This is a genomic window from Streptomyces cellostaticus, assembly GCF_023630175.1.
Classification (GTDB): domain Bacteria; phylum Actinomycetota; class Actinomycetes; order Streptomycetales; family Streptomycetaceae; genus Streptomyces; species Streptomyces cellostaticus_A.
The window spans coordinates 1-111985 of record NZ_JALLIN010000007.1; the positions used below are offsets into that span (position 1 = coordinate 1).

General features: G+C 72.0%; 109 protein-coding genes, 1 tRNA gene and 3 pseudogenes (1 of these 113 cut by a window edge). 43 read left to right on the forward strand and 70 right to left on the reverse strand.

What is annotated here, in order from left to right; genetic code table 11:
- The 4 genes from MXD57_RS06075 to MXD57_RS06090 all read left to right on the forward strand — a co-directional run.
- Positions 1-978: alpha/beta fold hydrolase (locus tag MXD57_RS06075; RefSeq protein WP_250400255.1), on the forward strand; the 978-nt coding region annotated here is incomplete at its 5' end.
- A gap of 207 nt (positions 979-1185) precedes the next feature.
- The gene (gene hppD / locus MXD57_RS06080; protein ID WP_250400256.1) at positions 1186-2301 is read left to right on the forward strand and encodes a 4-hydroxyphenylpyruvate dioxygenase; all 1116 of its coding nucleotides are present in this window, start codon (positions 1186-1188) and stop codon (positions 2299-2301) included.
- 62 nt (positions 2302-2363) lie between these two features.
- Positions 2364-3422, forward strand: coding sequence for an alpha-hydroxy acid oxidase (locus MXD57_RS06085; protein ID WP_250400417.1), 1059 nt, complete (start codon positions 2364-2366; stop codon positions 3420-3422).
- 161 nt (positions 3423-3583) lie between these two features.
- Positions 3584-4885, forward strand: a complete 1302-nt coding sequence (locus MXD57_RS06090; protein ID WP_250400257.1) for a cysteate synthase — start codon at positions 3584-3586, stop codon at positions 4883-4885.
- A 47-nt stretch (positions 4886-4932) separates the two neighbouring features.
- Here the strand turns inward: MXD57_RS06090 and MXD57_RS06095 are convergent, their stop codons facing one another.
- From MXD57_RS06095 to MXD57_RS06120, 6 genes are all read right to left on the reverse strand, one after another.
- On the reverse strand, positions 4933-5580 hold the full coding sequence (locus MXD57_RS06095) for a histidine phosphatase family protein (protein WP_250400258.1): 648 nt from the start codon (positions 5578-5580) through the stop codon (positions 4933-4935).
- Between the two features lie 145 nt (positions 5581-5725).
- On the reverse strand, positions 5726-7096 hold the full coding sequence (gene dpgC / locus MXD57_RS06100) for a (3,5-dihydroxyphenyl)acetyl-CoA 1,2-dioxygenase DpgC (RefSeq protein ID WP_250400259.1): 1371 nt from the start codon (positions 7094-7096) through the stop codon (positions 5726-5728).
- Complete coding sequence (dpgB, locus tag MXD57_RS06105) at positions 7093-7797, reverse strand: enoyl-CoA-hydratase DpgB (RefSeq protein ID WP_250400260.1); 705 nt, start codon at positions 7795-7797, stop codon at positions 7093-7095. The genes dpgC and dpgB overlap by 4 nt, the downstream gene beginning before the upstream one ends.
- A 23-nt stretch (positions 7798-7820) precedes the next feature.
- Positions 7821-8969 (reverse strand): 3,5-dihydroxyphenylacetyl-CoA synthase DpgA, encoded by a 1149-nt coding sequence (gene dpgA / locus MXD57_RS06110; protein WP_250400261.1) that lies wholly within the window; start codon positions 8967-8969, stop codon positions 7821-7823.
- 52 nt (positions 8970-9021) lie between these two features.
- Positions 9022-10362, reverse strand: a complete 1341-nt coding sequence (locus tag MXD57_RS06115; protein WP_250400262.1) for an aminotransferase-like domain-containing protein — start codon at positions 10360-10362, stop codon at positions 9022-9024.
- Between the two features lie 217 nt (positions 10363-10579).
- On the reverse strand, positions 10580-10870 hold the full coding sequence (locus MXD57_RS06120; RefSeq protein WP_250400263.1) for a hypothetical protein: 291 nt from the start codon (positions 10868-10870) through the stop codon (positions 10580-10582).
- Between the two features lie 499 nt (positions 10871-11369).
- On the opposite strand from MXD57_RS06120, the gene MXD57_RS06125 reads away from it, so the two are divergent.
- The 6 genes from MXD57_RS06125 (at position 11370) to MXD57_RS06150 (ending at position 15434) form a co-directional block, all read left to right on the forward strand.
- Positions 11370-12245 (forward strand): hypothetical protein, encoded by an 876-nt coding sequence (locus tag MXD57_RS06125; RefSeq protein WP_250400264.1) that lies wholly within the window; start codon positions 11370-11372, stop codon positions 12243-12245.
- A gap of 71 nt (positions 12246-12316) precedes the next feature.
- Positions 12317-12685 (forward strand): hypothetical protein, encoded by a 369-nt coding sequence (locus tag MXD57_RS06130; protein WP_250400265.1) that lies wholly within the window; start codon positions 12317-12319, stop codon positions 12683-12685.
- Entirely contained in the window at positions 12660-13121 is a 462-nt protein-coding gene (locus tag MXD57_RS06135; protein ID WP_250400266.1) for a hypothetical protein, read from the forward strand. Before MXD57_RS06130 ends, MXD57_RS06135 begins: the two co-directional genes overlap by 26 nt.
- Positions 13081-14274 (forward strand): S1 RNA-binding domain-containing protein, encoded by a 1194-nt coding sequence (locus tag MXD57_RS06140; protein ID WP_250400267.1) that lies wholly within the window; start codon positions 13081-13083, stop codon positions 14272-14274. The genes MXD57_RS06135 and MXD57_RS06140 overlap by 41 nt, the downstream gene beginning before the upstream one ends.
- Before the next feature lie 354 nt (positions 14275-14628).
- Positions 14629-15039, forward strand: a complete 411-nt coding sequence (locus MXD57_RS06145) for a Fic family protein (RefSeq protein WP_250400268.1) — start codon at positions 14629-14631, stop codon at positions 15037-15039.
- Positions 15036-15434, forward strand: coding sequence for a DUF5958 family protein (locus MXD57_RS06150; RefSeq protein ID WP_250400269.1), 399 nt, complete (start codon positions 15036-15038; stop codon positions 15432-15434). The genes MXD57_RS06145 and MXD57_RS06150 overlap by 4 nt, the downstream gene beginning before the upstream one ends.
- 59 nt (positions 15435-15493) lie before the next feature.
- Here MXD57_RS06150 and MXD57_RS06155 read toward each other — a convergent pair whose 3' ends face one another.
- From MXD57_RS06155 to MXD57_RS06165, 3 genes are all read right to left on the reverse strand, one after another.
- Positions 15494-16171 (reverse strand): DUF4253 domain-containing protein, encoded by a 678-nt coding sequence (locus MXD57_RS06155; RefSeq protein ID WP_250400270.1) that lies wholly within the window; start codon positions 16169-16171, stop codon positions 15494-15496.
- A gap of 148 nt (positions 16172-16319) precedes the next feature.
- Complete coding sequence (locus MXD57_RS06160) at positions 16320-16724, reverse strand: hypothetical protein (protein ID WP_250400271.1); 405 nt, start codon at positions 16722-16724, stop codon at positions 16320-16322.
- Between the two features lie 36 nt (positions 16725-16760).
- Entirely contained in the window at positions 16761-17186 is a 426-nt protein-coding gene (locus MXD57_RS06165) for a DUF4259 domain-containing protein (RefSeq protein ID WP_250400272.1), read from the reverse strand.
- Positions 17187-17401: 215 nt separating this feature from the next.
- Between MXD57_RS06165 and MXD57_RS06170 the strand changes: the two genes are divergently transcribed.
- Both MXD57_RS06170 and MXD57_RS06175 read left to right on the forward strand, forming a co-directional pair.
- The gene (locus MXD57_RS06170) at positions 17402-17890 is read left to right on the forward strand and encodes a DUF4265 domain-containing protein (protein ID WP_250400273.1); all 489 of its coding nucleotides are present in this window, start codon (positions 17402-17404) and stop codon (positions 17888-17890) included.
- A 66-nt stretch (positions 17891-17956) separates the two neighbouring features.
- Positions 17957-18823, forward strand: coding sequence for a YwqG family protein (locus tag MXD57_RS06175; protein ID WP_284505167.1), 867 nt, complete (start codon positions 17957-17959; stop codon positions 18821-18823).
- Positions 18824-18909: 86 nt separating this feature from the next.
- On the opposite strand, the gene MXD57_RS06180 is transcribed toward MXD57_RS06175, so the two are convergent.
- Positions 18910-19401, reverse strand: coding sequence for a transposase (locus MXD57_RS06180; protein ID WP_308290658.1), 492 nt, complete (start codon positions 19399-19401; stop codon positions 18910-18912).
- Between the two features lie 88 nt (positions 19402-19489).
- Here MXD57_RS06180 and MXD57_RS06185 point away from each other — a divergent pair, with 88 nt between their 5' ends.
- Positions 19490-20035: a hypothetical protein gene (locus MXD57_RS06185; protein WP_250400276.1), complete on the forward strand. Its 546-nt coding sequence runs from the start codon at positions 19490-19492 to the stop codon at positions 20033-20035.
- A gap of 408 nt (positions 20036-20443) precedes the next feature.
- A pseudogene (locus tag MXD57_RS06190) lies at positions 20444-20680 on the forward strand (IS5/IS1182 family transposase); the annotation flags it as partial.
- A 147-nt stretch (positions 20681-20827) separates the two neighbouring features.
- Here the strand turns inward: MXD57_RS06190 and MXD57_RS06195 are convergent.
- The 3 genes from MXD57_RS06195 to MXD57_RS06205 all read right to left on the reverse strand — a co-directional run bounded on the left by MXD57_RS06195 (position 20828) and on the right by MXD57_RS06205 (position 24651).
- Complete coding sequence (locus tag MXD57_RS06195) at positions 20828-21844, reverse strand: hypothetical protein (protein ID WP_250400277.1); 1017 nt, start codon at positions 21842-21844, stop codon at positions 20828-20830.
- 119 nt (positions 21845-21963) lie between these two features.
- A complete protein-coding gene (locus tag MXD57_RS06200) occupies positions 21964-24198 on the reverse strand; it encodes a hypothetical protein (RefSeq protein WP_250400278.1) in 2235 nt (744 codons plus the stop codon).
- 45 nt (positions 24199-24243) lie between these two features.
- A complete protein-coding gene (locus tag MXD57_RS06205; protein WP_250400279.1) occupies positions 24244-24651 on the reverse strand; it encodes a hypothetical protein in 408 nt (135 codons plus the stop codon).
- 587 nt (positions 24652-25238) lie between these two features.
- Between MXD57_RS06205 and MXD57_RS06210 the strand changes: the two genes are divergently transcribed.
- The gene (locus tag MXD57_RS06210) at positions 25239-25937 is read left to right on the forward strand and encodes a hypothetical protein (protein ID WP_250400280.1); all 699 of its coding nucleotides are present in this window, start codon (positions 25239-25241) and stop codon (positions 25935-25937) included.
- 123 nt (positions 25938-26060) lie between these two features.
- Here MXD57_RS06210 and MXD57_RS06215 read toward each other — a convergent pair whose 3' ends face one another.
- The gene (locus MXD57_RS06215) at positions 26061-26900 is read right to left on the reverse strand and encodes a hypothetical protein (RefSeq protein ID WP_250400281.1); all 840 of its coding nucleotides are present in this window, start codon (positions 26898-26900) and stop codon (positions 26061-26063) included.
- A 45-nt stretch (positions 26901-26945) separates the two neighbouring features.
- Complete coding sequence (locus tag MXD57_RS06220; protein WP_250400282.1) at positions 26946-27293, reverse strand: hypothetical protein; 348 nt, start codon at positions 27291-27293, stop codon at positions 26946-26948.
- 356 nt (positions 27294-27649) lie between these two features.
- Between MXD57_RS06220 and MXD57_RS06225 the strand changes: the two genes are divergently transcribed.
- Positions 27650-28006 carry a hypothetical protein gene (locus MXD57_RS06225; protein WP_250400283.1) on the forward strand — a complete coding sequence of 119 codons (357 nt, stop codon included), beginning with the start codon at positions 27650-27652 and terminating at the stop codon, positions 28004-28006.
- Between the two features lie 245 nt (positions 28007-28251).
- Here MXD57_RS06225 and MXD57_RS06230 read toward each other — a convergent pair.
- Together MXD57_RS06230 and MXD57_RS06235 are read right to left on the reverse strand one after the other, a co-directional pair.
- A tRNA-Leu gene (locus MXD57_RS06230) sits at positions 28252-28336 on the reverse strand.
- A gap of 337 nt (positions 28337-28673) precedes the next feature.
- Positions 28674-29621 carry a beta-ketoacyl-ACP synthase III gene (locus tag MXD57_RS06235; protein WP_250400284.1) on the reverse strand — a complete coding sequence of 316 codons (948 nt, stop codon included), beginning with the start codon at positions 29619-29621 and terminating at the stop codon, positions 28674-28676.
- 364 nt (positions 29622-29985) lie between these two features.
- Here MXD57_RS06235 and fdhD point away from each other — a divergent pair, with 364 nt between their 5' ends.
- Positions 29986-30834 carry a formate dehydrogenase accessory sulfurtransferase FdhD gene (gene fdhD, locus MXD57_RS06240; protein ID WP_250400285.1) on the forward strand — a complete coding sequence of 283 codons (849 nt, stop codon included), beginning with the start codon at positions 29986-29988 and terminating at the stop codon, positions 30832-30834.
- A 368-nt stretch (positions 30835-31202) separates the two neighbouring features.
- On the opposite strand, the gene MXD57_RS06245 is transcribed toward fdhD, so the two are convergent.
- Positions 31203-31730 carry an isochorismatase family protein gene (locus MXD57_RS06245; protein ID WP_250400286.1) on the reverse strand — a complete coding sequence of 176 codons (528 nt, stop codon included), beginning with the start codon at positions 31728-31730 and terminating at the stop codon, positions 31203-31205.
- Positions 31731-32136: 406 nt separating this feature from the next.
- On the reverse strand, positions 32137-33198 hold the full coding sequence (locus MXD57_RS06250) for a bile acid:sodium symporter family protein (RefSeq protein WP_250400418.1): 1062 nt from the start codon (positions 33196-33198) through the stop codon (positions 32137-32139).
- A 168-nt stretch (positions 33199-33366) separates the two neighbouring features.
- Between MXD57_RS06250 and MXD57_RS06255 the strand changes: the two genes are divergently transcribed.
- The 3 genes from MXD57_RS06255 to MXD57_RS06265 all read left to right on the forward strand — a co-directional run bounded on the left by MXD57_RS06255 (position 33367) and on the right by MXD57_RS06265 (position 37401).
- Positions 33367-34245: a LysR substrate-binding domain-containing protein gene (locus MXD57_RS06255; protein ID WP_250400287.1), complete on the forward strand. Its 879-nt coding sequence runs from the start codon at positions 33367-33369 to the stop codon at positions 34243-34245.
- A gap of 366 nt (positions 34246-34611) precedes the next feature.
- Positions 34612-36438 (forward strand): AMP-dependent synthetase/ligase, encoded by a 1827-nt coding sequence (locus MXD57_RS06260; RefSeq protein ID WP_250400288.1) that lies wholly within the window; start codon positions 34612-34614, stop codon positions 36436-36438.
- Positions 36439-36564: 126 nt separating this feature from the next.
- Positions 36565-37401, forward strand: coding sequence for an aldo/keto reductase (locus MXD57_RS06265; protein WP_308290657.1), 837 nt, complete (start codon positions 36565-36567; stop codon positions 37399-37401).
- Positions 37402-37445: 44 nt separating this feature from the next.
- On the opposite strand, the gene MXD57_RS06270 is transcribed toward MXD57_RS06265, so the two are convergent.
- On the reverse strand, positions 37446-38057 hold the full coding sequence (locus tag MXD57_RS06270) for a hypothetical protein (RefSeq protein WP_250400289.1): 612 nt from the start codon (positions 38055-38057) through the stop codon (positions 37446-37448).
- A 183-nt stretch (positions 38058-38240) separates the two neighbouring features.
- Here MXD57_RS06270 and MXD57_RS06275 point away from each other — a divergent pair, with 183 nt between their 5' ends.
- Positions 38241-38969 (forward strand): glycoside hydrolase family 75 protein, encoded by a 729-nt coding sequence (locus MXD57_RS06275; RefSeq protein WP_250400290.1) that lies wholly within the window; start codon positions 38241-38243, stop codon positions 38967-38969.
- Positions 38970-38982: 13 nt separating this feature from the next.
- On the opposite strand, the gene MXD57_RS06280 is transcribed toward MXD57_RS06275, so the two are convergent.
- The 4 genes from MXD57_RS06280 to MXD57_RS06295 form a co-directional block, all read right to left on the reverse strand.
- Positions 38983-39684 (reverse strand): SDR family oxidoreductase, encoded by a 702-nt coding sequence (locus tag MXD57_RS06280; protein WP_250400291.1) that lies wholly within the window; start codon positions 39682-39684, stop codon positions 38983-38985.
- 157 nt (positions 39685-39841) lie between these two features.
- Positions 39842-40735 carry a class I SAM-dependent methyltransferase gene (locus tag MXD57_RS06285; protein WP_250400292.1) on the reverse strand — a complete coding sequence of 298 codons (894 nt, stop codon included), beginning with the start codon at positions 40733-40735 and terminating at the stop codon, positions 39842-39844.
- A gap of 378 nt (positions 40736-41113) precedes the next feature.
- Positions 41114-41863 carry a class I SAM-dependent methyltransferase gene (locus MXD57_RS06290; RefSeq protein WP_250400293.1) on the reverse strand — a complete coding sequence of 250 codons (750 nt, stop codon included), beginning with the start codon at positions 41861-41863 and terminating at the stop codon, positions 41114-41116.
- Positions 41864-41867: 4 nt separating this feature from the next.
- On the reverse strand, positions 41868-42173 hold the full coding sequence (locus MXD57_RS06295; RefSeq protein WP_250400294.1) for a 4a-hydroxytetrahydrobiopterin dehydratase: 306 nt from the start codon (positions 42171-42173) through the stop codon (positions 41868-41870).
- A gap of 200 nt (positions 42174-42373) precedes the next feature.
- Between MXD57_RS06295 and MXD57_RS06300 the strand changes: the two genes are divergently transcribed.
- Complete coding sequence (locus MXD57_RS06300) at positions 42374-43219, forward strand: helix-turn-helix domain-containing protein (RefSeq protein WP_250400295.1); 846 nt, start codon at positions 42374-42376, stop codon at positions 43217-43219.
- A gap of 143 nt (positions 43220-43362) precedes the next feature.
- Entirely contained in the window at positions 43363-44226 is an 864-nt protein-coding gene (locus tag MXD57_RS06305; protein ID WP_250400296.1) for a helix-turn-helix domain-containing protein, read from the forward strand.
- Positions 44227-44241: 15 nt separating this feature from the next.
- On the opposite strand, the gene dnaK is transcribed toward MXD57_RS06305, so the two are convergent.
- The 4 genes from dnaK to MXD57_RS06325 all read right to left on the reverse strand — a co-directional run bounded on the left by dnaK (position 44242) and on the right by MXD57_RS06325 (position 49475).
- The gene (gene dnaK, locus MXD57_RS06310; protein ID WP_250400297.1) at positions 44242-46128 is read right to left on the reverse strand and encodes a molecular chaperone DnaK; all 1887 of its coding nucleotides are present in this window, start codon (positions 46126-46128) and stop codon (positions 44242-44244) included.
- 165 nt (positions 46129-46293) lie between these two features.
- Positions 46294-46719, reverse strand: a complete 426-nt coding sequence (locus MXD57_RS06315; protein WP_250400298.1) for an OsmC family protein — start codon at positions 46717-46719, stop codon at positions 46294-46296.
- 98 nt (positions 46720-46817) lie between these two features.
- A complete protein-coding gene (locus tag MXD57_RS06320; RefSeq protein ID WP_250400299.1) occupies positions 46818-48896 on the reverse strand; it encodes a phage holin family protein in 2079 nt (692 codons plus the stop codon).
- 147 nt (positions 48897-49043) lie between these two features.
- A complete protein-coding gene (locus MXD57_RS06325; protein WP_250400300.1) occupies positions 49044-49475 on the reverse strand; it encodes a hypothetical protein in 432 nt (143 codons plus the stop codon).
- Positions 49476-49541: 66 nt separating this feature from the next.
- Between MXD57_RS06325 and MXD57_RS06330 the strand changes: the two genes are divergently transcribed.
- Positions 49542-50333 carry an MBL fold metallo-hydrolase gene (locus MXD57_RS06330; protein WP_250400301.1) on the forward strand — a complete coding sequence of 264 codons (792 nt, stop codon included), beginning with the start codon at positions 49542-49544 and terminating at the stop codon, positions 50331-50333.
- Positions 50330-50974, forward strand: coding sequence for a DedA family protein (locus MXD57_RS06335; RefSeq protein ID WP_250400302.1), 645 nt, complete (start codon positions 50330-50332; stop codon positions 50972-50974). Before MXD57_RS06330 ends, MXD57_RS06335 begins: the two co-directional genes overlap by 4 nt.
- 21 nt (positions 50975-50995) lie before the next feature.
- On the opposite strand, the gene MXD57_RS06340 is transcribed toward MXD57_RS06335, so the two are convergent.
- The 3 genes from MXD57_RS06340 to MXD57_RS06350 all read right to left on the reverse strand — a co-directional run bounded on the left by MXD57_RS06340 (position 50996) and on the right by MXD57_RS06350 (position 54391).
- On the reverse strand, positions 50996-52141 hold the full coding sequence (locus MXD57_RS06340; protein ID WP_250400303.1) for an MBL fold metallo-hydrolase: 1146 nt from the start codon (positions 52139-52141) through the stop codon (positions 50996-50998).
- A complete protein-coding gene (locus tag MXD57_RS06345) occupies positions 52138-53394 on the reverse strand; it encodes an aminotransferase class I/II-fold pyridoxal phosphate-dependent enzyme (RefSeq protein WP_250400420.1) in 1257 nt (418 codons plus the stop codon). The genes MXD57_RS06340 and MXD57_RS06345 overlap by 4 nt, the downstream gene beginning before the upstream one ends.
- Positions 53395-53623: 229 nt before the next feature.
- Positions 53624-54391 carry a hypothetical protein gene (locus MXD57_RS06350; RefSeq protein ID WP_250400304.1) on the reverse strand — a complete coding sequence of 256 codons (768 nt, stop codon included), beginning with the start codon at positions 54389-54391 and terminating at the stop codon, positions 53624-53626.
- Positions 54392-54697: 306 nt separating this feature from the next.
- Between MXD57_RS06350 and MXD57_RS06355 the strand changes: the two genes are divergently transcribed.
- Positions 54698-55069 carry a DUF2795 domain-containing protein gene (locus MXD57_RS06355; protein WP_250400305.1) on the forward strand — a complete coding sequence of 124 codons (372 nt, stop codon included), beginning with the start codon at positions 54698-54700 and terminating at the stop codon, positions 55067-55069.
- Between the two features lie 93 nt (positions 55070-55162).
- Positions 55163-55705 carry a type 1 glutamine amidotransferase domain-containing protein gene (locus MXD57_RS06360; RefSeq protein WP_250400306.1) on the forward strand — a complete coding sequence of 181 codons (543 nt, stop codon included), beginning with the start codon at positions 55163-55165 and terminating at the stop codon, positions 55703-55705.
- A gap of 66 nt (positions 55706-55771) precedes the next feature.
- On the opposite strand, the gene MXD57_RS06365 is transcribed toward MXD57_RS06360, so the two are convergent.
- The 3 genes from MXD57_RS06365 to MXD57_RS06375 all read right to left on the reverse strand — a co-directional run bounded on the left by MXD57_RS06365 (position 55772) and on the right by MXD57_RS06375 (position 58342).
- Positions 55772-56092, reverse strand: a complete 321-nt coding sequence (locus tag MXD57_RS06365; protein WP_250400307.1) for a DUF6158 family protein — start codon at positions 56090-56092, stop codon at positions 55772-55774.
- Between the two features lie 279 nt (positions 56093-56371).
- Entirely contained in the window at positions 56372-57991 is a 1620-nt protein-coding gene (locus MXD57_RS06370) for an ABC-F family ATP-binding cassette domain-containing protein (RefSeq protein ID WP_250400308.1), read from the reverse strand.
- 42 nt (positions 57992-58033) lie between these two features.
- Entirely contained in the window at positions 58034-58342 is a 309-nt protein-coding gene (locus tag MXD57_RS06375) for a hypothetical protein (RefSeq protein WP_250400309.1), read from the reverse strand.
- Between the two features lie 215 nt (positions 58343-58557).
- Here MXD57_RS06375 and MXD57_RS06380 point away from each other — a divergent pair, with 215 nt between their 5' ends.
- Both MXD57_RS06380 and MXD57_RS06385 read left to right on the forward strand, forming a co-directional pair.
- On the forward strand, positions 58558-60042 hold the full coding sequence (locus MXD57_RS06380; protein ID WP_250400310.1) for a bifunctional phosphatase PAP2/diacylglycerol kinase family protein: 1485 nt from the start codon (positions 58558-58560) through the stop codon (positions 60040-60042).
- A 150-nt stretch (positions 60043-60192) separates the two neighbouring features.
- A complete protein-coding gene (locus MXD57_RS06385) occupies positions 60193-61014 on the forward strand; it encodes a class I SAM-dependent methyltransferase (RefSeq protein ID WP_250400311.1) in 822 nt (273 codons plus the stop codon).
- Between the two features lie 43 nt (positions 61015-61057).
- Here the strand turns inward: MXD57_RS06385 and MXD57_RS06390 are convergent, their stop codons facing one another.
- The 13 genes from MXD57_RS06390 to MXD57_RS06450 all read right to left on the reverse strand — a co-directional run bounded on the left by MXD57_RS06390 (position 61058) and on the right by MXD57_RS06450 (position 70938).
- On the reverse strand, positions 61058-61339 hold the full coding sequence (locus tag MXD57_RS06390; RefSeq protein ID WP_250400312.1) for a gas vesicle protein K: 282 nt from the start codon (positions 61337-61339) through the stop codon (positions 61058-61060).
- Entirely contained in the window at positions 61336-61524 is a 189-nt protein-coding gene (locus tag MXD57_RS06395; protein ID WP_250400313.1) for a gas vesicle protein, read from the reverse strand. The genes MXD57_RS06390 and MXD57_RS06395 overlap by 4 nt, the downstream gene beginning before the upstream one ends.
- Complete coding sequence (locus MXD57_RS06400) at positions 61521-62279, reverse strand: GvpL/GvpF family gas vesicle protein (RefSeq protein WP_250400314.1); 759 nt, start codon at positions 62277-62279, stop codon at positions 61521-61523. The genes MXD57_RS06395 and MXD57_RS06400 overlap by 4 nt, the downstream gene beginning before the upstream one ends.
- Positions 62276-62620, reverse strand: a complete 345-nt coding sequence (locus MXD57_RS06405; protein ID WP_250400315.1) for a gas vesicle protein — start codon at positions 62618-62620, stop codon at positions 62276-62278. Before MXD57_RS06405 ends, MXD57_RS06400 begins: the two co-directional genes overlap by 4 nt.
- Positions 62617-63774 carry an SRPBCC family protein gene (locus MXD57_RS06410; RefSeq protein ID WP_250400316.1) on the reverse strand — a complete coding sequence of 386 codons (1158 nt, stop codon included), beginning with the start codon at positions 63772-63774 and terminating at the stop codon, positions 62617-62619. The genes MXD57_RS06405 and MXD57_RS06410 overlap by 4 nt, the downstream gene beginning before the upstream one ends.
- Positions 63771-64364, reverse strand: coding sequence for a DNA primase (locus tag MXD57_RS06415; protein ID WP_250400317.1), 594 nt, complete (start codon positions 64362-64364; stop codon positions 63771-63773). The genes MXD57_RS06410 and MXD57_RS06415 overlap by 4 nt, the downstream gene beginning before the upstream one ends.
- Positions 64364-64624 (reverse strand): gas vesicle protein GvpG, encoded by a 261-nt coding sequence (locus MXD57_RS06420; RefSeq protein ID WP_250400318.1) that lies wholly within the window; start codon positions 64622-64624, stop codon positions 64364-64366. Before MXD57_RS06420 ends, MXD57_RS06415 begins: the two co-directional genes overlap by 1 nt.
- A gap of 34 nt (positions 64625-64658) precedes the next feature.
- Positions 64659-65429: a GvpL/GvpF family gas vesicle protein gene (locus MXD57_RS06425; protein ID WP_250400319.1), complete on the reverse strand. Its 771-nt coding sequence runs from the start codon at positions 65427-65429 to the stop codon at positions 64659-64661.
- On the reverse strand, positions 65426-65857 hold the full coding sequence (locus MXD57_RS06430) for a gas vesicle structural protein GvpA (RefSeq protein WP_250400320.1): 432 nt from the start codon (positions 65855-65857) through the stop codon (positions 65426-65428). The genes MXD57_RS06425 and MXD57_RS06430 overlap by 4 nt, the downstream gene beginning before the upstream one ends.
- Before the next feature lie 71 nt (positions 65858-65928).
- On the reverse strand, positions 65929-66294 hold the full coding sequence (locus MXD57_RS06435) for a gas vesicle protein GvpO (protein ID WP_250400321.1): 366 nt from the start codon (positions 66292-66294) through the stop codon (positions 65929-65931).
- Between the two features lie 582 nt (positions 66295-66876).
- Positions 66877-68724: a transketolase gene (locus MXD57_RS06440; RefSeq protein ID WP_250400322.1), complete on the reverse strand. Its 1848-nt coding sequence runs from the start codon at positions 68722-68724 to the stop codon at positions 66877-66879.
- Positions 68721-70226 carry an NAD(P)/FAD-dependent oxidoreductase gene (locus MXD57_RS06445; RefSeq protein WP_250400323.1) on the reverse strand — a complete coding sequence of 502 codons (1506 nt, stop codon included), beginning with the start codon at positions 70224-70226 and terminating at the stop codon, positions 68721-68723. The genes MXD57_RS06440 and MXD57_RS06445 overlap by 4 nt, the downstream gene beginning before the upstream one ends.
- A gap of 301 nt (positions 70227-70527) precedes the next feature.
- Positions 70528-70938, reverse strand: a complete 411-nt coding sequence (locus MXD57_RS06450; protein ID WP_250400324.1) for a phage holin family protein — start codon at positions 70936-70938, stop codon at positions 70528-70530.
- Between the two features lie 144 nt (positions 70939-71082).
- Here MXD57_RS06450 and MXD57_RS06455 point away from each other — a divergent pair, with 144 nt between their 5' ends.
- Positions 71083-71430 (forward strand): VOC family protein, encoded by a 348-nt coding sequence (locus tag MXD57_RS06455; protein ID WP_250400325.1) that lies wholly within the window; start codon positions 71083-71085, stop codon positions 71428-71430.
- Between the two features lie 85 nt (positions 71431-71515).
- Here the strand turns inward: MXD57_RS06455 and MXD57_RS06460 are convergent, their stop codons facing one another.
- From MXD57_RS06460 to MXD57_RS06515, 12 genes and pseudogenes are all read right to left on the reverse strand, one after another.
- Entirely contained in the window at positions 71516-72067 is a 552-nt protein-coding gene (locus MXD57_RS06460) for a GNAT family N-acetyltransferase (protein WP_250400326.1), read from the reverse strand.
- A gap of 68 nt (positions 72068-72135) precedes the next feature.
- Entirely contained in the window at positions 72136-73059 is a 924-nt protein-coding gene (locus tag MXD57_RS06465) for a S66 peptidase family protein (RefSeq protein ID WP_250400327.1), read from the reverse strand.
- Positions 73056-75008: a S9 family peptidase gene (locus MXD57_RS06470; protein ID WP_374114660.1), complete on the reverse strand. Its 1953-nt coding sequence runs from the start codon at positions 75006-75008 to the stop codon at positions 73056-73058. The genes MXD57_RS06465 and MXD57_RS06470 overlap by 4 nt, the downstream gene beginning before the upstream one ends.
- Before the next feature lie 15 nt (positions 75009-75023).
- Entirely contained in the window at positions 75024-76328 is a 1305-nt protein-coding gene (locus MXD57_RS06475) for a M20/M25/M40 family metallo-hydrolase (RefSeq protein ID WP_250400329.1), read from the reverse strand.
- A complete protein-coding gene (locus tag MXD57_RS06480; RefSeq protein ID WP_250400330.1) occupies positions 76321-77154 on the reverse strand; it encodes a M55 family metallopeptidase in 834 nt (277 codons plus the stop codon). Before MXD57_RS06480 ends, MXD57_RS06475 begins: the two co-directional genes overlap by 8 nt.
- A 75-nt stretch (positions 77155-77229) precedes the next feature.
- On the reverse strand, positions 77230-77949 hold the full coding sequence (locus MXD57_RS06485; RefSeq protein WP_250400331.1) for a class I SAM-dependent methyltransferase: 720 nt from the start codon (positions 77947-77949) through the stop codon (positions 77230-77232).
- A 139-nt stretch (positions 77950-78088) separates the two neighbouring features.
- Positions 78089-80564, reverse strand: a pseudogene (locus MXD57_RS06490) (SpoIIE family protein phosphatase).
- Positions 80565-80720: 156 nt separating this feature from the next.
- Positions 80721-83132 (reverse strand): MFS transporter, encoded by a 2412-nt coding sequence (locus tag MXD57_RS06495; RefSeq protein ID WP_250400332.1) that lies wholly within the window; start codon positions 83130-83132, stop codon positions 80721-80723.
- Between the two features lie 172 nt (positions 83133-83304).
- Positions 83305-83748 (reverse strand): SRPBCC family protein, encoded by a 444-nt coding sequence (locus MXD57_RS06500; protein ID WP_250400333.1) that lies wholly within the window; start codon positions 83746-83748, stop codon positions 83305-83307.
- A gap of 550 nt (positions 83749-84298) precedes the next feature.
- Positions 84299-84673 carry a DUF6415 family natural product biosynthesis protein gene (locus MXD57_RS06505; RefSeq protein WP_250400334.1) on the reverse strand — a complete coding sequence of 125 codons (375 nt, stop codon included), beginning with the start codon at positions 84671-84673 and terminating at the stop codon, positions 84299-84301.
- Positions 84670-84855, reverse strand: coding sequence for a hypothetical protein (locus MXD57_RS06510; protein WP_250400335.1), 186 nt, complete (start codon positions 84853-84855; stop codon positions 84670-84672). Before MXD57_RS06510 ends, MXD57_RS06505 begins: the two co-directional genes overlap by 4 nt.
- A 123-nt stretch (positions 84856-84978) precedes the next feature.
- Positions 84979-86229 carry a helix-turn-helix domain-containing protein gene (locus MXD57_RS06515; protein WP_250400336.1) on the reverse strand — a complete coding sequence of 417 codons (1251 nt, stop codon included), beginning with the start codon at positions 86227-86229 and terminating at the stop codon, positions 84979-84981.
- Between the two features lie 479 nt (positions 86230-86708).
- Between MXD57_RS06515 and MXD57_RS06520 the strand changes: the two genes are divergently transcribed.
- Positions 86709-88277, forward strand: coding sequence for an alpha/beta hydrolase (locus MXD57_RS06520; protein WP_250400337.1), 1569 nt, complete (start codon positions 86709-86711; stop codon positions 88275-88277).
- 158 nt (positions 88278-88435) lie between these two features.
- Positions 88436-88960: a GNAT family N-acetyltransferase gene (locus MXD57_RS06525; RefSeq protein ID WP_250400338.1), complete on the forward strand. Its 525-nt coding sequence runs from the start codon at positions 88436-88438 to the stop codon at positions 88958-88960.
- Positions 88961-88967: 7 nt separating this feature from the next.
- On the opposite strand, the gene MXD57_RS06530 is transcribed toward MXD57_RS06525, so the two are convergent.
- Positions 88968-89549, reverse strand: coding sequence for an adenylosuccinate lyase (locus MXD57_RS06530; protein WP_250400339.1), 582 nt, complete (start codon positions 89547-89549; stop codon positions 88968-88970).
- Positions 89550-89926: 377 nt separating this feature from the next.
- Between MXD57_RS06530 and MXD57_RS06535 the strand changes: the two genes are divergently transcribed.
- From MXD57_RS06535 to pssA, 9 genes are all read left to right on the forward strand, one after another.
- Positions 89927-91732 carry a 3-hydroxyacyl-CoA dehydrogenase family protein gene (locus tag MXD57_RS06535; protein ID WP_250400340.1) on the forward strand — a complete coding sequence of 602 codons (1806 nt, stop codon included), beginning with the start codon at positions 89927-89929 and terminating at the stop codon, positions 91730-91732.
- A gap of 136 nt (positions 91733-91868) precedes the next feature.
- Positions 91869-92690, forward strand: a complete 822-nt coding sequence (locus MXD57_RS06540) for a TetR family transcriptional regulator (protein ID WP_250400341.1) — start codon at positions 91869-91871, stop codon at positions 92688-92690.
- 433 nt (positions 92691-93123) lie between these two features.
- Positions 93124-94461: a crotonyl-CoA carboxylase/reductase gene (ccrA, locus tag MXD57_RS06545; RefSeq protein WP_250400421.1), complete on the forward strand. Its 1338-nt coding sequence runs from the start codon at positions 93124-93126 to the stop codon at positions 94459-94461.
- Positions 94462-94478: 17 nt separating this feature from the next.
- Positions 94479-96506, forward strand: a complete 2028-nt coding sequence (locus tag MXD57_RS06550; RefSeq protein WP_250400342.1) for a protein meaA — start codon at positions 94479-94481, stop codon at positions 96504-96506.
- Positions 96503-97516 (forward strand): HpcH/HpaI aldolase/citrate lyase family protein, encoded by a 1014-nt coding sequence (locus MXD57_RS06555; RefSeq protein WP_250400343.1) that lies wholly within the window; start codon positions 96503-96505, stop codon positions 97514-97516. Before MXD57_RS06550 ends, MXD57_RS06555 begins: the two co-directional genes overlap by 4 nt.
- Positions 97517-97521: 5 nt before the next feature.
- Complete coding sequence (locus tag MXD57_RS06560) at positions 97522-98046, forward strand: MaoC family dehydratase (RefSeq protein ID WP_250400344.1); 525 nt, start codon at positions 97522-97524, stop codon at positions 98044-98046.
- Between the two features lie 2 nt (positions 98047-98048).
- Positions 98049-99254 (forward strand): acyl-CoA dehydrogenase family protein, encoded by a 1206-nt coding sequence (locus tag MXD57_RS06565; protein WP_250400345.1) that lies wholly within the window; start codon positions 98049-98051, stop codon positions 99252-99254.
- Between the two features lie 170 nt (positions 99255-99424).
- Entirely contained in the window at positions 99425-100081 is a 657-nt protein-coding gene (locus MXD57_RS06570) for a phosphatidylserine decarboxylase (protein ID WP_250400346.1), read from the forward strand.
- A gap of 22 nt (positions 100082-100103) precedes the next feature.
- Entirely contained in the window at positions 100104-100922 is an 819-nt protein-coding gene (pssA, locus tag MXD57_RS06575) for a CDP-diacylglycerol--serine O-phosphatidyltransferase (protein ID WP_250400422.1), read from the forward strand.
- A gap of 193 nt (positions 100923-101115) precedes the next feature.
- On the opposite strand, the gene MXD57_RS06580 is transcribed toward pssA, so the two are convergent.
- A complete protein-coding gene (locus tag MXD57_RS06580; protein WP_250400347.1) occupies positions 101116-102252 on the reverse strand; it encodes a glycerate kinase in 1137 nt (378 codons plus the stop codon).
- A 166-nt stretch (positions 102253-102418) separates the two neighbouring features.
- Between MXD57_RS06580 and MXD57_RS06585 the strand changes: the two genes are divergently transcribed.
- Positions 102419-103492: an ADP-ribosylglycohydrolase family protein gene (locus tag MXD57_RS06585; RefSeq protein ID WP_250400348.1), complete on the forward strand. Its 1074-nt coding sequence runs from the start codon at positions 102419-102421 to the stop codon at positions 103490-103492.
- A gap of 191 nt (positions 103493-103683) precedes the next feature.
- The gene (locus MXD57_RS06590) at positions 103684-104178 is read left to right on the forward strand and encodes an NUDIX domain-containing protein (RefSeq protein WP_250400349.1); all 495 of its coding nucleotides are present in this window, start codon (positions 103684-103686) and stop codon (positions 104176-104178) included.
- A gap of 4 nt (positions 104179-104182) precedes the next feature.
- Here the strand turns inward: MXD57_RS06590 and MXD57_RS06595 are convergent, their stop codons facing one another.
- From MXD57_RS06595 to MXD57_RS06635, 9 genes and pseudogenes are all read right to left on the reverse strand, one after another.
- Positions 104183-104383: a type II toxin-antitoxin system VapB family antitoxin gene (locus tag MXD57_RS06595; protein ID WP_250400350.1), complete on the reverse strand. Its 201-nt coding sequence runs from the start codon at positions 104381-104383 to the stop codon at positions 104183-104185.
- 137 nt (positions 104384-104520) lie between these two features.
- A complete protein-coding gene (locus MXD57_RS06600) occupies positions 104521-106176 on the reverse strand; it encodes a sigma-70 family RNA polymerase sigma factor (RefSeq protein WP_250400351.1) in 1656 nt (551 codons plus the stop codon).
- A gap of 419 nt (positions 106177-106595) precedes the next feature.
- The gene (locus MXD57_RS06605) at positions 106596-107078 is read right to left on the reverse strand and encodes a methylated-DNA--[protein]-cysteine S-methyltransferase (protein WP_250400352.1); all 483 of its coding nucleotides are present in this window, start codon (positions 107076-107078) and stop codon (positions 106596-106598) included.
- An 11-nt stretch (positions 107079-107089) separates the two neighbouring features.
- Entirely contained in the window at positions 107090-108571 is a 1482-nt protein-coding gene (locus MXD57_RS06610) for an AlkA N-terminal domain-containing protein (RefSeq protein ID WP_284505169.1), read from the reverse strand.
- 97 nt (positions 108572-108668) lie between these two features.
- The gene (locus MXD57_RS06615) at positions 108669-109544 is read right to left on the reverse strand and encodes a methylenetetrahydrofolate reductase (RefSeq protein ID WP_250400353.1); all 876 of its coding nucleotides are present in this window, start codon (positions 109542-109544) and stop codon (positions 108669-108671) included.
- A 225-nt stretch (positions 109545-109769) separates the two neighbouring features.
- A pseudogene (locus MXD57_RS06620) lies at positions 109770-110186 on the reverse strand (glycoside hydrolase family 15 protein); the annotation flags it as partial.
- A 223-nt stretch (positions 110187-110409) separates the two neighbouring features.
- Positions 110410-110838: a DUF7144 family membrane protein gene (locus MXD57_RS06625; protein ID WP_250400354.1), complete on the reverse strand. Its 429-nt coding sequence runs from the start codon at positions 110836-110838 to the stop codon at positions 110410-110412.
- A 36-nt stretch (positions 110839-110874) separates the two neighbouring features.
- Positions 110875-111381, reverse strand: coding sequence for an SHOCT domain-containing protein (locus MXD57_RS06630; protein ID WP_250400355.1), 507 nt, complete (start codon positions 111379-111381; stop codon positions 110875-110877).
- A gap of 220 nt (positions 111382-111601) precedes the next feature.
- Positions 111602-111985, reverse strand: the 3' portion of a protein-coding gene (locus MXD57_RS06635) for an HdeD family acid-resistance protein (protein WP_250400356.1). Its footprint extends 270 nt past the window's final position; only the last 384 of its 654 coding nucleotides appear in the window; the start codon falls outside the window, past its right edge — the gene reads right to left on this strand; the stop codon is at positions 111602-111604.

Below are 111985 nucleotides of genomic sequence, written 5' to 3' on the forward strand. Positions count from 1 at the left end.
AGCTTCTTCGACCTCGGCGGACACTCACTACTGGCCACCCGACTGATGAGCCGGATCCGAACCGTCCTCGACACCGAGATCAGCATCCGATCCCTGTTCGAAGCCCCCACCGTCGCCCGGCTGGTGCAGCACCTCGACGACGGCGATGCCTCGGACCCGCTCGACGTCGTCCTCCCGCTGCGTCGGCAGGGCTCGGACAACCCCCTCTTCTGCGTGCACCCCGTGGCGGGTCTGAGCTGGTGCTATGCAGGCCTGATCAAGGAGTTGCCGGCAGATCTGCCGATCTACGGCCTGCAGTCCCGGGGGGCGGGCGGCGGGGAACCCGCGGCCACGGTAAAGGAGATGGCCGCCGAGTACGTGCAGGCCATCCGCTCCGTCCAGCCTGCAGGGCCGTACCGCTTGCTGGGATGGTCCTTCGGAGGACTCCTCGCGCACGCAGTGGCCGAAGAGCTCCAGAGGCAGCAGCAGGAGGTCGGCCTCCTCGCGGTCGTCGACGCCTATCCGCCGTCGTCTCAGGCGTCCGACGTGGAGGACGACCGGCAGGGCCTCATCAGGGCTCTCGCCGAGGCCGCCGGTCTCCCCCTTTCCGACGACGCTGCCGTGGGCGACGACGCCGAGGAGGTCTCCCATCTGCTCAACGCCTACGCGGCCGACCAGTTGGGCGAGGTGGCACGGAGCCTCGACGTCGACGTCGACCGGGCAGCGGGTCTGGTCGACGTGATCGAGAACAACCGCAGGCTCGCCCGGTCCCTGACCCCGGGTGTGGTGGAAGGAGGCCTCCTCTTCTTCCGTGCGGGCATCGACAACCCGATGCCGATCACCGGGCGCGACGCGTGGACTCCCCATGTCACAAACGGAGTTGTCGAACACGTGATTGAATGTGATCACGTCGGCATGATGCAGCCCGAACCGCTCGAGCACATCGGCCGTGTGCTCCGGGACCGGTTGAAGCCCGGCGGGTCGGCCGACAACCTCTGACCTGCCGCAGGGGACAGGGCGCGGACGCGCGCCGCGCCCTGTCCCCCCGTGCGGCGTTCCCCAGCCGGGCGTGTTCCGCGCCCAGCACCATCCCGTTGCCGTTGCCGCTGCCGTACGCATGCGGGCGCACACCTGACTTCAGGAGTGCTTTTGTCCTTTCTTCTTCTCTCCAATGCTTTCCCGTCACGCAAGAGAACTGGAGTTTCCATGACGTCTTCCCAGGCCAACACAGTCATCGATGACTTCGAGCTGGACTACGTGGAGATGTACGTCCGCGACATGGACGAGCAGCTCTCGCTGTGGCGTGACTCCTACGGGTTCGTGGAGGTCGCAGCCGGCGGTTCCCCGGAGCAGGGTTTCCGGGCCGCGGTGATGAGCCAGGGCGCGATGAGGCTCGTCCTGACGGAGGCGACGGCGGAACGGCATCCCGCCTCCGACTACGTACTCGCCCACGGTGACGGCATCGCCAACATCGCGCTGCGCACGGGGGATGTACGCCGGGCGTTCCACCAGGCTGTCGACAACGGTGCGCAAGCGCTGGCCGGACCCGTTGAGCACGCGGGAGACGATGTCGCGGTCAGTGCGACGGTCTCCGGGTTCGGCGATGTCATGCACACCCTGGTGCAGCGGCGTTCGGACGAGGGAGCCGGACTGCCCGCCGGGTTCCGTCGGCTTCCCGGCGCGCAGGAGCCGGCGGAAGCCGCGGCCGCGGACGGGCTGCGTCTCCTGAAGATCGACCACTTCGCGGTGTGTGCGAACGTCGGCGAGCTGGACGCGATGGTGGAGCTGTACCGGAAGGTGTTCGGGTTCGACGAGATCTTCGCGGAACGGATCGTCGTCGGCACGCAGGCGATGCTGTCCAAGGTGGTGCAGAGCAGGTCGGGCGAGGTGACCTTCACGATCCTCCAGCCCGACCCTGCGGCGGACCCCGGTCAGATCGACGAGTTCCTCAAGAACCACGTCGGGTCCGGTGTGCAGCACGTGGCATTCGCCGCCGACGACGTGGTGCGGTCCGTCGGGGCGCTGGCCGCCCGCGGAGTGGAGTTCCTCACCACCCCGGACGCCTACTACAGCCTCCTCAAGCAGCGCATCTCCCTGAGCAAGCACTCCCTGGAGAGTCTGCACGAGCTGAACGTCCTCGTCGACGAGGACCACGCCGGACAGTTGTTCCAGATATTCGCGCGCTCGACCCACCCCAGGCGCACCCTCTTCTTCGAGGTGATCGAGCGGTGTGGAGCGGAGACCTTCGGCAGCTCCAACATCAAGGCCCTGTACGAGGCGGTGGAGATGGAGCGCCTCGCCAATCAGGGCGACTCGCGGTGACCCACACCGTGCCGGCCACCGGGCCGTGGGACGTCGACCGGGACGTGCACTGCCTGGAGGACATGGAGCAGGCAGCGCGGGAGGCGATGCCCGCGGACGTGTGGGACTTCGTCTCCGGCGGCAGCGGCGGCGAGGTCACGCTGGCCGCCAACCGTGCGGCACTGCGGCGGATCGCCCTCGTGCCGCGCGTCCTCAAGGACCTGGCGCACTGCGACCCGCGGACGACGCTGTTCGGCGTACCGCATGCCATGCCGGTGGCCGTCGCACCCCTCGCGTACCACAAGCTCGTCCACCCGGAAGGAGAGCTGGCAGGCGCGCGGGCGGCCAAGGCCGCGGGGGTGCCCTTCACCGCCAGCACCCTGAGCAGCTGCACGATCGAGGCGATCACCGGCATCGGCGGTACCGTCTGGTTCCAGTTGTACTGGCTGCGCGACCGGAAGAAGACCTTCGAGCTGGTCGAACGCGCGGAGGCCGCGGGGTGCGCGGCGCTGATGCCGACCGTCGACGTGCCCTGGATGGGGCGTCGGCTACGGGACGTCCGCAACCGGTTCACCCTGCCCTCCGGGGTGGAGGCGGCCAACCTGGCATGGGGATCGGGCTCCGGGGCCCATCGGGCGCCGGCGTCCGGATCGGCGGTGGCCTCCCACACCGGATCAGCCTTCACCCCCTCACTGACGTGGGCGGACATCGAGGAACTACGGCGCCGCACGACGCTGCCGATCATCCTCAAAGGGGTGCTCGACCCGCAGGATGCGAGACGCGCCGTCGATGTCGGCGCGGACGGCATCGTCGTGTCCAACCACGGCGGCCGGCAACTGGACGGCGCGATCGCCGCCGCCGACGCGCTCGCGGAGGTCGTCACGGAGGTCGGCGGCGCCTGCCGGGTGTTGCTGGACAGCGGAATCCGCAGCGGAACGGACGTCCTGCGCGCCCTCGCGCTGGGAGCCGATGGCGTGCTCGTGGGGCGCCCGGTGCTGTGGGGGCTCGCCGCGTCGGGAGAGCGGGGCGTCGGCCGCGTCCTGGACCTGCTGGTGGAGGAACTGCGTGACGCCCTCGGTCTCGCGGGGTGCGACGGGGTGAGGGCCGCCCGGGAGGTCCGGACCGTGACAAGTACCGGCTAGCCCGGCCGCCCCGGCGGACAGGTGCCGGCGGCCGGCACGTGCCGCCCGCCTGCCGGCCGCCGGGCGAGCCCGGCGAACGCCGCGGCGCGGACGAAGGATCACGTGACCGATGCGCCTGCGGATGACATGCCGGTGCTGACCCTCAGAAAGGAAACACGGGAATGGAGAAAAGGGTGAGCCGCCACTACACGGTGTTCTGTCCGCTGTGCGGACAGCGCGGTGAGGACGACGGCATGACACTGTCGTGCAGCCGCGATCACGGGCCGGTACTGCTCCGGTCCGACTACGCGGTGAAGGAGTTCGCGCCGCGGCCCGACGCCGAGGGGCTGTTCCGCTACCGGGACTGGCTCCCGGTCACCAGGACGTTCCCGACGGCGGCCCGCACGGCCGTGTTCCGGAGCGAGGAACTCTCCGCCCAGTTCGGACTGCCGAACCTCTGGATCGCCTTCAACGGGTACTGGCCGGAGCGCGGGGCGTTCCTCGAAACGGCGACGTTCAAGGAGCTGGAGGCGTACGCGGTCCTGGGGCGTCTGCCGGCGGACCCGCCGGTGCTCGTCGTGGCCTCCGCCGGCAACACCGCTGCGGCCTTCGCCTCGATCGGCTCACGCCACCGGCGGCCGTGCCTCCTGGTCGTGCCCCGACGGGGCCTCACCAGGATGAGGTTCCGGGCACCGCTGGACCCGGCGGTGAAGCTCGTGGTGCTGGACGGCGCCGACTACTCCGACGCGATCGCCCTCGCCGACTCGGTGGCCGCGCTCCCCGGCTTCCAGGCCGAGGGCGGAGTACGCAACATCGGCCGGCGTGACGGACTCGCGACAGTCCTGTACGCGGGCGTGGAAGCGATGGGCAGGATGCCCGGCGTCTACGTCCAGGCCGTCGGGAGCGGAGCCGGCGCCATCGCCGTCCACGAGGCGGCGACCAGACTCCTCGGCACGGGACGCTACGGTACGGACCTGCCGCAGCTCCTGCTCTGCCAGAACGCGTCGTTCGCTCCGCTCGCCGACTCCTGGAGGTCGGGGACGCGACAGCTCGCCCCGTGCGGCGCCGCCGATGCGCGGGCCGCGACGAGAACCGTCTTCGCGGACGAGCTGACCAACCGCTTCCCGCCGTACGCGGTGCACTGCGGCGTCTACGACGTGCTCACCGAGAGCTCCGGCGATGTGCTGACCGTCGAGCAGGACGCGGCGGAGTACGAGAGGGACGTCTTCGGGAAGGCCGAGTCCGTCGACATCGAGCCGGCCTCGGCGGTGGCGCTCGCCGGGCTCCGCAAGGCGGTCCTCGACGGCCGGATCCCCGAGGAGGAGCACGTCCTGCTGAACATCACGGGCGGGGGCCGGGCACGGCTCGCCCAGGACCATTCCCTCTACGAGGCGGAGCCGGCCCTGGTGGCCGACTTGCAGGACGGCACGGTGGAAGGCCTCGTGGCGCGGATCGCCGGGCTGTTCCCCGACCGGGCCCGGTAGGCCGCGCGCACGGACGCGAGGCGTCGTCCGGGCACGGGGCCCCGCCGTCAGCCCTCTCCGAGCTCCGTCTCCTGCGGCGCACCGGCGTTGCGCACCGACAGCCGCCACCCGGACGGCTCCTCGCTCAGCACGTGCCAGCGGCAGTTCGACAGGCCGGCCAGCGACATCCAGTCCGTCGGGTCCATGCCGAGGACACGGCCGGCGGTCGCCCGGATGGTGCCGCCGTGGCTCACGACGACCAGCGTCCCGCCGTCCGGGAGCCGCTCGGCGTGGCGCTCCACGACGGCAGTCGCCCGCTCGGCCACCTCGGTGTCCAGCTCCCCTCCCCCGCGCCGCACGGGCTCGCCCCTTCTCCAGGCCGCGTACTCCTCTCCGTACCCGGCCACGATCTCGTCGTGGGTGAGCCCCTGCCACCGGCCGGTGTACGCCTCGCGGAGCCCCTCCTCGGGGGTGGCCGCGCGGTGTGTCAGGGCGGTCAGGCGGCGCGCGGTGGCGGCGGCCCGCTTCAGGTCCGAGGTGATGACGGCATCCGGGGCGAGAACCGCCAGCACCCGGGCGGCGCGCCGTGCCTGCGCCACGCCCTCGGCGTTCAATTCGATGTCGGTGCTCCCCTGGAAACGCCGTTCCCGGTTCCAGGCGGTCTCGCCGTGACGCCACAGCACGATCCTGCGGCCCCGCGAGCTTGCGGCGACCATGGTTTCCTCATCTCTGGTACATGGGGCCCGCCGCGAGGGCCGGTGACGGCGGGAACCCGGCCACGGCTCGGCCTGCGGTGGCGGCACGGCGACCGCCGGCGCGGACGACTCCCGGACAGGGGGCCGTCCGCGCCGGGCGGATGCGTCAGCCCCGGGCCGGGGCGGTCTTTCCGAGCGAAGCCGCCGAGAAGCGGCCGACCTTGTCGAGCACGTCCGCGTCGTACAGCCGCAGGGCCTGCTGGAGCGAGAACTCCGCCATGTAGGAACGAAACTGGTCGACCGGTTCCTCAGCCAGGTTGAGCATGCGCCGGTTCGCGAGGACGGCAGTGCCGCGAAGCCGCTCCGTGCTGCGGGCCACGGCCGCGTCCAGCGTGTCCGGCTCGTGCACCTCGTCGACGAGCAGCCGGGCCGCGGGCTCGCTCGCGTGGACGCGCCGCCCCTCCAGGATGACCTGCCGGGCCAGCCGGGGCCCGACCGAACGGGTCAGCCGGAAGTTGGCGACGCCCGGGATGATGCCCTCCTGCGCGGCGGGCAGGCTCACGTAGGCGTCCGAGGCGGCGATGACGTGGTCGAAGAGCAGGAGCAGCTGGGCGCCGCCGCCGATGGCGAAACCGTCCACGACGGCGACCCACGGCTTGTCGACGGTGGACCGCCGCCAGTCCGCGGGCCCTTCGGGCCTTACGCCCCTGATCAGCTTGTGCAGGTAGCCCAGCTCGCGTCGCAGCAGGAAGTCCACGAGCGAGATGCCGCCGCCGTGCAGGGCCTTGAGATTGATGCCGGCGCTGAAGACCCGTCGACCGCGGTAGCGGGGGTGCGACATGATGCCGCCGCGCACCACGCCGACCTCGGTGGCCGGGTCCAGGAGGACGAGGTCGACCGCCGTCTCCATGTCGTCGACCTGCTGGTTGTCCTCCGCGTTCAGGGAGTCCTCGCGGCACATGGTCAGATGGGTGATCGCATCGTGGCGTTCTACCGTCACGGACCGCAACCGGACGGTGCCGGTGCGGGTGAACTCCGGCAGCAGCGCGAGGGCGGCCGGGGTGGGCTTCAGCATCGCGTCGAGAAGGTGCGCCCCGGCTGTCGCCGAGCGCAGCACACGGCTGAAGAAGATTCCCTGGTCGATCTCGTGGCCCTCTTTGTGTGACTGGGCGCGGGTGCGCTCGGCGGCCAGCTGCTCCGCGGTCGGCACGAGTCCGGGGAAGCGCACCGCGGCCTCCCGGACCAGCTCGGCGAGACGCAGGTGACGGGACCGGTGATCCGTGAGCTCGGCATAGACCGTCTCCACGTGAGCGTCCATGAACGCCGCGCGCAGGCCCCTGGTGGCGTCGACCGCCGCGGTGGCCTCGGCGCGCTGCTGCGGCGACCGGTCTGCCGGCTCGCCGAGGCGGGTGAGCAGGGCTGAGGTGGCTTCGGCCGCGCGTGCCAGCGCGAGCCGGGCCGCTTCCGGATCGGCAGGCACGGCAGGCAAGGACGAGGCTCCGGCGGGCGGGCGGGCCAGGTCGTGGTCGACGGTCATGCGGCCGCCTCGGGGGCGGCCGTCTGCAGCAACGCCCGGTCGCAGGCGGCGAGATGGGCTCCGAGTGCCTCTTCGAAGGTGGTCGTCGCGGCATCGAAGAGCAACTGGCGTCGGATGGCCAGCTCGGATCCCCGCACGGAGGAGGCCGACGCGACGGCGGCTGCCAGTGTCGCCTCGACGTCGTCCGCGAGGACGTCAACCAGTTGCAGGGCCACGGCCTCCTGCGCACCGATCACAGTGCCGAAGAGGACGGCCCGGCGGACCGCTGCGGCACCGGCGTGAAACCTGCCGAGCCGGTACAGCGTCATGCCCGGCCAGGTCGCCCCGTTCTCGATCGGCAGCACCAGGCTCGCGGCACCGTCGGCGATGCGGCGGTCCGCACACAGCAGGAGGTCGAGGGCGAGACCGCCGCACGGGCCCTCGGCCGTCGCGAAGGTCGGCACCGGCAGGCGTTCGAGCCGGCGCAGCACCCGCTCCCACTTGCTCACCAGGGAGACCGTCACCCAGTCGGCCTGCGGCACTGCGGGGGCGCCCGAGAGGCGGAGAGTCAGGTGGGGGGCGGTGCGTCCGTCCTCGGCGCCGTCGCAGGCCGCGTTGACGGCGGCGACGGCGCCGGCGGACAGGGGCAGACGGCCGTCGACGGTCAGGGTCGCGGTGGCGGCGTCGTAGGCGGCCGCGGAGTTCGTGCCTGTTTCGGTCATGGTTTCCTTCACCTGCTCCTCATTCACCACTGAACGAGTGCCGTTTCGATGGTGGAGCCCGGGCCCATCGTCATCAGGACCCCGTACTCGCCGGGTGCGACCACGCCTTCCCTGAGCAGCCGCTCGTAGGAGAACAGGAACGAGCCGCTGGAGAGATTGCCGTAGTCGCGCAGGACCCCGGTCGTGTGCCGCACGTCGTGGCGTGTGAGACCGAGGTTGATCCGGACCGCGTCGATGACCTTCTTGCCGCCCGAGTGCACCAGCCAGTGGCTGATTTCGGAGCGGCGCAGGCCGGCGGGGGCCAGCAGACGGTCGACGACCTGCTCCGCGTGCGCACCCACGACGTAGGGCACCTGCGGGTCGAGGTAGAAGCTGAACTTGCCCTGTGCGTCGCTCCAGTCGTATCGCATGGCGTCGATCGCATCGGTGATGAGGTGGCTGGAGAAGCCCAGGATCCGCGGCCCGTGCTGCCCGCGGGGTGGGCCGACGGCTGGCGGGGGCTGCGACGGATCGGCGACCAGGGCGACGGCGGCGGCGCCGTCCCCGAAGAGGCTGTTGACGACGGCGGTCCGCATCGTGTCGTCGATCACGTAGGCGGCGGAACAGGCCTCCACGCACAGCATGACGGCCACCCGGCCGGGGTGCGCAGTGGCCCAACCAGCGGCCGTCTGAAGGGCATTGAGGCCCGCGTTGCAGCCCATGCCCACGATGTCCACCCGGCTCGTCTGCGGCCGTAACCCCAGGGAGCGGATCAGCAGGGCGCTCAGGCCGGGAGTCAGGAAGCCCGTGGTCGTCGTCACGCACAGGTAGTCGATGTCGTGCGGGTCGATGCCCGTGTCGGCGAGGCACGTGCGGATCGCCCTGGCGCCCATGTCGAGAGCGAGCCGCTTGTGCTTGTCGAGGAGCTCGCCCTGGGCCTCGCTACGGAGGGCGCCGCGCGGGTCGCGCGGCGGCAGGGTGAGGAAGCGTCTTTCGATGGCGCTGTTGAGGAAGACGGACCGCACCTTGGGGTCCGTTATCTCGAACAGGTCGAGGACTTCCTGCTGGGTGTACGACGTCCCTGTCACGGCCGTCGCGACGCCCTTGATGCGCGGGGCGGTCAGTGCCGGGCCGGATGAGGGTATCGGCGGTTCGCGGAGTTCGGCGTACTGGGGGTTCATGGTGGTGGTCATCGGAAGGTCCACCCCCACATACGCGGTTTGCTGCGTTTCGGTGCGTGTGCGTTCAGCAACGTATCGGTTTCCTTGTGGGCTGTGACGGATCGTGGGCAGCGGTCTCGTCCCTGATGAAACGTGCCAGGCGCCCGACCCCGTCGGTGATCTGAGACTGGGTCAGGTAGCTGATGGACAGGCGGATGCTGTTGGCTCCGCCGCCCTGGGGGTAGAAGTAGGACATGGGTGTCCAGATGACGCCGTACTCCTCCGCCGAACGTTCCAGCGCGGCGTTGTCCACGCGGAACGGGACCTCCAGGGTCAGGAAGAACCCGCCGGTGGGCCGGTTCCAGCGCACGCCGAGTGCCGTGCGCTCCTCATCGGGGAGGGCCTCGTCCAGGTCCCGGAGGATGGCTTGCATCGCGTCACCGTAGTAGCGGGAGGTCTCGACGTTGATGTCGGCTGTACGGCCGTCGGCCGCCAACAGCATGCCGCCCACGGCGGCCTGGCCGAGGGCGGACGTGTTCACCGACACCATGCTCTTGATCTTGGTGATCTCGTCCACCAGCAGACCGGTGGTGCCGTCCGGATCGACGACGACCTGGTCCGCGACGGCGAAGCCCACCCGTGCGCCCGGGAAGAGCGTCTTGGAGTAAGAGCCGAGGTGGACGACGCGGCGGTCACGGTCGAGGGACTTGAGGGTGGGGACCTGGCGGCCGGGGCTGACCATCCGGTACGGGCTGTCCTCCAGCAGGAGGAAGTCCTCTCGGGCGGCGAGTTCGAGAAGCCCTTCGCGTGCTTTCATGGAGAGGGTGACACCGGACGGATTCGAATGGTCGGGGACCACGTAGAGCGCCCGTGGGCGGCGGCCTCTGGCCCGCTCGGCCCGGACGGCGGCCTCCACGTCGTCGCAGTGCAGGCCGTCGGCCCGCTCCTCCACGGAAGTGAGGGCGATGTCGAGCAGGCGTGCGGCGCCGGTAATGCCCACGTAGCAGGGGCTCGCCACCAGGAGCACGTCGTCCCGGCTCGCCATGAGTGCGCGCAGTGTCAGGAGCATGGCTTCCTGGCAGCCGGCGGTGACGACGATGGCCTCGGGCGGCACGTGGATGTCCTCGTCCTTGCGGAGCGAGTCGGCGATCAGTTCCCGGATCTGGCCGTGGGTCGGACCGTACTGGAAGACGGCATCGCGTATTTCGCCGGGCGAGTACCCGGTCTCCGCGAGGTGGTCCAGGTAGCGACGGATGTGCCCGAAGATCTCTTCCGTGTCGAAGAAGCCGTCGTACGGGCGGCCGGGGGCGAACGAGACCGCTTCCGGGTAACGGTGCGTGATCCCGTTGAGGAAGTTCATCGTGTCGAGCACCGGATCGGAGACGCTGACGTGCAGCTCCTCCTTTAACAGATGGTTGGCTGCCACGCAGGCACCTCCCGCAGGCAGGCCATCGCTCTGCCGCCCGCCCACGATCTCGTAGGAACAAGATTTTTTGGCAGGCTACCAGCAGGTCATCCGGGGGCATAGGTCCGTCTGATCATGATGCGGCATCGGCCGCGCCGATCCCGTCCGACCGGTCCGGCTCCCCCGGACGGCTCCCGCGGTCCGTCGCCAACTCCGCTATTGCGTCTGGCGCTTGGGGTCACTGCGCTCCCCGGATTCCGCTTCGCACCACGAGCCGCGTCATGGGCATCAAGGAAGACTCGACGCGGTCTTCCAGCGGTGAACAACGGCGGTGAACAACGGCCGGACGGATACGTGCGTGGTCAGCCTCGGTGAGGCTCTGGCGGCCCAGCAGCCGCCGGTGCCCGTCGATCAGGTCCCCAGTGGTCTTCGACGGCGGCATCCTCGCCGTGATCACCCGCGAGTAGCCCGAGACGAGCACCAGCATCTGCGGCCGGCCGGTCTGCCCATAACCGAGGGGCACGCCCACGTCCGGGAAGCACAGGTCACACTGGGCCGGCTCACCCGGCTGAAGAACCCCACATGCCTGCGCCACGGCTACCAGTCGCCGCGCAGGCATGCCCTGTTTCCGCAGATGAGAGGCGCAGCACTCGGACCGCCAACGCCCCACCCCCTCACCGAGCCGATCACGAGGCCTGAAGGCCCCGGGAACGACGAAATACCGGTGAGTCACAGGACTCGACCGGTATTCGTGAGCGCTTCGGGACGATCTCGTGAACGTCCCCACGTGTGGGGTGTTCACCAGTGCCTCTGACCAGGCGGGACAGAAGCGGTTGTAGATCGCTTCCCAGCTACCCGAAGATCGTTCCCCGCTGCCGGGGGCAGCCACTCTTGCCCCGCCGCAGGGACCGCCACCTGCACCTCGGCCCGCTCCTGCCGCAGCAGCGCACCCCGCAGGACCACTCCACGCGGACCGGGGACGCGACCGCACCTTGATCCCTTCAGTCCCGTGCCTGTTCAATCTGCAGATGACTGAGACCGATGTCGACCTTGGCACCGTCACCGCGCCCTCCGGGATGCTCGTGCTGGGGATGGCGGGCTGGATCGACCACTGGCCGCACGTGGGCCGACCGCTGTCCGAGCGAGCCCGGATCGTAATAGCCACCGGCGGCGGGCACTTGCACGGCCCCGAGGACAGTGAGCCGTCTGGTTGGATGTGCGAGGCGATCGCTGTAGCAGCCGCCGCGGACCGGCCCCTGCAGGTTCGGGCCCAGACATCGACCTCGCCCTTCGACGGGGAACCGACGATCGCCGTCCTGGAGGTCGACCTCGGCCGGCCCTGGGCCGGCTCCGATGACGGCGAACCCCTGCAGCTCGGCGACCTGCCGGTCGACCGGTGTGGCATGGTCCTCGGCGACGCTCAGGCGCTGGACGGCTTCACCGGCCTGGACGGACAGTCCACCGACGGCCTGGCGGACGTTACCTACTGGGGCAAGTACGAAGAAGCCGTCCATGCGCAGTTCGGCGGTGACCGCATCCCGCAGCACCCCAGCGGACACGGGCCGCGCGGGTGGCTCGACCTCCCCCTGGTCGAGGCCGAAGCGGTCGCCGAACAGCTCCGAACCTGGACCCGAGATGGCCCCGGCAACGGGCTGATGGTCTCCGTCGACGCCCACACCGACTTCCACCGATTCAACCGAACCAGCTGGAGCCACCCGCTGCTGGCGGGTGCCATCGACCTCGACGGATGCCCGATTCTCGGTCTCGGCTGGGATCCCGGGGACCACTCCATACGCCACCACGGAGAACGGGCCCACGGACAGGCCTACCCCGCCACCCTCGAAGCGCGCGCAGGCGAAACAGTACTGCGCTGGACCATCCCGCCGTACGACCCTGACCTGTGAACCACCCCCGCCGTGAAGGGTGCCCGGAGAACCCAGTTGAGCCGGACAGTTCAGCCCGGCACACTCGCCCGATGAGCCACAGCACACAGCCGGGCTGCTGGGACGGGCCCTGGTACCGGGTTCGCACTGAGCACTTCGAAGCCGCTTTCCTGCCGAACTCCGGCGAGGATCTGGAATCCGTGGACAATATCGACGTCTTCGTGGACCTGGTGGACCTGAAGGACGGATCCCGCTGGAGCGCGACCATCATCACCCTCGGACAAGTCGAGGCCATCATGGCGAGATGGGCCGAAAGCGGGGAAGCCCTGGGAGGCCGCTACTTCTGGTGCTCGGACGGTCTGATCGTCCGCGATCCCGGCATCAGCAACATGACCCAGGTACTCACCGGTCTGATCGAGTCCGACGAGTTCACGCATGTCCTTCACCGCCTCGACGTCTGACCCGGCACGATGTACCGCGTCCTTGAACGCCACCAGGCCCCAGCCGCAGCGCCTTCGACCTCCGGCGGGCAGTGACGTGCTGCCATACGTCTATCAGGTCACCAAGTACGACCCTGCCGACCGCGATCAGCACGGCCACTACGTCGGCGTCGAGCCTGCGACCAGTGACCACGAATCGGTCGAAACCGCATACCTGCAGGCCGTCGCCGCCTTCGCCGAAGAAGCCGGTGTCGACCAGTTGACCATCCGCGAGCCGCAGATCGGCGGTTTCGCCCACTTCGGCTTGGAGCCACCGGTCGACGGCTACGGCCTGGCCGACCTCTTCCCAGCCGGCCCCACCGGGTTCCACGACGGTGCCCTGGTACCGATGGCCACCGGGCTGGATCGTCCGGGCCATGCTCCGCGACAACGGCGCCTGGTGCCGTCTGGAGGCTGAGGGAGCATTCACCGTGCACGTCGGCTGGGACCAGTACCTCTATATCGGTAGCAGCCGCCCCTGCGAAGCGGCGCTGGCTCGCACCCGCTCGCTCGGACTCTTCCCGGAACGCCTGCACGCATCGCCGTACGACTTCGCCCCCGATGACCCAGAGCACGTACAGCGCCCGGCCGACGCCGACTTCTGGGCCCGTCTGCACTGGACGGTCAGCGCCCACCGCGCCACGTTCCTGGAGGAGACCCACGCCGCGAACGCCTCCCGCTGGCACCGCCTCACTCGCGATAACATCGAGGCAGTGCGCTCCCAACTGGCCCCTCGCGCCCAACTGGCGGTCTGGCCGGACCTGCTCACCGACGTCGACGTGGCCATTGCCGCTCTACCCGACGAAGGCTTGGTGGAGATCATCTGGGAGAACCAGGACGAGCAGATCGCCAGCACGGTCGTGGACGAGACCCGGTTCGAGGCAGTGATCTCCCATCTGGCCAGCGCGCGTGCTGCCGGCGTCATATCCATGTATGCCGGTGAAGGTCTCCCGCTGTTCACCGCTGTACTGCCCGACAGGGACGGCGTTCTCCGCGCACGCTGGCAGACCGAACCAACGCCCAGCGACCGGGACTGGGCCTTCCTGAAGACCCTGCGGCGCGGCCAGGTCGTCACCGGCACGGTGACGACCATCGCCAGCTTCGGCGTCACCTTCGTGGACATCGGCGGCTTCACCGCGATGATCAATATTCCGGAGCTGTCCTGGCGTCCCTTCAACCAGCCGTCCGACGTCGTGAGCGTCGGCCAAAAGATCACGGCCGAGGTTCTCGACGTCGACATGGTCCGGGAGCGGGTGCCGCTGTCGCTCCGAGCAGTGCAGGAAGACCCGTGGCCGCAGGTCGCACAGCGAATCGGGCAGGTGGTCACGGGACCGGTCACCAAGATCGTCCCGTTCGGCCTCTTCGTCCGCATCGAAGACCGAGAGGACGGCTTCTGGGGGCTGGTACACACCAGCGAGCTGGATGAATCGTCCGGGAACGACATCGAGGTCGGTAACGCCCTCACTGTGAAGATCATCGACGTCGATATCGCACGCCGTCGCATCGCCTTGTCGCATACCCAGACCCGCACCAGCCGCCCTGAGGGCGACAGTAAGGACGGATCGGCATGAGGAGCCAGGAGGCCGAGATCGACCGGGACGTAGCCGCGCTTCTCACGGCCAGGGCGTTCACCGAGATCCGCCATCTGGCCGGAGGCGCGCAGCACGCGGCGCAGGACAACTCCCCTGACGAGGCTCTGGAACGCATCAGATTCCTGGCCAACCTTGAGCCACAATCTTCCGGGCGTCGCACGGCCAACCCCCAGGAAGCCGTCCCGTCGGGGCAAGTCCCCTGGGAGCTTCGATCAGGCCTACTTCGGGGCAACGCGAGGCGGACGTGACAGCGAGGGAACCGCGCGGGCCCTGACCGCCCTCGACCGGGCCTTCGCCGACGCGGAGCAGGGCCAGCCGCTGACTTTCGCCCTCATGGCAAAGTGGCAGCGGATCGTGCTGGGCCACGACATCGTCAGTTTCCGCGCGGTGCCGGCCTTCGCGAAGGGCGGACGGGAGCGCTATGGCCTGACACCCGATACGCGGGAGCGATTCGAGCGCTGTCTGACCGAGAGCGCTCAACCGGATCTACCCGTCCCCTCACGCGCTGCCCGGACCTACCTCGACATCCTCTTCTTCCATCCGTTCGAGGACGGCAACGCGCGCGCGGCGATGCTGGCGTTGGCCTTCGTCCTGGCACGGGAAGGCGTCCTCCTCGACCAGGTGCACCCACTGCAGACCACCCGCTGCGCCAATGACGCCGAAGGTGCGGCCGATCTGGCGGAGCTGCTCGCAATCCTGATCTCCGCTGCGGAGCGGCATCGGTCCCACGGGAGGCAGGCATGAACGAACGCGACGTCCTGCTCAACGAGCTCGTGCAGGGGCTGCGCCCGATGTCCCACGGCATCGAATGGTTCGACGGCCTCGGCCTGGAAGAGCAGTCCGCGGTGCTGCTGTTCCTGCGCCATCACTGCGTCCAGGCGCGCGCCGTCGCTGAGGATGCACCGGAGAGCATCCGCCGTGCCGGGCTGCGCCCGACGCATACGCCCGCCGTGCTGATCTCACGAGGCCGGATCGACGAGCAACTGGGAAAGATCGCCGGTCTCGCGCCTCTCGACGAACGCCGCAAGGCGTTCAGGCTGCTGATCGCAGTGCTCTCGATCGCCGACGCGCGGCGCCGCGAGCGCTTCTGCTCTGGCGGCTGCAGTCACTGGTGGCACAGGCTGTCCGCCGTCGCCTGAAAACCCAGCACCGCACCTCTGAAGGCCAGTTCCCGGTTGAGCGTTTTCGTCGGACCGGATCAGTCCCACCAGAAGTCCCAGTGATGGGCACTGGTGATCCGCTCGGCGTATGCGGCCAGCGTGTACGGCCTGCTGCCCTGCCAGATGTTGTCCGGGCTGAAGGCGAAGTGCTCGGCCGCGACCAGGAGAGCCTCGTGCTCGTCCCCCGGTGGCGCGGCGACGCTGAGGTGCAGCGTGGAGAACCCGACCGCGACGACACGAGCACCGAACCGGTGTTCCCAGTCACGGAGGATCGCGGAGAACTTCGCGGTGTCGTTGTCGTAGTTGCAGGGTCCGGCCCAGCCCACAGCCGTCAACGCCTCCGCACCGGACGCTGCAGCAGCCAGCCCCAGACGTGTCTGCGGGCGGTCGGCGAGGAACGCCTGCGCGAACTCGGCGGCCAGTTGATCGGGGTTCGTCGCCGTCTCCCGGCTGGGCGCGGGGCCGGGCCAGGTCTGTCCGAAGGAAGCCGTGACGGCAAAGCGCCTGTCGGTGTCGAGCATGTCGTCGTCTTCGTCGACGGCTGTGTAGGTCGCCCACCATTGTGCGAGGAGGCTGGCAGGGTCGTAGCTTGCCGGGGAGGACATCTGCTCGGGGAAGACCTCCCCGGATCCCCATGGGCGGAATTCGCTGTCGCTCGAGTCCAGCGAGTCGAGCAGCAGCGGCCACAAGCCGGAGCGTGTGTGTTCGGCATGCATCCGCGTCCACAGCTCGGCCGTGGCCGGCCCGTCACTGAGCCATAGGGGCTGGATGTCTCCGTCGCCTTCATCGCCATCCGACCGGGCGGAAGGCCCCATCGGGTCTCGCGGTGCATGGGGCGGATGCTGGCGCTGTGACCGGGAGGTATCACTGTGAGGGACCCATCACTCGATCGCGGAACTGCTGGAAGGCGTGCCGGCCCGTCGTCTGGCCCGGCGTGATCAGGTCCCCTTCGGCGCAGTCGAGCGCCTTGCACCGCAGAGCCTCGGCAAGACGGAGGATGGGCGTCAGTACGTCGTCGCCGGAGCCCCGGATGTGGAGCATGACGGAGTCGACCGGGTCCTCTGAGCCGATGTTGAGCTCGATGGACCATGTGGGGCCGGTAAGTTCACCCCACTCGGGGTCCGAGAGATCGACATCGGGAACGGCCTGGGTGACGACCGCGAGTACATCGTCTCGCCGGCCGAGTGGCTCCGGGGTGTAGTCGGCGGGGATCTCCTGCACCGAGGTGACGTCGTCAGGCAGGCGTAGGAGGATCACGTCCCAGCTCATGGCGGCCTTCCGGGTTCGAGTAGCGGTTGCGGTGGGTCAGTGCAGGCTGAGCTGGTCTTCGGGCGGCTTGGGCAGGAGCACGTTCTGCAGGCGGCGAACGTTCGCACGCCAGGGTCCGCCGTCCGATCGCGCCCATAGGTCCATCAGCTCGGAGGGCTCGGTCATGACCCGGTCGAGGGCGTGCAGGGCGAGGTCGCGTAGACCGGTGAGATCAGGAAGGGGCTCTTCCGGCCTATAGACCGGATCGGCCGGATCGCCCCCAGGGCATTGCGCGGCAACGAGGGCAGCCCCAGCCACGGCTTGCTCAGACTCGGGTGCTTCCAGATAGCCTGCGGTATCGATCACACGGGTGAGGATGCTGCGAATCAGGTCCGTGCGCTCGCCTGCGGCTGCCACATTGAGTTCGCCGCAGAAGTCCGCTGCGGTGTCGTTGTCGAAGGGGCCGACGTCCCAAGTACCCATCCTCTCTCCCGATCACGATGTTGACCAGGGCATCCTGACAGAGGCCGCTGACAGCACCTGCGCAGTCCGGGGATGCGGATGAGCTGACTGGCATCGCCGTCACCTGGCGCTGCTCCAGGACACGACATTCACCTGCGCCACCGCCCGGATCCAATGACATCCTCCAACCGCCCTCCCACATCCAGACCCACGGATGCAGCGTGGATGATGACGCGGTGACGAACATCAGTGACGACCATGTGAAGGTCCACTTCCGGATGGACATGGACGAAGACGGCTGGCCGCCGGCGAGCGTCGAGAGCCTGTGGGCCGTGGACCTCGGCGACGGCACCGTGCGGCTGGACAACACCCCGTGGTTCGTCCGTGGCGTCGCCAGCGACGACATCATCAGGGTTGAGATCGACGATGAGGGCATCCGCTGGGCTGGAGATACGGTCCGAGCTTCGGAGAACTGCACGATCCGGCTGATCGTGCTCAAGGACGGCGGATCAGCCGCAGCCCGGCAGAGCGTTCTGGAGATCTTCCACAAGCTCGGCACGACAAGCGAAGACATCGAGAGATTTCGGATGGTCGCACTGGATGTCCCGCCAGGGGCGGACCTGCCGCGGATCCGAAAGCTCCTGGAACATGGTGCGGCGGAGGGCTGGTGGCACTGGGAAGAAGGGTGCGTTACCGCTGCTTGGAGGTCCACGGCCACGGACTGAGCGGCTGCGTGTGCAGCGGGAGGGCTGCCGAGGTCTCTGTCAGCGGCACCGTGGATGATCGGGCGCATGACACATGGTTCCCGAGAAGCCCTTCGATCCCTCGCCTTGCAGCACCTGTCGCCCGAGGATGCTGAGAAGTGGCTCGGTCTGCTTCGCCCTGGCATGCGTCTTGAGGTAGCAACTGACACCAACGACGCTGTGGGTCGCCTCGGTGGTCTTCCCGCCTTGCCTGCCAGCGCGGAGTGGCCGGTGTGGGAGGGGCACGGACCGCTCTCCTTCGTCGCCTCGATCGACTGCGCGCGTCTGCCGACAGCCGCGCTGGATATCGATCTGCCCGACGCGGGAACGCTGTTGTTCTTCTACTTCGACGGGCAGTTGGACGACGGCGAGGCCCTCGTTCTGGCCGAGGACCGGGAGAGCTGGGCGGGCGCCCGCGTGCTCTACGTAGCGGCCGGGGACGTTGTGGCGGAGAGTGGGGCCCCTGCCGGGCTAAAGCCGTATCCGATGGTGCCACTGGCCGCTCGGATGGAGATGACGGCGGCCGAGCCCTGGCATCCGTCGGTACGGGCCGTCTTCGCTCCGGGCGCCCCGCTGGGGAACCGGTACGACCACCCTGTCTGCTCGCAGGTGTTCCTCGATGCGCTGTGGGAGTTCGGCGACGAGGTGGGGCATCAGATCGGCGGCCACGCTCACTCAGTGCAGAACCCGGTCGAGATCGAGATCGCGGAGGCGGTCTTGGACGGCGAGGTGTCCTGGGACGACCCGCGGCTGTCCGAGGAGGCGGGCAACTGGGTGCTGCTGGCCCAGTTCGACAGCGAGGACGCCGCGGACATGATGTGGGGCGACGTCGGAGCGCTGTACTGGCTGATCCGTCCGGAAGACCTGGCCGAGCGGCGCTTCGACCGGGTGATGTTCACCTGGCAGTGCTGCTGATGACCGTGGCACCTCCCGCCTGCGGAGTCCAGTACAGGCTGAGCCTGCCGAGTGAGTGACTCTGTCGGGAATCTTGAGGACGGGCGTCACTTCCCTTGGCGCCACCACAGAGGCCGGGGTAAGTCGCGTGCGTCGAGGTACTGCTGGAATGCTGTGGGAGGGCGGGGCCGGTACGAGCCGTCGGCGGGTTCTTGAAGGCTCAGCCGCTCGACGTTGATCGCGAGTGCGGTCAGGACGTGCTGGACGTGCGTCTTGGCCAGGCCGCGGTAGCGGCACCGGCGTCCGCGGTGGCCGTCCGTGAACTCCTCGATGGTGCCCTCGGCCCCCGAGCGTCGCTCGTAGAGTCGGCGCCAGTTGGCATCCTGCTGGTCGGCGCGGTTCTTGGTCTGGAGTTCGTGCAGGCGGCGGGTGGGAAAGTACAGGCTGCGAAACGGGCCTGGAGTGCACTTGGCCCGCTCGGGGCAGCGGCCGCACTGGCGGGCGTCGAACCGGACTGTGACCTTGGTCGGCTCGGCCACCGGCAGGTCCTGCCAGTTGCCGCTGACCTGCCCGTTGGGGCACCTCGCGCTGGTCGAAATCGATGATGAAGTTCTCCCGGCCGAAGCCGTCCCCTGACCGGTGCTGCGGGGTGGTACTGGGCGGAAGCGGCCCGATCAGGGTGACGCGGTGCAGCCGGGCGGCTTCGTCCATGCCGGCCACGGAGGTGTAGCCGCCGTCGACCAGGTGCCGGTCCGGCAGCAGGCGCCGTCGCCTGAGGCGGGCGGGGATGCCGGGCAGTGCCTGGCTGTCCGCGCTGGAGACGGCGGTGGCCACGTCGGTGATGATGTTGATCCGTTTGTCGTCGCGGGTCTCGGTCACGTGCACGAGGTAGCCGGTCCAGCGGGTGTCGCCGCGGCGCGTGAAGCGTGCCTCGGTCTCGTACGGCGACTCGATCTGAATCCGGGAGGGCGGCCGGCCGTCGCGTTTCGTACGCGGCCTGAACCGCCCCTTGGCATCCACCAGGAAGTGCTGCACCAGGATTGTTCGGAGCACGTTCGCCTGCGCCGGAGCGCCGCCGGGCAACCGGGCGTCAAGGCGTTGCAGCAGTTCGCGGGCGTCGTTGCCCACCTGCTCCAGGCGGGCGACGGGGTGGCTGGGCTGGGAGCACAGGCGAACCGGCCGGCCGTAGCGTTGGGCCCATTCGGCGGTGACCAGCTCGTCCAGCACCTCTGACGCGTCGCGGGCCGCCTCTTCCAGCACGGCGCGGACCGCTTCGGTCAGCAGCTCCAGGCGGGTCAGCTCCCGTGCGGCGGACAGGACGTGGGTGGAGTCGGTGCGCTGCGTGACGCGCCCCTTGAGCAGGCCGGCCCGTCGGATCCTGGTGAGCGCGAGTCCCAGTAGCCGGTCGGCGCGGCCGCCTTCGGCGAGCCGGTCGCGGAAGTCGGACAGGACGCTGTGGTGGAAGCCGGGATCTTCCAGGTCCAGGGACGTTCACGAGATCCCTTGACCAGGCGCAACAGGGCTAATTGATGTTGAGATTCCCGCGGGCCCCGAGATCACTCCCCGAATGCATGCGCGCGAAATTATTTCTGGGGTGCGTTTATGCCTCTGAAGTACCGTCGAGCAACTGCCATGCCGCCGATCAGACACATCATCCCCGAACCGAAGGCCCAACGAGCCAACCGCAAACGCCGCGGCAGTGGGGGGCGGCCGGCCAACCGGCTTCGACAGCGAGAGATACAAACGCCGTAACGAAGTCGAGCGACGATCAACCGGCTCAAGAACTCCCGGGCGGCTGCCACCCGATACGACAAGAGGGCCTACGTCTTCCACGGCACGGTCACCGCTGCGGCTGTCCGGCTATGGCTCCAGAGCTGAGCCGGCCTGGCGCCTCAGTCTCCGAGGAACCACAGGTACAGGCCATGTCCGTTAAGGACTGCTTGCAGAACACCGCGAAGCTGCAGCCCGCCGCCGCTGCCATCAGAGCGGTGCACAACAAGGCTGTGACCATCCGCCCGGATTTCTTCATGCCCGGGACATCATCTGCACGGCGGTGCAACCGCGCTGCGTCGCTTCATGGTCGGCGAAGGCCTTCAGTGCGAATTCGGCGAACGACGCGGAGTAGTGCGGGACCGGATAGCTGTCCGTGTCCCTGTCGTACAGGTGGTACAGCACGAACACCGCCGACTGCGCGGACTGAGGGCACGTCGCGGTGGCCCAGGCATAGTCCTGGTCGCTGTCGGTGGGGCCGTAGCCCTTCTCAAGGTGGCTGCGCTCGCTCGTAAGGAAGTCCTTGGCGGCGGCACCGTAATAGGCGTAGAGGCCGTAGCCGGGCTTCCCGGTCTTCGTCACCAGGTAGCAGTTGGTCTGCGGAGCGTCGGGATCCGCTGGGTACTCCATGACCTCAGGGGTGCCGTTCTGGGCCGCCGCCGTACCCCGCAGCGCGACGCACGAGCCCTCGGCCTGTTGCAGCAGCTTGGCCGTGTCGGACGTGCCGAGCCGTGCGGTGGACAGGTCGGTGAGCCGCTTGCCGGTCTTCACCTGGCAGCCGTACTTCTCGGCTGCCTTCTGGGCGGTCTCGGTGGTCACCCGGCCGAGTCCGCCCAGAGTCGTACTGTTCGCCGTACCGAGCAGGTCGCCGTAGGCAACCAGAGCCTTGCTCTTCTGGTTCACGCAGTCGAGCGCGACCATGACCTGGTAGGTGCCGCTGTCGTACCTGACGACGCCAGACCAGCCGTGGCCGAGTGGGGCCGCCTGCGCCTTCACCCCGTTGTAGTCCGCGTTGTACCAGGCGAGGGTCCCGGAGGGGGCCGCCGCACTGCTCCAACGCAGCTTCAGCTCCAGGGAACTGCCTTGTGGGCCGGATGCCGAGTTGTGGACGTTGCAGGCGGCCAGGTAATCGCTGTCGCCCTCGTCACCGGCGCTCAGGTGTGACGAGTGCAGAGCCGCCCGGAGCCCGTCCTGGGCCAGGGCGCCGTCACACGCCCGGTCCAGTGAGCGGTCGTCACTCCCCGAGCCGACGGCCCCAGTGCCGTAAAGCACGAGCGCCACAAGCGCCAGAGCCAGCAGGCACGCCCCTGCGTACCACCCGGCGTGTATACGTCGGAACCCGGATTTCATCTGCATCGTGCTCATTCTGTCGGGGGACGTTCGGTGCCGTGTCAGCGGTCGGCGCGAAGCGTGCTCAGCGTCCGGTCACGGCCGTGCTCGTAGTCGTTCTGACCTGCGTGGACGTAGTACTTTGTCCAGTCGCTGTCGACGGCATGGCCGCGGCTGTCCGCCCATGCTCTGACCAGCTTCTCGACATCGTGCTGGCCGGCGTCGTAGGTCTTCGCGTTCTTCTCGGTCGCCTCGAGGTTCGCCTCGGACACGTGCTCCTTGTTCGACTCGTACGCCCACACGTCGAGGGTTCTCTGGCTGAGGTCTCCCACGGGGCTGAGATCACTGACGGGGTTGAACATCAGCGCCGTGCTGAGGGACGTGCCCAGGCCGTGGTTGAAGTCGGCGGCCCACTGCGTCTTCTTGAACCGCTCGTCGTAGATGATGTCCGACCGGATACCGTCATAGGCGCCCATGGCACGAGACGACTCCACAACTCGATCCCGGATCGTCTTGTCTCCGGCGTCCGCGGGGATCCCGTCCATGACATGGTGTGCGTACTGCTGTTCGGCCCCATAGAGGTGTCCGAACGCCTCCGGGTCGTTGGCGATACCGCGCATGACGGCAGCGAGGCGCTGGTGCCCTACGGCCATGTGCGAGCCGTCCTTGTCGCTCCAGACGGAACCCTCGCTGCCCCAGTCGATGTCGTACTTCGACGACGACTCCGCGTAGGTCTCGTGCGTGTCGGCCGTGTACGACGTCAGGATGTGGGCCAGCGGCTGTACCAGGTTCTTCGGCAGGTCCTGGGCATGCTGGTCGGTGTACAGCGTATTGATCGTGTGTTGCAGGATGCGTGCCTGCGGCTCGGTGTGCTGACCGATCGGGTGATAGTCGCCCGGCGCCTGGCCGGTCGTCGCGGCCTCCAGGGCCGCGCCGAAGCCCTTGCGGACGTCGCCGTCCTCCGCCAGGACGGGTATGCCCGTCGTCGTACCGCCGGGCGGGGTCGCGAAGTGGTCCACGACGGTGTCCCAGTCCCGCCCGTGGAGCAGGTACTCCAGGTTGTCGTTATGGGCCGGGTCCAGGTACTCGGTGCTGGTCTTGGGATCATGGGACATGATGCCGAGCACGCCGTCGAGCGGGTCGTTGGCGAACCAGCCCCGGTCCTTGCCGCTGAACTTGTCCCGCAGGGCCCAGATGGACTCGGTCGGGTTGTCCCCCTTGGCCGTGTACGACTCCTCCGCGTGCCGGATGTCGTCCGCGGTGTCCTCCAGGAACTGCCCGTTGTAGCCGTGCCCCTGCTGCATCAGCGTAGCGAGGCTCTGGTAGCCGCGGACCTTCTCGTCCGGGATGGAACTGAGGCCATCGACCTTGAACTGTTCGGTTCCGGCCTTGCGCATGTCCTCGCGGAAGTCCTTGTAGAAGGACGAGTGCGGGTCCTGGGTCGCGGTCGCCAGCGTGGTGGCGAGGCCTTTCTGGATGTCCAGGTACTGGCCGCTGTGCTGTTTGTCGTTGTGGTAAGCAAGGCCGTCGAGGCTGTTGGAGAGCTGCAGCGTGCCCTTGGCGCCCAGTTCGTCCAGCAGGGTCTGGCTGAACGCCTTGTCGCCGGAGTTGTCGTGGAAGAGGCGTTGCAGTTCCCGGTAGTCGGCCGCCGTGGCCTTGCCGGAGTTGACGCGCAGCGCGATGTCCTTGCCCTCGTCGGCCTCGTACTTCTCGATGTCGCCCTGAGCCTTACCGTTGAAGTCGGGGGCCTTGCCGAGGCCCGCGTCGGGGCCCTTCACGACAGCGGTGAAGGCGACCTCGACGCCCTTGTCGGCGTCGTCCAGGTCCTTCACGCACTGGTCGATGCTGGCCTGCCAGGAGGCGACGGCTTTGCGTACGCTCTCCTGGTAGTCGGGATCATGCGCGAGTGCCTGGCGATCTCCCTGGCTGAGCCTCCCGGTGTCGTACGAGACCACGCCCTGGTCCGACACCTTCATCCCCTGGGCGATGGCATCGTCCCGGGCCGACTCGAGCTTCTTGCGCAGGTCCACGAACTGGGTGTGCGCATCGCGCAAAAGTGAGGCGATCGCCTTGGCCTCGGTCTGGGCGTTCTGGAACTCCGTGAGCCTGATTCCGAAGCGCGCGTTGGCGGCCTGCTGGCTCTCGCCGACCCACGTCGGGCGCAGGGTGATGCCTTGCACGTCCCGCCGGTAGGCGGTCTCCTGCTTGTGGAGCTCTTTCGCCATGCCGTCCCAGCGTTCGGCGGCCGTGGTGAGCGTGGACAGGTCTGTCGTCAGGATCTCGTGGTATGTCGGCATGGGTCCCCGTTAGTCCAGTGGCGTGCGAGACAGCTCGGTTGTCTGTCAGTGCTCTGGTGGCGGCGAGTACGTGTCGAGCACGGACACCTTGCGCACTCCGGCGCCCACTCCGACGTCCGTCCCGGTCATCAATGTGTTGTTGTTCCGGAGGGCCGATTCGTCCCACGACAACTGGTTCACCAGGTTCTGGACCTGTTCACTCCAGGTCTTGTGCGCCTTGCTCACGGCACTGGACGTGACCCAGCCATTCCCGTCCTTCGCATCGAACGCCTTCACCACGGCGCTCGTCTCGTCATCCGCCCAGGCCCCCGCCGTCGTGGTGTGTGGCTCGATCTCGTTGTGGAGCGTGTTCGCCGCGGCCTTCTTCTCGGCGGGAGAGGACGCGAGGTCCGGCTGCCCACCGCCCGTGGAGCCACCACCGCCCAGGTCGGCCGGCAGCTGGTTCAACCGCATTCCAACGGGCTGCCCCGTTCCAGCGTGTTGCTCGCCTTGAGTACTTCCTGCCACGGCCCCTACCCCCATCAGCTCTCTGGCGTACCGCTTCACATCGGCAACGGCATTTTCACATAGGGCAGTTGAACAGCATGGCTCGGCATCGTTTCAACGGCCACCGGCCTGCCGGTGGCCCGCCCGAGTAATCGTCGTCCTGGAGCGATTGAGGTGGCTGAGGCGGCGCTGAGCTCGTGGCGTTCGACGAGCCGGCCGCTTTCGAACGGCGAAGAACCGGTGAGTCACATGACTCGACCGAGGTCGACGCGGGCGGCTGGATTGCGCACCAGAAGGCCCGCTGGTCGGCAGCCGACCCGTCACGGACACGCGTACGAACGTGCAGAGGGCAGCCAACTCTGGCTTACCGAGCCGAACATTCGGGCCGGCCGAGAAAACGGGAGTCCACCATGCTCACGGCGCTGGTGATAGCGTCGGCAGACCGCCATCTGAAGCAAGACTGGCTCCCGGTCCGCGCGAGTGCATGACACGCCGCCGTGCAGTGCCGGACGAGTCGGCCCGCACCGGTAGGGGAACTGACCAGGGGGAGCAACATGGAGGAGCAGGACATCAAGGCGGTCGTCATGGCCGCCAAGCGGCTGGACATCGTCCGGTGCGGACCGGAGTCCGGGCTGAAGCGGTGGGCTCATCTGTCGCTGTGTGTGCTCGACGCGGTCTTCTCGATCAACGCCCATTACTCAGGCGTCGTGAACGTGTGCCGCAGATACGCCGATCATATGAGACTTGAGCATCGGCTGTACCCGCGCGGCACCGAGCACCCCGGTGGGGAGGAGCCGCTGTCCCGGTTCGTGGAGTGTGCTGCGGACATGCCCGCCCTAGCCGCCGTCCTCGACAACTGTGGACGCACGTCTCCGAGGGGCGGCATCCTCAAGGCCGAGGCGGCCGTGGACTATGCGCGGATCCTCGTGGGCCATGGCGTGGATCTCCTCATCGACGTTGACAAGCTGCTGGCCGACGACAATCGCCTCGCCAGGGTGGAGAAGGCGCTGGCCCAGGTGCCGGGCCATGGCGCCCACGGGGTCCGGCTCAGCTACCTGTGGATGCTTGCCGGCGACGACACAGGCATCAAGCCGGACCGTATGGTTCTGAACTGGCTGGCCCACGTTCTGAAGCGTCCTATGGGCGTGTCTGAGGGCCGCATACTGCTGACTGCTGCAGCGCAGATCATCGGCTGCACTCCCTGGGAACTGGATCATGCCATCTGGCTCTACCAGCGCAGCACGGGCAAGTAATTCACTTCATGGAGCGGCGGAGGTCCGACGGGGAGGAGCATCCCGCGTGGCCGCACCCCCGCCGACTTCGAAGACCCGCTGATGACCTGTTCCTCGAAGTCGGACCACAGTGGCCCGACTCGCTTATGCCTCTGTCTCGAGCAGCGGCACGGTACCCGCTCGAAAGAGACTCTCGCCTTCCGCCAAAGCCTCTTGCAGTTGCTCGACGAGTTGGCGCAGGCGCGCGTCGAGGTCGACCTGGTCTCTCGTCTCCGCGACGATCGCTTCACGCACGTCGTCGACGAACGGCTGCCAGGTGTCACGAGCGCGCTGCGTGCACTCAGTGACGACCGGCTGTCGCTTCTCGGCCGCCACCTTGTCATGGTTCTGGCGCGCGCGCTTCGTTCCCTGCTCATCGACGACTTTCGCCAGGTAGACGGCGAGGGGAAGCGCGGCTTCGGCGATGCCGATGGGCCGTCCCAGGTCCCGAGCCGCCTTCGCCGACCCGGCCTTCCCGCTGGCGATCTGCCCGGGTGTCTTGTTCGCGGCCTTCAACATACCGATCAACAAGGTCCCGACCGTCTCGACATGTTCTGCGGCACCGCCGGGCCCTGCCGGGGTTGTGGAGGCATCCTCCCCGGGCCCGAGTGTGGCGACCAGCGAAGCAAAGCCTGCCCAGGAGGGTCGGGCGCGCTCTCGCTCCTTGGTCTTGCGGATCGACTGCCGCAACCGCTGGAGGCGGACCTCGTGCTTGGTGAACCACTCGTCGAGCGTGCGCTGAATCTCGGCCTGAAGTTCGTCGGAGCCGAAACTCGGCTCCCACGACTGCCGCATCACCTCTTCGACGAGACCGTCGAGGCTGGCTTGGGCGGCTCGATCGAGAGTGTCGAGTTCCCTCTCCCATACGTCGCGGCGAGCGACGCCACTGGCAGCCACTTCGGCACGTGCCGTGTAGTCCGACAGTTGCCTCCTCAGTTCGGCCACGGTTTCGTCCAGGACCGCTGTCCAGTACCGTTGCCCGGCCTTATGTCACCATCCGGGCAGTGCCGAAGGGGATACCGCCTCGAAAGCATCCGCAAGGTCTCTCATGCCGTCCCAGCCACGGAAATCATCCCAGATCTCTCGGCTGAGATGTGTATCCGGCCCTGCCGTCTGGAACGGGTCCTGCGAGACAACGAATACCGGTACCCTGTCGTCCAATTCGAACAGTTCCCGCAACTCGCGAACCTTGCGAGCACTCAGTTCCCGGTATTCCGCCAGGTCGTACTCTGGGTCCACACCCGCCTCGTCGAACCGCGAGATAACGAACCACATCGTCCCTACCGGCCATCCCTGCGTAAACAGCTTCCGAAGCACGTCACGTTCGGCAGTCGCCAACTGCGGAGTCAGTACCGCACACCCCGCTCATCACTGCAGGCGCCACATACATCGACAGCCGCACGGACGAGGACCGCGCCCACGCACTCAACCTGATCCAGTCCCGGAAGGACTACCAGACCAAGATCAAGGAGTACGGGCCTGCAGGGGACCAGCGTCGACAGTGCCCCGCCCTCGGATCCCACGCCACGGTCACCTGCTACCGCCGGCCCCAGCCACGCCCGTCCACCGTCGTCGACCTCGACGCCCCCACTGTCCGTACCCCGGCAGCCCTGCCCACCATCCCCAGGCCCAAGCGGGACACCCCCGTCTACCCCGACATCTGCAGGGGGAAGAGCATCACCGTCCCGGGCACCGTGTTGGCCAAGTGGCGGCAGAAATACCCCCTGTTCACCCCGCTGTGGCAGGAAGCCTGGTCCGGACTGCGCAGTCAGAACGAGGGGGGCAACGGCAACCTGAAGAAGTCCGCCCTCGACAGCATCGACAATCCCCAGCTCCGCCTGCCGCACGGACGCGTCGCACAGACCCTGCTCAATGCCGTCATCATCTTCGTGGCGAACCTCAGAGCCATCCGACGGTTCCTCCGCGACCAGGGCATCCAGCCCCGCAAAGCCAGCACGCAGAGCGCCGCAACCCAACCCGGTGCGCCCTCCGACCCGCCCCTGGCGCGACCGCTTCCGATCGAGCAGGTCGAGCCTCCGCCACGTGAGTGAACCACCTCCGCCGCGCTCCGAGCCCTGAAAACCCCACATGCCTGTGCCACGGCTACCAGCCGTCGCGCAGGCATGCCCTGTTTCCGCAGGTGAGGGGCGCAGTTCCTGGACCGCCACCGCCTCACCCCCTCATCGGGCCGATCACGAGGCTCAAGGCCCCAGAAACGACGAATTACCGGTGAGTCACATGACTCGACCGGTAATTCGTGAGCGCTTCGGGACGATCTCGTGAACGTCCCCACGTGTGTCCGAGGGGGGACTTGAACCCCCACGCCCGATAAAGGGCACTAGCACCTCAAGCTAGCGCGTCTGCCATTCCGCCACCCGGACCAGGTGTCTGCCGCCTGACCGGGGGTGTTCCCCGCGGCGACACGGACAACAATACCAAGGTTTCGGAGTGCGTTTCACCTGCGTATCCGCAGGGTGGGTGCGGGGCGGGGCCCTTGCCGGCCCGGCCGCCGAGGTGCACGGAATGTAACCGTCCGCGTAGCGCACCGCGTCGGCTCCGGGAGCCGTCCGGACGGCGCTGACAACGCTCGCGGTCAGTACGCCTGGGTGCCGAGCGGGTCGCGGGGCGCGGACGGTGACGAGTTCCGGCGGGGCAGCGTCGACGCGTCCGCACAGGCCGGGTGGACGCTGCCCCCCTCCCCCGCCGGCGCGCCGGGCGTCAGGGGCAGCGGACGACCTGTCCCGCGTACGACAGGTTGCCACCGAAACCGAACAGCAGGGCCGCGTCGCCGCTGCGGACCGCCCCTTGCTCGAGCAGTTTGGACAGGGCGAGCGGGATGCTGGCCGCGGAGGTGTTGCCGGACTCGGTGACATCGCGGGCGACCACGGCGTTCACGGCGCCCAGCTTCTGCGCGAGGGGCTCGATGATGCGCAGGTTGGCCTGGTGCAGGACGACGGCGGCGAGGTCGGCGGGGTCGAGTCCGGCCCTCTCGCAGGCGCGCCGGGCGATGGAGGGGAGCCGGGTGGTGGCCCACCGGTAGACGCTCTGCCCCTCCTGTGCGAACCGGGGCGGAGTGCCCTCGATGCGCACCGCGTTGCCCATCTCCGGCACCGATCCCCACAGCACCGGCCCGATCCCGGGCTCCTGGCCCGACGCGCAGGCCTCGACCACGGCGGCCCCGGCCCCGTCACCGACCAGGACGCAGGTGCTGCGGTCGCTCCAGTCGGTGACCTCGGACATCTTGTCGGCGCCGATGACCAGTGCCCGGGTCGCGGCGCCCGCCCGTACGGTGTGGTCGGCGGTGGCGAGGGCGTGGGTGAAGCCGGCGCACACGACGTTGACGTCCATCGCGGCCGGCTGCGGGATGCCGAGGCGGGCGGCCACCCGGGCCGCGGTGTTCGGGGAGCGGTCGATGGCGGTGGAGGTGGCCACCAGCACCAGGTCGATGTCACCGGGCGTGAGACCGGCGGCGGCGAGCGCCTTGGCGGCGGCGTGCGCGGCGAGTTCGTCGACCGGCTCGTCGGGGCCCGCGATGTGCCGGGTCCGGATGCCCACCCGGCTGCGGATCCACTCGTCGCTGGTGTCGACCATGCCGGCCAGGTCGTCGTTGGTGAGCACCCTGGCGGGCTGGTAGTGGCCGATGGCCGCGATGCGCGAGCCGTGCATGTCGGGGGTCCCCCTCGTTGCCGTGGGTAGCGGGAGCCCCAGTCTGGTCAGTGACTCGCGAGTACGACGGCAGGTGAGGGCACAGGAATCGGGCATCCGAGTTGTCGGCTTCCGTCACACCCTCGAACCCCTCGCTGATGGCCGGGGCCCTCGGCGCCGGTGCCGGTGACGCTCGCGCCGTCGCCGCGCACGACGGGGCCGGCGCGGTGGGCAGCGGGCAGCGGGCAGCCACCTCATACTCCGGGTGCAGGACAATGGGAGCGCCGAGGTCACCGCACCGCACAACACCCGGTGTCCCGCGGCGACCTTCGCATCAAGGGCCGTTTCGGCTGCCAGCACGTACAGAACCGGGGCAGATCAGGACATGGGACGAGTCACGGAACGCCGCAAGGTCCTCCGCATCCGGGACGGGGCTGTCTCCACCCGGCCGGACACACTCGTCGCCGAGGAGCCGCTGGAGATCCGGCTGAACGGCAGGCCCCTCGCGATCACCATGCGTACACCCGGCGACGACTTCGCGCTGGCGGCGGGTTTCCTGGTGAGCGAGGGCGTGCTGGGCACCGCCGCCGACCTGCAGAACATCGTCTACTGCGCGGGGGCCACCGCGGACGGGGCGAACACCTACAACGTGGTCGACGTGAAGACCGCGCCGGGCGTGAAGCTGCCCGACTTCAGCCTGGAGCGGAACGTGTACACGTCCTCCTCGTGCGGGCTGTGCGGCAAGGCCGGCCTGGACGCCGTCCGCACCACCACGCACTGGCCGATCGCCGACACTCCCCCGGTCCGGGTCACCCCGGCGCTGCTCGCGGGCCTGCCCGAACGGCTGCGGGCGGCCCAGCAGGTCTTCGACCGCACCGGCGGGCTGCACGCGGCAGCCCTGTTCGGTGAGGACGGCGAGCTGCTGGACGTACGGGAGGACGTGGGCCGCCACAACGCGGTCGACAAACTCGTCGGGCGGGCGCTGCAGAACGCCGACCTGCCGTTGTCCCGCACCGTCCTGCTGGTGTCGGGCCGCGCCTCGTTCGAGTTGGCGCAGAAGGCCGTGATGGCGGGGGTCCCGGTGCTCGCCGCCGTGTCGGCGCCGTCGTCGCTGGCCGTCGACCTGGCCGCCGAGACCGGCCTGACCCTGGTGGGCTTCCTGCGGGGCAGCTCGATGAACGTGTACGCGGGCGAGCACCGGGTCGCCCTGCCGGCCGGGGCCGCGGAGCGCTGACCGGGTCTGTCTCGGTCGCGGCGGCGGGTCGCCTGCCGTCGGCGAGCGCCCCCCCTGCACCGTGGGAGTCCCCCCTGCACTGTGGGAGTCCCGCTGCCTGCGGCGTGAGAGTCCGGTTGCGCGACCGGCCACCGCCGAGGGTCCCAGTGGATCGATCGGCCACCGCCGCGCCGCCCTCGGGCCGGGACATCGACCGTCGCACCGATCGTGGAGCGGGGTCCGTCGGCCCCGCCGCCGCTCGTAGCACGCGGGGCGCCGACCGCGAGCCGTCGCCGGCGGCAAGCGGGCGCCGGCGATGGTTCGCGGCCGACGGGCGCAAGACGTGGACCGGCCTCGCGGCCGCTCTTGGGCGCGGACGGCCGGGCCGCTCAGCCGTGCGCCGGACGCAGGTCCCGCGCCTTGACCACCGTGCCCAGCCGCGGGAAGTCGAGCCGGACCGACGCCTGGTGCTCGGGGGCGGTGAGCGCGGCCATGGCGTCCTCGACGAAGACCAGGTCGTAGCCGAGGTCGGCGGCGGCGCGGGCGGTGGACTCGACAGCGAGGTTGGTGGCGATGCCGCCGAACACCAGCGTGCGGACACCGCGTTCCCGCAGCCGCTCGTCGAGGCCGGTGCCCTGGAAGCCGCCGATGGTGCGCTTGACCACCTCCAGGTCCCCGTCCCGGCGCAGCCCGGCCACGAGTCCGCTGCCGGGCGGCTGCTCGGTGGTCGCGGGGCGTTCGACCCGGACCAGCACGACGAGCGCCCCGGCCGCGCGGAAGGCGGCGGCCAGCTCTTCGGCGGTGGTGAGTACCTCGGTGCCCTTGCGGGGTTCCAGGGGCAGCGCGACGACACGGTCCATCAGGTCGACCAGGACGAGGGCGGTGCGCCGGGGGTCGAGCGCGGGGGCTGCGGTCATGACGGAACGCTAACCGCCGTCAGCCGAAGGTCCCGGAAATCCCGATCGACAGGGCCATGAACTGATCGCGTTCAGTCGTCGACGGCGGCGCGAGTGGTTCGCCGCCGCCCGCACGGACCTCCCTGTCACGGCGGGCGGGTCGGATCGGCGCCGTCCTGGGCGAGGGGGTGGCGGGTGCTTCCCGTGGGGCGGCGGTACCGCGGCCACCGTGTACGCCGGCGGGGAGCGGCACCACGCGGTGCCGCGCCGCGGCGACGGGCTGCGAGGGCGGGCCCCGGGAGCCACGGCCGGCAACGGACGCCGGGTCCTGCGCCGGCGGCGGGCAGTGGATCCGCGGCTGACGACGGGCAACGGGGCCGCGGCCGGCAGCGGCCCGGAGCGACGGCCGGGGACCGGCCGGCGGATCTCAGCGGGAACCGGTGCCGGCCGCGGTGGGCGACGCCGCGGCCGGCCCGGCCGGTGGCTCGGCGGCCTCGGGGTCGTGGGCGCGCCGTTTGGCGATGACCGCGCACACCATGAGCTGCATCTGGTGGAAGAGCATCAGCGGCAGCACGGCCAGGGAGGCGTGGGCGCCGAACAGCACGCTCGCCATGGGCAGACCGGCGGCCAGGGACTTCTTCGACCCGGCGAACTGGATCGCGATCCGGTCCGCGCGGCCGAACCCGAGTGCCCGGGCGCCGTACCACGTCAGCAGCAGCATCACGGCCAGGATCACGCCCTCGACGGCGAGCAGCGCTGCGAGCCGGACGGCGCCGACCTGGTGCCAGATGCCCTGGGTCATGCCCTCGCTGAACGCGGTGTAGACGACCAGCAGGATCGCGCCGCGGTCGACCAGGCCGAGGAGCTTCCGGTGCCTGGCGACGAAGCCGCCCTCCCGTCGCCCACCGCCATCCCGCCCGACGCGCTTCGCGCGCCCCCGTCCGACGTCGCACCGGCGCAGCACCTGCCCGGCGACGAACGGCACGAGCAGTTGCAGCACGATCTTCACCAGCGAGTCGGCGGAGAACCCGCCACCGCCGTTGCCCAGCAGCGCCGCCGCCAGCAGCGGGGTCACGACGATGCCGACCAGGGAGGAGAACGAGCCGGCGCAGATGGCGGCGGGCACGTTGCCGCGGGCGATCGAGGTGAACGCGATCGACGACTGGATCGTGGACGGCACCAGCGTCAGGAACAGCAGCCCCTGGTACAGCGGCTGGGTCAGCAGCGCCGGGACCAGTCCGCGGGCGGCCAGGCCCAGCACCGGGAAGACGACGAAGGTGCAGGCCAGCACGGTGCCGTGCAGACGCCAGTGGCGCAGGCCGTCCAGCGCCTCACGGGTGGAGAGCCGGGCGCCGTAGAGGAAGAACAGGAAGGCGATCGCCGCGGTGGACGCCCCGGAGGCGACGTCCGCGCCCGTGCCGTGGGCCGGGAGGAGTGCCGCGAGCCCCACCGTGCCGATCAGCAGCACGATGTACGGGTCGATCGGCATCCAGCTCGGCCAGTGCGGGCGTTTCACGCTGCTCCACTCGCTGTTCGTCGGGTAGGTCCACGGGTCCGGAGGGACCCCGTCCATCGTCTCCTTGCGGGAGCCGATCGGGAATCCGGCATACCACTCTGACTGTCATCACGTCCCACGATGACGACGTAGGCTGCCGGTGTGTACGACCCCACCCAGCTGCGCACCTTCCTGGCGGTGGCGCAGACGCTGAGTTTCACGCAGGCCGCACGGCGTCTGGGGCTGCGCCAGTCGACGGTCAGCCAGCACGTGCGGCGGCTGGAGGACGCCACCGGCCGGCAGCTCTTCGCCCGGGACACCCACTCGGTCGAGCTGACCGAGGACGGTGAGGCCATGCTGGGCTTCGCACGCCGGCTGATGGAGGTGCACGAGCAGGCGACGGCGTTCTTCACCGGCACCCGGGTGCGCGGCCGGCTGCGCTTCGGCGCCTCGGAGGACTTCGTCCTCACCCGGCTGCCGGAGATCCTGGAGCACTTCCGCCACGACCATCCCGAGGTCGACCTGGAGCTGACCGTGGAGCTGTCCGGCACGCTGCACGAGCGTCTCGCCGCGGGCAAGCTGGACCTGGTGCTGGCCAAGCGGCGGCCCGAGGACCCGCGCGGCGCATTGGTGTGGCGTGACGACCTGGTGTGGATCGGCGCCGAGAACCTGCGTCTGGATCCCGACCGCCCGGTCCCGCTCATCGTGTATCCCCCACCCGGCATCACCCGGGCCCGTGCCCTGGAGGCACTGGAGGCCCAGGGCCGCGAGTGGCGGATCGTGTGCACGAGCGGCAGCCTCAACGGCCTCGTCGCCGCGGCCCGCGCCGGGCTGGGCGTCATGGCCCACTCCAGGCGGCTGATCCCGCCGGGCCTGTTCCGGCTGCCGGAGCGCCCGGCCCTGCCGGAGCTGGGGAAGGTCGACTTCGTCCTGGTGCACGGCAGGCACCGGGGTGCCGCGGACGCCGCGGCGAACGCGCTGGCGGCGGCGATCCTCAGCGGCGGCGACCGGCTGCACGGCCGCCGGCGCGCCGCCGGCTGACCCGTGAGCCGCCCGCCCTGGGCAGCGGCGGGGTGGTGGTGATCCACGGCCCGGCCACTCTCGGGCGCCCCGGGGCCCGGCGCGGCGGGGAGGCGCTTCGGGCCCTTCGGCCGTCCGGCCGGGTCCACGCGCAGTAAGCGCGTCGTACAGATTCGGTGGAGATTGCGGTACCGGAAGTTACTGACTCGTCAGTATTGTGTCCGGCCCTTACCCATGTGAGCGCATTTTCCGCTCGTCGGCGGGTAGGAAGGCGAGGTTTGCTCGATTTCCGCACCCCTCCCGCCAAGCTGACGGGTGGGGTAGCTTTCACGGCGCCGTGCGGAGCACGGCGGGCGTGACCGAAGAGCGAGGACGGGGAGCGAGGGATTGCACGAGTTCACCACCCCTCCGTTGACGTCGGCGCCGCCGGTGGGCGGACTGGCCGACCCCCTCTTCGAGCGTGCCCGCACGGATCCCCGGCACGTGGCACTGGGCCGCAAGGACGAGTCCGGGCAGTGGCGGGACGTGACCTCCGCCGAGTTCCGGGACGAGGTCCTCGCCCTGGCCAAGGGCCTGCTCGCCCGGGGCATCCGGTTCGGCGACCGGGTCGCCCTGATGTCCCGCACGCGCTACGAGTGGACCCTGTTCGACTTCGCGCTCTGGACGATCGGCGCGCAGGTGGTCCCCGTCTATCCGACGTCCTCGGCGGAGCAGTGCTTCTGGATGCTGTACGACGCCGAGGTGACGGCGGCGGTCGTGGAGCACGAGGACCACGCGATGACCATCGCCACCGTGATCGACCGCCTGCCGCGGCTCCGTGAGCTGTGGCAGCTCGACTCGGGCTGTGTGCAGGAGCTGTACGACGCCGGCGCGTACCTGGACGACGAGGTCGTGCACCGGCACCGGGAGGCGGTCACCCCGGAGTCGGTCGCGACGATCATCTACACCTCGGGCACGACCGGCCGCCCCAAGGGCTGCGTGCTCTCCCACGGCAACCTGATGTACGAGGCGGACACGGTCGTCCGGCGCTGGGAACCGGTGTTCCACACCAAGAAGGGCGACGAGGCGTCCACCCTGCTGTTCCTGCCGCTCGCGCACGTCTTCGGCCGGATGGTCGAGGTCGCCACGATCCGCGGCGGGGTCCGCCTCGGCCACCAGCCGCAGCTTCACGCGGACGCCCTGCTGCCGGATCTGCAGGCCTTCCGGCCGACGTTCATCCTCGCGGTGCCGTACGTCTTCGAGAAGGTGTTCAACTCGGCCCGGCGCAAAGCGGAGAAGGAGGGCCGGGACGGGCCCTTCGAGAAGGCCGTCGACGTCGCGGTGAAGTACGCGGACGCCGTCGAGGCCAAGGCGTGGGGCACCGGGCCCGGACCGTCGGCCGGTCTGCGGATGCAGCACCAGCTCTTCGACAAGCTCGTCTATTCGAAGGTGCGCGCGGCCATGGGGGGACGCATCCGGAACGCGATGTCCGGCGGTTCGGCGATGGACCGGCGGCTCGGCCTGTTCTTCGCCGGCGCCGGGGTGCAGATCTACGAGGGCTACGGCCTGACCGAGTCCTCGGCGGCCGCCACCGCCAACCCGCCCGAGCGCACCCGCTACGGCACCGTGGGCCGGCCCATCCCGGGTGTCACCGTGCACGTCGCCGACGACGGCGAGGTCTGGCTGCACGGCGGCAACGTGTTCCAGGGCTACCTCAACAACCAGAAGGCCACCGACGGCACCCTGCACGACGGCTGGCTCGCCACCGGTGACCTCGGCGTGCTGGACGAGGACGGCTATCTGACCATCACCGGCCGCAAGAAGGAGATTCTGGTGACCTCCAATGGCAAGAGCGTCTCCCCGGGCGTGCTGGAGGAACGGGTGCGCGATCATCCGCTGGTCAACCAGTGCATCGTCGTCGGCGACGACCGGCCGTACATCGCCGCCCTGGTCACCCTCGACCAGGAGGCCGTAGAGCACTGGCTCCAGATGCGCGGCAAGCCCCGGCTCGGTCCCGCGCAGCTCGTGCGCGACCCGGATCTGGAGGCGGAGGTGCGGCGGTCGGTCGTCGCCGCCAACACCCTGGTCTCCAAGGCCGAGTCGATCCGCACCTTCCGCATCCTCGCGCAGCCGTTCACCGAGGAGCACGGCCTGCTGACCCCGTCGCTGAAGCTGAAGCGCAGGGCCATCGAGAAGGCGTACGACAAGGAGGTCGAGGCGCTGTACCGGGCCTGAGGCGCCGCGGGCGGCCGGCACCGGCCGGGATCTCCCGGCGCGGTTCGCGCCGTCCGGAATGCGGCGGGGCCCCTGATCGTTGACGATGGGGTACCACCTGTCGACAACCGAAGGATCAACGAGCTCGTGAGCAGCAAGGTCCCCCCGATCATCCTCAACAACGGCGTCGAGATGCCCCAGCTCGGCTTCGGCGTCTGGCAGGTGCCCGACGACGAGGCCGAGCAGGCCGTCGCCACGGCGCTCGAGGCCGGGTACCGCAGCATCGACACAGCGGCGATCTACGGCAACGAAGAGGGCACCGGCAAGGCCGTCGCAGCCTCCGGACTGCCCCGCGAGGACATCTTCGTCACCACCAAGCTCTGGAACAGCGACCAGGGGTACGACTCCACGCTGCGCGCGTTCGACACGTCGCTGCGGAAGCTGGGCCTCGACTACGTGGACCTGTACCTCATCCACTGGCCGCTGCCGTCCCGGGGCACCTCCGTCGACACCTACAAGGCGTTCGAGAAGCTGTACGCCGACGGCCGGGTGAAGGCGATCGGCGTCTCCAACTTCCTTCCGGAACACCTGCGCCGGCTCATCGGCGAGACCTCGGTCGTTCCGGCGGTCAACCAGATCGAGCTGCACCCGCACCTGCAGCAGCACCAGGCCCGCGAGCTGCACGCGGAGCACGGCGTCGCCACCGAGGCCTGGTCGCCGCTCGGCCAGGGCAAGGGCCTGCTGGAGGTGCCGGCGATCGTCGCCATCGCGCGCAAGCACGGCCGCACCCCGGCGCAGGTCGTGCTGCGCTGGCACGTCCAGCTCGGCAACGTCGTGATCCCTAAGTCGGTGACGCCGTCGCGGATCAGGGAGAACATCCAGGTGTTCGACTTCAGCCTGGACGACGAGGACCTCGCGGCCATCAGCGCCCTCAACGAGGACCGGCGTCTCGGCCCGGACCCGGCCACGTTCGAACTGGTCTGACAGCCGCACGGTCCGGCACCCGGCCGTCTCCCGGACCGCCGGACTCAGCCGGGGAGCACGTCCGCGTGCACGACCTCGAACTCCTCCAGACTCACTACGCCGACCCGCGCCTTCGCCACGCCCTCGTGACGGGCCGCCGCCTGACCGGCCCGGGAGGCGGCCATCGAGGCGCGGTCGACGAAGAGGGCGCCGACCCGGCCCCGGCCGTGCTCCCGGTCGATGAGCAGGGCGGTACGGACCAGGCCCGGCAGGGTCTCCAGGCGCGGGAGGACGGTCGACCGGAAGGTCTCCGTGAACAGGTCGGCGTCCGCCGGATCGAACTCCACCCGGGACACGCGCAGGCCGCCGCCCATGCGCGGCACCCGCAGCGAACGGTGGACGGCCGCCTGGAGGTTCTCCACCGTCAGGGTGCCCGCGAACGGCTCCAGCAGGGCCTCCCGGTGCTGCCGCATCACGGTGTCGCTGTTGCTGCGCGCCTCTTCGGAGGCCCACCAGCTCTCCGCCAGCAGCTTGCCCAGTTCGTGGTCGGTGAAGACGCCGGCCCCGAGGTAGCCGGGGCGTTCCTCGAGCAGTTCGCGTCCCTCGGTGTTCAGCGCCCGGACCGCTGTGTCGATCTTGGCCGGGTCGCCGGTCACGTAGACGGTGCGCACGAACATGACATCTCGCCTCCGCGTGCCCTGTGGCCGCTCGCTTCGACATGACCAGTCTTCCGCGTGAGGCGGAGCCCCGCAAAACCGAACACAACGCGGACCCTCGCACAGGGACTTGGCTAGGGCATGCGCGTGCACCACTTTGCAGCACCTGGTAAGGAAACTTTCCTAACAGAAGGACCTCCCACAGTGCGCCTGCGTCCACCGACCCTCCTCGCGGCCTTCGGGGCCGCTCTCCCAGCCGCCGGAGCGCTTCCCGCACAGGCCTCCGGCCCCACTCCCGACGAACCGTCCGGCACCGGCCCCGACGCCCCGCCGGCCTCCCGCCGGGAGGGCACGGTCGGCGCCGCGGAACTGCTCGCCAAGGTGACGTCCTGTTCCCAGATCTCCCACGGCAGGTACCGGCCGGACGAGGAGACCCCGGCGACGGTCCCCGTGTGCGGAATGAACGGCGCGGTGTTCTGGAAGGCCGACATGGACGTCGACTGCGACGGCCGGCGGATCACCGGATGCGACGAGGACCGCGATCCCCGGTACCAGGCCGACACCGCGTTCCGCCAGTCCGACGGCGGGCCCCTGGAGGCCGGGTACCTGCCCCATGCGGTGGTCCCCGGCGCCAGCAGTCTCTGGGACTACCCCGGCGCCGGCATCACCGGCGGCGGCGTGGTCGCCGTCGTCTGCGACGGCAGGGTCGAGTACACCGTCGTCGGCGACACCGGCCCCGCCGCGATCATCGGCGAGGCCTCGTACGCCACCGCCGAGGCGCTCGGCATCGGCCCCGACCCGGCCACCGGCGGGGTCGACTCCGGCGTGACGTACGTCCTGTTCAAGAACTCCAGGGTGTCCCCCGTCGAGAGCCACCGCGCGGCCGTCTTCCTCGGGGACCAGTTGGCCAGGCAGTTCCTGCAGGACAACTGATGCTCGGCACACCTCAGTTGGGCTGTCCCAGCGGCCGCACCACGACGGTGTTGACATCGACCCCGGCCGGCTGGCGGATCGCCCAGACGATGGAGCCGGCGATCTGCTCCGCGGTCAGCAGACGGCCTGGGGGCAGGCTGCCGTAGCCGTCCCAGAAGGGCGTCTCGACCCGGCCCGGGGCGACCAGCGTGACCCCGATGCCGAACTCGGTGACCTGGCGCCGGGTGTTCTCGGCGAGCCCGGTGACCGCCCACTTGGTGGCGCCGTAGAGGTTGCCGGGCGTGGGCACGAAACCGGCCACGCTGCCGACGAGGACGATCCGGCCACCGGTCTCCTTCAGCGCGTCGACGGAGGCGCGGATGAGGAGGGCCGGGCCCAGGACGTTGGTGAGGACCATCTCGGTCCAGCCGGCCGGGTCGCCCTCGGCGACCGAGTCATGGGTGGCGGAACCGGCGTTGGAGACGACGGTGTCCAGCCGGCCGTACTCCTCAAGCGTGCGGTCGACGGCGTCGCGCACGTCGTCGTAGGAGGCCGCGTCGCCGGCGACCGTCAGCAGCCCGGCGGGGCGGCCCAGGCCCTCGGCGAAGTCCCGCAGCCGCCGCTCGCCGCGCCCGGTGACGGTGACCCGGTGCCCGGCGTCCAGCAACTGCCGGGCCACGGCGGCGCCGATCCCGCTGCCGCCGCCGGTGATGAGCGCGACCGGTGAGTCGTTCATGATTTCCCCCTGGAACGTCGGTGAACGCGGGGAGTCCATCACTTGGAGCGCTCTCCAGGTCAAGTCCCTCAGCGGGCCCTGCACCAGCAGCGCCCGGGTCGCGCGGTCGGATCGGGCGCTCCTGGTGAAAGGAGCCCTCGACCGGGCGTGGTCCGCGCTACACGGGCCGGACCGCGCGGTGCACCGTGTGGGCCGCCAGGACGAACACGTCCGGACGATGGTGGACGCTGCGTTCGTCGGCCGGGTCGAGGAGGCGGTCGAGGGTGGCGCGGTCGCCCGCGTCGAGGGCGTCGGCGTGGATGTCCCGGGTCCGGGTCAGCACGGCGACGACGTGGGCACGGACCCGGTCCGGGACCGGGGCGGGCAGGTCCAGCAGGAAGCTGCGGGTGCCGGTGTGCTTCAGGCCGGCGGCGGCGAGCAGCGCGGGCCAGTCCTCGGTCTCGGCGACGGCGTCCGGCAGCTCGGCCCGCATCCGGGCGAACCGGTCCTCCTGCACGGCGTCGATCCGCGCCTGCAGTCCGGGACGGCCGAAGCCGATGTCGCGGGGCAGGTGGCGGGGGGCCAGGCCGCCCTCCAGGATGGCCAGGGTGCCGCCGGGCGCGAGCCGTTCGGCGAACGCGGTGAGCGCGGCCCGCTGGTCACCGAGGTGGTGCACGCTGCGGCTCGCCCACAGCAGGTCCGCCGGGTACTCCAGCTCCCGCAGCGCGCCGGGCAGTTCACCGGCGAGGGTGCCGAAGCGGTCGCTGTAACCGAGGCGGGCGGCGCGGGTCCGGGCGTGCTCCAGCAGCGGCTCGGAGCTGTCGGCGGCGATCACCCGGGCGCCGGGAAAGGTCTCCGCGAAGAGGCCGGAGAGCACCCCGGGTCCACTGCCCGCGTCGACGATCAGCCCGGGTTCGGTCACCTCCTTGCTCAGCCAGGCCAGGGCCCGGGAGTACGCCGGTGTGGACACCTCGGCCTCCGTCTCCAGCATCTCGGCCATCGCGCCCCAGTCGACGTCGCCGTCATGCTGGTGCCCCTGGTGCGGGTGGTGGATGTGGTGTTCGTGTGCCATGGGTTCGGCCTCCTGGGCGCTCTCGTCCGGATGCGGACAGCCTGCGCCGGGACGCGCGGCCCGGGCCAGTTCTGTTGCCGGTGCCGCAAAAAAAAGGGGATGCGCCGGGGCGCGGCCGGCGCGGGCCGCGCCCCGGCGGGCGCTCGGCCGGTCAGGGCAGCGGCGGGCGGGCGCTCGGCCGGTCGGGGCAGCGGCGGGCAGGCGCTCGGCCGGTCGGGGCAGCGGCGGGCAGGCGATCCGCGTCAACTGCTGGACCTGGGCGGAGAACCAGTGCCCGGTCGGCGCCCCGGCAGGGCGCCGGTGGCGTCGCTGCCGTTGCGCGCGTTGCCGCCGTGGCCGGGGTCGCACATCCGGCCGAGATCACCGGAGCCCTGCTGCTCAGGTGGCGGCCGGCCTGCGGAAGGCGCGCAACGAGAACACCGGGTCCGGCCGGCGCCGGTCCTGGTCCGGCAGACGGGCGAGCCGGGCGGCGAACTCCTCGGTGCGGGGGTCGTCCGGGGTCAGCAGGGTGAACCAGCCGCGCCTGAGGTCCGCGACGGTGCTGCGCGGGCTGCGGCCCTGGCCGACACCGGGGAAGTCGGCCCGCCCGGCCGGGACGAGTCCCTCGGCGGCGGCGTACCCGGTGACGGCGTCGGCGGTGTCCTGAGCGGGGCGTCGCGGGCGGGGGACCAGGACGGCGTCGATGTCGCTGCCGACGTCGTGCGCCCCTGCCTTGTCGACGGTGGTGACGTAGATCCCGCCGGGCCTGAGGACCCGCGCGCACTCGGCGACGACGGCGCGCACCTCGGCGGGGCCGGACAGCAGGTGCAGCAGCCAGACGCCGGTGACCGCGTCGAAGGTGGCGTCGGCGAAGGGCAGGCGGCGGCAGTCGGCCCGCAGGATGCCGCCGGGGAGGCGGTGGGCCGCCCGGCCGGCCATGGCGGCGGAGAGGTCGGCGCCCGTCACCCGCAGCGCCGGCCGGGCCGCGGCCAGGCGCCGGGTGACGCTGCCGGTGCCGCAGGCGACGTCCAGCAGCCGGCCCGGCCGGTCGGGTATCAGGCCGAGCACGGCCTCGGCCGCCGCCTCGGCGCGCGGCTCGCCGCCGCGCGAGGCGTCGTAGGCGTCCGCTTCCTCGTCGTAGTCGAGCACACCGTCATTGTGCTCCGTGACCGGGGGCGATGTCCTCCACCTTCCGGGCGAGGTCGAAGTCCTTCCCCGTGACGACGCCGCCGGCGCTGTGCGTGCTGACGGCGAGCTGAACCGTGTTGTAGCCGAGCGTGAGGTCGGAGTGGTGGTCCAGCTCGTCCTGGATGCCGGCGATGTGCACGACCAGTGCCGCGGCCGCGAAGTGCGAGCCGAGCCGGTAGGAGCGGGTGAGCCGGTCTCCGTCCAGCGACCAGCCGGGCAGTTCGGCCAGCCGGTCCTCGATCTCCTTCTGCGACAGCGGTTCCACGGCCATGTGACGGTCTCCCTCCGGGCGGTGCGGGTACGCGTTCAGCCTGCCACGTCCGGCCGCCCGGGCACCCGGTCCGGTGCGCCCCGCACTCCGTTCGGCCGTGCGGGCACTCCGTTCGGCTCCCTTCGCGCCCCGTGGCCGGGGGGGGAAGGGCATGCGGCGGGACCCGGCGCCGGGCACACCGCTCGGCTACGGTCGACGGCATGACCATCGCCGCCACCGGCCCGACCGCCTCCGCCGCCTCGAACGCCGACAAGGGTCGGGCCGGCCGGATGCTGCGCTCCTGGCGGGAGCGGCGCCGGGTGTCCCAGCTCGAGCTGGCGCTGCGCGCCGACTCCTCCGCCCGGCACATCAGTTTCATCGAGACCGGCCGGTCCCGGCCCAGCGAGGAGATGGTGCTGCGGCTGGCGGAGCACCTCGAGGTACCGGTGCGGGAGCGCAACGCGCTGCTGCTGGCGGCGGGTTACGCCCCGCGCTACCCGGAGACCCCGCTGGACGACCCGGCGCTGGACGCGCTGCGCGACGGCATGGAACGGCTGATCCAGGGCTACGAGCCCTATCCGGCACTGGTGGTCGACGCCGGGTACACGGTGGTCGCCGCCAACCGGGGCATCGCCCTGCTGCTGGAGGGCGTCCCCGAGGAGCTGATGACGCCGGCGCCCAACGCGATGCGGCTGACCCTGCACCCCGAGGGCCTCGCACCGCGCATCCGCAACCTGCGCGAGTGGCGCGGGCATCTGCTGGCGCAGATGGAGCGGCAGATCGCGCTGGACCGGTCGGACCGCCTTCGGGCCCTGTACGAGGAGGTCGCCGGGTACCCGGCGCCCGAGGGCGTCCCCGAGGACGTGTCCGGTGACGAACCGGCCGGTCCGGTGCCGTACTTCGCGCTGCCGCTGCGCATCGAGCACGCCGGACGGATCCTGTCGTTCGTGTCGTCGATCTCCACCTTCAACACGCCCATGGACGTCACGGTCGCCGAACTCGCCATCGAGACCTTCCTGCCGGCCGACCCGGCCACCGCCAAGTACCTTCGCACACTGGCCGGTTGAGGCCCCCGACCGGCCCCGGGTCCGCTGGAGCGCGTGTGCGGCGGAGGCGTGGCGTGACAGACTGCCGGCGTACCTCGGCGCGCAGGTCGTCCTGTTCGGACACGGCATGATCCAGACGAGAGGCCCCAGGGGGAGGACCGGCTGTGAGTGAGCGGCGGGCGGCGCCGACCGTGGGCCAGGTGGTGCTGGGCAAGCGGCTGCAGGAGCTGCGGGAGGCGGCCGGCCTCAGCCGCGAGGAGGCGGCCCGGGTGCTCCGGGTGGCGTCGGCGACCGTACGGCGGATGGAGATGGCCGAGGTCGCGCTGAAGATCCCCTACGTGCAGGTGCTGCTGGCCACCTACGGGGCGGCCGGGGAGGAGCAGGCCGCGTTCGTCCGGCTGGCCGAGGAGGCCAACCAGCCGGGCTGGTGGCAGCGGTTCCACGACGTGCTGCCGGACTGGTTCAGCCTGTACGTGAGCCTGGAGGGGGCCGCCCGGATCGTCCGCTCCTACGAGCCGCACTTCGTGCCCGGCCTGCTGCAGACCGAGGCGTACGCGCGCGCGGTGCTGGAGGCCGGGACGATCGGGCGCACCGGGCCGGGGACGACGGAGCGGCACGTGTCGCTGCGCATGGCGCGCCAGCGGCTGCTGGAACGGGAGGATCCGCCCCACCTCTGGGTGATCATGGACGAGACGGTGCTGCGGCGGCCGGTGAGCGTGGACGGCGCGGTGATGCGCGACCAGCTCGACCGGCTGCTGGAGTACGCCGACCGGGACCGCGTCACCCTCCAGCTCGCCGAGTTCGCCGCCGGCCCGCACCCGGGGACGTACGCGCCGTTCACCCTGTTCCGGTTCGCCGAGCCGGAGCTGCCGGACATGGTGTTCACCGAGTACCTCACCGGCGCCCTGTATCTGGATTCCCGCCAGGAGGTCTCCACACATCTGGAGGTCCTTGACCACATGACGGCCCGGGCCTCCTCCGCGCGCCGGACCCGGCAGGTGCTGCGGGAGTATCGCGGGACACTGTGACAGCCGGCGCCCGGCTCAGGCCGCTCCGCCCCTGGCGTCCCGCTCGTCGTCGACGATCTCCGCGTCCACCACGCCGTCCTCCTGCTCCTCCTCCGACGCGCTCCGCTCCCCGGTGGAACCGGCCGCGGCTCCGGAACCGGCCGCGCCGGTCGAGGCGTTCGCGTACATGGCCTGGCCCATGCGCTGGCTCACCGCGGCGAGCTTCTCGACCCCGGTGCGCAGGGCGGCCGTGTCGGCGTTCTCGCCGAGCAGGGTCTTCAGCCCGGTGACCGCCTCCTCGACCTCGGCGCGGGTCTCCGCGGGCACACGGTCGGCGTTGTCCTGGAGGAACCGCTCGGTCTGGTAGACGAGTTGCTCGGCCTGGTTGCGGGTCTCGGCGGCCTCGCGGCGCTTGCGGTCCTCCTCGGCGTACTGCTCGGCCTCCCGCATCATGCGGTCGATGTCGTCCTTGGGCAGGGCGGACCCGCCGGTGACGGTCATCTTCTGCTCACGGCCGGTGGCGAGGTCCTTCGCGGAGACGTGCATGATCCCGTTGGCGTCTATGTCGAAGGCGACCTCGACCTGGGGGACCCCGCGCGGCGCGGGCGGCAGCCCGGTCAGGTCGAAGACGCCCAGCTTCTTGTTGTAGGCGGCGATCTCGCGCTCGCCCTGGTAGACCTGGATGCCGACCGAGGGCTGGTTGTCGGTGGCGGTGGTGAAGATCTCCGAACGCCGGGTCGGGATCGTGGTGTTGCGCTCGATCATCCTGGTCATGATGCCGCCCTTGGTCTCGATGCCCAGGGACAGCGGGGTGACGTCCAGCAGCAGGACGTCCTTGACGTCGCCGCGCAGGACGCCCGCCTGGAGCGCGGCGCCGACCGCGACGACCTCGTCGGGGTTGACGCCCTTGTGCGGGTCCTTGCCGGTGAGTTCCTTCACCAGGCCGGTGACGGCGGGCATCCGGGTGGAACCACCGACCAGGATGACGTGGTCGACGGCGGACAGTTGCACGCCCGCGTCCGCGACCGCCTGGTGGAACGGCTTCCTGCAGCGGTCCAGCAGGTCCTCGGTCAGCTCCTGGAACTGGGCCCGCGTCAGCTTCTCCTCCAGGTGCAGCGGGCCCTCGGCGGAGGCGGTGATGTAGGGCAGGTTGATCGACGTCTCGGAGGACGAGGACAGCTCGATCTTGGCCCTCTCGGCGGCCTCCCGCAGCCGCTGCACGGCCATCTTGTCGGCCCCGAGGTCGATGCCGTACTGCCCCTTGAACCGTTTGGCGAGGTACTCGACGATCCGCTGGTCCCAGTCGTCGCCCCCGAGGTGGGTGTCGCCGTTGGTGGCCTTCACCTCGATCACGCCGTCCCCGATGTCCAGCAGGGACACGTCGAAGGTGCCGCCGCCGAGGTCGAAGACGAGCACGGTCTGCTCCTCGCCGCGGTCCAGGCCGTAGGCGAGGGCGGCGGCCGTCGGCTCGTTGATGATCCGCAGCACCTTCAGGCCGGCGATCTCCCCGGCCTCCTTGGTGGCCTGGCGCTGGGTGTCGTCGAAGTAGGCGGGGACGGTGATCACCGCGTCCGTGACGTCCTCGCCGAGGTACGCCTCGGCGTCCCGCTTCAGTTTCTGCAGCACCCGCGCCGACAGTTCCTGCGCGCGCAGCCGGCTGCCGTCGACGGAGCCCTGATCCGGGAAGCGCCAGCGCGCGTCCCCCATGTGCCGCTTGACCGAGCGGGCGGTGCGCTCGACGTTGGTGACGGCCTGCCGCTTGGCCACCTCGCCCACCAGCACCTCGCCGTTCTTCGCGAACGCCACCACCGAGGGGGTGGTGCGCGCGCCCTCCGCGTTGGCGACGACGGCCGGCTCGCCGCCCTCCAGGACGGCCACCACCGAGTTCGTCGTCCCGAGATCGATCCCGACCGCACGTGTCATGGTCCGTCCCCTTCCGCCAGGAGGTTCCGCCGGGACGCAGCCGCCAGGACGCCTGCCGCCCTTCCAGCACAGGACGCGGGTGCGCTCTTGTCAATGCGCGGGTACCCGGGAAACGGCGATGCCGCGCACCCGGTGGGCACGCGGCACCGGCGGGGCCGACGGGCGTCAGGCCAGCTCGGCCGTCAGGGTGATGGCCGTACCGGTCAGGGCCTGGCTGACCGGGCAGTTCTTCTTGGCGTCCTCGGCCGCCGAGCGGAAGCCGTCCTCGTCCAGGCCCGGCACCTCGCCGCGGACGGTGAGGTGGATGCCGGTGATGCCCTCACCGGGCTGGAAGGTGACGTCGGCCTTGGTCTCCAGACGGGTGGGCGGGGTGCCGGCGCCGGCCAGGCCGTGCGAGAGCGCCATGGAGAAGCAGCTCGAGTGGGCGCCGGCGATCAGCTCCTCGGGGCTGGTCCTGCCGTTCGCCTGCTCGGCGCGCGACGGCCACGACACCGGCTGCTGGCCGATGCCGGAGGAGTCGAAGTGGACGACGCCGTTGCCCTCGAGCAGGTTGCCTTCCCAGACGGTGTGTGCGGTGCGCGTGGTTGCCACGGCTCTTCCTTTCCATGGGGGTCCGGGTTGTTCGGGTACCGCGTCCCATCCGATCACACTCGGGGGCGCCGCACCCCGCGGACCGGGCCACCCGCCGTTCAGGCGGCCCGGTCCTCCTCGGCGCGCGTGGGGAGGGGCACCTGCGGGCCGTCCGCCTCCGACAGCCAGCGCCGCAGAACACGGTGCACGTGCTCGGCGCCGACCGGTTCCACGCCGTCGGCGGCCGGTGCGGACAGGGTCAGCGGCGAGAGCAGGAAGGGCCGGGACTGGTCGCCGCCCAGACCGCCGTGGGACCCGATCTGCTCCTCGAAGGCGAGGACTTCGCCGTATGCGGGGTCGTGGAAGGAGTTGACCATGATGTCGGCGGTGTGCGGGAAGGAGTGGGTGCGGCGGACGGCGTCCGCGGCACCGGGGCCGAAGCCGGCCAGCGGACCGGGCTCCGCGTCCAGGCGGGCCAGCGGGATCTCGGTGCCGTACGGGCCGAGCACCAGGCCGTCGTGCTCCTCGCTGCGCACCAGCAGGAACCCGATGCCGGGGTGGTTGGCGAGGGTGGTGAGCAGGCCCGGGTGGCGGGCGTCGATCTCCTCCCGGGTCATGCGGTGGGGCACGTCCGGGAAGGACACCAGGCCGAGGTTCCCGGAGGCCAGTACGACGGGTTCGGTGCCCCGGGCGGGGCGGTGCCCGTCGCCGTTCACCTCCTCGGGCCGGCCCAGGGCGGCCCGGACCGCGGCGCGGGCCTCGGCGCCGCTGCGGGTCCGCCCGGCGCGGCGCGGCACGGGCAGTCCGCAGCCGGCCCGGACCAGGTCGCCGAGGGTGAGACCGTAGCGGGAACGGAAGGTCTCGCCCGGGCTCTGGCCGTGGTCGGACAGGACGACGACGCGGAAGGGGCGCGGTGCGTGCTCGGCGGCCTTCTCGATGAGGGCGAGGGACCGGTCGAGCCGTTTCAGCACCTTCTCGGCGTCCCGGCCGCGCGGCCCGGAGTGGTGCGCGACCTCGTCGTAGGCGACGAGGTCGGCGTAGACGGCGCTGCGGCCGGCCAGCATGTCGCCGAGCACGGCGGCGACCACGACGTCGCGCTCGACGACGGTGGCGAAGGCGCGCACGAAGGGGTAGAGACCGCCCCGGCCGACGCGGGGCCGCTCCTTGCGGACGCGGGCCCGGGTGGACTGGACGATCTCGCGGACCACCTCGGCGACGAAGGACAGGGCCGTGCGCACGGCGTTGGCCGGATCGGAGAAGTAGGCGAAGTAGCCGGCACGGGACCGGTTCTCCCGGCCCCGGCGGCGGATGGCGATGGACAGGACCAGCGCCTGTTCGCCCGCGCCGCCGCTGAACAGGTTGCCGCGGCTGGCACCGTCCACGGCGAGCAGCCCGCCGTCGCCGGTCCGCCGCACGGCGCGGCGCTGGAGTTCGGCGGCGCTGGTCGGGCGGTTGCACACCATGACTTCCCCGCGGTCCTTCTCGTACCAGCGGAAGGCGGGCACGTCGAAGGTGCTGCCGTGCAGGATGCCGAGCTGGCTGGCTCCGGTCTGGCTGGACCAGTCGGTGCGCCAGGGGGTGAGCCGGTGGGTGGGCCGCATACCGTCGGCGGTCGCCAGCCAGCGGCCGACGGTGGGCATCAGACCCCTGCGGACCGCGTCGGTGAGCACGTCGTGGCCTACGCCGTCGAGCTGCACGCAGACCAGGCCGGGGGTGTCCGCGCAGGGCGGGCTCGCTCTCCTGCGGCGGTCGGCGAGGCGCAGCAGCCGGCTGCGGTAGGCGTCGTCGTCGCGTACGGCGAGAGCCGCGCCGGTGGCCGAGGCGACGGCGGACATCACGGCGGCCACCACGACGGCGGTCTCCGGGGCCGCCTCGGGCCGGCCGGAGGGGTTGAGGCGCAGGGCGAGCAGCAGCAGCGAGCCGTTGAGGAAGAAGACCAGCAGGCCGAGGACGAGGGCCGGCACGAGCAGCAGCAGCCGCACCAGGAGCGGCCAGACCACGGCCGAGAGCAGCCCGAAGGCCCCGGCACCGCAGGCGGCCGTGACGGCTATGCGGGTGGCGCTGTCGCCGTCGGCGGACTGGAGCCTGAAGTCGGGAAGCAGACCGGCGAGCACGAGCATGGTGAGCGTGGAGACCGCCCACACCGTGGCGCTCCGCCCGATCTGACTGGCGATCCGCCGCCACCGCACGTCCCGCACGCCCCGCACACCTCACGTCCCGCCCCGCTCGACCGACCGGGCCCCGGCTCCCACCTTGTCACACCGGGCCGGGCGCTTCCGGGCCGGACGCTTCCCGGCCGGGCGGCGCGCCGGTACACCGCGGGGGTGCGGGCGCGGGGCGGGGCCTCAGCGTCCGTCGTAGCCGGCCGTCGGCATCGACAGCCTGCGGTGCACCCGCGCCTTCATCTGCGCGTCGTACGACGGCTCGGCCCGCCCCACCGTCTCCACACGGACCCCTCGCCGCGCGCACTCGGCGGCGAACTCCTCCACCGAGGACAGCGCGCGCTCCAGCACGCGCCTGCTGGGCGCGACGAACACGTCCACTCCGGACCGCACACCGTCCCACAGCGCGCAGTGGTCGAAACGCAGCCCGCCGACGAGAAGTTCCCGCGCGACGACGTAACCGCGTTCCGCGGCCCAGCGCGCGCACATGGCGTGCTGACTGCGGGAGTCCACCAGGAAGGGGTCGGCCTCCAGTTCCTCAAGGGGCGTCAGACTCGCGATGGCGGTGACCCGCACCGGCGCGAGCCCGCCGGAGGCACCCCGTAACTGTCCCATGGCGTCCCCCCACCTCCGGGTTTCGCCAGAGACCCTACCGCTGCCCGTAGGCTTCGGGGGAGTCGCGTGAAGGAGGCGAAGGAGGTACCGGTGGAGATCACCTGGTGGGGGCACGCCACCTGCACACTCGAGGATGCGAACACACGCGTGATCACCGATCCCCTGTTCGCCGCCCGGCTCGCGCACCTGCGGCGCCGCCGGGGCGCGGTACCCCCCGCCGAGGCCCACCGCGCGGACCTGGCACTGGTGTCCCATCTGCACGCCGACCACCTGCATCCGCCCTCGCTGGCCGCGCTCCCCCCGGGCACGCGCCTCCTGGTACCCCGGGGCGCACCACGGGCGGTGCCCGCGCTGCGCCGGCTCGCGCGGCTGCGGATCACCGAGGTGGCACCGGGGGACGAGGTGCGGGTCGGGGACCTGCTGGTCCGGGTGGTGCCCGCACGGCACGACGGGCGCCGGCTGCCGGTCGGCCCGCACCGCTCGCCGGCGCTCGGATACGTCGTCACCGGCGAGGCGCGGACCTACTTCGCCGGGGACACCGGGCTGTTCGACGACATGGCCGAGCAGGTGGGGCCGGTGGACCTGGCGCTGCTGCCGGTGGGCGGCTGGGGACCGTTCCTCGGAGCGGGGCACCTGGACGCGGGGCGGGCGGCGCGGGCACTGGCCCGGCTGGCGCCGCGGGCCGCGGTACCGGTGCACTACGGCACGTACTGGCCGATCGGCATGGACGCCGTGCGCCCGCACGAATTCCACGCGCCCGGTGACGAGTTCGTGCGCCTGGCGGCCGTGACCGCGCCGGAGGTGGCGGTGCACAAGCTGGGGCACGGGGAGCGGCTGCGGCTGGAGGTCGCACGGTGAGATGGCTGCCGGGCGCGGTGACGCTGGCGGCCGCGTCGGCACGGTCCGTGCCGCCGGAGTCCACGCAGCAGGCGCTCGGCTATCCGTCGCTGTTCCTGCTCGTGCTGATCGGGGCGCTGGTCCCGGTGGTGCCGACCGGCGCCCTGGTGAGCACGGCGGCGGTGGTGGCGTTCCATCAGACGGCGCCGTTCTCGCTGCTGCTGGTGTTCGTCACGGCCTCCCTCGCGGCCTTCCTGGGGGACGCGACGCTGTACTGGCTGGGTCGGCGCGGGCTGCGGTCGAAGAACGGCTCGCGCTGGCTGGAGGCGATCCGGTCGCGGACGCCGGAGGAGCGCCTCCGGCAGGCGCAGGGCAAGCTGGCCGAGCACGGGGTCGCGGTGCTGGTGCTGTCCCGGCTCGTCCCGGCGGGCCGGATACCGGTGATGCTGGCCTGCCTGCTGGCCGAGTGGCCGCTGCGGCGGTTCTCCCGGGGCAACCTGCCGGCCTGTCTGGCGTGGGCGCTGACGTACCAGGTGATCGGCATCCTGGGCGGCTCCCTGTTCCCGGAGCCCTGGGAGGGGGTGGCCGCGGCGGTGGCGCTGACAGTGCTGATCAGCGCCGTGCCGGGCGCCGTGCGGCGCCTTCGGCGGGCCGAGCGGTAGCGGCGCGCCCCAGGGCCCGGCTCACTCGAGGACGCGCGAGCCCCCCACCGGGAGGTCCCACAGGTCCTCGCGGTCCAGGCCCGTCTTCTCCCAGGCCGCCCGCACCCGGGTCAGCGGCTCCAGGACGGGTTCGGCCGACAGCACGAACGTGCCCCAGTGCATCGGGGCCATTCTGCGCGCCCCCAGGTCCAGGGTGGCCCGCACCGCCTCCTCCGGGTCGCAGTGGACGTCGCTGAGCCACCAGCGGGGATCGTAGGCGCCGACGGGCATGAGGGCGAGGTCGATCCCCGGGTAGCGGCGGCCTATCCGGGCGAACCAGTGGCCGTAGCCGGTGTCGCCGGCGAAGTAGAGACGCTGCCCGTCCGGGGCGGTGAGGACCCAGCCGCCCCAGAGGCTGTGGCAGGTGTCGGTGAGGGTGCGCTTGGACCAGTGGTGGGCGGGCACGAAGTCGAAGCGGACGCCGGACAGTTCGGCGCCCTCCCACCAGTCCAGCTCGGTGACGCGGGTGAACCGGCGCCGCAGGAACCAGCGGCCGAGACCGGCGGGCACGAACACCGGGGTGCCGCGCGGGAGCCGGTTCAGCGTGGGCGCGTCCAGGTGGTCGTAGTGGTTGTGGCTGATGACGACCGCGTCGACGCGCCGCAGGCTCTCCCAGGGGACGCCGACGGGGGTGATGCGGGCCGGGGTGCCGAGGATACGGCGGGACCAGACGGGGTCGGTGAGCACGGTCAGCCCGCCGGCCCGGACGATCCAGCTCGCGTGTCCCGCCCAGGTGACGGCGAGGGTGCGGGTGCCCACGCTCGGCAGCGGGCCGGGGGCGTACGGGATCCGGGGGATGTCGGCGAGGGCCTCGGGGGCCGGGCGTACGGCCCCCTCGCGGGCGAAGCGGGCGAGGGCCCTGAACCCGGGCAGGGGCGCGGTGAGCCGGTCGTGGAAGGTACGCGGCCACACCCGGTGCTCGCCCAGCGGGCGGGGGTCGGCCAGCGGGGGGAACGGGGGCGCGAGCGCGGACCTGGGCGCGCGTGCGGCGGCCGCGCCGCCCGCTGGTTCCGCCCGGTCCGGCGCGGGCGTGGATGCCTTCGTGGCGGGCGTGGTGGGCCCGCAGGCCGTGGAGGTCGCCGTGGAGGTCGTGGTGGTGGACCGGGGCTCATGCGTCTGCTGCGTCATCGAGGAGGCTCCCGTCGCTGAGCGTCGTCGCGGAGGCCGTCGAAGGCCGACCTCAAGGAGACCAACGCGCGGTGCACGTGTGGCAGTTCCAACGGTGAGGGTGACGTGAGGCATTCCGTGCGTTCCTCGTCGGTGCCGCCCAGCAGCTGCCCCGTGGCGAGCCGTACCCGCAGCTCCCCGAGCCCGTCGCCGAAGCGGTGGCCGCCGGGCGCGGGCATGCCGAGCCGGGCGGTGAGGAAGTCCTCGAGTTCCTGCGCGTCCGTCACGCCCCGGCGGCCGAGCTCCTCGCCCAGCGGCGCGAGGTCGGCGTACAGGTGACGGCCGGCCTGCGGCGGCCGGGCGAGGGCGCCGGCCGCGACGACCGCGGCGTGCGCGGCGGCCGCCACGCGCGCGTGCAGGCGTACGGCGGCCTCGCGGCGCTCCGCGACGGGCGCGGGCTCGTCGAGGGCGTATCCGGCCGCGACGCTCACGGGCGCGGCGACCCGGGCGTCCAGTGCGGTGAGGACGTCGAGCACGCGCGCGTGCAGCCGCTCCCCCGCCGCCCCGGGCGGCACGCGCGCGACGGCTGCGGGCCAGCCGGGCGGCAGCAGGGCGCCGGCCAGGTCGGAGACGACGGTGACCCGGTCGGGAAGCATCTCGGCGGGGCTGAGCAGGACGGTCCCGTGCGGGTCGTGCAGGGTGTCGCGCCACGTCTCGTCGCTGACCAGGTGCAGCCCCTCGGCGACGGCCGCCTCGACGGTCTCGTGCAGCAGTTCGGGCGGGGCGACGGTGGCGGTGGGGTCGTCGGCCACCGACAGCACCAGCAGCCGGGGTTCACCACCCTCGGCACGGACCCGGCGCACGGTCTCCAGCAGGGCGTACGGGTCGGGGACACCGCCGCTCTCGGCAGGGGTCGGCACATGGAACACGGGTCTGCCGAGCAGCCGGGCGTAGGGCGCCCACCAGGCGGCGCAGGGGCGCGGCACCAGCACGTCGCCGCCGTCCCCGGCCAGCGCGGCGGTCACGGCGAGCAGCAGGGCGGGGGCGCCGGGGCCGGCGATCACCCGGTCGGGGACGCAGGACAGCCCGCGCCGGGTCCAGTAGCCGCAGGCCGCCTCCAGCAGGGCCGGCGAACCACCGACCGGCTGGGCCTCGGCGCGGCTCGCGGCGGCGGCGAGCGCGGCGGCGAGTTCCGGCAGGACGGGCAGGCCGTCGCCGGGCAGCGGGGGCCCGTAGCGGACGGGGCCGTGCCCCTCCGGGTCCGTGCGCCGCATGTCCGCCTCCGGGCTGTCGTGGTCGTGGTGCCGTCCGCCGTCCCGTTCCGTGCCCTCCTCCGCCCGGCCGCCCACCGGCCTGCCGGCTCCGGCCGCTCCGGCGGCGCCGGGTGCGGGGGCTCCGGGCCGGCGCGTCCGGTGCCCGCGGATGGTGCCCGCGGATGGTGCCCTCGGCTGGGTGTGTACCCGCCGGGCGGCGCGCCATGGCCGGTGTTCGCGGTCGGTCCCGTCAACGTGCCGGGCCGGCCGGGCGCCGGGCGCCCGGGGGCCGTCGGCGGCCGAGGAGCCGGTAGCCCGCCCCGGCACAGGCGGCGGCGATCAGCGCTCCGCCGGCCGCCAGGGCCGGGACGGAGTCACCGAAGGTGCCTCCCTGCCCCGCCGCCACTCCGTGCCCGACGTGCGCGGGCGTGCAGTCGTCGTCCCCGCCGGACGGGCGGCATCCGTCGCCGCCGCCGTCCTCGCAGGGATCGCTCCCCTCACACTCCTGGTTCTGGCCCTGGCCCTGGTTCTGGCCCTGGCCCTGGCCCTGGCCCTGGTTCTGGCCCGGGGGCTGCAATTGCCCCTGGCCCTGCGCCTGCCCGTCTCCCTCGACCTCGCTCTGCGCCTGCCCCTGCCCCTGCCCCTGCCCGTCTCCCTCGGTCTGGCCCTGCCCCTGCCCGTCTCCCTCGGTCTGGCCCTGCGCCTGCCCCTGCCCCTCTCCCTCGACCTGACCCTCCGTCTGCTCCTGGGTCTGCCCCGACCCCTGCTGCGGCGGCGGAGTCTCGCGCCCCTCCGCGGATGCGCACACCCCTCCCGGGACCGCACCGGTGCCGCCGACGCAGGGCACGGGCACCGGCACCGGCACCGGCACCGGAGCGGGCACGCCGGCCGGTGCCCCGGGCCCCACGGCGCCGGGACTCTCCCCGGCCAGGGGGTCCGCCGACGCGGTGGGCCCGGATATGACGAGCACGGCGCCGGCCAGGACGGCGACGGACAGAGGACGGGCGGTGCGGCGCATGGGGCGGGCTCCTCGGCGAGAACGGCGGTCGTCGGTGGCGGGGCACGGCCGGTGCCCTCCACTGCCATCAGAGCCCGCCAGGCGCCGTGCCGCGCGCGGCCGGACCCCATTCGCGGGACACGGACCGCCGGGCGGGTGACATCGCCCCGCCGCGGCCCGGTCTCCCCTCCCCCGGCAGGTTTTCGGCACCGGCAGCAGGTCACCCGGCAGAGCGGGAAAGGCACCGCGCGAATGCCGGGAGGCCCGTGTCGGCCGTCGGCCGACGGGTACGCGGTGCGGACACCTTCGACCCTCTGGAGGGAGACCATGCAGCGAGGCAGCGACCGGCTGAACGTCCACCGGGACGACGAGATGAAACACGAGCTGCGGGGCCTGCTCAGGTCCGGGCACCCGACGCGCACCGAGGAGTGGCACGACCCGGAGCCGGCCGCGGACGACGACCCCGAGGTGTGGGCCGGACCCGTCGCCCCGGGGCAGGTGGGCGCGTCGCTGGAGACGGTGCGGCTGGAGCTGGCGCGGCACCTGGGGCGGCACGCCTTCCCGGCCGGCGCCGGCGAGCTGGCCCGGGCACTGCGCCGCCGCAACGCCCCCGGCGCCCTGATCGACGCGGTGGCGGGACAGTCCCGCTCGCACCGCTACGAGAACGTGCAGCAACTGGCCGAGGCGCTGGTGGCCTGATGGGCCGGGCCCGGGCGGCGGCGTGCGGAACGGGGCGCCCGGGCCCGGGCCGAGGAGGCCGTTCCCCGTACCGCGGACCGAAAGTGAGAGAGCATGCGTATCGCGTTTCTGGTGGCCCCCGAGGGCGTCGAGCAGGTCGAGCTGACCGAGCCGTGGAAGGCCGCCGCCGACGGCGGGCACGAGCCGGTGCTGGTGTCGACCGCGTCCGGCCGGATCCAGGCGTTCGACCACCTCGACAAGGCGGACACCTTCCCCGTGGACGAGGTGGTGGGTGAGACGCAGGCCGGCGGTTTCGGCGCCCTGGTACTGCCCGGCGGGGTGGCCAATCCCGACTTCCTGCGGATGGACGAGAAGGCCGTCGCCTTCGTGAAGGAGTTCTTCGAACGGGGCCGGCCGGTCGCCGCGATCTGTCACGCCCCGTGGACGCTGGTCGAGGCGGACGTCGTACGGGGCCGGGTGCTGACGTCCTGGCCCAGCCTGCGCACCGACATCCGCAACGCGGGCGGCACCTGGGTGGACGAGCAGGTCAAGATCTGCGACCACGGCTCCAACACACTGGTGACCAGTCGCAAGCCGGACGACCTCAAGGCGTTCTGCGACGCGATCCTGCAGGTGGTGGCCGGTGCGGCGGGCTGATCCCGTCCCCCCGTCGCGAGAGGGCCGGCCCGTGCGGGCCGGCCCTCTCGCGCACGGACGTCCGGATCAGGTGCCCGAGGTGCCCGGAGCCACCGCCTCGCCGCAGCCGCGCTCACGGGCGCCCTCGCGGGTGCGGCCCGCGCTCACCAGGCGGCGCGGGTTGCGGCGCAGGTACTCGCCCTCGAGCTGCGCCATCCGCTCGTTGTGGGCCCGCAGCGCGTCGTTGGAGCCGTACAGCAGGGTGTCGTGACGCGTGCGGTGGATCGTCTCCAGCTCCTTCATGAGCTGCTGGTCGTCCAGTCGGCTGGGCTCGACTCCGGTCATGGTGGTGCCCCGCTCGTCGTGTCGTGTCTGCGGCTCGCGTTCCTGCATCCACTGTACGAACATCCCGCTCCCCGGGCCTGTCTGGCACCTGGCGCCAAGACGTGGCACTGCCCTGCGCCCGGGCCTGGTACGCGCCGGTCAAGGTTCGCCCCGTCGCGCGAACCTTGACCGGCGCGGCCCCGGGGGTGTCGTTCGGATCAGCTCGGGGCCGCGACGCCCGGCACGGCACCTCGCCGCGACGTCGGATCAGCCGAGTACGCCCCGTACGCGGCGGATCCTCCGCCCTGCGAGGCCCCGCACCGGACGCCGCGGCCCGATCCGACCTGGCCCGAACGGCACCCCCTAGCGGGCGCGTTCCACCCGCCGCTCGTCCCAGACCGGCTCGGAGGTCTCGCGGACGCGGCCGTCGCTGCCGAAGACCAGGAAGCGGTCGAAGGAGCGGGCGAACCAGCGGTCGTGGGTGACCGCGAGGACGGTGCCCTCGAAGGCCTCCAGCCCCTCCTGGAGGGCTTCGGCGGACTCCAGGTCGAGGTTGTCGGTGGGCTCGTCCAGCAGCAGGGCGGTGACGCCTTCCAGTTCCAGCAGCAGGATCTGGAAGCGGGCCTGCTGGCCGCCGGAGAGCCGGTCGAAGGACTGCTCGGCCTGGCCGGTCAGCTCGTAGCGGCGCAGCCGGGACATGGCCGCGCCCCGGTCCTGGGCGTGCTCCTTCCACAGGATGTCCAGCAGGGTGCGGCCGACGAGTTCGGGGTGGGCGTGGGTCTGCGCGAAGTGGCCGGGCACGACCCGGGCACCGAGCTTCCACTCCCCCGTGTGCGCCACCTCCTGCCCGGCCAGCAGCCGCAGGAAGTGCGACTTGCCGGAGCCGTTGGAGCCGAGCACGGCGACCCGTTCGCCGTAGAAGACCTCCAGGTCGAACGGCTTCATCAGACCGGTCAGCTCGAGGCCCGCGCAGGTGACCGCGCGCACGCCGGTACGGCCGCCCTTCAGGCGCATGGTGATGTCCTGCTCGCGCGGCGGCTCCGGCGGCGGTCCGGCCTCCTCGAACTTGCGCAGCCTGGTCTGGGCCGCCTGGTAGCGGGAGGCCATCTCGTGGCTGACGGACGCGGCCTGGCGGAGATTGATCACGAGCTTCTTGAGCTGGGCGTGCTTCTCGTCCCAGCGCCGGCGCAGTTCCTCGAAGCGGGCGAAGCGCTCGCGGCGCGCCTGGTGGTAGGTGGCGAAGCCGCCGCCGTGCACCCAGGCGTCGGCGCCGGCCGGGCCCGGTTCCACGGAGACGATCCGCTCGGCCGCGCGGGCGAGGAGTTCCCGGTCGTGGGAGACGAACAGCACCGTCTTGCGGGTCTCCCGTAGCTGCTGCTCCAGCCAGCGCTTGCCGGGCACGTCGAGGTAGTTGTCCGGCTCGTCGAGCAGCAGCACCTCGTCCGTGCCGCGCAGCAGTGCCTCCAGGACGAGGCGCTTCTGCTCACCGCCGGAGAGGGTGCGCACCTGGCGCCACTGGGCCCGTTCGTAGGGCATGCCGAGGGCCGCGGTGGTGCACATGTCCCACAGGGTCTCGGCCTCGTAGCCGCGTGCCTCGGCCCAGTCGGCGAGGGCCTGCGCGTAGCCGAGCTGGGCGGCCTCGTCGTCGACGGTCATGATGGCGTGCTCGGCCCGGTCCACGGCCCGCGCCGCCTCCCGGACACGGGGCGGGGCGACGGAGACGAGCAGGTCGCGCACGGTCGTCTCGTCCCGCACGGAGCCGACGAACTGACGCATCACGCCGAGGCCGCCGCTGACGGTCACCGTTCCGCCGTGCGGTTTCAGCTCGCCGGAGACCAGCCGGAGCAGGGTCGTCTTGCCGGCGCCGTTGGGGCCGACCAGGGCGACGGCCGCACCCTCGCCCACCCGGAAGGAGACATCGCCGAGCAGCGTCCTGCCGTCGGGGAGGTGGTACTCGAGGTGCGCGGCTTCCAGATGTCCCATGAGGAGGCATTCTGTGGGCCGCCCGGGGGCGGGGGCAAACCGTTATCCGGGGCGACGGATTTCCCGTTGCGGCAGGGCTCGGCCGACGTCGAGAAGGCGCGCCCAGAGATGGTCCGACTGGCGGGTGACGCGCATCGCCCGCGGGTTCCTGAGCATCCACCGCAGGGGTTCGTCGCGCGGCCGGCCGGCCGCCACGACGGTCTTGGTCGGGTCGAAGTCGATCAGCAGTCCCCACGGGGCGCGGTACGCGACCGGGTTCGACGCCTCCAGGGCTTCCACGACGAGCGTTCCGGCACGGTCCGCGGTCGGGGACCAGGGCAGTCGGACGCTGGCGACGCGTCCGAGCGGCATCCTCCGGTCTGTCCCCCGTCCCGCCGCGCCGGGCCGCCGCGGCGTCTCCGAGCAGCGGGAACACGGGGGCGCGGCTCGCCTTCGAGACCCGCTCCGCAAGGGCGGGGACGCCGGCGGGACGTCCCCGCACGCGCTCTCGGGCGGACCGGTGAGAGCGGTCCGGTGACCGGCGTGTCCGGGCACAAGAAGCGGGCGCTTCAGGGTAACCGGACCCCATGAGCCCAGACCTCGACCTCACTGTCCCGAGGCCCCGCCTCCGCACCCTGTCCAAGCTGCTCGAGTACGACTGCCGGCTGTTCGAGCTGGCGGCCGGCCGGCACTGGCCCGGCGCCGAGCGGGTGCTGCCCCGGCTCAGCCGGAGCGCGAACCACGGGGTGTTGTGGTTCGCGACGGCCGCCGCGATCGCGGCGAGCCGTTCGCCGCGGGCCCGGCGGGCCGCGACCCGGGGGGTGGCCTCCCTGAGCGTGGCCTCCCTGGTCATCAACACCCTGGGCAAGCGGTCGGTGCGCCGGGCCCGGCCGGTGCTGGACCCGGTGCCGCTGTCGCGGCAGCTCAAGCGGCAGCCGATCACCACCTCCTTCCCCTCCGGCCACGCCGCCTCGGCGGCCGCCTTCGCCACCGGGGTCGCCCTGGAGTCGCCGCGGTGGGGTGCGGCGGTCGCGCCGGTGGCGTTCTCCGTGGCCATGTCGCGCGTGTACACGGGCGTGCACTATCCGAGTGACGTACTGGCGGGGGCCGCGCTGGGCGCGGGCGCCGCGCTGGCGGTGCGGGGCCTGGTCCCGACCCGAACCCAGGCCGCGCCGGCGCCGCGACCCCGGACCGGGGCACCGGCGCTGCCCGACGGCGAAGGCCTGGTGCTGGTCGCCAACCGCGCCTCGGGCACCTCCGACCGGGTGCGGGTGCTGCACGAGGCGCTGCCCGGGGCGGAGATCGTGGAGTGCGCCCCCGAGGACGTGCGGGCGGAACTGGAGAAGGCCGCGGCGCGGGCGCGGGTGCTGGGGGTGTGCGGGGGCGACGGAACGGTGAACACGGCGGCCGGGGTGGCCCTGCGGCGCGGTCTGCCGCTGGCGGTGCTGCCCGGGGGCACGCTCAACCACTTCGCCTACGACCTGGGGGTGGAGGACGAACGGACCCTGGCCGACGCCGTACGGGCGGGCGAGGCGGTCCGGGTGGACGTCGGCCGGTTCGCGGCGGGCGATCACGAGGGCCTCTTCCTGAACACCTTCAGCCTCGGTGTCTATCCGGAGCTGGTGCGCGAGCGGGAGCGGTGGTCGCCCCGGATCGGCGGCTGGCCGGCCGGGATGCTCGGCGCGGCGAAGGTGCTGCGCGCCGACCGGCACCCGCTGACGGTGGAACTGCGCGGCAGGCGCCACCCGCTGTGGCTGCTGTTCGTGGGCAACGGCGTCTACCACCGGATGGGTCTCGCTCCCGGGCGCCGGACCGACCTGGCGGACGGACGGCTGGACGTGCGGGTGGTGCACGGCACACGCAGGCCCGCGCTGCGGCTGCTCGCGGCCGCCGCGGCCGGACCGCTCACCCGGTCACCGGCCCATGCGGCGGTCCAGGTGAACCGGCTGCGGCTGACCGGCCTCGCCCCCGGGACGCCCCTGGCGTACGACGGCGAGGTGGTCGAGGTGGGCGGGGACGTGCTGGTGGAGAAGGTCCCCGAGGCGCTGACGGTGTACCGGCCGCTGTCCTGACCACCCGGCCGACCGCCGGAGCCGAGCGACGTCCACATTGCGAAACGCGGGTCTCACCATCCGGCATGGGCGCGTACCGTTCGGCGTACCGCGCGACGGGGCGCCGGCCCCACCGCCGGTGACGTCGACCAGGGGCGAAGGGACACAGCCATGCCGAAGGCACAGGAGACCGCCGTCTACACGCACGGGCACCACGAGTCGGTGCTGCGGTCGCACACCTGGCGGACCGCCGCCAACTCCGCGGCCTACCTGCTCGACGTGCTGGAACCCCGGATGCGGATCCTGGACATCGGCTGCGGTCCCGGCACCATCACCGCCGACCTGGCCGCGCTGGTCCCCGAAGGGCACGTCACCGGCGCCGACCGGGCCCCCGCGATCCTGGAGCGGGCCCGGGCGACCGCCGAGGCACGCGGCCTGACCAACGCGGACTTCACGGTGGCCGACGTCCACGCGCTGGACTTCCCCGACGACACGTTCTGCGTGGTCCACGCCCACCAGGTGCTCCAGCACGTCGGCGATCCGGTGGCGGCGCTGCGCGAGATGCACCGGGTGACCAGGCCCGGCGGGTACATCGCGGTACGCGACGCCGACTACGCGGCGATGACCTGGTACCCGGCGCTGCCGGGCCTGGACGACTGGCTGGACCTGTACGAGGCGGTCGCCCGGGCCAACGGCGGCGAGCCGGACGCCGGCCGGCGGCTGCGGGCCTGGGCACTGGCCGCGGGACTGTCGGACGTCACGGCGACCTCCAGCACCTGGACGTTCGCCACCCCCGAGGAGCGGGCCTGGTGGAGCGGGCTGTGGGCCGACCGCACGGTGGATTCGGACTACGCGGACCGGGCCGTGCGGGGCGGGCACGCCACGCCCGAGCGGCTGCGGGCGGCGTCGGCGGCCTGGCGGGACTGGGGCCGGCGGGAGGACGCCTGGTTCGGTGTCCTGCACGGCGAGATCCTGTGCCGCAAAGCGGCCTGACCGCGGCCCCGGGGAAACCCCGGGGCCGTCCGGCTCGTCCGGCTCACTGACGGGGCAGCAGCGGCCCCAGCGGGCCGAGGTCCAGGTTGAGGTCCTCGGGCCGCAGCCCGTAGCGGTCCCGCAGCTCGGCCATCCGCTCCTCCAGGAGCATCAGGGTGAGCCCGATCCGCTCCTCCTGGTCCTCGGTCAGCTCGCCGGTGTCGAAACGTCGCACCGCCTGCCGTTCCATGAGCTGGCGCAGCAGTTCCACCACGGTCAGCACCAGTTTGACCAGGTCGCGTTCGACCGTGTCGGGCTCCAGGTCGAGCCGGTTGCGGGAGGTCACTGCAACTCCTCGAAGGGTGAGGGCACCGACTCGTTCACGGAGCTGATCAGCGCGTTGAGATCGATGCGGACGAGATCGACGTCGGCTATCCGCAGCGTCAGGTCCCCGGTGATGACGACCCCGCCCGCCAGCAGCCGGTCGAGCAGGTCCACGAGTGCGATCTCACGTCGCTCGACGACGGTCACGCTTCCTCCCCACTGAACGAGTAGGCGGCCCAGGGTCCGGTGAGTTCCACCCGGATACCGGGGGTCTCGTCCTTCGTGCGGTCCACCAGCTCCACGAACTCCTCGCAGGCCGCGCGCGGCACCAGGTAGGCCGCGTTGAGCACGTTCTGCCCCGACGCCCCGGACAGCGCGGGATTCTGGGCGGGATGCATCCGGAAGTCCTCGGAGTGCCGGCTGAGCCGGTCGTGCAGGGATCGCGCCAACGACTCCGCCCGCTGCCACCTCTCCTCGTGCGCCTCGCTGTGCCGCCGGCGGCTGCGCAGATAGTCACGGCCGCTGGCGGGCTTCGCCGCCGCCGCGGCGGCGGGCTCGGCGGGTTCGGGCTCCACGAACACCTTCACGCCCCATTCCACCCGGCCCTCGAGCCGGTCCAGGGCGCGCCGGAAGTCGTCCTCGCGGGCCTCGATCATGGCCCGGATGCCGCTGTCGTCCCGGAAGACGGTCGCGAGGCGCAGCGGCAGCGGGGTGGTGACCGTGCTGAGCGCGGCGATCACGCCCTGGTGGGCGCGGGCGGTCGCGCTCAGCCAGTCCAGGTCCTCGAGCCGGGCGCGCAGCGCCTGCTCACCGAAGTCCGCCTCCGGAACCGTGCTGACGACCGCGACCAGTCCGTGGTGGTGCAGCAGCGCCGGCGGGGCGCCCCCGATACCGGTCAGCTCGGCCTGCAGCGGCGCGTCCAGCGGGCGGCAGACGGCGTAGACGTAGCGCAGTGCGCTCATGAGGTCTCCTCCTCCGTCGGCACGCTGCCGGGTGCCAGTTCCTGGAGCCGCTCCAGCCGCTCCCTGAGCTCGGCGTTCTCCTTGGCCAGCTCGTTCCGGCGGGCGCTGGAGGACAGCGCGGGATCGGTCTCCCACCAGTCGATACCCATCTCCTTGGCTTTGTCGACCGAGGCGACGACGAGCCGGAGCTTGATGGTGAGGAGCTCGATGTCGAGCAGGTTGATCTTGATGTCGCCCGCGATGACGACACCCTTGTCGAGCACACGCTCCAGGATGTCGGCGAGGTTGGCCCCGCTTCCGCTCTGGCCGTAGGGCTCGGGGAATCGGCCGGCGGTCGTCATCGACGGCTCCCGCCTCCGGAGTGCTCGGGCTCCTCTTCGAACTCGGGCTCCTCCTCGTACTCCCCGTACTCATCCTCGTACTCCTCGGGCTCCTCCCCCTGCTCCTCCTCGTAGGGGCCCTCCTCCTCGTCCTCGTACTGCTCCTCCTCGGGCTCCTCCTCGTACTCGTCCTCGAAGTCTTCGTCGTCCTCGGCGGCGGGCTCCTCGCCCTCTTCGCGCTCCTGGGGCTCCTGCGTCCCCTCCGCCTCCTCCTGCTCGGACTCCTCCTCGGCCACCGCGTCCTCGTGGCTGCGGACGACCTCGCCGTCGCGGATCTCCCCGCGCCAGCCGTCCTCGGCCTCGCCCTTGAGCGTGATGAACCGGGCGAAGTTCTTGAAGTCGAGCCGGACCCGGCGGCCCTGGGCACGCCAGATGTTGCCCGTCTTCTCGAAGAGGCCGCTCGGGTAGTACTCCATGACCAGCAGGACGCGAGTCAGGTTCTCGTCGAGCCAGTGGAAGCTCACGACGCCCTTCGTGGTGCCCTTGGCGCCCTCCGACTGCCACTGGATCTTGTAGTCGGGCACCTGCTCGACCGTGTGGGCCTTCCAGCTCCGGCTGGACCAGAAGACCTTGGCCTGCCAGTCGGAGCTCGTGTCGTCGGCGCGGCTCGCGCTCTTGACGCCCTTGGCGAAGGTGCTGAAGTCCTGGTACTGGGTCCACTGGTCGTAGGCGGTGCGCACCGGCACACCGACGTCGACGGACTCGACGATGACCGTCGGCTTGTTGCCACCGCCCTTGCGCTTCTTGCCCTTGCCGCCCCCCAGGCCCTTCAGCTTGTCCATGACGGTGTCCTTGGCGTGCGAGGCGCCGAGTTCCAGCGCGGAGCGCAGCGGCCCCTTGCCCTCGGCGACCTTGCGGCCGGCGTCCAGGGCGAGCTTGGCGAAGCCCGGGCTGTTGCCCTCGGCGATGTCGGTGAGCCTGCCCGTGGTCTCGCCGAGCTTGCGGCCGACGCCGACCAGCAGTTTCTGAGCCTGGGCACTCAGGTAGTCCTGCACCTCCGCCTTGAGCCGGTCCGCCGCCTCACTGTGCGCCAGATCGGTCAGGGGGTTGCTCGTGGCGGTTTTGCCCGCGGTCTCGCCGGCGGCCGAGGCCGCGGATCCGATGGATTCGGTCATCGGTCATCGCCGCCCTTCGACTGCCGGGACCGGCTGCTGCCACGGCCGCCGCCCGCGGCCGTCTTCTTCGCGGCCGTCCGGCCGGCCGTGCTCTTCGCCGCGGTCTTCTTCGCGGGCGCCTTCTTCGCGGGCGCCTTCTTCGCCGCGGCCTTCTTCGCGGGCGCCTCGCGACGCGGCTGCTCGTCCTCCTGGTCCGCGGAGTCCTCGTGGGCTCCTTCGTCCTGCTCCTCGTACTCCTCCGGCTCCTCGGCCTCGGAGCCGTTGCCGGACGCCACGCCGGAGAGCTGGTCGCGCACCGCGCTGGTACGGCCGTGCAACCGGTCGGCGAGTGCGCTCATCTGCCGCTCGGCCATGGCCCCGGTGGCGGCCTTGCCGACGCCGCGCAGATCCTGGCGGAGCTGGTCCCCGATCTCCTTGAACTGCGGGTTGTGGCGAAGCTGCTGGCCCAGCAGGTCCGCCAGGGCCCGCGGAGTGAGGTTCAGCTTCTTGCCGGCCACCACGGACCCGACCGCGAGGGCCAGTTTGAGTTTCTTGGTGCGCCCCAGAAGGTAGCCGGCCCCTATGGCGAGGCCCAGTCCCGTTCGATTCATCACGTCGTCCTGTTGCCAGTGGTTTCGCCGGAGCGCAGAGCGGTCTCCAGCCGGTCGAGGAGTTCGTCCTCGCGGCGGTCGAACTCCTCCTCGGTGATCTCGCCCGCCTCCAGTTCCTCCTCCAGGCGGGCGAGTTCGGCACGTACCGTGGCGGGGTCGTAGTAGATGCGCTCCGCTTCGTCGAGCACCTGCCTGATCGCCCATCCGGCGCCGCGTACCGGTGCGAACGGCACCAGCAGCACCTCGCTGATCAGTCCCACGGTCGTCCCTCCTTCCGTCCGGGCCGGGCCGCCGTTACCGCGCTGCGGCGTCGGCGCCGGCCGTGCTGTCCGCGGGTGCGGCCGGACCGGGCTCCACGAAGCTGTATGGCGGGAGCGGGCCGTTGATCCGCACATCGAGATGCGGGTGGTCGGCGCGGACCTGCTCCACCGCCGCCAGGAACTCCTCGGCCGTGTCCCGGGCCACCAGGTACGACAGGTTGACCAGCCAGCCGGTCGACTCGGGGCCCACGCTCACGGCGGCACCGACCGCTTCCAGCGCGCCGCGCACCTCGGCCGCGTCCTCGGCCTCCTTGGCCTTGACGGCGGACGCGACCATCTCACCGAGCCGGATCTTGTCGTCGTAACTGCCGCCGCCGGAGGACCGGTTGGCCTCGGCCAGGGAGCGCAATTCGGCGTTCTCGGCCATCACCCGGTGCAGCACGGCCTCTTCGACGTGCGTGGCCTTGACGTTGTACTCGACCTTGCCGTCCAGTTCCCGCAGTCGCTCCTGGTAGTGCTGGGCGCGTTCGCCGAGCACCTGGGTGACGGAGTCGTCGTCGGGGGCGACGCTGCCGAAGCGCATCGGCAGGATGCAGCCGGCCGCACCGGTCTCGGCGAGCACGTTCTGGTGCGCGAGCAGGTCGCGGCGCTTGGGCCGCAGTCCCTCGGGCGCGTCACTGACCACGGCCGCCAGATCGCCCGCCGTCAGCACGCGCACCGGCAGCGCCGGGTCGCCGACGCCGGACATCCCCTCGGGAAGCGCCGGGTGCGAGCGGGCGGTGATGCCGTAGACGTAGGTGCTCACTCCGACTCCTCCTTGCGCCGGGCCGCGGTCTTGCGGGCACGCGGCCGGGACTCCCGCTGGCCTTCCTGCCCCTCTTCACGGGCCTGCTTGAAGGCGCCGGATATGGTCTCCGCGGCTCCCGACAGGGCGCCCTTGCTCTTGCCGCGCGCACCGGACTCGGTGACCTCGCCGACGATCTCGGGCAGGCCGGGGCTCTTGTTCGGGCCCGACTCCAGGTCGAGGCGGTTGCACGCCTCGGCGAAGCGAAGGTAGGTGTCGACGCTGGCCACGACGACTCGGACGTCGATCTTCAGGATCTCGATGCCGACCAGGGAGACACGGACGAACGCGTCGATCACGAGCCCCCTGTCCAGAACGAGTTCCAGTACGTCGTAGAGGCCGCTGCTGCCGCCTCCGCCGCCGCTCTGCTGTGCCGGTACAACGGTCATGCCGGCCATTCCTCCTCATTGGTGTTCGGACAAACGGTGCGCCGGTGGATTCCGGACACGGAGGACGGGGCCTAGCGGCCACGTGCGTCCGACCGTCCGCGTTCGTATCGGCGGACGCGGCGGTAGCCCGTGAGCTGCCCGTCCGTGTCCAGCTCCACCAGGTAACTCGCCATCAGGCTCATGGTGTCCGGGACCCGTTCGAGTTCGAGTACCTCCACCTCGAGCGACCATCCGGCCTCGGTCTGCTCGAAGGAGGACACCGACTCCGGCCGCAGCCCGGTCAGCTCGGCGAGCTGGGCGCGTGCCTCGCGCAGCACTTCCATGGGACGCGGCCGTCGGCCGGTGGCCCCGCCCTGCGGCGCGTCGTCGTCCTCCTGGGACGAGTTCTGCTTTTGCTGTGAATCCTGCGACTGCTGCGTGCTCTTTGTGTTCGTCATGGCCACCTCTCCCCTGCGTTTGGCCACTCATCCCTTGACCAAACATGCCGGGGGTGGGCGTTCTCTGAGCCGCAGGTCACACCCGCTGACGCGGGCTCGGAACCGGCCGGGCGGCCCGTTGCCGGCCCGCCGGTTCCGGCAGGTGGGGCCGGGCGGGATCCGGGGCGTGCCGTCGGCCGGGCAGCACGGTCCTCAGGTGCCGCCCCGCGGGCCGCGGTGGGGCGGTCGGCGTACGCGGCCTCGGCGACTCTGCAACGCGAGGCGCGAGCCGGCCCGCCTCCTCCAGGCCGTGGCGGCTGCCCGGCGGGACGTCGAGGTGCCGCCCGCGGGGCCTGGGTCGTCGGCCCCGTGGTCAGGCCCAACCCGCCCGGCGGCCGGCTCGGCATGCCGGCCGTCGGTCGCCCCGAGGCCGGCGAAGGCGAGAGCTCCGGGGGCGGCCGGATGCGTCTGACACCGGCCGGACGCAGGTCGAGGACAGGCCGGTCGGGATGGTACGGCCGCCCGACGCGCACCGGGCGGCGGGGCGCCCATGCCCTCCGCCGCCCGGGCGGACCCCTCGTACCGTCCGCGCGTCGTCGCCGCTCAGCCCACGATCGCCTCCTCGACCAGCAGCTTCGCCGCGGCCGCGATGCCCGCGGCGTCGATACCGGCCGCGTTGAGCTGCTCGTCGGGTGCGGCCGAACCCGGCATCGTGCGCACCGCGAGCCTGACCAGCCGGGGCACGGGCCTGCCGTCCGCGAACGCCTCGGCGACGGCGTCGCCGAGGCCGCCCTCCTCGTGGTGGTCCTCGACGGTGAGCAGGCAGCCGGTCTCCTCGCCGGCCCGGCGCAGGGTCTCGCTGTCGACGGGCTTGACGGAGTACAGGTCGATCACCCGGACCTGGATGCCGTCCTGGGCGAGCCGGTCGGCGGCCGCCAGGGCCTCGTGGACGGTGACCCCGGCCGCGACGACGGTCAGCCGGTCCCGCTCCCCGGAGCGCAGCACCTTGCTGCCGCCGACCGGGAATTCCTCCTCGGGGCCGTAGATCACCGGGCTCTTGCCGCGCGAGGTGCGCAGGTAGCGAACGCCGTCGAGGCCGGCCATGGCGGCGATCAGCCTGGCGGTCTGGTTGGCGTCGCACGGGTAGAGCACGGTCGAGCCGTACACGGACCGGAACATCGCCAGGTCCTCCAGGCCCATCTGCGACGGCCCGTCCTGCCCGATCGCCACACCGGCGTGCGAGCCGACCAGGTTGATCCCGCTGCCGCTGATGGAGGCCATGCGGACGAAGTCGTGGGCGCGGGTGAGGAACGCCGCGAACGTCGAGGCGTACGGCACCCAGCCGCGGGCCGCCATGCCGACGGCGGTGGCGACGAGCTGCTGTTCGGCGATGTAGCACTCGAAGAAGCGGTCGGGGTGCTCCTTGGCGAACACCTCGGTGCGGGTGGAGTCGCCCACCTCGCCGTCCAGTGCGACGACGTCGCCCCGGGCGGTGCCGAGCGCGGCGAGGGCCTTGCCGAAGGCGTCCCGGGTGGCCACCTCCTCGCCCTTGTCGTACCGCGGCAGCCGGACCACCTCGGTGTTGAGGGAGCGGAGCGTCGCGGCGGCGGCCGGCTCACCGACCTGGACGTGCAGCTCGCGCGGTCCGCCCAGCTCGGCGATGGCCTCCTCGGCCTCGGGCAGCGGCTTGCCGTGCAGGCCCTCGCGGTCCTCGACGGAGGCGACGCCCTTGCCCTTGAGGGTGCGGGCGAGGATCACCGTGGGCTGTCCGGTCGTCGACAGCGCCTCACCGTACGCGCGGTCGATCGCGTCGACGTCATGGCCGTCGATCTCGATGGTGTGCCAGCCGAAGGCCTGGAAGCGGCGGGCGTAGGCGTCCAGGTCGTGGCCGTGCCGGGTGGGGCCGCGCTGGCCCAGCCGGTTGACGTCGACGACGGCCACGAGGTTGTCCAGGTTCTCGTACGCGGCGTGCTCGGCCGCCTCCCAGACGGAGCCCTCGGCCAGTTCGCTGTCCCCGCACAGCACCCACACGCGGAAGCCGGTGCGGTCCAGCCGCTGCCCGGCGAGCGCGATGCCCACGCCGACCGGCAGGCCCTGGCCGAGCGAGCCGGTGGCGGTCTCCACCCACGGCAGCCGGCGCGGGGTCGGGTGCCCCTCCAGGCGGCTGCCGAGCTTGCGGAAGGTCAGCAGCTCACCGTCATCGAGGGCACCGGCCGCCTTGTACGCGGCGTACAGCAGCGGCGAGGCGTGGCCCTTGGAGAGCACGAAGCGGTCGTTGGCGGGGTGATCGGGGCGTTCGAAGTCGTAGCGCAGGTGCTTGGCGAGCAGGACGGCCAGCAGGTCGGCGGCGGACATCGACGAGGTGGGGTGCCCGGAGCCGGCCGCGGCGGCCGCCCGCACGCTGTCCACGCGCAACTGCTGGCCCAGTTCGGCGAGTTCTTCGGAGTTCATGAATCTCCTTCTGCTGGTTCGGGTGGCTCCGGGCGGGCCGCGGGAGCCGCGGGGCGGGCGCGCCGGACCGGGCCGGGAGCGGGATGGTCGGTGGGCTGTGCGGTCGCGGGCCGCTCCGCCGCGGGGGTTTCCGCCGTCCGGAGGGCGTCGGTTCCGCCGCCGTCGCCGTCGGGTGCGCCGTCGCCCGGCCGGCCGGGGCCGCCGGGTACCCGGGCCAGCTCGGGGGATGCCGTGTCCAGTGGGACCGACCAGGATCGTACGAGGCCCAACTGCACGGTCTGGCGGGGAAGTACGGCGTCCAGCAGCCAGTCGGCGGCGACGCGCAGGCGGTTGCCGGGCAGGGCGGCCAGGTGGTAGCCGCGGGTGACCGCGCCGGCCGGCGGACCGGACAGCGGGACGCCGAGCGGATTGGCGGCGGCCCGCACACCGCCGAGGTCCACGGCGAAGCCCAGGTCGCGGTGGCGGTAGGCGCGCCGGCGCCGGCCGAGGCCGAGCGAGGAGGCCGCGTTCTCACCGGCGACCCTGCCCTGCCGCCAGGCGTGCTGGGCGGTCATCGGGGTGAACTCGCCGGGCCGCTCCAGGTCCGGCACGGCCGCCGCGTCCCCGCAGGCGAACACCTCGGGGCGGCCGGGCACCTGGAGGTACGGATCGACGATGAGCCGGCCCCGCTCCAGCGGCTGCCCGACGGCCTCGATCAGCGGATCCGGCCGGACGCCGACGCACCAGACGAGGGTCCGGGCCGCCACGAACGTACCGTCGGTGAGCAGGACGCCGTCATGGGTGGCCTCCTTCACGGAGGTGCCCGTGCGGACGTCGACACCGCGTGCCCGCAGCACCCGGTCGGCGGTGCGGGAGAGCCGTTCGTCCAGCTCGGGCAGGACACGGGGCGCCGTGTCCAGCAGGATCCAGCGGGGCCGGTCCGCTCCGGGCAGGTCACGGCGGGCCAGGCGGTCGGTGAGCATCCGCGTCTGCGCGGCCACCTCGGTGCCGGTGTAGCCCGCGCCGACCACCACGAAGGTGCACCGGGCGGCGCGGACCCCGGGGTCCTGCTCCGTCGCGGCGAGCTCCACCTGCCGGGTCACGTGGTCGCGCAGGTACAGCGCCTCGGGCAGCCCGCGGAACCCGTGCGCGTGCTCGGCGACGCCGGGGACGGGCAACAGCTTGTTGACGCTGCCGACGGCGAGCACCAGCCGGTCGTAGCGAAGGGTTCCGGCGCCGTCCTCGGGGTCCCGGTAGTGGACGGTGCGCCGGTCGAGGTCGACACGGCCGGCCTCCCCGAGCACCACCCGCACACCGCGCAGGGTGCCGGGCAGCGAGACGGCGACCCTGCGGGCCTCCAGGACTCCGGCGGCAACCTGGGGCAGCAGCGGCAGGTACAGGAAGTAGTCGGTCGGGTTGAGCAGGGTGATCAGGGCACGGCCGCGGGTGAGCCGGGCGAGGGTGCGGGCGGCCCGGTACCCGGCGAAGCCCGCGCCGACGATCACGACACGAGGTCGACTCACAGGTGTCCTCCCGGCGGTGTGGCGCCCTCCAGGCCTTCCGCGTAACCGGGGCCGCCGCACCCAAACGCCGTCCGGGTCACCCGGACGCCGCCGCGCCCGGGTTCGGCCCCGTCCGACGGCGCCGGCCCGACCCGGGCCCCGGGCCCGGTGTCGAGCCGCCCGCCCGGCCGTGCGGAGGCGCCGGCCCGGCCCGGTACACGGGCGTCACCCGGCCCGCGGGACGCGCGGTACGGGCGCCGGACGGGCCGGCCGTGGCGCCGCCCGCCGGCGCGGCCCTGGCGGCGGGTGGGCGGGGGTCAGGTCAGGCCCTGTGGTGGGGCATGTCGTCCGGCGGCGGCGGGGCCTCGGTGGGCATCGGGGGGTAGGGGGTGCCGGGGTGGGTGGCGCCCGCCACCCGGGCGGCGGCGGAGCCCTGCCCGTGTCTCGGATGGGCGGCTCCGCGCAGCAGGTGGGCGAGGGCGCCCAGGATCGCGGCGGTGATCAGTGCGGCCGCCCAGCCCGGCAGGCCCACGGCCAGGGCGAGGCCCACCGCGAGCGCGAGGGCGCCTCCCGCGTACAGGGCGACGGCGCCCGAGGCGGCGTAGAGCATGGCGGTGCGTCGTTGCCTGCGGCTCTGCTCGCGCAGTTCGTCGCGTACCGTCTCGCGTGCCACCTGTGCCAGTTCCTCGACGAGGTGCTTGTCCAGATGTTCCAGGTGATCCAAACGGTCCATGCCCTACGCCTACCCCTCGGGCCCGAGCCGTAACGGCATCGCCCGGGCCCCGCCGGGGCTCGGCCCGTGCCGGCCCGGGCGTGCCAACCAGTGCCGCGTCAGCCAGGGTTCGCCCCGTCGCGACACGGCACTAGGCTCGTGCGCATGGAGATTCTGGGCGCCACACTGCGTATCTGCGTCGACGACCTCGACACCGCGATCCCCTTCTACGAACGGCTGGCGGACGGCCGGGCGCTCCGGTTCGAACGCGGCGGGGTCCAGGTGGCCGCGATCGGCTCCTTTCTCCTGATGAGCGGCCCGGAGGCGGAGCTGGAGGTGCTGCGGAAGGTGACGGCGACGATCGCCGTCGAGGACGTGACCGAGGCGCACCGGCTGCTGACCGACCTGGGCGCCCGGGTCATCGCCGGACCGCTGCCGACCCCGGCGGGGCGGAACCTGCTGGCGATGCATCCGGACGGCTCGATCTTCGAGTACGTCGACCAGAGCGGCTGAGCCGGCCGCCCGCTCGGCCGGCGTCCGGCCGCATCCGGATGGCTCGTCCGGTTCGCACCGGACCTCCCGCGGCCGGGCGGCGGGTTCAGCCCCCGGTGCGCATCTCGGTGGTCAGCGCCCAGCGTTCGTGGTCGCGCCAGGCACCGTCGATGAAGATCATGGCCGGTGAGAAACCCTCCAGGCGGAAGCCGGCCCCGCGGGCCAGCGCGATGGATGCGGCGTTGTCCGGCTGGACGTTGATCTCGAGCCGGTGCAGTCCGAGAGCCCCGAACGCGTAGCCGATCACCAGGTCGAGGCCCGCGCGCATCAGTCCCCGGCCGGCCGCGTGGGCGAAGGCGCCGTAGCCGAGGGCGCCGCACTGGAAGCCGCCCCGGACGATGTTGTTGATGTTGATGAACCCGGCGATGTCCCCGCTGTCCTGCTCGCACACCAGGAATCCTGCCCTGGCCGGGTCCTCCAGGAGCGCCCCGGCGTAGGTCTCGTATCCCTCGTCGGTGTCCGGCGGGAACAGCCACGGCCGGTGGAGGTCCTTGCTCTCCCTGGCCCGGGCGGTGAACTCGGGGCCGTCCCCGAGGGTGAAGGCCCGGATGCCCACGCGGGGGCCGGAGGCGAGGTAGTGGGCTGCGGTGTGCGGCATCCGGCCAGCCTACGCGCCACCGGCCGGGACCTCGCAGCGCACTGTTCCGCCCACCGGACCGGGACGGGTCAGCGCAGCGCGGGCTCGTCCAGCGTCAAGGTGCCCGCATCCGCGTCGAGTTCGGCCGTCACTCCGAACGGCACCGTCAACGCGCCGTCGCAGTGCCCGAATCCGATCTCCTCGACGACCGGCACCCCGAGTCCGCCGAGCCGGTCGGCCAGGACCGCGCGCAGTTCGGGGTACGGTCCACAGTCGCGCCAGGAGCCGAGGCCGATCCCGGCGACGCCGTCCAGCCAGCCGGAACGCAGGAGCTGGGTCAGCAGCCGGTCCACACGGTACGGCTGCTCCCCCACGTCCTCGAGCAGCAGCAGCCCGTCACGGGCTCCGGGGCGGGCCAGGGGCGTGCCGAGGTCGCTGGCGAGCATGCTGAGACAGCCGCCGAGGGTCACCCCGCGGGCCCGCCCGGGTGCCAGGGCGGGGCGGCCCGAGGCGAGGGTGCGGACCGTCTCCGGCGCGAACAGGGTGGCCCGCAGATGCTCCTGTGTCCGGGCGTTCTTGATGAAGTCGACGCCCGCGGCGGCCGGCCCGTGCAGGGTGACCAGGCCGAGCCGGGTGGCGAACGCCTGGTGCAGCACGGTGATGTCGCTGAACCCGGCGAACACCTTCGGCCCGGCCGCGCGCATCGCCTCCCAGTCGAGCAGATCGACCATGCGCTGGGCGCCGTAACCGCCGCGGGCGCACAGCACGGCGTCCACGGCGGGGTCGCACCAGGCGTGCTGCAGGTCGGCCGCCCGGTCGGTGTCGGTGCCCGCCAGATGGCCCAGCTCCCCGTGCCGGTCCAGCACATGGGGCGCGACCACCGGGTCGAGGTCCCACCCGCGCAGCACGTCGAGGCCGGCCTGGAGCCGCTCCTCGGGCACCGGCCCGCTGGGCGCGACGACGGCCACCCGGGCGCCGGGGGCCAGTCGGTCCGGCCGGTGCAGCGCGCTCATGTGCCCAGCTCCAGCTTCGGCACGGCGGGGGTGGGGTCGAACCCGAACACCCGGGCGTACAGAGCCAGTTCGGCCTCCAGGGCACGCACCATGGTGTCGGCCCGCCGGAAGCCGTGCCCCTCCCCCTCGAAGGTGAGGTAGGCGTGCGGCACTCCCCGGCCCGCGATGGCGGCGAGCAGCCGCTCGCACTGGGCGGGCGGGCAGATCACGTCGTCGAGGCCCTGGAGCAGCAGGAACGGCGCGGTCAGCCGGTCGGCGTGGGTGGTGGGCGAGCGTTCGGCGTACCGTTCGGGAACCTCGGCGAGCGGGCCGATCAGCGACTCCAGGTAGTGCGACTCGAAGTCGTGGGTCTCCCCCGGACCCCAGGTGGCGAGGTCCAGTACGGGGTAGCTGATCGTGCCGCAGGCGTACACGTCCGTCCCGGTCAGGGAGGCGGCGCTGGTCCAGCCGCCCGCGCTGCCGCCCCGGATGGCGAGCCGCCCGCGGTCGGCGGTGCCCTCCTCCGCCAGGGCCAGGGCGACGGCGGCGCAGTCCTCGACGTCCACCACGCCCCACTGCTCGCGCAGCCGCTCGCGGTAGGCACGGCCGTATCCGGTGGAGCCGCCGTAGTCGACCTCGGCGACCCCGATGCCGCGCGAGGTGAAGTAGGCGATCTCCAGGTCGAGTACGCACGGCACCCGGCCGGTGGGACCGCCGTGCGCCCGGATGACGTAGGGCGGCAGTTCACCGTCGGGGGCGGTGCGGCCGGGGTGGTGCGGCGGATGGATGTGGGCGTGCACCTCACGGCCGCCGGGACCGGTGAAGACACGGGTCTCGGGCTCCGGGTAGTACGCGGGGTCCACGGCGTCCCGGTGGCGGGCGCCGATGGGCCGGGCACGTCCGGTCCGGGTGTCCAGTTCCACCACTTCGGGCCCGGTGCGCGGGCCGGCCCCGACCGCGACGACCCGTTCGCCGTGGGCCGCGAGGGTGGATCCGAACTCGGTCCACGGACCGGCGGCGTCCACGACCTCGCCGGACTCGGGGTCCAGTATCCCCAGTACGGCGGCGCCGCGGCCGTGCACGACCGCGATCAGTCCGTTGTCCAGCGGCGCGAACCAGTTCAGGCCGAGCTTCCACAGCGGCCCCGCGAACTCCTCCTCGCGCGGGCACAGCGGGGTGCCGTCGCGGTAGAGGTTCCACCAGCCGTCGCGGTCGCCGACGTACAGCAGGGCGCCGTCGGCGGCCCATTCGACCTGCGCGACGGACTCCTCGGGGCCGCCGGCGACGGTGCGGACCGTGTGCAGGGTGCCGTCGTCTCCGACCTCGCCGACGAGCAGTTCCGTGCCGTCCCACGGCATCCGCGGATGGTCCCAGGCCAGCCAGGCCGCCCGGCGGCCGTCGGGCGAGAGCCGGGGACCGGTGACGAACCGGTGCCGTTCCGGGACGAGTTCCCGTACCGCGGCCCGGTCGCCGACGGCCGAGCCGTCCAGCGGTACGGCGGCCAGGACGCGGCGCACGTCGTCCGGTCCGTCGCCGGTGAACTCCTCCAGCACGCACCAGACTTCGCCGCGGGCAAGGTCCACCCGCGGCTCCGCCCAGCGCAGTCCGCCCGCCACCGGTGGCAGCGGGGTGAGCGGGCGGGGCTCGCCGCCGGGCTCGTACCGGTACAGGCGCTGGTCGGCGAAGTGCGTGAACACCACCAGGGGTGCCCCGTCCCGGACCGCTCCGGTCCACGGCCGCCCGCCGTACTCGATGACCCGGGTGCGCACGTTCCACGGCGCGGGCAGCACCGGCTCCTCGGCGCCCTCGGCCGTGCGCCGCACCAGGGCGCGGCGGCCGCCCTCGGCGGGCCGGGGCTCGGTCCACCAGACCTCGTCGCCGACGAAGCCCACCCACTCCGGCTGCCCGTCGTGCGCCGCGGCCAGCGCCGCGTCGACCGGCGAGGGCCAGGAACCGTACGGCTGCTCCATGTGGTCCCCCATCCCCTAGGCCGTCCGCAGGAAGCGGTCGAGGACACGGACGCCGAAGTGCAGCGCCTCGACCGGGACGCGCTCGTCGACGCCGTGGAAGAGAGCCTGGTAGTCGAGATCCTCGGGGAGCTTCAGGGGTGCGAAGCCGTAGCCGGTGATGCCGAGCCGGGAGAACTGCTTGGCGTCCGTGCCGCCGGACATGCAGTACGGCACGACATGTCCCTCGGGTGCGAACTCCTCCACGGCCGCCCGCATCCTCGCGTAGGTGGGCGAGTCGAGGGGAGCCTGCAGGGCGACCTCGTGGTGGGCGAACTCCCAGTCCACGTCCGGGCCGGTGAGCCGGTCCAGCGTGGTGCGGAACTCCTCCTCGCCGCCCGCGAGGTACCGTCCGTCCACGTGGGCGACCGCCTCGCCCGGGATGACGTTGACCTTGTAACCGGCCGCCAGCATCGTGGGGTTGGCGCTGTTGCGGACGGTGGACTCGACCAGCTTGGCGGCCGGGCCCAGCTTCTTCAGGAGGCCGTCCATGTCCTGGAAGTCGGCGTCGACGCCGTACAGGGCCGCGAGTTCGCCCAGCGCGGCCCGCACGGTCGGGGTGAGCCGCAGCGGCCACTCGTACTCGCCGATGCGGGTGACGGCGGCGGCGAGCCGGGTGACCGCGTTCTCCTTGTTCACCTTGGAGCCGTGTCCGGCCCGGCCGCGCGCGGTCAGCTTCAGCCAGCCGGTGCCCCGCTCCCCCGCCGCGATCGGGTAGAGCTGCCGCCCGGAGCCGTCGTGGAAGGTGAAGGCGCCCGACTCGCTGACGCCCTCGGTGCAGCCCTCGAACAGCTCCGGGTGCTCGTCGGCGAGGAACCCCGAGCCGTCCTCGGCGCTGGCCTCCTCGTCGGCGGTGAACGCGACGACGACGTCCCGGCGGGGGCGTACGCCCTGCCGGGCCCAGGAGCGGACCACCGCGAGGATCATCGCGTCCATGTTCTTCATGTCGACGGCGCCGCGCCCCCACACCACGCCGTCGCGGATCTCGCCCGAGAACGGATCGACGCTCCAGTCCGCCGCCTCGGCCGGCACCACGTCGAGATGGCCGTGCACCAGCAGCGCGTCGGCGGACGGGTCGGTGCCCGCGATCCGGGCGACGACGTTGGTCCGCCCCCGGGTCCGCTCCAGCAGCACGGGTTCCAGGCCCGCCCCGGCCAGCCGCTCGGCCGCGTACTCGGCCGCGGGTCGCTCCTGGCAGTCGCCCCCGCCCCGGTTGGTGGTGTCGATGCGGATGAGGCCGGAGGTGAACTCGACCACCTCGTCCAGGGCCCTCTGGTCAGCCATACTGCTCCTCCACCGCGGCCGAGACGATCGTGGTGACCGCCTTGAAGGTACGGATTCCCTCGTACATGGTGTCGCTGGTGTACGCCACCTTGCGCTCGCCGACGCGTGCCACGCCCGGCACTACGGTCGCGGCCATCGCGAGGTGCTCGGCGTCGAACTCGACGGCGACCGTGAACGGCCCGCCCCGCACCGGCTCGTACCGGACGGCGAGCCGCGCCGCCTGCTCGGCCGCGGCGCGGATGTCGGCGGCGGTGCGGGCCGGGGTGCGGCAGACCGCCGCGTACCGGGACACATGGTCCTTCACCGCGACCTTCATCGCCTCGGGCGCGTACCCGAGGGCGTCCTCGCAGGCCAGGTCGTCGCCGGTGACGAGTACGACCGGGACGCCGTACTCGGCGACGACGTGCGCGTTGAGCAGACCCTCGCTCGCGCGGACGTCGTTCAGCCACACCCCGGTGATCTGGTTCGCGAGGTAGGTGTGGGCGAGGACGCCTTCCGTGCCGGCACCCGCGTGGTAGCCGACGAAGGCGATACCGTCGACGTCGCCGTGCTGGACGCCCTCCACCATGGAGAGCGACTTGTGCCGCCCGGTGAGCATCTCGACGCGCTCGTCGAGCCGTTCCAGGAGCAGGTTGCGCATGCTCGAATGGGCCTCGTTGACGAGTACCCGGTCGGCGCCCCCGTCGAGGAAGCCGAGCACCGCGGCGTTCACGTCGGAGGTGAACATGGACCGGCACCGCTCCCACTGCGGCGTCCCCGGGAGCACGTCGGCCGGCCAGGTGACGCCGGTGGCACCCTCCATGTCCGCACTGATGAGGATCTTCATGCACCGCACGTTACGCGCTGCCGCGGGGCGGCGGCCACGACCCCCGTGCGCAGGACCGTCCGCCCCGGGACCGCTTCACTTCCCGGCGAGCACGAACCAGCGGGCGGGCAGGTCGATGCGGGTGCCGTCGGCCAGGTGCTCGGTCTGCGGCACGGTGGTCTCACCGGTGGCCAGCATCTCGAGGCCGGCCTCGCCGAGCAGCCGCGGGATCTCCTCGTCGTCGGCCTCGGCGGGCTTGAGGCCGTGGTGGAGGACCCGGCGCAGCTTGGGGCCCGGCCCGTCGGGCCCGCCGGCGGCCCGCATGAGGACCTCACGGGAGCCGGACGTCAGCTCGACGACGAACGCGCGCCCGTCGGTGCCGAGGAGTTCGGCGACCGCTGCGGCCACCGCGGCGCGGGCGTGCGGCTCGCTCTGGTGGATGACGGCACGCATGTACACATGGGAGTCGCCGAGGCGCTCGTGCAGCCCGCGTACGGCGCCGGCGTCCGTGAGGTCGAGCTGCTGGAACTCGACGGCGGTGTCGTGTGCGGCGCGCCGGGCGTGCTCGACGGCGGCCTGCGAGAGGTCGACGCCGACGGCGCGGGCGAACCGGGTGGCGAGGAAGCGGGTCTGGGTGCCGTTGCCGCAGCCGAGGTCCACTATGGTGCGTCCGCTGTCCGCGTACGGCAGGAGCAGCTCACTGTGCGGCTCGGCACTCAGGGACGGGTCGGAGTCCCAGATCGCCTCTCCCGTCCCGTCGGCGGTCTCCTGCCAGTAACTCTCCCAGGAGTTGCGATAGTTGTCCGAGACGTTCATGGCGATCTCCCCACGGTCGGTTGCATGATCGGGATATCGCGACCGCCGGGTGCGGGGCAAGGGGCCGGAGGCCCCCTTCACCGGACGTACGGACGGCGGCCATGGTGGGGGGCGCGTGGAGCCGGTGGGGCGCCGCTGTTCACCGTCCTTCGGTGAGGCCCTGCTCGAACCAGACGGTCTTGCGGTGCCCGGTGGCGCTGGCACCCCACTCGCGGGCCAGTCTGCTGACCACGCGCAGTCCCCGCCCGCCCTCGTCGCCGGGGCTCACGGCGAGCATGCTGGGCAGGGCGGGTTCGTCGTCCGTGACCTCGAACAGCAACGCGTCGGTGCGCACCACGCGCAGTCCGACCCGCCCGCCCCCGGCGTGCCGTACGGCGTTGGTGACGACCTCGCTGACCAGCAGCCGCGCCGTCGCCACGGCCTGCGGCAGATCCCAGTCCAGCAGCAGGTCGCGGACCAGGCCGCGGGCCCGGGCCACCTCGCGCGGGTCGGCGTCGAAGTGCCATTCGGCCACGTGGTCCGCGGGGATGCCGTTGAGCCGGGCCATGAGCAGGGCGACGTCGTCCTTGCGGCCGCCATGGGTGTTCAGGGCCCGGATGATGGTGTCGCAGGCGTCGTCCATCGAGGCCGCGGGGTGGGCGGCGGACTCGCAGAGCGCGGCCAGGCCCTCGCCGATGTCGGAGCCGCGCACCTCGACCAGGCCGTCGGTGCACAGCACCAGGCGGTCGCCGGGCGCGACCCGGACGACGGTGGCCTCGAAGGGGACACCGCCCACGCCTATGGGCGCGCCGGTCGGCAGGTCGAGCAGTTCGCTGCGGCCGTCCTCGGCCCGCACCAGCACGGGCGGGATGTGCCCGGCGTTGACGAGGTGCAGCTCGCCGCGGATCGGGTCGTAGACGGCGTAGAGGCAGGTGGCGAGGTAGTTCTCGCCGAGCCGTCGCGCGAGGTCGTCGAGGTTGCGCAGCAGTTGGGCGGGCGGAGTCTCCATGGTGGCCATGGTCTGCACGGCCGTGCGCAACTGCCCCATCATGGCGGCGGAGTTCAGGCCGTGGCCCATGACGTCGCCGACCACGAGGGCGGTACGGGAGCCGGGCAGCTTGATGGTGTCGAACCAGTCGCCGCCGATCCGGCCGAGCCGGGTGCCGGGCAGATAGCGGGTCGCCACGTCGCAGCCGGGCATCCGCGGGTCGACCTGAGGCAGCATGCTGTCCTGGAGGGTGTCGGCGACGTTCTCCTGGTACGTGTACATGCGGGCGTTGTCGAGCACCAGGCCCGCGCGGGCGGCGAGCTCGGCGCCCGTGGTGCGGTCCATGTCGTCGAACGCGGCACGGTCCGGGCGGCGCATCAGCACCATGAAGCCGAGGACGACGTTGCGCGCCTTGAGCGGCACGATCAGCAGGGAGCGGCCCCCGATGAGCGGCCTGAGGTCGCGCTTCTCGAACGCGCCGGAGATGCGGTCGGACAGTTCCTCGGTGACTCTCGGGATCAGCACCGGCTCGCCCGTCACCATGCACTGGTGGAACGGGGTGTGCTCGGGGAAGGCGAACGTCTCGCCGACCGGCACGGTGTCGTCCCAGCGGCCCGGTTCGTCGTTGTGCTCGACCCAGACCCGGTGCATCACCGTGCTGGCGTCCGGCGGGCCGTCCGGGAAGCCCTCACCGGCGAGCACCGCCGAACGCAGATGGGTGCCGGCGAAGTCCGCGAAGCGGGGCACGGCGGCGCTGGTGACCTCGCGGATGGTCTCGCCGAGGTCGAGCGAGGTGCCGATGCCGGAGCTGACCTCGTTGAGGAACTCCAGCCGCTCGCGCACGGCGGCGTACTCTCAGGTCGCGCTCGGCGCCGGCCGGGATCACGGGAGCGGCCCGCTGCTGCGGCACGACGGCCCCGGCGCGGCTGCGGCCGGGGCGGCGCGGCACACCCCAGTACGGGGTGACGGGCACTCGGTCGAACTGACTGAACTCCAGCACGGGATAGCCGAGTTCGAGGATCTGGGAGACGATGCGGCCGCTGAGGTCGGGGCCCATGCTGGGCAGGATCTCGGGGAGCCGCCGCCTGAGTTCGTCGGAGTCGGGCAGTTCGGTGTGGTTGGCGAAGCCGGGCGAGATGTGCTCGGCCGCCACGTCGTCGTAGCCGCGCTCCTCGCGCAGCCGGACGGCGTCGGCGGCGAGCACCAGCAGCCGGAACGGGCCCGGCCCGACCAGGGGGTAGGCCCACCAGAGCACGTCGATCCGCTCGTCGCCGGTGGTCCCGCCGGACCGGCCGTCCTCGTGCGGGAACTGGCGGGCCCGGCCGGCCGCCGGGTAGGCGGTGCGCCCGCCGAGGGAGGTCTCCAGGTCGGGGCCCAGCCCGTCGTACGCCTCGCAGGGGTCGTGGGCGTCCGGCATCACGTCGCTGTGCGGGTCGTCGGAGAGCGCGCCGGAGACCGGCAGCAGATCCACCGCCGGACGCCCGACCGCGTCCCGCCGGCCGACGCCGAACAGGCGGCTCGCGCCGCTGCTCCAGTGGGACACCAGACCGTCTCGGTCGACGACCACCACGGCAAGCGGAATCCGGCCCGCCGCGGCGTCGCCGGCCCCGCGGCCGGGAGGTGTGCCCCGCTCGCTGCCATGGTCCATGGCCCCGGCCCTCTCTCCCCACGGCTGTCCGCAAAACGATCTGTACCGCCCGCCACCACGTTACGGCGGCGGCCGGACACGATGTGCGGCAATCCTGGAATTGGTCTCACCGGACGAACCGGGCGCGCGGCACGGCGCCGGCGGACGCCCGGCCCTTCAGTCCTCGTGGCCCAACTGCAGATCGCGCTCCGTGCGGCCGCCCCCGGCGACCTGCAGAACCGTTGCGACCGGCGGGTAACCTGCGGCGATGACCGTGTACTCGCCGGAGGAAAGGTCCACGAACCGGAACGCCCCGTCGGCTCCGGTGGTGAGGGTGTCCACGACGTTCCCGGCGGCGTCCAGGAGGGTGACGCGGGCGTCCTCCACCGAACGGCCGCCGCTCGCCCGGACGGTGCCCCGCAGTACCGCGCCGCCCGCGAGCTCGACGTCCTGCCGGGTCTCCCGGGCGGCCTGCACGGTGACCGGGAGCGCGGCGGGCCGGAAGGCGGGCGCGCTGGCGGCGAGGGTGTACTCACCCGCCACCAGCTCGGAGATGACGTAGCCGCCCTCACGGCCGCTGCGGGTGCTGGCGACGACCTCGCCGTGCACGTTGGTGAGGGTGACGGTGGCGTCCCGGACGGGGCTGCCGTCGGCGGTGAGCACGCTGCCGGCGAGACGTCCGGCGCCGCCGAGGACGACGTCGAGTTCGACGGGCCGCTCCCCGACGGTGACGGAGACGGCCTGCGGCTGGTGGCCCCCGGCGGCCGCGATCAGCACGTACGAGCCGACGCCGGGCGTGGCGAGCGCGTAGCGCCCGTCGTCACCGCTCGCGCCGCGCCCGATCTGCTGTCCGGCGACGTCGATCAGGGTGAGCGCCGCGCGGGGCACCGCAGTCCCGTCGGAGTGCCGCACCGTGCCGCAGACCGGGACTCCGGCGGCGTGCGGCGAGCGGGACGTCCCGGCCGGGGGCCGGTGGCGGGCCTGCGGGATGGGGGTGGTCGCGGGCACGGGCCCGGTTTCGGTGGCGTTGTGGGACACCAGCGGTTTCTCCTTGAGGAAGAAGGCGACGAGCAGGCCGAGGACGAGCACCGGGACGAGGTAGAGGAAGATCCGGGGCATCGCGTCGGCGTAGGCGCGGACGTAGGCGTCGCGCAGCGCGGGTGGCAGCGCGTGCACGAGCTGCGGGGTGAGGGACTCGGGGTCGGGCAGCCCGGCGCCCGTGCGCGGCGGCAGTTCGCGCCGCAGGGCGTCGGTGAGCCGGCCGGCGAAGAGCGTGCCGAAGACGGCGGCGCCGACGCTGCCGCCGATCTGCCGGAAGTAGTTGTTGGCGCTGGTGGCGGTGCCGAGGTCGGCGGGGCGCACCGAGTTCTGCACGGCCAGGACCAGGACCGGCATCACCAGGCCGATGCCGGCGCCGAGCACGGCCATCCAGACGCTGTAGTACAGCCGGGGCGTGTCCACCTCGAGCCGGGACAGCAGCCACATGCCGACGGCGGACAGGGCACCGCCGAGGACAGGGTACGGCTTGTACCGCCCGGTGTGGCTGATGAGTTGCCCGCCGATGATCGAGGCTCCGACGATGCCGGCCATCATGGGCAGCATCAGCAGCCCGGACTCGGTGGCACTGGCCCCGTCGACCATCTGCAGGAAGGTCGGCAGGTAGCTGGCGGCGCCGAACAGCGCGACGCCGATCACCAGGCCGACCAGGCCGGTGACGTTGAAGACGGAGTCCCGGAACAGCCGGAGCGGGATGAGGGGTTCGGCGGCGAAGTGCTCCGCCACGAGGAACAGGACGGTGGCGGTCAGGGCGCCCGCGCCGAGGCCGATGATCTCCCGGGAGCCCCAGGCGTACTCGGTGCCGCCCCAGCTCGTGAGCAGCACCAGGCAGGTGGAGGCGGCGGCGAGCAGCAGCGCGCCGGGCACGTCGAGGCGGGCGCGGACACGGGGCCTGGGGAGCTGGAGGACCGCGGTGACCACGGCGAGGGTGAGCAGGCCGAAGGGGACGTTGATGTAGAAGCACCAGCGCCACGACAGGTGGTCGGTGAAGTAGCCGCCGAGCAGTGGACCGGCGACGGAGGCGACCCCGAACGCGGCGCCGATCAGGCCCATGTAGCGGCCGCGCCGCCGGGCCGGCACGATGTCGGCGATGATCGCCTGCACCCCGATCATCAGCCCGCCCGCGCCGACGCCCTGGACGGCGCGGAAGGCGATGAGCTGGTCCATGCTCCGCGCCCGCCCGGCGAGCGCGGAACCGGCCACGAAGACCAGGATCGCGAACTGGAAGACGCCCTTGCGGCCATAGAGGTCGCCGAGCTTGCCGTACAGCGGCAGCCCGATGGTCGCGGTGAGCAGATAGGCGGTGATCGCCCAGGACATCCTGTCCAGTCCGTGCAGCTCGCCGACGATCTTCGGCAGGGCGGTGGCGACGATCATCTGCTCCAGCGCGGCGAGCAGCAGCGCCAGCATCAGCCCGAAGAAGACCAACCGCACCCGGCGCGTGCCGAGTTCGGCGGTCTCGGGCGGTGGGGGCACGGGTGTCCCGGGGGGCGCCGCGACCGGCTCGTCCCGCACCAGAGTCGTCCCACCCACGTACCGCTCCCCTCGTCGCACCTGTCACACAGTTCCCGCCGGAACGACAACTGCGGACAAGTACGGCGAGTTACGGCACAAGGTCGTAAGGGTGGTGAATCCACCCGAACCGGTGAGGGGTACAACGCCCCGCCACCGGAGGGCCTTTGGGATCAGCCGCGGGCGGACCCGGTCACTTCTCGACCTCGCGCGCCAGGTTGGCGAGGACGGCGTCGTAGATCCGCCCGAGGCCCTTGGGGGCGAAGGTCCGCTCGAAGAACCCGCCGATGCCGCCGGCGCCCTGCCAGGTGGTGGTGACGACGACCCGGGAGCTCCCTTCACCGGCGGGGGTGACGCGCCAGGTGGTGACCATGGAGGAGTTGCGGTCCTTCTCGACCAGTTCGCCGTCGGTGGGCTCGGCGACCTCCAGCAGGCAGTCACGCACCCGCTTGCTGGTGGCCTGGAGCCTCCAGTGCACGAGGGTGCCCTCGCCGTCACCGCCCTCGCGCACCTCGTACTCGCTGAACTGCTCGGGCAGCAGCCGCTGCCGCGTGCCGCTGTAGTCGGCGAGGGCGTCGAACACCTTCTCCGCGTCCGCCGCGACGACCCGCTCCGTAGTGGCCTCGACCTGCGCCATTGCGTTCCTCCAGGACCAGTTTTCTCGAAGTGGGAGCAAGCCAACCACCCCGGCGCCCGGCCGCCCAAATCGGGGTCGCACGATCATGGGAACGGATGTTCTGTACCGCGCGCGGCGCCGGGCGGTTCCACGATGCGCTCGCCAGACGCGGACAGGGCTGCGGGCCCGGCCAGGGCTCGCCCGGGAGGCCGTCGCCGCCCTCACCGCCACCGCCGCCGGCGTGGGCCATCAGGTACTCCATGTCACTACTCCTTCGTTCGCGGTTCGATGGTTGCCCCTCGGGTCGGTTCCGGGAAGGGGCTGGGTCCCGCCGCAGGTCGCGATCCGCCACGGGATGGACCCGCCCCGCCGGAGGCTTGGGCCCCCCGACGGGGCGGGCGGACCCGTCTCACCGGGTCTTGCGGAACCCCGGAAGACGGGGTCCAGGGGTGCGGCCCTGACCGGAAGCGGCCGCCATCGGGGTGCGTCCGTGCGGGGTCCGCGCCGGCACCGGGGAGGACGGGGGCGGTCACGGCCGCCGCATTCAGCAGACACGGCGCTGCGGCCGTTCTCATGACGGCGGATGCGCCATCTGCTCGTAGTGGTCGCACAGTGCCCGCAGGACCCGGGCCAGGCGGCGCGCGTGGACGACGTCTCCGCCGGGCCGCGCGCCGCCACCGAGCTTGCGGCGGGCCTCCCCGACACAGGCCATCGCGCAGTACCGCGGAATGCTGTCCTCCGACAGCCGGCCCGCGCGCGACTCCACCTCGGGGACCAGGAGCTCAAGATGGCCGCGCAGCGCCACGGTCAGCGCGCCGACCTCCCGAGGGGCCGGGGGCAGTGCATCGGGAGCGTCGTCGGGGCCCAGCAGCAGATCGACGGCCTCGCGCATCGTCCCGAGGTCCGCCACCTGCGTGCCGCTGCCGTTCTCCACCGCGTCGCTCACCGGGCGGCCACGCAGCGGGGGCAGGCGCACGGCGGGAAGGCCGTGCTCACCATCTGCGGCGGGCCGGCCTGGGGCAGGACATCCAGGCAGCCGCGGTCCTCGGTGATGATGCCGGCCCGGTTCACGGAGTAGACGCGCAGGCGCATCTTGACCCCGGGCTCTGGTCGGGCTGTAGCTTTCATGGTGTCGGCGCTCCTCTGCAGCGTTGGCCATGCCCCCGAACCGTTCGCCGCGGTTGCGGGGGTCCTGACTTCGACCGTAGGAGCGCCTACATAGAACTGCCGACCGTAATTCGGTCGCTACGCTCAGGCAGCGAGGATGCCGATGCGTGTGGCCAGGTCAGCGGCACGGCGCCGACGCGGTGCCCGAGTTGACTCGACCTCCTCAAGGAGGATCGCCTTGGCGTAGCCGTTGTACCGGATCGTCTCCGGCGCGGCCTCGAAGGCCTTCTCCAGCGACGCCAGGGCCGTGTCGGGCTGCCCGTCCAACTGGTAGCCGCGGGCCTCCTCGATGCGGTGCCGTGCCCGCCGGGGACGGGACCTGATAACGCTGCCATCGGCGCGCGCGGCCTGCCGCACCGACTCTCCGCCCTGGTGTAGCTCGACGGCGACCGTCACCGCGTGCGCACCCATGATCGCCTGAGAGAAACTCGTGACAGGGTGGTAGTAGTCGACCGGCAGCCGCCTGGCCGCCGCGCGCGCCTGGTCCCAGTACCGCCACGCCGTTCCGGTCTCCCGTCGGCGGGCCGCGGTATAGCCCAGCTCGAACTGCAGCGCCCCGGAGATGGCGAGGACGTCGTCCGAGGCGTCGGGCAGCAGCGGTTCCAGGTAGCGGACCGCTTCCTCGTTCACGGCGTCGGCCGCATCGAAGTGCCGGGGCCCGGAGTCGCGGTGCGCCTGCGCGAGGAGCCACGCGGCGACGCCGATAGTGTGCGGATCGTCGCTCTCCTGGGCGGCGATCATGCCGCGCTCAGCCACGCGCCAGAGCAGGGAGGCATCGGGCTGGTAGGCGATGAAGAACTGCGACAGCGAGTAGGTCTGGGCGAGCAAGGCCTGCGCGGCGCGCCGCTCGGCGGAGCTGTCAGCGTGCCGTACAAGGGCCTGGGTGTCCCGGATGAGGCCGGGCAGCAGCTTGCCGATCGCGTCCCGGTGGTTCTTCGCCCCGTGCCGGGCCTTCCACGCGGAGTGCAGCCGCGCCTCCAGGTGAGTCACGGGCGGCGGCTCCGCGCTGGTGGTGAGCGGGAAGCCATCGATGGCGGCCTTGACGGCGGCGAGCCGGGGGTGGCCCGGCCCGACGAAGAGATCGACGTGGGCTTCGGGGTGCCCGGTCAGGTCGGCCAGGTCCCCCACCCGCAACGCTTCGGCGATGCGCAGCACCATGTCGAGCCGCGGCGGCTGCTGCTGTCCGTTCTCGATCTTGCGGAGCGTATGCGGTGAGATCCCGATGAGGTCGGCGAGCTGGGTCTGCGTCATGCCGCGGCGTTCACGGATGATCTGCACGCGCTGACCGAATCGCAGCGGATCAGCGTACGGGTCCGGGGTAGCATCTGGAGTCATAACGGCCTTGCCCCTCCTTGCAGCTTCGTCACTGCCAGATTAGGGGCCGGGCCGGTTCTGTGTGACCGGCTTCTCACCCGCAGCTCCGGACCCGCGCTACTTGCTGAGCCCGATGCCCCGCCACTGGCCGTGCTTGCGGACGATGGCGCCCTTCTTCTCCACGGTCACGGCGCACCTTCAGCTCATCCACCGGCTCTCCGGACTCGCCCGCGCCCTGGAGGCTGCGGCGAGCAAGGCTCGGAACTCGCGCACCATCGCCGCGAGCGACGGACCGGCGGATCCGCCCCACCGGGTCCGCCGAGGCGGCCGCCCCCGCGGAGCCGACTCAGCTCACCCTCCTCTGAGGGCGTTGGAGGGCATCCCTCGGCCCAATTGGGTCAAGTATCGGCGGAACGGGTTCCGCGGAAGGCCGATTCCGGGACGATCCGGCGAGGACCGTGATCACACGGTTCGCGCCACCCTCCGTCCCGGGAGGACCCATGAGGACACGCGCAGCCGTGCTGTGCGCAGCCGCCGCCATGGTGGCGGGCTCGGTCACGGCCGCCCCCGCGCAGGCGGCCCCCGCCGCTCCGGCACCTGAGCTCACCTGGAAGGACTGCGGCACCGACGACCATCCGTCCCTGCAGTGCGCCTCGCTGAAGGTGCCGCTGGACCACGCGCGGCCGGCCGGCCGGCAGATCACGCTCGCCCTGTCCCGCGTCCCGCACACCGCACCCACCTCCCAGGGCCCGCTGCTGGTCAACCCCGGCGGCCCCGGCGGCAGCGGTCTGAAGCTCGCCGGCTACGTGGCGTCGGCGCTGCCCAAGTCGGTGGCGGCCCAGTACGACGTCATCGGCTTCGATCCGCGGGGCGTCGGGAAGAGCACGCCCGCGCTGGACTGCTCGGCCGGCCGCTTCACGCCGGTGCGGCCCGACACCGTCCCCGCCACGGCCGCGCTGGAGCGGGCGAACCTGGAGCGGGCCCGGTCCTTCGCCGCCGCCTGCGGCCGCAAGTACGCGGACGTGCTGCCGTACATCGACACCGTCGACGCCGTCCGTGACATGGACGCGATCCGCCGGGCCCTGGGCGCGCCGCGCATCAACTACTTCGGGTACTCCTACGGCACCTATCTGGGCGCGGTGTACGCCAAGCTGTACCCGGAGCGGGTGCGGCGCCTGGTGCTGGACTCGATCGTGGACCCGACGGGCGTCTGGCACGAGGACAACATCGGCCAGGACTACGCCTTCGACGCCCGCCACCGCGCCCTGATGGCCTGGATCGCCCGGCACGACGGCACGTACCGGCTGGGCAAGGACCCCGCGAAGGTCGAGGCCGCGTGGTACGCGATGCGCGCGGCCCTGGCGAAGAAGCCGGCCGGCGGCAAGGTGGGCGCCGCCGAACTGGAGGACGCCTTCATCCCCGGCGGCTACTACAACGGCTACTGGCCGCACCTCGCGGCGGCGTTCTCGGCCTGGGTGAACGAGGGCAGGAGCGAGCCGCTGGTGAAGGCGTACCAGGACTACGGCGCCGTGGACGGCCCGGGCGACAACGGGTACAGCGTCTACGCGGCGGTGCAGTGCCGTGACGTGTCCTGGCCGCGCGACTGGAACCGCTGGCGGACGGAGACCTGGGGGGTGTACGCGAAGGCACCCTTCATGGCCTGGAACAACGCCTGGTACAACGCGCCGTGCGCGTTCTGGCCGACCGGGACGCTGCGGCCGGTGGACGTCGCCAACACGAAGCTGCCGCCGGCGCTGCTGCTCCAGGCGACCGACGACGCGGCTACGCCCTACGCGGGCGGGGTGACGGCGCACCGGCTGCTGGCCGGTTCCCGCCTGGTGGTCGAGGAGGGCGGCGGCAACCACGGCATCAGTCTCAGCGGCAACACGTGCCTGGACCGGTACCTGGCCGACTACCTGTCCACCGGCCGGCTCCCGCGCCGGGGCGGCGCGGCCGGGGGTGCCGACGCGGTCTGCGAGCGGTCACCGGACCCCGAGCCCCCGACGAGCAAGGCGGTCCCGGGCTCGCGCGGCGCGGAGCTGCACCGGCTGCTGGGCTTCCGCGGTTAGGTTCGGCCCCGCCGGGGGCCTGGTGCGGCGCTTGCGTCGTCCGCCGGGCAGGCGGGTCCTTCGCCACCGGATCCGCCGGCCCGGCCGGGGCGTCGCCCGCCCGGCCGGGCGGTGGATATTCGCGGGCGTCGGGCGAGACCGCTCCCTAGAGTGCGGTCATGGACGACCCCTCCCTGCTCATCCGCCCGATGACCCTCGACGACTGCGACCGCGTCTCGGAGATCCGCGTCCGGGGCTGGCGGCACGCCTACCGCGGGCTCGTGCCGCAGCCGTATCTCGACGCGCTCAGCGTGGCGCGGGACGCCGAGCGGCGCCGTGCCCGGTTCGGGCAGGGGAACGGCGCCGTGCTGAACCTGGTCGCCGAGCGGGGCGGCGAGGTGGTCGGCTGGGCGGCGTACGGGCCGTACCGCGAGGGTGAGGTACGCACCGCGGACGCCGAGCTGTACGCCGTCTACCTCGACCCGGACCGGGTGGGCACCGGGGTGGGCCGGGCGCTGCTGGCGGAGTCGGTCGAGCGGTGCGCGGGGTACCCGCGGATGTTCCTGTGGGTACTGAGGGAGAACAGGCGTGCCCGCCGCTTCTACGAGCGGGCCGGCTTCCACTGGGACGGCGCCGAGGAGCCCTTCGAGGCGGGCGGCGCGCTCGTGCCCGAGGTGCGTTACGTCCGGACGCTGGGCGGCTGACCTGGCGTCACGTGCGGTTCTGGCGCGGGATGCGGGCCAGCGCGCGGACCGCCGCCTCGGCGAGCGCCGGGTGCGCGAGGGCCTCGCCCAGCACCCGCCGGGCGCGGGCGTCGCCGAGCGTGCCGAGCCCGTCCACGCAGGCGAGGGCCACCCGCCGGTAGGGGTCGTGGGGGCGCAGCCGGCGCTCCAGGGTGGTGATCAGGGCCGGCACGGACTCCGGGGCGCGCAGCTCGACCAGGAGCCGCACCGGGTGCAGGGCGTAGGCCACGCGCAGCTCGTTGGTGGCGAGGGCCGCCGCGGCGCGGGCCGTACGCGGGTCGCCGAGCCGCGCGAGGGCGTGGGCGGCGGCGGAGCAGCGGGGCGGGTCGCGGTGGTTGAGCAGCAGCACGAGCGCTTCGAAGGCGCGCCGGTCGCCGGCCCGGCCCAGCCGGAACGCGGCCAGTTCCCGGGCCCACAGGGGCTGTCCGGGCGCGGTGAGCACCTCGGCCAGTTCGTCGTGGTCCCCGGTCACCACCAGCCGCTCGTAACCGGGCGAGCCGTGCGACTCCTGCCGTAAGCGTTCCGTGAGCGATCGCAACTCTTCGTCCACGGGGCCAGGGTATGCCGGTCACCGGAACGGAGGGGAGCCAGATCACAAAGTCGGCTTCCCCGTGGGGGCTGGCGCGCTCGTTACTGGCCGGTTAAGCTCAGACGAGCGAGTTACCCACTCGCTGTTCGCTCACGACGGTTTGGTGACGCAGCCGTCGTGCGCCGGTCGGTTCGGTACCTCGGTACCGCAGTACGACCCGGCTCCGGGACAGGGCCGGTCGGAATCCGCCGCTCCCGGGCGTGTGCACGCCCGCGGTGCCGGCACCGGGCGTGTGCGCCAGCAGCCCGGCAACACCCGCACTTCACACCGCCCCGGTGTGCGTCTACGGGCGCACCCGGCGCGTTCCCAGTCGTCACCCTCATTCCTGGAGTCCCGCGATGGCCACTCCCCTGTCCGACACCCCTCTGTCCCCGCTCAAGACGATCGCCGTCATCGGTCTCGGCACGATGGGCACCGGCATCACCGAGGTTCTCGCGAAGGCGGGCCGCGAGGTGATCGGCATCGACGTCGCCGAGGCCCAGACCGCTCGGGCGCTCGCCGCCCTGGAGGCCGCCACCGCCCGCGCCGTCGGGCGTGGCCGGCTGACCGAGCAGGACCGCGCCGGCGTCCTGGCCCGGGTCCGGCTCTCCACCGACCTGCGCGCGGCGGCCGACGCCGACCTGGTCATCGAGGTCGTCCCGGAGTCGTACGAGATCAAGCACCAGGTCTTCCGGGAGCTGGACGGCATCGTGCGTCCGGAGACCATCCTGGCGACCGGCACCAACGCGCTGTCCGTCACCCGTCTGGCCGCCGACTCCGCGCACCCCGAGCGGGTGCTGGGCCTGCACTTCTTCAACCCGGCCCCGGCGATGAAGCTGGTCGAGGTCGTCTCCTCGGTGCTGACCGCGCCGGCCGCGGTCGCCGCGGTCACGGACCTCGCGATCGAACTGGGCAAGGAGCCGGTCGCGGTCGGCGACCGCCCCGGTTTCGTCGCGGACGGGCTGCTGTTCGGCTACCTCAACCAGGCCGCGGCGATGTACGAGGCCAGGTACGCCTCCCGCGAGGACATCGACGCGGCCATGCGGCTCGGCTGCGGCCTGCCCATGGGCCCGCTGGCCCTGCTGGACCTGATCGGCATCGACACCGCGCGCACGGTCCTGGACGCCATGTACGCCGAGTCCCGCGACCGGCTGCACGCCCCCGCCCCGATCCTCAAGCAGCTCAGCGAGGCGGGCCTGACCGGCCGCAAGTCCGGCCGCGGCTTCTACACCTACGAGGCGCCGGGCAGCGCCACGGTCGTGGCCGACCCGCTGACGCCGGCCGCCGGGGGCGCCGGGACCGGGGGACGCCCCGTCCGGTCCGTCGGCGTCGCGGGCTCGGGCACCATGGCCTCGGGCATCGCCGAGGTGTTCGCCAAGGCCGGCTACGAGGTCGTCCTCGCCGCGCGCAGCGAGGAGAAGGCACGGACGGCCAAGGCCCGTATCGGCAAGTCGCTCTCGCGCTCCGTCGACAAGGGGCGGATGACCGCCGAGGCGGCCGCCGAGTCCCTGGACCGGATCACCGCGGCGGGCTCCTACGACGCCTTCGCCGACGTCGACCTGGCGGTCGAGGCGGTCGCCGAGGACCTGGAGGTCAAGCGGCAGCTCTTCGCGGCCCTCGACAAGGTCTGCAAGCCGGGCGCGGTGCTGGCCACCACCACCTCCTCGCTGCCCGTCGTCGCCTGCGCCCGCGCCACCTCGCGCCCGCAGGACGTGATCGGCATGCACTTCTTCAACCCGGCCCCGGCGATGAAGCTGGTCGAGGTCGTGCGCACGGTCCTGACGGCCGACGACGTGCACGCCACCGTCCGCGAGGTCTGCGGGCGGATCAGGAAGCACGCCGTCGACTGCGGCGACCGGGCCGGCTTCATCGTGAACGCGCTGCTGTTCCCGTACCTGAACAACGCGATCAAGATGGTCGAGGAGCACTACGCGACGCTGGACGACATCGACGCGGCGATGAAGCTCGGCGGCGGCTATCCGATGGGCCCGTTCGAGCTGCTGGACGTGGTCGGCCTGGACGTCTCGCTGGCCATCGAGAAGGTGCTGCACCGCGAGTTCCGCGACCCGGGCCTGGCCCCGGCTCCGCTGCTGGAGCACCTGGTGGCCGCGGGCTGCCTCGGCCGCAAGACCGGCCGCGGCTTCCGCGAGTATGCCCGCCGCTGACGGCGTCGGCGACTGGTCCCGCACGGAGACGGACTGGGGCGGACTGCTCGGCCCAGTGGGCACTCCCCCGCCCCTCGCGGGCGGGGGATCCCCCGGACCTGCGCATTCTGCGGCGCACATGCAGTACGTTCGGGTCATGCCCCAGCCCGCCAAGTCCTCACGTACACCAGCCACGCCCGACGCGCCGGAAAGTGCCGCAGGCAGTCGCGCCGCCGCCCAGCGGCTGAAAATGCGCCGGGAACTGGCGGCCGCAGCGATGGAGCTGTTCGCGACCAAGGGGTACGAGGCGACCACCGTCGACGAGATCGCGGCCGCGGCCGGGGTCGCGCGCCGCACCTTCTTCCGCCACTTCCGCTCCAAGGAAGAGGCGATCTTCCCGGACCACGACGACACGCTGATCCGTGCCGAGGCGGTCCTCAACGCCGCCCCGGCGCACGAGCATCCGCTCGACACGGTGTGCCGCGGCATCAAGGAAGTCATGCGGATGTACGCGGCCAGGCCGGAGATCTCGGTCGCCCGTTACAAGCTCACGCGCGAGGTGCCGACCCTGCGCGAGGCCGAGATCGCCTCGGTGGCCCGCTACGAGCGCCTGTTCACCCGCTATCTGCTCGGCCACTTCGACGAGCACGCGCACGCCGACGACGCCAACGACGACCCGCTGCTCGCCGAGGTCGCCGCCTCGGCCGTCGTCACCGCCCACAACCACGTCCTCCGGCGCTGGCTGCGGGCCGACGGCCAGGGCGACGTGGAGGCCCAGCTCGACCACGCCTTCGCCATCGTGCGCAGGACGTTCGGCTCGGGCATCGGTGCCGGACGCGGCCCGGAGGCCGGGGCGGCGGCCACCGTGGCACCGGCGACGGTCTCCGCGCACGGCGAGGTCCTGGTGACGGTCGCCCGCACCGACGCCCCCCTCGACGAGGTCATGCGCACCATCGAGGAGGCGCTCAAGGAACGCTGAGGCACCGCGTGCCCTGTGATGACGGCCACCCTTCGGGGTGGCCGTTTTGGCATGTCAGGGGCCCTTTTCGGAGAGATTTCAGAGCCCGTTCGATCGATCATCGCTCATTTGTTACGTAAAGATTTCATCTGAGAGCATCTTCTGGCACTCAGTGCCTTGCGACATGACACGCGGTGTCATACGTTGAAGGAAGTCCGGGCGGTCGGCGCGCAGAGACCATTCGCGCGCCGGCTGTCCCCGCAAGCCGGACGGCCTGCGCGCCCGGACGCCTGCGTCACAGGCAACCTCCCGCGCCACAAAGCGCTGCCGAAGCAACACCCCCGCCGAACCGACGGCACACCCTCAAAAACCCTCAGCAGCACTCCCAGCAGCACCGACGATCCCCCAGCGCCCCTCCCTCAGGGCGCTCACCGCCGGAGGCAACACCGTGACCGTGAAGGACATCCTGGACGCGATCCAGTCGAAGGACGCCACGTCCGCCGACTTCGCCGCCATGCCGCTCCCCGAGTCGTACCGCGCGATCACCGTCCACAAGGACGAGACGGAGATGTTCGCGGGCCTGCAGACCCGCGACAAGGACCCGCGCAAGTCGATCCACCTGGACGACGTGCCGCTGCCCGAACTGGGTCCGGGCGAGGCCCTGGTGGCCGTGATGGCCTCCTCGGTCAACTACAACTCGGTGTGGACCTCGATCTTCGAGCCGCTGTCCACCTTCGGGTTCCTGGAGCGCTACGGCCGCACCAACGAGCTGGCCAAGCGCCACGACCTGCCGTACCACATCATCGGCTCCGACCTCGCCGGCGTCGTCCTGCGCACCGGCCCGGGCGTCAACGCCTGGAAGCCCGGCGACGAGGTCGTCGCCCACTGCCTGTCCGTCGAGCTGGAGTCCTCGGACGGCCACAACGACACGATGCTCGACCCCGAGCAGCGCATCTGGGGCTTCGAGACCAACTTCGGCGGCCTCGCCGAGATCGCGCTGGTGAAGTCCAACCAGCTCATGCCGAAGCCGGACCACCTGAGCTGGGAGGAGGCCGCGGCCCCGGGCCTGGTGAACTCCACCGCCTACCGCCAGCTCGTCTCCCGCAACGGCGCCGGCATGAAGCAGGGCGACAACGTCCTCATCTGGGGTGCGAGCGGCGGCCTCGGCTCCTACGCCACGCAGTTCGCGCTCGCCGGCGGCGCCAACCCCATCTGCGTCGTCTCCAGCGAGCAGAAGGCGGACATCTGCCGCGCCATGGGCGCCGAGTCGATCATCGACCGCAACGCCGAGGGCTACAAGTTCTGGAAGGACGAGAGCACCCAGGACCCGAAGGAGTGGAAGCGCTTCGGCAAGCGCATCCGTGAGCTCACCGGCGGCGAGGACATCGACATCGTCTTCGAGCACCCCGGCCGCGAGACCTTCGGCGCCTCCGTGTTCGTCACCCGCAAGGGCGGCACCATCACCACCTGCGCCTCCACCTCGGGCTACATGCACGAGTACGACAACCGGTACCTGTGGATGTCGCTGAAGCGGATCATCGGCTCCCACTTCGCCAACTACCGCGAGGCCTGGGAGGCCAACCGCCTCATCGCCAAGGGCAAGATCCACCCGACGCTGTCGAAGGTGTACTCCCTGGAGGACACCGGCCAGGCCGCCTACGACGTGCACCGCAACCTGCACCAGGGCAAGGTCGGCGTGCTGTGCCTCGCCCCCGAGGAGGGCCTGGGCGTGCGCGACCAGGAGATGCGCGCCGAGCACATCGACGCCATCAACCGCTTCCGGAACATCTGAGCACCCGGAGGTCATAGATGACTGAGCGTCAGAAGGACCGGCCGTGGCTCATGCGCACGTACGCCGGCCACTCCACGGCGGAGGCGTCCAACGAGCTGTACCGGCGCAACCTCGCCAAGGGCCAGACCGGTCTGTCGGTGGCGTTCGACCTGCCGACCCAGACCGGCTACGACCCCGACCACATCCTCGCCCGCGGCGAGGTCGGCCGGGTGGGCGTGCCCGTCTCGCACCTCGGTGACATGCGCCGGCTGTTCCAGGACATCCCCCTGGAGCAGATGAACACCTCGATGACGATCAACGCCACCGCCATGTGGCTCCTGGCGCTCTACCAGGTCGTGGCCGAGGAGCAGGGCGCGGACATCACCAAGCTCCAGGGCACGACCCAGAACGACATCGTCAAGGAGTACCTCTCCCGCGGGACGCACGTCTTCCCGCCGGGGCCCTCGCTCCGCCTGACGACGGACATGATCGCGTACACGGTCTCCCACATCCCGAAGTGGAACCCCATCAACATCTGCAGCTACCACCTGCAGGAGGCCGGGGCCACGCCGGTGCAGGAGATCGCGTACGCGATGTCCACCGCGATCGCCGTGCTCGACGCCGTGCGCGACTCCGGCCAGGTGCCGCAGGAGCGCATGGGGGACGTGGTGGCCCGTATCTCCTTCTTCGTCAACGCGGGCGTCCGCTTCGTCGAGGAGATGTGCAAGATGCGGGCCTTCGGCCGCATCTGGGACAGGGTCACGCGCGAGCGGTACGGCATCGAGAACCCCAAGCAGCGCCGGTTCCGCTACGGCGTCCAGGTCAACTCGCTCGGTCTGACCGAGGCGCAGCCGGAGAACAACGTCCAGCGGATCGTGCTCGAGATGCTGGCGGTCACCCTCTCCAAGGACGCCCGCGCGCGTGCCGTGCAGCTCCCGGCCTGGAACGAGGCCCTGGGCCTGCCCCGGCCGTGGGACCAGCAGTGGAGCCTGCGCATCCAGCAGGTGCTCGCCCACGAGAGCGACCTGCTGGAGTACGAGGACATCTTCGAGGGCTCGCACGTCATCGAGGCGAAGGTGAACGCCCTGGTGGAGGAGTCCCTCGCCGAGATGGACCGGATCGAGGAGATGGGCGGCGCGATGGCCGCCGTCGAGTCCGGCTACCTCAAGGCCCAGCTCGTCTCCTCGCACGCCGAGCGGCGGGCGCGGATCGAGTCCGGCCAGGAGAAGATCGTCGGCGTCAACGTCTTCGAGACGACCGAGCCGAACCCGCTCACGGCCGACCTGGACACCGCGATCATGACGGTCGACCCGGCGGTCGAGGCCCGGGTCGTCGCCTCGCTGGCGAACTGGCGGGACACCCGCTACCAGCCGCCCTTCAACCACCCGCGCCCCTGCAAGGCGCTGGACCGGCTGAAGGAGGCCGCCAAGGGCACCGGCAACCTGATGGAGGCCACCCTGGAGTGCGCCCGTGCCGGGGTCACGACCGGCGAGTGGGCGGGCGCCCTGCGCGAGGTGTTCGGCGAGTTCCGGGCGCCGACCGGGGTCTCCTCCGCGCCGGTGGCCGTCACCGCCGAGGCCGGCTCGGCCATGGCCGAGGTCCGCGCCAAGGTGGACGCCACCGCTCGCGACCTGGGCGTCGGCAAGCTGCGCTTCCTGGTCGGCAAGCCCGGCCTCGACGGTCACTCGAACGGCGCCGAGCAGATCGCCGTCCGCGCGCGCGACGCCGGCTTCGAGGTGGTCTACCAGGGCATCCGGCTCACCCCCGAGCAGATCGTGGACGCCGCCCTGGCCGAGGACGTGCACGCCGTGGGCCTGTCGATCCTCTCCGGCTCGCACGCGCAGCTCGTGCCGGACGTGCTGGAGCGCCTGCATGTGGCCGGTGCCACAGATATACCGGTGATCGCAGGTGGCATCATCCCGAACGGTGACGCCGAGGAACTGCGGGCCGCCGGAGTGGCCGCGGTGTTCACCCCGAAGGACTTCGACATCACCGGGATCATCGGCCGCATCGCCGACGAGATCCGGAAAGCGAACAAGCTCGACCCCCTGGAGGTCCCCGCATGACGGCCCACCCGTCGCCCGCCACCGCCCTTCCGACGAGCGGCTCCGCCGCGCACTCCTTCGACCGCCTTCGCCCCCGCCGCTCCTGTCTGGCGGTACCGGGAAGCAACCCGCGCTTCCTGGAGAAGGCCCAGGGCCTCCCCGCCGACCAGGTCTTCCTGGACCTGGAGGACGCGTGCGCGCCGCTCGCCAAGCCCGAGGCGCGGCACACCATCGTCAAGTTCCTCAACGAGGGCGACTGGACGGGCAAGACCAGGGTCGTACGGGTGAACGACTGGACGACCGAGTGGACGTACCGGGACGTCGTCACGGTCGTCGAGGGCGCCGGCCAGAACCTCGACTGCATCATGCTGCCCAAGGTGCAGAGCGCCCAGCAGGTCGTGGCGCTGGACCTGCTGCTGACCCAGATCGAGAAGACGATGGGCTTCGAGGTCGGCAGGATCGGCATCGAGGCGCAGATCGAGAACGCCCAGGGCCTGAACAACGTCAACGAGATCGCGCAGGCCTCCCCGCGCGTGGAGACGATCATCTTCGGCCCGGCCGACTTCATGGCCTCCATCAACATGAAGTCACTGGTCGTCGGCGAGCAGCCGCCCGGCTACCCGGCCGACGCCTACCACTACATCCTGATGAAGATCCTGATGGCCGCCCGGGCCAACGACCTCCAGGCGATCGACGGCCCCTACCTGCAGATCCGCAACGTCGAGGGCTACCGAGAGGTCGCCCAGCGCGCCGCGGCCCTCGGCTTCGACGGCAAGTGGGTGCTGCACCCGGGCCAGGTCGAGGCCTCGAACGAGATCTTCTCGCCCTCCCAGGAGGACTACGACCACGCCGAGCTGATCCTGGACGCGTACGACTACTACACCTCCGAGGCGGGCGGCAAGAAGGGCTCCGCGATGCTCGGCGACGAGATGATCGACGAGGCCAGCCGCAAGATGGCCCTGGTCATCTCCGGCAAGGGCCGGGCCGCCGGCATGCGGCGCACGTCGAAGTTCGAGATCCCGGAGGCCTGAGCGCGATGCAGTTCGGACGCACGTACGAGGAGTTCGAGGTCGGGGCGACGTACAAGCACTGGCCGGGCAAGACGGTCACGGAGTACGACGACCACCTGTTCTGTCTCCTCACCATGAACCACCACCCGCTCCACATGGACGTCAACTACGCCGAGAAGACGACCGACTTCGGCAAGAACGTCGTGGTGGGCAACTACGTCTACTCGCTGCTGCTCGGCATGTCCGTCCCGGACATCTCCGGCAAGGCGATCGCCAACCTGGAGATCGAGTCGCTCAAGCACGTGGCGCCGACCTTCCACGGCGACACCATCTACGGCCAGACGACCGTGCTGGACAAGTGGCCGTCGAAGTCGAAGAACGACCGCGGCATCGTCTACGTCGAGACCAAGGGCTACAAGCAGGACGGCACCCTGGTGTGCGTCTTCCGCCGCAAGGTCATGGTGCCCACCGAGACGTACATCAAGGAGCGCGGCGGCGAGCAGCCCGGCCGCCCGGAGCTGAACGCCCCTTCGGAAAAGACGGAGAAGTAGCCATGGCGCGCCTCGCCCAGACCGCCGGTCTGAACGACGTCCAGCAGGAGATCCTCTCCACCGTCCGCGACTTCGTGGACAAGGAGATCATCCCGGTCGCGACCGAGCTGGAGCACCGCGACGAGTACCCGCAAGCGATCGTGGACGGCCTGAAGGAACTCGGCCTGTTCGGTCTGATGATCCCCGAGGAGTACGGGGGTCTGGGCGAGTCGCTCCTCACCTACGCGCTGTGCGTGGAGGAGATCGCCCGCGGTTGGATGTCGGTGTCCGGCATCATCAACACCCACTTCATCGTCGCGTACATGCTCAAGCAGCACGGCACACAGGAGCAGAAGGAGCACTTCCTGCCCCGCATGGCGGCCGGCGACATCCGCGGCGCCTTCTCGATGTCGGAGCCGGGCCTGGGCTCCGACGTGTCGGCGATCACGTCGAAGGCGGTCAAGGACGGCGACGAGTACGTCCTGAACGGCCAGAAGATGTGGCTGACGAACGGCGGAACCTCGTCCCTCGTCGCCGTTCTCGTCCGAAGTGACGAAGGTCACCCCGAGGGCACGGCCCCGCACAAGTCGATGACGACCTTCCTGGTCGAGAAGGAGCCCGGCTTCGGCGAGGTCCGCCCCGGCCTGACCATTCCGGGCAAGATCGACAAGATGGGCTACAAGGGCGTCGACACCACCGAGTTGATCATGGACGGTCTGCGCGTTCCGGCCGATCGGGTGCTCGGCGGCGTCACCGGACGAGGTTTTTACCAAATGATGGACGGCGTGGAGGTCGGCCGCGTCAACGTGGCGGCCCGTGGCTGCGGTGTCGCGCAGCGCGCCTTCGAGCTGGGGGTTCGGTACGCCCAGCAGCGCCACACCTTCGGCAAGGCCATCGCCCAGCACCAGGCCATCCAGTTCAAGCTGGCCGAAATGGCCACCAAGGTCGAGGCCGCGCATGCCATGATGGTCAACGCGGCACGCAAAAAGGACTCCGGGGAGCGAAACGACCTCGAGGCCGGGATGGCGAAGTACCTCGCCTCCGAGTACTGCAAGGAGGTGGTCGAGGACGCCTTCCGCATCCACGGCGGCTACGGCTTCTCCAAGGAGTACGAGATCGAGCGCCTCTACCGGGAGGCTCCGATGCTGCTGATCGGTGAAGGTACCGCCGAGATCCAGAAAATGATCATCGGGCGCAGACTGCTCGAAGAGTATCGATTCCAGGGCTGATTGTCCGGAAACGGGGTGTTTTCTTCGAGAAGAAGATCACACCCCGTCGATATCTCTCGGCCGCCGACTCGGCTTCCTGGCTTGCCCAGTTGTGACCTGCGACCGGTACGATCCCGGGAAAGCCGCCGTCCCCCGTCAGAGCGCGGCATCATCCGCTACGAAGGTCATCCATGCCCCACAGCCAAACCTCTGCACACCGCGACAGCCTGGTAGGCGCACGCCTCGCGCGCGGAGCATCGCCGTGGCTCCTTCCGACGGTCGCCACCGCAGCCCTCAGCCTGGCCCGCGCCCGCCGCTCGGGCGCCGCCAAGGCCGTCGCCGTGCCCGCCACCGCGCTCGCGGCGGGCATGCTGTGGTTCTTCCGCGACCCCGAGCGCGAGATCGCCCCCGGCCGGGTCATCTCGCCCGCCGACGGTGTGGTGCAGAGCATCATGCCCTGGAAGGACGGCCGCACCCGCGTCGCGATCTTCATGAGCCCGCTGAACGTGCACGTGAACCGCGCGCCGCTCGCCGGCACCGTGACGTCGGTCGAGCACATCCCCGGCGGCTTCGTTCCCGCGTTCAACAAGGAGAGCGAGAACAACGAGCGCGTAGTCTGGCATTTCGACACCGAACTCGGCGACATCGAGATGATCCAGATCGCCGGCGCGGTGGCCCGCCGCATCGTGCCCTACATCCCCGAGGGCACGAAGGTCGAGCAGGGCGACCGCATCGGTCTGATCCGCTTCGGCTCGCGTGTCGACCTCTACCTGCCCGAGGGCGTGGAGGTCGCGGTCGAGGTCGGACAGAAGACCGTGGCTGGGGTGACTCGCATTGACCGTGATTGATCCGGAGACCCAGGCCGGCTGGGTGCCCGAGGCCGACGACGTGGACGACGAGGAGGAGATGCCCCTCTCTCTGCGCCTGTCGATAGCGGACACCCTCACGCTGGGCAACGCCACGTGCGGGTTCATGGCGGTGTACTTCACCACCACCGGCATCCTGATCCCGCACCTCACCGGCAGCCAGGAATCCGGCATGGCCCGCCACAGCGCGGCCACGGCGGTCATCCTGATGCTCTGCGCGGCGGTCTTCGACCTGTTCGACGGCCTCGTCGCGCGCAAGCTGCGCTCCTCCCCGATGGGCGCGGAGCTGGACAACCTCTCGGACCTGATCAGCTTCGGCCTGGCACCCGCGTACTTCGTCCTCGTCTACGGCATGGTCGCGGACGACGCGCACCAGAGAGTGGCGGCGCTCGGGGCGATCGTGGTGCTCCTCGCGGTGGTACTGCGGCTGGCGCGGTTCAGCTGCGTGACGGTGAAGGACGGCACGTTCCAGGGCATGCCCTCGCCGTTCGGCGCGCTGACGGTCGTCTCGATCGTCCTGCTGGAGCTGCCCTTCGTGGCCACCCTGCTGGCGATCCTGGGTACCGCGTGGCTCATGGTGAGCCGCGTCGAGTACCCGAAGCCGCGCGGCCGCCTCGCCGGGGCGATGCTCTCCTGGATCGTGCTGTCCATGGGCCTCCTGGCCGCCTGGGCGTTCGACGCGCCGAGCGGACAGCTTCTCCTGCAGACCGGCTGCGCGCTGCAGCTCGTCATGGGCGCGGTGATCCCGCTGTTCGCCACGGCCCGCCGGGTGAACAACTTCCGCGACAACCGCCGCGAGTCGCGGGCGGCCCAGCTTCCCTAGCGTCCTTCGACGCGAAGACGGGTGTGGCCCGGATCCCGAGGATCCGGGCCACACCCGTCTTTCGCGCCCGGGGCCGCCCGGTGTCCGGCCGGCCGATCGAGTACTGCCGGGCTGAGCCGAATTGCGGGCGGGCGGCCCTCTCCGGCGGCCCGTACCGCCCGAGGGGGCCGGCCCCGCCGCCGTGGCCGCGGTCTCAGCCGAGCAGGTCCCGCGCGATCCGCTCCGCGACCCGCTCCAGGATCGGCCCCGCGTCCGCGATGCACTTCTCGACGTCCGGCTCGACGGACGTCAGCGGGTACGCCCGGCCGATCCCGGCCCGCCGCAGCGCCTCCTCGGACAGGGCGAGGCGCCCGCACACCGCGACGACCTCCTTCCCGGCCGCGCGGGCCGCGGCGGCGACCCCCGCCGGGGCCTTGCCGTGCAGGGTCTGCTCGTCCAGCGACCCCTCACCGGTGATCACCAGCGAGGCGCGCTCCAGCGCCGGGGCGAAGCCCAGCACGTCCAGCATGACCTCGATACCGGGTCGGAACCGGGCTCCCAGCAGGAGGGCACCGTAGCCGATGCCGCCGGCCGCCCCCGCGCCGGGCGCCGCCGCGTGGTCGGCGGCACGCCCGCCCACCGCGGCCTCCAGCACCTCGGCGAAGTGGGCGAGCGCGGCGTCCAGGGCCGCCACGTCGTCGGGAGTGGCGCCCTTCTGCGGCCCGTACACGGCGGGCGCGCCCTTGGGGCCGGTCAGCGGGTTGTCGACATCGCTGGCGAGGACCAGCTCCACCGCGTCCAGTCGCGGGTCGAGACCGGACAGGTCGGCCCGCGCCAGCGCGGCGAGACCGCCGCCGCCCGGCGGCACCGGCTCACCGTCCGCGTCCAGGAACCGGGCGCCCAGCGCCGACAGCATCCCGGCGCCGCCGTCCGTCGTGGCGCTGCCGCCCACTCCGAACACGATCGTCCGCGCGCCCGCGTCCAGCGCGGCCCGCAACAGCTCCCCGGATCCGTGGGTCGAGGCGGTCAGCGGTGCGAACACCCCGGACGGCAACCGCTGCAGCCCGCTCGCCTCCGCCATCTCCACCACCGCGGTGCCGCCGCGCAACGCGTACGCGGCCGTGACCTCCTGCCCGAGCGGCCCGGCCACCCGGACCTCCCGGCGTTCGAAGCCGGCCGCGACCGCCGCGTCCACCGTGCCGTCGCCGCCGTCGGCCACGGGCAGCGCCTCGACCTCGAGACCGGGCACGACCCGGCGCAACCCGGCCGTGATCCGCTCGGCGACCCCCACGGCCGTCAGCGAGCCCTTGAACTTGTCCGCGGCGATGAGCACCCGACGGGTCCCGTTCACTGCAGCGTCCGCCACCTTGCATTCCCCTCGCTCTCCGGGCCCCGCGCACGTCGGGGCCAGTCGCGCCGCTGCGACCTTAACCGCAGGGACGTCCGCGCCGCCATGCCCTGCCCGAACCGTGGGAAACGGCTGGGAGGCGGCCGGGGAAAGCGGGTAGGCACCAGCCATGAGTGACCTCGACAGCGGGCCGGACCTCGCCGACCGCGTCCACGGCGGCTGGCTCGGCCGGATCGCGGGCAACATGCTCGGCAAACCGGTCGAGCAGGGCGAGGTGTGGACGCGCGAGCGCATCGACCGCTATCTGCGCCGGGCGGACGCGCTGCCGCTCACCGACTACCTGCCCGAGCCCGCCGACCCGGCCGACGCCGCCGCGCTGCGCCCCGAGTGGCGCCGCTGCGTGCGGGGCCGCGTCCACGGAAGCTGCCGGGACGACGACGTCGACTACGCGATCCTCGGGCTGCACCTGCTGGAGACCCACGGTTTCGGCTTCAGCACCGAGCAGGTCGGCGACCTGTGGCTGCTCGGGCTGCCCTACCGGCAGACCTTCACCGCGGAACGGGCCGCGTACCGCAACCTGGCGAACGGTCTGAAGCCACCGCTGACGGCGACGTACGACAACCCGTACCAGGAGTGGATCGGCGCCCTGATCCGGGCCGACGTGCACGGCTGGACCTGCCCGGGCGACCCGCGCCGCGCGGCCTCACTGGCCCGCCGGGACGCGGTGCTGTCGCACACCGGCAACGGCGTCTACGGGGCGATGTGGGCGGCCGCGCTGATCTCGGCGGCGTTCACCGCGCCCGACGTGCGGGACGCACTGGAGAGCGCGCTGGCCGTGATCCCGGCGAGCAGCAGGCTGGCCCGTACGGTGCGCCGGGTGACGTCGCTGCACGAGACCGGCCTGTCCTGGGAGCAGACCCTGGGCACGGTCTCCGAGGAGACCGCCGGGCTGGGCTGGATCCACACCGTCCCCAACGCGGCCGTCCTGACCGCCGGGCTGCTGTACGGCGACGGCGACTTCAGCCGGACCGTCGCCCTCACCGTCCGCGGCGGCCTGGACACCGATTCCAACGGCGCGACGGCCGGTTCGGTGGCCGGGGTGATGACCGGCGCGGCGGCGATCCCGGCCCAGTGGACCGAGCCGCTGCAGGACACGGTGCGCAGCGCGGTGTTCGGCTTCGACGGGGTGCGGATCAGCGCGCTGGCCGAACGCACCGTTCGCCTGGCGACAGCCGGGGGCTGAGGGCCGTCCCGCGATCCTCGGCGGGACGGCGCACGGCGTCGGATGCGGTGCGTCGCAGGGCGGAGGGCCGTCCTCGTACCGGGCGTGTGCGGGCGATCCGGCGACGCGGCGACGTGCCGTGGCCGTCTTCGTGCGCCCGCCGGTGGTTGCGGGACGGCCCTTGGGGGCCGGTCTCCGGATACCCTTCCCGGATGACCGGCACCGACACCTTCGCCGCGTACATCGCGAGCCTGCCCCGGGTCCTCGCCGGCGCCGCCGTGCTCTTCCAGGACGCCGAGGGACGGGTGCTGCTCGTCGAACCCAACTATCGTGACGGCTGGGCCCTTCCGGGCGGGACCGTCGAGTCCGACGACGGGGAGACCCCGCGCCGCGGCGCCCGACGCGAGACGCTCGAGGAGATCGGCCTGGACCGGGAGCCCGGCCGGCTCCTGGCGGTGGACTGGGTGCACGGCACGGGACGGCCCCCGCTGGTGGCCTACCTGTACGACGGCGGAGTCCTCACCGCGGCCGAGTTCGACGCCATCCGGCTGCAGGAGGAGGAACTGCTGTCCTGGCGCCTGGTACCCCGCGACGACCTCGCCGGACACCTGCCCGGCGCCCTCGGCCGCCGGGTGCTGGCGGCACTGGACGTCCTGTCGGCGGGCACCGGCACGGCGGAACTGGAGAACGGCCACCGGGTGGCCTGAGGCTTCAGCCGTCCGGGTCGCGGGGCCTGGCGTCCACGTCGCGCAGCGCCTCCTCGCGCTCGGCGACGCGCGCCTCGGTGCGATGCCCGCGCTGGATGTAGTCGCGGACCACGAGTTCCACGGCGTCCTGCGGGTTGCCGACCCCCGCGAGCACCATGACCTCGACGACGAGCTGGGCGTCGAGCGAGACGGTCACCTTGGCCATGTCGGCACGCTAACAGCCGGCGACCGCCGGCGTGGCGGTACCGGAGATGTCCGCTACGCCCCCGCCCCGCCGAGCGGGGCGGGCGTCCGGGCACGGGGTGCCCGGTTCCGGTGCCGCCCGCGCGTACGCCCCGCGTGTCAGAGCCTGGTACCGAAGTCCTGTGTCCACCATGGTCCGCCGGAGCCGTTGTGGACACCCACGCCGATCTCCTTGAAGGAGCAGTTGAGGATGTTGGCTCGGTGGCCCGGGCTGTTCATCCAGGAGTTCATCACGGACCCGGATGTCTGCTGCCCCTTGGCGATGTTCTCCCCGGAGGCGGACCAGCGGTATCCGGCGGCGCTGATGCGCTGGCTGGGGCCCACACCGTCCGGATTCGTGTGGTCGAAGAAGTTCCGGGCGGCCATGTCGTCGGAGTGGGCCTGTGCGGCCTTCTCCAGTTGCGCGTTCTCCGTGACCGGACCGCAGCCGGCCGCCGCACGCTCCTTGTTCACCAGCGCGACCACCTGCGCCACGGTGCCCGAGGGAGCGGCCTGCACCTGCGCGGTGTTGGGCGCGGGCCGCGCGGGGACGGCCGTGCGGGTGGCGGCGGCCGTGGTCTTCTTCGCCGGGGCGGGGGGCTTCTGCGCGCTCGGCTTCCTGGACGCCGAGGCCGAGGCCGACGGGGACCGCGTCGGAGAGGCCGCGACCGAGGCCGACGGCGAGGGGGCGGAGGCAGGGGTCTCGGAGAGGTCCACGACCGGATCACCGGCCGGCCGGGACGCGGTCGAAGCGTCGGTGACCGTCCCGGAGTCGGTGCCGAAGTGCCAGAGGCCGCCGCCCGCGACGCAGGCCGCGACGACGGCGCCGCCGACGGCCCGGCGCCGCAGCCTGCGGCGCCTGCGGGCCTCGCCCCGCGACACCGTTCGGCCGCTCGACGCGCGGTGCCGGACCGTCGGGCCCACGTCGGCGGGGGCGACGGACGTGTCGAGCCGGGACGTGGAGGCGGCCGTGGCCGTCCCACTCGTGTGCTGGTCCATTCTCCTGAGCAGGACGGAGGACACTCCGACCAGGGCCAGCCCGGCCAGCAGCCCTTCCGCGGGCATCAGCCCGCTCCACAGACCGGAGCAGTGCGCGCAGCCGCGGGCGTGCCGAGCTATGCGCTTGCGCCACAGTGGCGAGGGCAGGCCGTCCCAGGAGGCCAGGGTGCCCCGCAGTTCCTCGCACGGCGGCTGGGTGTCGAGTGCCCGCACCACCACGCGCGCCGCTTCCAGTTGCGCCTTCATGCGCTGCACCCGTACGGCGGTGTGCTGCGGGGACAGTTCGAGGGCCGTCGCGACCTCGGCGCGGGTCAGCTCGCCGACGCACTCCAGCCACCACAGGGACAGCAGTCCGCGGTCGTCGGGCTCCAGCCAGCGGGTGGCGCGCGCGGTCTCCCGGCGCTGACCGGACAACTGGAGCTGAACCAGCGTCAGGTCCACGAAGTCCGCGCCCGGATCGGCGAGGTCCTGGGCCTCCTCGGCGGCGCCCGGTGCGGCCTGCCGGCCCTCCCAGTACGACCGGACCTGGTTGATCGCGATCGCCACGAGCCAGGAGCGGAAGCTCTCGGGCGTGCGCAGGCCGTCCAGCGCGTCCAGAGCGCGGAGCATCGTCTCCTGCACCACGTCGTCGACGTCGACCGAGCCGTTCAGAGCACGGCCCACGATGTTGTAGACCAGCGGGAGGTACGCACTGACCAAGGCCTCCTGGGCCTGTGCGTCACCCGCTCGCGCGGCGGTCACCAACGCCGCCGTGTCCATCGTGTGCTGCGCACTCATATGTCGCTTCCCTGTCCTCGATGCCGAACGGTGCTGCCCGATACCTGGGAGACCGCCCGGTGAGCTCCGGATAACAGTTCTTCGGAGATCCGTTCGAGGCGAGACTGGCCGGACCGGTGCCGCGCCCGCAATGGGACAGGTCACAGGAAGGGCACGGCTCTTCGTCCGCAGCGGGGTTCGGTCGGCGACGACTCGTCATCAGCGGGACGGGAGGGGCGCTACCGGCACGAACGGTGCACCAAGGGCGCGGTTCGTCCCCGAGAGTCGTGCGCGCGAAGCGGACAACGCGGCCGATCCGCGTGTGGCGGAGCAGACCGGCGTCGTACGGGGGGGGCGGAGGCCGGGAAGCTCGTGGCGTACGAGTACCGCACGGCCGATCGGCCGCCCTCAGCGAGGCCCGCCGGTTCCTCATCGCCGTCCTAGAACAGCGCCGTTCCCCGTTCGAAGTCGAGCAGCCGGCGCTTGCGGTCGAGGCCGCCGCCGTAGCCGGTGAGGTCGCCCGCGGCGCCGATCACCCGGTGACAGGGCACGATGATGCCGATCGGGTTCCTGCCGTTGGCGAGGCCGACCGCGCGCGACGCCTTGGGGTTGCCCAGTTCGGTGGCGAGTTCGCCGTAGGACCGGGTCTCGCCGTAGGGGATGCGGGTCAGCCCGTCCCAGACGTCGCGCTGGAACGGGGTCCCGGACAGCCGGAGTTCGAGGGTGAACTCCTTCAGCTCGCCCGCGAAGTAGGCGGCGAGCTGTTCCCCCGCCTCGGCGAAGGGCGTGTCGTCGGGGGCGCCGAAGGCCTCCTGCGGTGGGCGGTGGCGCTGTCCGACCATGTAGAGGCCGCACAGGACGCCGTGCTCGGCGACGAGGGTGAGCGGGCCGTAGGGGCTGTCGACGACGGTGTGGTTCCTCACGGTGAAGCTCCTCATGCGGGCAGGAAGTTGATGGGGTGGCCGTCCGTGGCCCACAGGTACTGGACCGCGTAGGCGCGCCAGGGGCGCCAGGACTCGGCGCGGGCGGTGAGCGCGGCCGGGGTGGCGGGCAGGCCCAGTTCCCGGGCGGCGCGCCGGATTCCGAGGTCGGTGGGCAGGAAGGCGTCCGGGTCGCCGAGGGCCCGCATCGCGACGACGTCGGCCGTCCACGGGCCGAAGCCGGGCAGGCCGAGCAGGCGGGCTCGTACCTCGGCCCAGTCCGACTCGACGCCCAGGTGGAGGGTGCCGTCGGCCAGTTGGCGTACCAGGTTGGTGAGGGTGGCGCGACGGGTGCGGGGCATGGCCAGGGTCCCGGGGTCCACGGCGGCCAGCGCCTCGGGCGAGGGGAAGAGATGGGTGAGGCCGCCCTCGGGGTCGTCCAGGGGCTTGCCGTGCGCGGTGACCAGGCGGGCCGCGTGGGTGCGGGCGGCGGCCGTGGAGACCTGCTGCCCGAGCACGGCGCGGACGGCGAACTCGGCCTCGTCGACGGTGCGTGGCACCCGGCGGCCGGGTGCCCGGTCCACGAGCGGCGCGAGCAGCGGATCGGCGCGCAGCCGCTCGTCGACGGCGACGGGGTCGGCGTCCAGGTCGAGCATGCGCCGGCAGCGGCTGATGGCCACGGTCAGGTCGCGCGGGTCGCTGAGGGTGAGCCGGCAGGCGATGTGGTCGGGGCGCGGGGTGAGGGCGACGATGCCGTGTCCGTACGGCAGCCGCAGCGTGCGCCGGTAGGCGCCGTCCCGCCACTCCTCCACGCCCGGTACGGCGGTGGCGGCGAGGTGGCCGAAGAGGTTGTCCGGGTTGAGCGGGGCACGGAAGGGCAGCCGCAGCGCGAGGGTGCCCGGGGTGCTCGCGGCGCGGTTTCCCGGCACCCGGGCGCGCAGCTCGCTCGGGGAGAGGGCGAAGACCTCGCGGACGGTGTCGTTGAAGGCCCGGATGGAGGAGAAGCCGGCCGCGAAGGCGATCTCCGCCATGGGCATCGGGGTCGTCTCGACGAGCAGCCGCGCGGTCTGGGCACGCTGCGCCCGGGCCAGTGCGAGGGGTCCGGCACCCAGCTCGGCGAGGAGCTGGCGCTCCACCTGGCGTGGGCTGTAGCCCAGCCGGGCGGCCAGTCCGGGCACGCCCTCGCGGTCCACGACCCCGTCGGCGATCAGCCGCATCGCCCGGGCGACCAGGTCGGCGCGCAGGTTCCACTCCGGGGAGCCGGGGCTGGTGTCGGGGCGGCAGCGCTTGCAGGCGCGGTACCCGGCCTGCTGGCAGGCCGCCGCGCTCGGCAGGAACGTCATGTTCTCCGCCTTGGGCGGGACGGCCGGGCAGCTCGGCCGGCAGTAGATGCGGGTGGTCAGGACGGCCGTGAAGAACCACCCGTCGAACCGCGCGTCCTTGGACCGCACGGCGCGTACGCAGTGCTCCCGGTCGAGGTGCATCCCTGTCTGCATGGCTCAAGGATCGGCCACCGCTCGGGCCGCTCGCTGGCGGGAATCCGACACGTACGTCGCGCCGGCCGGGCGGTCGCCGGAATCGCCCGGCGCGCGCTCAGCCCGTCCGCTCGCCGCGCCGGAACCCGGCTATCCACTCGGACGTGGCCCGCAGCCCGCCGAAGGTGTAGAAGTGCACCTTCACCCTGCCGTGCCGGGCCGGGTCGTGGTGCCGGGCGAGGGCGTGCAGGAAGCGGTCGGGGCCGGCCGTGCCCATGAGGTTGGTCAGCGAGAAGCCGTACTTGCGGGCCACGGAGGCGCTGGTGGCGACGCCGAAGCGGGCGGCGTACGTCATCAGCCGGCGCACCCCGGCGGGGCCGGGTACGCCGATGCGGACCGGCAGGGCGACGCCCCGGGCGCGGACGGCCTCCAGCCAGCCGAGCACCGGGTCGACGTCGAACCCGAACTGGGTGATGACGTCGCCGGTGAGCCGCTCCGCGTGCAGGGCCGCCGACTTGTCGGTGAGCGCAGACCACAGCGTGCGGTCGGTGATCGCCGGGTGGCCCTCCGGGTAGCCGCTGATGCCGATGTGGCGTACGCCGTGCCGCTGGAGCAGCCCGGTGCGGATGACGGAGAGGGCGTCCGGGTAGGGGCCCTCGGGGCGGGCGGGGTCGCCGCCGACCACGAACACGTTCTCGGCGGTGCCGTCCGCTGCCAGGCCGGCCAGGAACTCCTCCAGGTGGGCCCGGGAGGGCAGGCGGCGGGCGGAGATGTGCGGCACCGGGACGAAACCGAGCCGTTTGACCGCGCGGGCCGCGGCGAGCCGGGTGGCGAGGTCCTCGCCCGCCAGGAAGGTGACGTTGATCCGCGTGCCCGGCGGGATGCCGTGGTGTGCCTCCTCCAGCTTCGGCACGTCCTTGCCGGTCATCTCCAGCGAGAAGTCGTCCAGCAGCGAGGTGCCCACCGCTGGCTGGGCGGTGAGACCGGGGTTCATCGTGCTCCTCGTGCGGCTCCTGCGCCGCGTCGGCGTCGGTCCTGACCGGGGCCGATGATGTCACGCGCGGTGCGGGCGGCGCGGCGCAGGGGGCGTGACGGGGTCCGGGACCGCGATCGTCACGTTCGTGCGGGCGGCCGGTGGAGCCGCGGACGCACCGGCCGGGGCCCCGTCCGCCGCTCCCCGGCCGCGCTCCCCGCCCTCACCCGGGCCGGCACTGCCCGGTCAGTCCTCCTCGGCGCCCTGGTCCGCGGCTTCGGGTGGCACCTCGAAGCCGCGGACGCCGGGGTGCCGGGTTCCGCCGCCGCTCGGCGCCGCGCCGGCCCGGCCCAGTTCCTCGTCGAGCGCGATGGCGGCGGTGACGAGCGAAAGATGGGTGAACGCCTGCGGGAAGTTGCCGAGTTGCTCGCCCGAAGGGCCGATCTCCTCGGCGAACAGGCCGACATGGTTGGCGTAGGTGAGCATCTTGTCGAAGGCGTGCCGGGCCTGCAGCAGCCGGCCGGTCCGGGCGAGCGCCTCGACGTAGAGGAAGCTGCAGAGGTTGAACGTGCCCTCGGCGCCGCGCAGTCCGTCGGGGGACGCGGCGGGGTCGTACCGGTAGACGAGGCTGTCGCTCACCAGGTCCTCGTCCATGGCCTCGAGGGGTCCATGCGTCCTCCTCGCGCACCGGCGGCGGGTCGGGGGCGGATCGGTGCCGGTGCCGCGTCAGCCGGGGACCGCCCCGTAGCGGCGTCCGGCGGGCGCTCTCGGCGCGCCGGCCGGAAGCCCGGGTACGTCCGGTGATCCGGTACGAGGGCTTCCGGCCGGCGGCCGGCGGCGTCCACCGGACGCCGCTTGTCGCGTGCGAACCTCGGCCGACGCGGCACTAGGGCATCGCGGAGGCGTCGTCACGCTTGACGACACACAGGGCCCAGATGATGAAGCCGGACAGCGCGATCATCACGACCGACCACACCGGGTAGTACGGCAGGGACAGGAAGTTGGCGATGATGACGAGTCCGGCGATGGCCACGCCGGCGACCCGTGCCCACATGGACGGCCCGAACAGACCGAAGCTGACGGCCACCGCGATCACGCCGAGGACCAGGTGGATCCAGCCCCAGCTCGTCAGGTCGAACTTGAAGACGTAGTTGGGGGTCGTGACGAAGACGTCGTCCTGGGCGATCGCCATGATGCCGCGGAACAGGTTGAGCAGCCCGGCGATCATGAGCATGATGCCCGCGAAGGCCGTCAGGCCGCCGGCCCACTGCTGCTTGGCGGTCCGGGTGTGCGTGCTGGTGCGCGGTGCGGTCATACCAGTGCCTCCATTCGTCGTCGTGGTGGAAGGTGCTCAGCGTCCGGACGAGGTCGGTACACCGCGGGCGGTCTGCTGGGCCGTCCCGGTGCCCGTGCCGGTGCCGGTGCCCGTGCCGGTGCCGCCGCCGAGGACCAGTTCCTTCGCCCGGCGGAACTCGTCGTCGCTGATGTCGCCGCGCGAGCGCATCTCGGACAGCTTGGCGAGTTCGTCGGCGCTGCTCCTGCGGTCCGCGCCGCCCTTCGCGGTCTCCCGGACGTAGGAGTCGAAGGCGGCCTGCTGTGCGCGGGCCTGCTCCGTCTCCCGCTCCCCCATGCCCTTGCCGCGGGCGATCAGGTAGATGAGGACGCCCAGGAAGGGCAGCACGATCACGAAGAGCGTCCAGCCGGCCTTGGCCCAGCCGTTCATGCCGTCGTCGCGGAAGATGTCGACGATGACGCGGAACAGCAGGACGAACCACATGATCCACAGGAAGAACACCAGCATCGTCCAGAAGGCGCTCAGCAGTGGATAGTCGTACGCGAGGTAGGTCTGCGCGCTCATTTCTCTCCTCATTCCGGGGCTCCGGCCTGTCGAGCCGGCCGGGGCGGGGTGTGCCGATCTCAGCGTGCGCGGGGCGGGGCCGGGCGGCCTCACCCGAGGCGGGTGATCGTGGCCGGGGCGCGGGCGCCGTCGGCCTGCGGCCGCGGCGGCGGGCCGGAACCGGCCGGCGGGCGCGCCGCGGCGGCCCGAGGCGGGCCGTCGGGGTCCTCGGTCAGGTGCGTCACGGCGCGTTCCGCGCGGTGGCCGGTGCGGTGGCCGTCCGGCGCAGCGCGGACCGCCAGGCGAGGGCGACCGCGGCTTCGACCAGTCCCAGCAGCACGAGCCACAGCCCGAGCAGCCGGGTCAGCGCCCGCGCCGACTCGGTGGGCAGGACCAGCACCACGATCCCGGCGACGATGCCGAGCAGCGCGGCGCCGAGGACCACCCCGCGGTGCGGGAGGTCCCGGGCGGAGATCGCGGTGTAGAGCGTGACGATGCCGGACGCCAGCCACACGAGCCCGACGATCAGTGACAGCGCGGCGATGGTCTGCAGCGGGTTGCGCAGGCAGAGCACCCCGGCCAGGACGAACAGCAGAGCGACGAGCAGCCCGGGCAGCCGTTCCCC

Bases quoted from the DNA above. Each gene is read 5' to 3' on its own strand.
- hppD (WP_250400256.1), top strand. From the start codon at position 1,186: ATGACGTCTTCCCAGGCCAACACAGTCATCGATGACTTCGAGCTGGAC.
- MXD57_RS06085 (WP_250400417.1), top strand. From the start codon at position 2,364: ATGGAGCAGGCAGCGCGGGAGGCGATGCCCGCGGACGTGTGGGACTTC.
- MXD57_RS06090 (WP_250400257.1), top strand. From the start codon at position 3,584: ATGGAGAAAAGGGTGAGCCGCCACTACACGGTGTTCTGTCCGCTGTGC.
- MXD57_RS06095 (WP_250400258.1), bottom strand. From the start codon at position 5,580: ATGGTCGCCGCAAGCTCGCGGGGCCGCAGGATCGTGCTGTGGCGTCAC.
- dpgC (WP_250400259.1), bottom strand. From the start codon at position 7,096: ATGACCGTCGACCACGACCTGGCCCGCCCGCCCGCCGGAGCCTCGTCC.
- dpgB (WP_250400260.1), bottom strand. From the start codon at position 7,797: ATGACCGAAACAGGCACGAACTCCGCGGCCGCCTACGACGCCGCCACC.
- dpgA (WP_250400261.1), bottom strand. From the start codon at position 8,969: ATGACCACCACCATGAACCCCCAGTACGCCGAACTCCGCGAACCGCCG.
- MXD57_RS06125 (WP_250400264.1), top strand. From the start codon at position 11,370: ATGACTGAGACCGATGTCGACCTTGGCACCGTCACCGCGCCCTCCGGG.
- MXD57_RS06130 (WP_250400265.1), top strand. From the start codon at position 12,317: ATGAGCCACAGCACACAGCCGGGCTGCTGGGACGGGCCCTGGTACCGG.
- MXD57_RS06135 (WP_250400266.1), top strand. From the start codon at position 12,660: ATGTCCTTCACCGCCTCGACGTCTGACCCGGCACGATGTACCGCGTCC.
- MXD57_RS06140 (WP_250400267.1), top strand. From the start codon at position 13,081: ATGCTCCGCGACAACGGCGCCTGGTGCCGTCTGGAGGCTGAGGGAGCA.
- MXD57_RS06145 (WP_250400268.1), top strand. From the start codon at position 14,629: ATGGCAAAGTGGCAGCGGATCGTGCTGGGCCACGACATCGTCAGTTTC.
- MXD57_RS06150 (WP_250400269.1), top strand. From the start codon at position 15,036: ATGAACGAACGCGACGTCCTGCTCAACGAGCTCGTGCAGGGGCTGCGC.
- MXD57_RS06155 (WP_250400270.1), bottom strand. From the start codon at position 16,171: ATGCATGCCGAACACACACGCTCCGGCTTGTGGCCGCTGCTGCTCGAC.
- MXD57_RS06160 (WP_250400271.1), bottom strand. From the start codon at position 16,724: ATGAGCTGGGACGTGATCCTCCTACGCCTGCCTGACGACGTCACCTCG.
- MXD57_RS06165 (WP_250400272.1), bottom strand. From the start codon at position 17,186: ATGGGTACTTGGGACGTCGGCCCCTTCGACAACGACACCGCAGCGGAC.
- MXD57_RS06175 (WP_284505167.1), top strand. From the start codon at position 17,957: ATGACACATGGTTCCCGAGAAGCCCTTCGATCCCTCGCCTTGCAGCAC.
- MXD57_RS06200 (WP_250400278.1), bottom strand. From the start codon at position 24,198: ATGCCGACATACCACGAGATCCTGACGACAGACCTGTCCACGCTCACC.
- MXD57_RS06205 (WP_250400279.1), bottom strand. From the start codon at position 24,651: ATGCGGTTGAACCAGCTGCCGGCCGACCTGGGCGGTGGTGGCTCCACG.
- MXD57_RS06210 (WP_250400280.1), top strand. From the start codon at position 25,239: ATGGAGGAGCAGGACATCAAGGCGGTCGTCATGGCCGCCAAGCGGCTG.
- MXD57_RS06235 (WP_250400284.1), bottom strand. From the start codon at position 29,621: ATGCACGGCTCGCGCATCGCGGCCATCGGCCACTACCAGCCCGCCAGG.
- fdhD (WP_250400285.1), top strand. From the start codon at position 29,986: ATGGGACGAGTCACGGAACGCCGCAAGGTCCTCCGCATCCGGGACGGG.
- MXD57_RS06245 (WP_250400286.1), bottom strand. From the start codon at position 31,730: ATGACCGCAGCCCCCGCGCTCGACCCCCGGCGCACCGCCCTCGTCCTG.
- MXD57_RS06250 (WP_250400418.1), bottom strand. From the start codon at position 33,198: ATGCCGATCGACCCGTACATCGTGCTGCTGATCGGCACGGTGGGGCTC.
- MXD57_RS06270 (WP_250400289.1), bottom strand. From the start codon at position 38,057: ATGTTCGTGCGCACCGTCTACGTGACCGGCGACCCGGCCAAGATCGAC.
- MXD57_RS06280 (WP_250400291.1), bottom strand. From the start codon at position 39,684: ATGAACGACTCACCGGTCGCGCTCATCACCGGCGGCGGCAGCGGGATC.
- MXD57_RS06285 (WP_250400292.1), bottom strand. From the start codon at position 40,735: ATGGCACACGAACACCACATCCACCACCCGCACCAGGGGCACCAGCAT.
- MXD57_RS06295 (WP_250400294.1), bottom strand. From the start codon at position 42,173: ATGGCCGTGGAACCGCTGTCGCAGAAGGAGATCGAGGACCGGCTGGCC.
- MXD57_RS06300 (WP_250400295.1), top strand. From the start codon at position 42,374: ATGACCATCGCCGCCACCGGCCCGACCGCCTCCGCCGCCTCGAACGCC.
- dnaK (WP_250400297.1), bottom strand. From the start codon at position 46,128: ATGACACGTGCGGTCGGGATCGATCTCGGGACGACGAACTCGGTGGTG.
- MXD57_RS06325 (WP_250400300.1), bottom strand. From the start codon at position 49,475: ATGGGACAGTTACGGGGTGCCTCCGGCGGGCTCGCGCCGGTGCGGGTC.
- MXD57_RS06340 (WP_250400303.1), bottom strand. From the start codon at position 52,141: ATGACGCAGCAGACGCATGAGCCCCGGTCCACCACCACGACCTCCACG.
- MXD57_RS06345 (WP_250400420.1), bottom strand. From the start codon at position 53,394: ATGCGGCGCACGGACCCGGAGGGGCACGGCCCCGTCCGCTACGGGCCC.
- MXD57_RS06350 (WP_250400304.1), bottom strand. From the start codon at position 54,391: ATGCGCCGCACCGCCCGTCCTCTGTCCGTCGCCGTCCTGGCCGGCGCC.
- MXD57_RS06355 (WP_250400305.1), top strand. From the start codon at position 54,698: ATGCAGCGAGGCAGCGACCGGCTGAACGTCCACCGGGACGACGAGATG.
- MXD57_RS06360 (WP_250400306.1), top strand. From the start codon at position 55,163: ATGCGTATCGCGTTTCTGGTGGCCCCCGAGGGCGTCGAGCAGGTCGAG.
- MXD57_RS06365 (WP_250400307.1), bottom strand. From the start codon at position 56,092: ATGTTCGTACAGTGGATGCAGGAACGCGAGCCGCAGACACGACACGAC.
- MXD57_RS06370 (WP_250400308.1), bottom strand. From the start codon at position 57,991: ATGGGACATCTGGAAGCCGCGCACCTCGAGTACCACCTCCCCGACGGC.
- MXD57_RS06375 (WP_250400309.1), bottom strand. From the start codon at position 58,342: ATGCCGCTCGGACGCGTCGCCAGCGTCCGACTGCCCTGGTCCCCGACC.
- MXD57_RS06380 (WP_250400310.1), top strand. From the start codon at position 58,558: ATGAGCCCAGACCTCGACCTCACTGTCCCGAGGCCCCGCCTCCGCACC.
- MXD57_RS06385 (WP_250400311.1), top strand. From the start codon at position 60,193: ATGCCGAAGGCACAGGAGACCGCCGTCTACACGCACGGGCACCACGAG.
- MXD57_RS06400 (WP_250400314.1), bottom strand. From the start codon at position 62,279: ATGAGCGCACTGCGCTACGTCTACGCCGTCTGCCGCCCGCTGGACGCG.
- MXD57_RS06405 (WP_250400315.1), bottom strand. From the start codon at position 62,620: ATGACGACCGCCGGCCGATTCCCCGAGCCCTACGGCCAGAGCGGAAGC.
- MXD57_RS06410 (WP_250400316.1), bottom strand. From the start codon at position 63,774: ATGACCGAATCCATCGGATCCGCGGCCTCGGCCGCCGGCGAGACCGCG.
- MXD57_RS06415 (WP_250400317.1), bottom strand. From the start codon at position 64,364: ATGAATCGAACGGGACTGGGCCTCGCCATAGGGGCCGGCTACCTTCTG.
- MXD57_RS06430 (WP_250400320.1), bottom strand. From the start codon at position 65,857: ATGACCGTTGTACCGGCACAGCAGAGCGGCGGCGGAGGCGGCAGCAGC.
- MXD57_RS06435 (WP_250400321.1), bottom strand. From the start codon at position 66,294: ATGACGAACACAAAGAGCACGCAGCAGTCGCAGGATTCACAGCAAAAG.
- MXD57_RS06440 (WP_250400322.1), bottom strand. From the start codon at position 68,724: ATGAACTCCGAAGAACTCGCCGAACTGGGCCAGCAGTTGCGCGTGGAC.
- MXD57_RS06450 (WP_250400324.1), bottom strand. From the start codon at position 70,938: ATGGACCGTTTGGATCACCTGGAACATCTGGACAAGCACCTCGTCGAG.
- MXD57_RS06455 (WP_250400325.1), top strand. From the start codon at position 71,083: ATGGAGATTCTGGGCGCCACACTGCGTATCTGCGTCGACGACCTCGAC.
- MXD57_RS06460 (WP_250400326.1), bottom strand. From the start codon at position 72,067: ATGCCGCACACCGCAGCCCACTACCTCGCCTCCGGCCCCCGCGTGGGC.
- MXD57_RS06465 (WP_250400327.1), bottom strand. From the start codon at position 73,059: ATGAGCGCGCTGCACCGGCCGGACCGACTGGCCCCCGGCGCCCGGGTG.
- MXD57_RS06470 (WP_374114660.1), bottom strand. From the start codon at position 75,008: ATGGAGCAGCCGTACGGTTCCTGGCCCTCGCCGGTCGACGCGGCGCTG.
- MXD57_RS06475 (WP_250400329.1), bottom strand. From the start codon at position 76,328: ATGGCTGACCAGAGGGCCCTGGACGAGGTGGTCGAGTTCACCTCCGGC.
- MXD57_RS06480 (WP_250400330.1), bottom strand. From the start codon at position 77,154: ATGAAGATCCTCATCAGTGCGGACATGGAGGGTGCCACCGGCGTCACC.
- MXD57_RS06485 (WP_250400331.1), bottom strand. From the start codon at position 77,949: ATGAACGTCTCGGACAACTATCGCAACTCCTGGGAGAGTTACTGGCAG.
- MXD57_RS06500 (WP_250400333.1), bottom strand. From the start codon at position 83,748: ATGGCGCAGGTCGAGGCCACTACGGAGCGGGTCGTCGCGGCGGACGCG.
- MXD57_RS06510 (WP_250400335.1), bottom strand. From the start codon at position 84,855: ATGAAAGCTACAGCCCGACCAGAGCCCGGGGTCAAGATGCGCCTGCGC.
- MXD57_RS06515 (WP_250400336.1), bottom strand. From the start codon at position 86,229: ATGACTCCAGATGCTACCCCGGACCCGTACGCTGATCCGCTGCGATTC.
- MXD57_RS06520 (WP_250400337.1), top strand. From the start codon at position 86,709: ATGAGGACACGCGCAGCCGTGCTGTGCGCAGCCGCCGCCATGGTGGCG.
- MXD57_RS06525 (WP_250400338.1), top strand. From the start codon at position 88,436: ATGGACGACCCCTCCCTGCTCATCCGCCCGATGACCCTCGACGACTGC.
- MXD57_RS06535 (WP_250400340.1), top strand. From the start codon at position 89,927: ATGGCCACTCCCCTGTCCGACACCCCTCTGTCCCCGCTCAAGACGATC.
- MXD57_RS06540 (WP_250400341.1), top strand. From the start codon at position 91,869: ATGCCCCAGCCCGCCAAGTCCTCACGTACACCAGCCACGCCCGACGCG.
- MXD57_RS06550 (WP_250400342.1), top strand. From the start codon at position 94,479: ATGACTGAGCGTCAGAAGGACCGGCCGTGGCTCATGCGCACGTACGCC.
- MXD57_RS06555 (WP_250400343.1), top strand. From the start codon at position 96,503: ATGACGGCCCACCCGTCGCCCGCCACCGCCCTTCCGACGAGCGGCTCC.
- MXD57_RS06560 (WP_250400344.1), top strand. From the start codon at position 97,522: ATGCAGTTCGGACGCACGTACGAGGAGTTCGAGGTCGGGGCGACGTAC.
- MXD57_RS06565 (WP_250400345.1), top strand. From the start codon at position 98,049: ATGGCGCGCCTCGCCCAGACCGCCGGTCTGAACGACGTCCAGCAGGAG.
- MXD57_RS06570 (WP_250400346.1), top strand. From the start codon at position 99,425: ATGCCCCACAGCCAAACCTCTGCACACCGCGACAGCCTGGTAGGCGCA.
- MXD57_RS06585 (WP_250400348.1), top strand. From the start codon at position 102,419: ATGAGTGACCTCGACAGCGGGCCGGACCTCGCCGACCGCGTCCACGGC.
- MXD57_RS06590 (WP_250400349.1), top strand. From the start codon at position 103,684: ATGACCGGCACCGACACCTTCGCCGCGTACATCGCGAGCCTGCCCCGG.
- MXD57_RS06595 (WP_250400350.1), bottom strand. From the start codon at position 104,383: ATGGCCAAGGTGACCGTCTCGCTCGACGCCCAGCTCGTCGTCGAGGTC.
- MXD57_RS06600 (WP_250400351.1), bottom strand. From the start codon at position 106,176: ATGAGTGCGCAGCACACGATGGACACGGCGGCGTTGGTGACCGCCGCG.
- MXD57_RS06610 (WP_284505169.1), bottom strand. From the start codon at position 108,571: ATGCAGACAGGGATGCACCTCGACCGGGAGCACTGCGTACGCGCCGTG.
- MXD57_RS06615 (WP_250400353.1), bottom strand. From the start codon at position 109,544: ATGAACCCCGGTCTCACCGCCCAGCCAGCGGTGGGCACCTCGCTGCTG.
- MXD57_RS06625 (WP_250400354.1), bottom strand. From the start codon at position 110,838: ATGACCGCACCGCGCACCAGCACGCACACCCGGACCGCCAAGCAGCAG.
- MXD57_RS06630 (WP_250400355.1), bottom strand. From the start codon at position 111,381: ATGAGCGCGCAGACCTACCTCGCGTACGACTATCCACTGCTGAGCGCC.